The 113342-nt window shown below is 65.2% G+C and carries 106 protein-coding genes (1 of these 106 cut by a window edge); 64 read left to right on the forward strand and 42 right to left on the reverse strand.

Going from position 1 to position 113342, the window contains the following annotated elements:
* Window positions 1–52: 52 nt before the first annotated feature.
* The 6 genes from ABLE71_RS06955 to dnaK all read right to left on the reverse strand — a co-directional run bounded on the left by ABLE71_RS06955 (window position 53) and on the right by dnaK (window position 5728).
* A complete protein-coding gene (locus ABLE71_RS06955; RefSeq protein ID WP_348782617.1) occupies window positions 53–346 on the reverse strand; it encodes a DUF1330 domain-containing protein in 294 nt (97 codons plus the stop codon).
* A gap of 20 nt (window positions 347–366) precedes the next feature.
* Complete coding sequence (gene pyrF, locus ABLE71_RS06960; protein ID WP_348782618.1) at window positions 367–1050, reverse strand: orotidine-5'-phosphate decarboxylase; 684 nt, start codon at window positions 1048–1050, stop codon at window positions 367–369.
* A 22-nt stretch (window positions 1051–1072) separates the two neighbouring features.
* Window positions 1073–1669 carry an NAD(P)H-dependent oxidoreductase gene (locus tag ABLE71_RS06965; protein WP_348782619.1) on the reverse strand — a complete coding sequence of 199 codons (597 nt, stop codon included), beginning with the start codon at window positions 1667–1669 and terminating at the stop codon, window positions 1073–1075.
* A gap of 82 nt (window positions 1670–1751) precedes the next feature.
* On the reverse strand, window positions 1752–2354 hold the full coding sequence (gene pmtA, locus ABLE71_RS06970) for a phospholipid N-methyltransferase PmtA (protein ID WP_348782620.1): 603 nt from the start codon (window positions 2352–2354) through the stop codon (window positions 1752–1754).
* Between the two features lie 135 nt (window positions 2355–2489).
* Complete coding sequence (dnaJ, locus tag ABLE71_RS06975) at window positions 2490–3620, reverse strand: molecular chaperone DnaJ (RefSeq protein ID WP_348782621.1); 1131 nt, start codon at window positions 3618–3620, stop codon at window positions 2490–2492.
* A 191-nt stretch (window positions 3621–3811) separates the two neighbouring features.
* Entirely contained in the window at window positions 3812–5728 is a 1917-nt protein-coding gene (gene dnaK / locus ABLE71_RS06980) for a molecular chaperone DnaK (RefSeq protein WP_348782622.1), read from the reverse strand.
* A 328-nt stretch (window positions 5729–6056) separates the two neighbouring features.
* Here dnaK and ABLE71_RS06985 point away from each other — a divergent pair, with 328 nt between their 5' ends.
* The 3 genes from ABLE71_RS06985 to ABLE71_RS06995 are packed head-to-tail and all read left to right on the forward strand — an operon-like array spanning window position 6057 to window position 8863.
* Complete coding sequence (locus ABLE71_RS06985; protein ID WP_348782623.1) at window positions 6057–6965, forward strand: SMP-30/gluconolactonase/LRE family protein; 909 nt, start codon at window positions 6057–6059, stop codon at window positions 6963–6965.
* Entirely contained in the window at window positions 6962–8152 is a 1191-nt protein-coding gene (locus tag ABLE71_RS06990) for an alpha-hydroxy acid oxidase (RefSeq protein WP_348782624.1), read from the forward strand. Before ABLE71_RS06985 ends, ABLE71_RS06990 begins: the two co-directional genes overlap by 4 nt.
* Before the next feature lie 21 nt (window positions 8153–8173).
* On the forward strand, window positions 8174–8863 hold the full coding sequence (locus ABLE71_RS06995) for an RraA family protein (protein ID WP_348782625.1): 690 nt from the start codon (window positions 8174–8176) through the stop codon (window positions 8861–8863).
* A gap of 53 nt (window positions 8864–8916) precedes the next feature.
* Here the strand turns inward: ABLE71_RS06995 and ABLE71_RS07000 are convergent, their stop codons facing one another.
* From ABLE71_RS07000 to ABLE71_RS07015, 4 genes are all read right to left on the reverse strand, one after another.
* On the reverse strand, window positions 8917–9213 hold the full coding sequence (locus ABLE71_RS07000) for a hypothetical protein (protein ID WP_348782626.1): 297 nt from the start codon (window positions 9211–9213) through the stop codon (window positions 8917–8919).
* Window positions 9214–9394: 181 nt separating this feature from the next.
* Window positions 9395–10075, reverse strand: a complete 681-nt coding sequence (locus ABLE71_RS07005) for a GNAT family N-acetyltransferase (RefSeq protein WP_348782627.1) — start codon at window positions 10073–10075, stop codon at window positions 9395–9397.
* Complete coding sequence (locus tag ABLE71_RS07010) at window positions 10072–10557, reverse strand: MarR family transcriptional regulator (protein ID WP_348782628.1); 486 nt, start codon at window positions 10555–10557, stop codon at window positions 10072–10074. Before ABLE71_RS07010 ends, ABLE71_RS07005 begins: the two co-directional genes overlap by 4 nt.
* Before the next feature lie 214 nt (window positions 10558–10771).
* Window positions 10772–11758, reverse strand: a complete 987-nt coding sequence (locus ABLE71_RS07015; RefSeq protein ID WP_348782629.1) for a Gfo/Idh/MocA family oxidoreductase — start codon at window positions 11756–11758, stop codon at window positions 10772–10774.
* 158 nt (window positions 11759–11916) lie between these two features.
* On the opposite strand from ABLE71_RS07015, the gene ABLE71_RS07020 reads away from it, so the two are divergent.
* Window positions 11917–12912: an aldo/keto reductase gene (locus ABLE71_RS07020; protein WP_348782630.1), complete on the forward strand. Its 996-nt coding sequence runs from the start codon at window positions 11917–11919 to the stop codon at window positions 12910–12912.
* Between the two features lie 542 nt (window positions 12913–13454).
* On the opposite strand, the gene pheT is transcribed toward ABLE71_RS07020, so the two are convergent.
* The 6 genes from pheT to ABLE71_RS07050 form a co-directional block, all read right to left on the reverse strand.
* The gene (gene pheT, locus ABLE71_RS07025; RefSeq protein ID WP_348782631.1) at window positions 13455–15863 is read right to left on the reverse strand and encodes a phenylalanine--tRNA ligase subunit beta; all 2409 of its coding nucleotides are present in this window, start codon (window positions 15861–15863) and stop codon (window positions 13455–13457) included.
* Window positions 15860–16285: a GFA family protein gene (locus ABLE71_RS07030; RefSeq protein WP_348782632.1), complete on the reverse strand. Its 426-nt coding sequence runs from the start codon at window positions 16283–16285 to the stop codon at window positions 15860–15862. Before ABLE71_RS07030 ends, pheT begins: the two co-directional genes overlap by 4 nt.
* Complete coding sequence (gene pheS / locus ABLE71_RS07035; protein WP_348782633.1) at window positions 16282–17367, reverse strand: phenylalanine--tRNA ligase subunit alpha; 1086 nt, start codon at window positions 17365–17367, stop codon at window positions 16282–16284. Before pheS ends, ABLE71_RS07030 begins: the two co-directional genes overlap by 4 nt.
* Before the next feature lie 102 nt (window positions 17368–17469).
* Entirely contained in the window at window positions 17470–17871 is a 402-nt protein-coding gene (rplT, locus tag ABLE71_RS07040) for a 50S ribosomal protein L20 (protein ID WP_348782634.1), read from the reverse strand.
* A gap of 37 nt (window positions 17872–17908) precedes the next feature.
* The gene (gene rpmI, locus ABLE71_RS07045) at window positions 17909–18112 is read right to left on the reverse strand and encodes a 50S ribosomal protein L35 (protein ID WP_006201248.1); all 204 of its coding nucleotides are present in this window, start codon (window positions 18110–18112) and stop codon (window positions 17909–17911) included.
* 166 nt (window positions 18113–18278) lie between these two features.
* A complete protein-coding gene (locus ABLE71_RS07050) occupies window positions 18279–19274 on the reverse strand; it encodes a lysylphosphatidylglycerol synthase domain-containing protein (RefSeq protein ID WP_348782635.1) in 996 nt (331 codons plus the stop codon).
* A 78-nt stretch (window positions 19275–19352) separates the two neighbouring features.
* On the opposite strand from ABLE71_RS07050, the gene ABLE71_RS07055 reads away from it, so the two are divergent.
* Both ABLE71_RS07055 and ABLE71_RS07060 read left to right on the forward strand, forming a co-directional pair.
* Entirely contained in the window at window positions 19353–20354 is a 1002-nt protein-coding gene (locus tag ABLE71_RS07055; RefSeq protein WP_348782636.1) for a glycosyltransferase family 2 protein, read from the forward strand.
* A complete protein-coding gene (locus ABLE71_RS07060) occupies window positions 20351–21859 on the forward strand; it encodes a glycosyltransferase family 39 protein (RefSeq protein WP_348782637.1) in 1509 nt (502 codons plus the stop codon). The genes ABLE71_RS07055 and ABLE71_RS07060 overlap by 4 nt, the downstream gene beginning before the upstream one ends.
* Window positions 21860–21869: 10 nt before the next feature.
* Here ABLE71_RS07060 and ABLE71_RS07065 read toward each other — a convergent pair whose 3' ends face one another.
* Window positions 21870–22496: an isoprenylcysteine carboxylmethyltransferase family protein gene (locus ABLE71_RS07065; protein ID WP_348782638.1), complete on the reverse strand. Its 627-nt coding sequence runs from the start codon at window positions 22494–22496 to the stop codon at window positions 21870–21872.
* A 20-nt stretch (window positions 22497–22516) separates the two neighbouring features.
* Complete coding sequence (gene infC / locus ABLE71_RS07070; protein ID WP_348783684.1) at window positions 22517–23053, reverse strand: translation initiation factor IF-3; 537 nt, start codon at window positions 23051–23053, stop codon at window positions 22517–22519.
* Window positions 23054–23273: 220 nt separating this feature from the next.
* Here infC and ABLE71_RS07075 point away from each other — a divergent pair, with 220 nt between their 5' ends.
* The 4 genes from ABLE71_RS07075 (at window position 23274) to ABLE71_RS07090 (ending at window position 26790) form a co-directional block, all read left to right on the forward strand.
* On the forward strand, window positions 23274–24053 hold the full coding sequence (locus ABLE71_RS07075) for an alpha/beta hydrolase (RefSeq protein ID WP_348782639.1): 780 nt from the start codon (window positions 23274–23276) through the stop codon (window positions 24051–24053).
* Between the two features lie 93 nt (window positions 24054–24146).
* On the forward strand, window positions 24147–25292 hold the full coding sequence (locus ABLE71_RS07080) for a benzoate/H(+) symporter BenE family transporter (RefSeq protein ID WP_348782640.1): 1146 nt from the start codon (window positions 24147–24149) through the stop codon (window positions 25290–25292).
* A 114-nt stretch (window positions 25293–25406) separates the two neighbouring features.
* Entirely contained in the window at window positions 25407–25871 is a 465-nt protein-coding gene (locus tag ABLE71_RS07085) for a DUF2852 domain-containing protein (RefSeq protein ID WP_348782641.1), read from the forward strand.
* Window positions 25872–26013: 142 nt separating this feature from the next.
* Complete coding sequence (locus ABLE71_RS07090; protein WP_348782642.1) at window positions 26014–26790, forward strand: M48 family metallopeptidase; 777 nt, start codon at window positions 26014–26016, stop codon at window positions 26788–26790.
* A 394-nt stretch (window positions 26791–27184) separates the two neighbouring features.
* On the opposite strand, the gene ABLE71_RS07095 is transcribed toward ABLE71_RS07090, so the two are convergent.
* On the reverse strand, window positions 27185–28057 hold the full coding sequence (locus tag ABLE71_RS07095; RefSeq protein ID WP_348782643.1) for a LysR family transcriptional regulator: 873 nt from the start codon (window positions 28055–28057) through the stop codon (window positions 27185–27187).
* 953 nt (window positions 28058–29010) lie between these two features.
* Here ABLE71_RS07095 and ABLE71_RS07100 point away from each other — a divergent pair.
* The 5 genes from ABLE71_RS07100 (at window position 29011) to ABLE71_RS07120 (ending at window position 34176) form a co-directional block, all read left to right on the forward strand.
* Window positions 29011–29670, forward strand: coding sequence for a phosphoribosylanthranilate isomerase (locus tag ABLE71_RS07100; protein ID WP_348782644.1), 660 nt, complete (start codon window positions 29011–29013; stop codon window positions 29668–29670).
* Between the two features lie 100 nt (window positions 29671–29770).
* Window positions 29771–31021, forward strand: coding sequence for a tryptophan synthase subunit beta (gene trpB, locus ABLE71_RS07105; RefSeq protein WP_348782645.1), 1251 nt, complete (start codon window positions 29771–29773; stop codon window positions 31019–31021).
* 2 nt (window positions 31022–31023) lie between these two features.
* Window positions 31024–31863 carry a tryptophan synthase subunit alpha gene (trpA, locus tag ABLE71_RS07110; protein ID WP_348782646.1) on the forward strand — a complete coding sequence of 280 codons (840 nt, stop codon included), beginning with the start codon at window positions 31024–31026 and terminating at the stop codon, window positions 31861–31863.
* A gap of 35 nt (window positions 31864–31898) precedes the next feature.
* On the forward strand, window positions 31899–32822 hold the full coding sequence (gene accD, locus ABLE71_RS07115) for an acetyl-CoA carboxylase, carboxyltransferase subunit beta (RefSeq protein WP_348782647.1): 924 nt from the start codon (window positions 31899–31901) through the stop codon (window positions 32820–32822).
* A gap of 61 nt (window positions 32823–32883) precedes the next feature.
* Window positions 32884–34176 (forward strand): folylpolyglutamate synthase/dihydrofolate synthase family protein, encoded by a 1293-nt coding sequence (locus tag ABLE71_RS07120; RefSeq protein WP_348783685.1) that lies wholly within the window; start codon window positions 32884–32886, stop codon window positions 34174–34176.
* A gap of 57 nt (window positions 34177–34233) precedes the next feature.
* Here the strand turns inward: ABLE71_RS07120 and erpA are convergent, their stop codons facing one another.
* Complete coding sequence (gene erpA, locus ABLE71_RS07125) at window positions 34234–34581, reverse strand: iron-sulfur cluster insertion protein ErpA (RefSeq protein ID WP_348782648.1); 348 nt, start codon at window positions 34579–34581, stop codon at window positions 34234–34236.
* Between the two features lie 78 nt (window positions 34582–34659).
* On the opposite strand from erpA, the gene ABLE71_RS07130 reads away from it, so the two are divergent.
* The 10 genes from ABLE71_RS07130 (at window position 34660) to tatC (ending at window position 47183) form a co-directional block, all read left to right on the forward strand.
* Entirely contained in the window at window positions 34660–35874 is a 1215-nt protein-coding gene (locus ABLE71_RS07130; RefSeq protein WP_348782649.1) for a deoxyguanosinetriphosphate triphosphohydrolase, read from the forward strand.
* A 55-nt stretch (window positions 35875–35929) separates the two neighbouring features.
* A complete protein-coding gene (argS, locus tag ABLE71_RS07135) occupies window positions 35930–37687 on the forward strand; it encodes an arginine--tRNA ligase (protein ID WP_348782650.1) in 1758 nt (585 codons plus the stop codon).
* Between the two features lie 103 nt (window positions 37688–37790).
* The gene (locus ABLE71_RS07140) at window positions 37791–41387 is read left to right on the forward strand and encodes an SPOR domain-containing protein (protein ID WP_348782651.1); all 3597 of its coding nucleotides are present in this window, start codon (window positions 37791–37793) and stop codon (window positions 41385–41387) included.
* A 185-nt stretch (window positions 41388–41572) separates the two neighbouring features.
* Window positions 41573–42595, forward strand: coding sequence for a beta-N-acetylhexosaminidase (nagZ, locus tag ABLE71_RS07145; RefSeq protein WP_348782652.1), 1023 nt, complete (start codon window positions 41573–41575; stop codon window positions 42593–42595).
* A gap of 68 nt (window positions 42596–42663) precedes the next feature.
* The gene (locus ABLE71_RS07150; protein ID WP_348782653.1) at window positions 42664–43461 is read left to right on the forward strand and encodes a ScpA family protein; all 798 of its coding nucleotides are present in this window, start codon (window positions 42664–42666) and stop codon (window positions 43459–43461) included.
* Window positions 43458–44213 carry an SMC-Scp complex subunit ScpB gene (scpB, locus tag ABLE71_RS07155; RefSeq protein ID WP_348782654.1) on the forward strand — a complete coding sequence of 252 codons (756 nt, stop codon included), beginning with the start codon at window positions 43458–43460 and terminating at the stop codon, window positions 44211–44213. The genes ABLE71_RS07150 and scpB overlap by 4 nt, the downstream gene beginning before the upstream one ends.
* Window positions 44214–44268: 55 nt before the next feature.
* Window positions 44269–45390 (forward strand): ABC transporter ATP-binding protein, encoded by a 1122-nt coding sequence (locus ABLE71_RS07160; RefSeq protein WP_348782655.1) that lies wholly within the window; start codon window positions 44269–44271, stop codon window positions 45388–45390.
* A 34-nt stretch (window positions 45391–45424) separates the two neighbouring features.
* Window positions 45425–45646, forward strand: coding sequence for a twin-arginine translocase TatA/TatE family subunit (locus ABLE71_RS07165; RefSeq protein WP_348782656.1), 222 nt, complete (start codon window positions 45425–45427; stop codon window positions 45644–45646).
* Window positions 45647–45687: 41 nt separating this feature from the next.
* Complete coding sequence (gene tatB, locus ABLE71_RS07170; protein ID WP_348782657.1) at window positions 45688–46311, forward strand: Sec-independent protein translocase protein TatB; 624 nt, start codon at window positions 45688–45690, stop codon at window positions 46309–46311.
* Complete coding sequence (gene tatC, locus ABLE71_RS07175; RefSeq protein WP_348782658.1) at window positions 46308–47183, forward strand: twin-arginine translocase subunit TatC; 876 nt, start codon at window positions 46308–46310, stop codon at window positions 47181–47183. The genes tatB and tatC overlap by 4 nt, the downstream gene beginning before the upstream one ends.
* Window positions 47184–47270: 87 nt before the next feature.
* Here tatC and ABLE71_RS07180 read toward each other — a convergent pair whose 3' ends face one another.
* Together ABLE71_RS07180 and iolG are read right to left on the reverse strand one after the other, a co-directional pair.
* The gene (locus tag ABLE71_RS07180; RefSeq protein WP_348782659.1) at window positions 47271–48098 is read right to left on the reverse strand and encodes an SDR family oxidoreductase; all 828 of its coding nucleotides are present in this window, start codon (window positions 48096–48098) and stop codon (window positions 47271–47273) included.
* Between the two features lie 10 nt (window positions 48099–48108).
* The gene (gene iolG, locus ABLE71_RS07185) at window positions 48109–49098 is read right to left on the reverse strand and encodes an inositol 2-dehydrogenase (RefSeq protein WP_348782660.1); all 990 of its coding nucleotides are present in this window, start codon (window positions 49096–49098) and stop codon (window positions 48109–48111) included.
* Window positions 49099–49165: 67 nt separating this feature from the next.
* Here iolG and iolC point away from each other — a divergent pair, with 67 nt between their 5' ends.
* The 9 genes from iolC (at window position 49166) to phnN (ending at window position 58089) form a co-directional block, all read left to right on the forward strand.
* Window positions 49166–51163, forward strand: coding sequence for a 5-dehydro-2-deoxygluconokinase (gene iolC / locus ABLE71_RS07190; RefSeq protein ID WP_348782661.1), 1998 nt, complete (start codon window positions 49166–49168; stop codon window positions 51161–51163).
* Window positions 51164–51236: 73 nt separating this feature from the next.
* A complete protein-coding gene (gene iolD, locus ABLE71_RS07195; protein WP_348782662.1) occupies window positions 51237–53084 on the forward strand; it encodes a 3D-(3,5/4)-trihydroxycyclohexane-1,2-dione acylhydrolase (decyclizing) in 1848 nt (615 codons plus the stop codon).
* Between the two features lie 70 nt (window positions 53085–53154).
* Window positions 53155–53457 (forward strand): hypothetical protein, encoded by a 303-nt coding sequence (locus ABLE71_RS07200; RefSeq protein ID WP_348782663.1) that lies wholly within the window; start codon window positions 53155–53157, stop codon window positions 53455–53457.
* A gap of 57 nt (window positions 53458–53514) precedes the next feature.
* A complete protein-coding gene (gene iolE, locus ABLE71_RS07205) occupies window positions 53515–54432 on the forward strand; it encodes a myo-inosose-2 dehydratase (protein WP_348782664.1) in 918 nt (305 codons plus the stop codon).
* A 12-nt stretch (window positions 54433–54444) separates the two neighbouring features.
* Complete coding sequence (locus ABLE71_RS07210; protein ID WP_348782665.1) at window positions 54445–54657, forward strand: DUF3329 domain-containing protein; 213 nt, start codon at window positions 54445–54447, stop codon at window positions 54655–54657.
* Between the two features lie 3 nt (window positions 54658–54660).
* Window positions 54661–55473, forward strand: a complete 813-nt coding sequence (gene iolB, locus ABLE71_RS07215) for a 5-deoxy-glucuronate isomerase (protein ID WP_348782666.1) — start codon at window positions 54661–54663, stop codon at window positions 55471–55473.
* Window positions 55474–55611: 138 nt separating this feature from the next.
* The gene (locus ABLE71_RS07220; RefSeq protein ID WP_348782667.1) at window positions 55612–56319 is read left to right on the forward strand and encodes a DUF1045 domain-containing protein; all 708 of its coding nucleotides are present in this window, start codon (window positions 55612–55614) and stop codon (window positions 56317–56319) included.
* Window positions 56320–56329: 10 nt separating this feature from the next.
* Window positions 56330–57466, forward strand: a complete 1137-nt coding sequence (locus tag ABLE71_RS07225; protein ID WP_348782668.1) for an alpha-D-ribose 1-methylphosphonate 5-triphosphate diphosphatase — start codon at window positions 56330–56332, stop codon at window positions 57464–57466.
* Window positions 57463–58089 (forward strand): phosphonate metabolism protein/1,5-bisphosphokinase (PRPP-forming) PhnN, encoded by a 627-nt coding sequence (gene phnN, locus ABLE71_RS07230; RefSeq protein ID WP_348782669.1) that lies wholly within the window; start codon window positions 57463–57465, stop codon window positions 58087–58089. Before ABLE71_RS07225 ends, phnN begins: the two co-directional genes overlap by 4 nt.
* 40 nt (window positions 58090–58129) lie before the next feature.
* On the opposite strand, the gene ABLE71_RS07235 is transcribed toward phnN, so the two are convergent.
* From ABLE71_RS07235 to ABLE71_RS07260, 6 genes are read right to left on the reverse strand one after another with little or no spacing between them, the layout of a single operon-like run.
* A complete protein-coding gene (locus tag ABLE71_RS07235) occupies window positions 58130–59239 on the reverse strand; it encodes a DUF1513 domain-containing protein (RefSeq protein ID WP_348782670.1) in 1110 nt (369 codons plus the stop codon).
* Between the two features lie 2 nt (window positions 59240–59241).
* Window positions 59242–60315 carry an imelysin family protein gene (locus ABLE71_RS07240; protein WP_348782671.1) on the reverse strand — a complete coding sequence of 358 codons (1074 nt, stop codon included), beginning with the start codon at window positions 60313–60315 and terminating at the stop codon, window positions 59242–59244.
* The gene (locus ABLE71_RS07245; RefSeq protein WP_348782672.1) at window positions 60312–61898 is read right to left on the reverse strand and encodes a di-heme oxidoredictase family protein; all 1587 of its coding nucleotides are present in this window, start codon (window positions 61896–61898) and stop codon (window positions 60312–60314) included. The genes ABLE71_RS07240 and ABLE71_RS07245 overlap by 4 nt, the downstream gene beginning before the upstream one ends.
* A 12-nt stretch (window positions 61899–61910) precedes the next feature.
* Window positions 61911–62408, reverse strand: a complete 498-nt coding sequence (gene bfr / locus ABLE71_RS07250; protein WP_348782673.1) for a bacterioferritin — start codon at window positions 62406–62408, stop codon at window positions 61911–61913.
* On the reverse strand, window positions 62374–62685 hold the full coding sequence (locus ABLE71_RS07255) for a (2Fe-2S)-binding protein (RefSeq protein ID WP_348782674.1): 312 nt from the start codon (window positions 62683–62685) through the stop codon (window positions 62374–62376). The genes bfr and ABLE71_RS07255 overlap by 35 nt, the downstream gene beginning before the upstream one ends.
* Before the next feature lie 59 nt (window positions 62686–62744).
* Window positions 62745–64007 (reverse strand): imelysin family protein, encoded by a 1263-nt coding sequence (locus ABLE71_RS07260; RefSeq protein WP_348783686.1) that lies wholly within the window; start codon window positions 64005–64007, stop codon window positions 62745–62747.
* Window positions 64008–64494: 487 nt separating this feature from the next.
* Between ABLE71_RS07260 and ABLE71_RS07265 the strand changes: the two genes are divergently transcribed.
* Complete coding sequence (locus tag ABLE71_RS07265) at window positions 64495–65742, forward strand: FAD-dependent oxidoreductase (protein WP_348782675.1); 1248 nt, start codon at window positions 64495–64497, stop codon at window positions 65740–65742.
* Between the two features lie 45 nt (window positions 65743–65787).
* Window positions 65788–66465, forward strand: coding sequence for an SH3 domain-containing protein (locus ABLE71_RS07270; RefSeq protein ID WP_348782676.1), 678 nt, complete (start codon window positions 65788–65790; stop codon window positions 66463–66465).
* 5 nt (window positions 66466–66470) lie between these two features.
* Here ABLE71_RS07270 and ABLE71_RS07275 read toward each other — a convergent pair whose 3' ends face one another.
* On the reverse strand, window positions 66471–66707 hold the full coding sequence (locus ABLE71_RS07275; protein ID WP_348782677.1) for an Lrp/AsnC ligand binding domain-containing protein: 237 nt from the start codon (window positions 66705–66707) through the stop codon (window positions 66471–66473).
* 72 nt (window positions 66708–66779) lie between these two features.
* Window positions 66780–67610 carry an alpha/beta hydrolase gene (locus tag ABLE71_RS07280; RefSeq protein WP_348782678.1) on the reverse strand — a complete coding sequence of 277 codons (831 nt, stop codon included), beginning with the start codon at window positions 67608–67610 and terminating at the stop codon, window positions 66780–66782.
* Window positions 67611–67859: 249 nt separating this feature from the next.
* On the opposite strand from ABLE71_RS07280, the gene ABLE71_RS07285 reads away from it, so the two are divergent.
* From ABLE71_RS07285 to ABLE71_RS07295, 3 genes are all read left to right on the forward strand, one after another.
* On the forward strand, window positions 67860–69071 hold the full coding sequence (locus ABLE71_RS07285) for an ABC transporter substrate-binding protein (RefSeq protein ID WP_348782679.1): 1212 nt from the start codon (window positions 67860–67862) through the stop codon (window positions 69069–69071).
* 142 nt (window positions 69072–69213) lie between these two features.
* On the forward strand, window positions 69214–69495 hold the full coding sequence (locus ABLE71_RS07290) for a cupin domain-containing protein (protein WP_348782680.1): 282 nt from the start codon (window positions 69214–69216) through the stop codon (window positions 69493–69495).
* A 318-nt stretch (window positions 69496–69813) separates the two neighbouring features.
* Window positions 69814–70170 (forward strand): septal ring lytic transglycosylase RlpA family protein, encoded by a 357-nt coding sequence (locus ABLE71_RS07295; RefSeq protein WP_348782681.1) that lies wholly within the window; start codon window positions 69814–69816, stop codon window positions 70168–70170.
* Between the two features lies 1 nt (window position 70171).
* Here the strand turns inward: ABLE71_RS07295 and ABLE71_RS07300 are convergent, their stop codons facing one another.
* From ABLE71_RS07300 to ABLE71_RS07315, 4 genes are read right to left on the reverse strand one after another with little or no spacing between them, the layout of a single operon-like run.
* Window positions 70172–71227 carry a D-alanine:D-lactate ligase-like protein gene (locus ABLE71_RS07300; RefSeq protein WP_348782682.1) on the reverse strand — a complete coding sequence of 352 codons (1056 nt, stop codon included), beginning with the start codon at window positions 71225–71227 and terminating at the stop codon, window positions 70172–70174.
* A gap of 35 nt (window positions 71228–71262) precedes the next feature.
* On the reverse strand, window positions 71263–71901 hold the full coding sequence (locus ABLE71_RS07305) for a 2-dehydro-3-deoxy-6-phosphogalactonate aldolase (protein ID WP_348782683.1): 639 nt from the start codon (window positions 71899–71901) through the stop codon (window positions 71263–71265).
* Window positions 71898–72884, reverse strand: coding sequence for a 2-dehydro-3-deoxygalactonokinase (locus ABLE71_RS07310; protein WP_348782684.1), 987 nt, complete (start codon window positions 72882–72884; stop codon window positions 71898–71900). Before ABLE71_RS07310 ends, ABLE71_RS07305 begins: the two co-directional genes overlap by 4 nt.
* Window positions 72884–73648 carry an SDR family oxidoreductase gene (locus ABLE71_RS07315; protein WP_348782685.1) on the reverse strand — a complete coding sequence of 255 codons (765 nt, stop codon included), beginning with the start codon at window positions 73646–73648 and terminating at the stop codon, window positions 72884–72886. Before ABLE71_RS07315 ends, ABLE71_RS07310 begins: the two co-directional genes overlap by 1 nt.
* Before the next feature lie 268 nt (window positions 73649–73916).
* Between ABLE71_RS07315 and ABLE71_RS07320 the strand changes: the two genes are divergently transcribed.
* The 12 genes from ABLE71_RS07320 (at window position 73917) to ABLE71_RS07375 (ending at window position 86757) form a co-directional block, all read left to right on the forward strand.
* Window positions 73917–76094, forward strand: coding sequence for a malate synthase G (locus ABLE71_RS07320; RefSeq protein WP_348782686.1), 2178 nt, complete (start codon window positions 73917–73919; stop codon window positions 76092–76094).
* 22 nt (window positions 76095–76116) lie between these two features.
* Window positions 76117–76794 (forward strand): tRNA (adenosine(37)-N6)-threonylcarbamoyltransferase complex dimerization subunit type 1 TsaB, encoded by a 678-nt coding sequence (tsaB, locus tag ABLE71_RS07325; RefSeq protein ID WP_348782687.1) that lies wholly within the window; start codon window positions 76117–76119, stop codon window positions 76792–76794.
* A 42-nt stretch (window positions 76795–76836) separates the two neighbouring features.
* Window positions 76837–77328 (forward strand): ribosomal protein S18-alanine N-acetyltransferase, encoded by a 492-nt coding sequence (rimI, locus tag ABLE71_RS07330; RefSeq protein ID WP_348782688.1) that lies wholly within the window; start codon window positions 76837–76839, stop codon window positions 77326–77328.
* 54 nt (window positions 77329–77382) lie between these two features.
* Window positions 77383–78186, forward strand: coding sequence for a lysophospholipid acyltransferase family protein (locus ABLE71_RS07335; RefSeq protein WP_348782689.1), 804 nt, complete (start codon window positions 77383–77385; stop codon window positions 78184–78186).
* Between the two features lie 108 nt (window positions 78187–78294).
* Entirely contained in the window at window positions 78295–79656 is a 1362-nt protein-coding gene (gene miaB, locus ABLE71_RS07340) for a tRNA (N6-isopentenyl adenosine(37)-C2)-methylthiotransferase MiaB (RefSeq protein WP_348783687.1), read from the forward strand.
* Between the two features lie 80 nt (window positions 79657–79736).
* On the forward strand, window positions 79737–80732 hold the full coding sequence (locus ABLE71_RS07345; RefSeq protein ID WP_348783688.1) for a PhoH family protein: 996 nt from the start codon (window positions 79737–79739) through the stop codon (window positions 80730–80732).
* A gap of 46 nt (window positions 80733–80778) precedes the next feature.
* The gene (gene ybeY / locus ABLE71_RS07350) at window positions 80779–81270 is read left to right on the forward strand and encodes an rRNA maturation RNase YbeY (protein WP_348782690.1); all 492 of its coding nucleotides are present in this window, start codon (window positions 80779–80781) and stop codon (window positions 81268–81270) included.
* Between the two features lie 26 nt (window positions 81271–81296).
* Complete coding sequence (locus tag ABLE71_RS07355) at window positions 81297–82376, forward strand: hemolysin family protein (protein WP_348782691.1); 1080 nt, start codon at window positions 81297–81299, stop codon at window positions 82374–82376.
* A 109-nt stretch (window positions 82377–82485) separates the two neighbouring features.
* Window positions 82486–84069 (forward strand): apolipoprotein N-acyltransferase, encoded by a 1584-nt coding sequence (gene lnt, locus ABLE71_RS07360; RefSeq protein ID WP_348782692.1) that lies wholly within the window; start codon window positions 82486–82488, stop codon window positions 84067–84069.
* Between the two features lie 128 nt (window positions 84070–84197).
* A complete protein-coding gene (locus ABLE71_RS07365; RefSeq protein ID WP_348782693.1) occupies window positions 84198–84620 on the forward strand; it encodes a helix-turn-helix transcriptional regulator in 423 nt (140 codons plus the stop codon).
* A 162-nt stretch (window positions 84621–84782) separates the two neighbouring features.
* On the forward strand, window positions 84783–86048 hold the full coding sequence (metK, locus tag ABLE71_RS07370; RefSeq protein ID WP_348782694.1) for a methionine adenosyltransferase: 1266 nt from the start codon (window positions 84783–84785) through the stop codon (window positions 86046–86048).
* 10 nt (window positions 86049–86058) lie between these two features.
* Window positions 86059–86757 (forward strand): tRNA (guanosine(46)-N(7))-methyltransferase TrmB, encoded by a 699-nt coding sequence (locus tag ABLE71_RS07375; protein WP_348782695.1) that lies wholly within the window; start codon window positions 86059–86061, stop codon window positions 86755–86757.
* Window positions 86758–86805: 48 nt separating this feature from the next.
* Here the strand turns inward: ABLE71_RS07375 and ABLE71_RS07380 are convergent, their stop codons facing one another.
* Window positions 86806–86970, reverse strand: a complete 165-nt coding sequence (locus ABLE71_RS07380) for a hypothetical protein (protein WP_348782696.1) — start codon at window positions 86968–86970, stop codon at window positions 86806–86808.
* Between the two features lie 280 nt (window positions 86971–87250).
* Between ABLE71_RS07380 and rimP the strand changes: the two genes are divergently transcribed.
* The 8 genes from rimP to pnp all read left to right on the forward strand — a co-directional run bounded on the left by rimP (window position 87251) and on the right by pnp (window position 97060).
* The gene (gene rimP / locus ABLE71_RS07385; RefSeq protein ID WP_348782697.1) at window positions 87251–87883 is read left to right on the forward strand and encodes a ribosome maturation factor RimP; all 633 of its coding nucleotides are present in this window, start codon (window positions 87251–87253) and stop codon (window positions 87881–87883) included.
* Window positions 87884–87917: 34 nt separating this feature from the next.
* Window positions 87918–89510 (forward strand): transcription termination factor NusA, encoded by a 1593-nt coding sequence (nusA, locus tag ABLE71_RS07390; protein ID WP_348782698.1) that lies wholly within the window; start codon window positions 87918–87920, stop codon window positions 89508–89510.
* Between the two features lie 32 nt (window positions 89511–89542).
* Window positions 89543–90193 (forward strand): RNA-binding protein, encoded by a 651-nt coding sequence (locus ABLE71_RS07395; protein WP_348783689.1) that lies wholly within the window; start codon window positions 89543–89545, stop codon window positions 90191–90193.
* The gene (gene infB / locus ABLE71_RS07400) at window positions 90190–92742 is read left to right on the forward strand and encodes a translation initiation factor IF-2 (protein WP_348782699.1); all 2553 of its coding nucleotides are present in this window, start codon (window positions 90190–90192) and stop codon (window positions 92740–92742) included. Before ABLE71_RS07395 ends, infB begins: the two co-directional genes overlap by 4 nt.
* Window positions 92743–92858: 116 nt before the next feature.
* Window positions 92859–93260 carry a 30S ribosome-binding factor RbfA gene (gene rbfA, locus ABLE71_RS07405; RefSeq protein ID WP_348782700.1) on the forward strand — a complete coding sequence of 134 codons (402 nt, stop codon included), beginning with the start codon at window positions 92859–92861 and terminating at the stop codon, window positions 93258–93260.
* Window positions 93260–94216, forward strand: coding sequence for a tRNA pseudouridine(55) synthase TruB (gene truB, locus ABLE71_RS07410; RefSeq protein ID WP_348782701.1), 957 nt, complete (start codon window positions 93260–93262; stop codon window positions 94214–94216). The genes rbfA and truB overlap by 1 nt, the downstream gene beginning before the upstream one ends.
* Window positions 94217–94397: 181 nt before the next feature.
* Window positions 94398–94667, forward strand: a complete 270-nt coding sequence (gene rpsO / locus ABLE71_RS07415; RefSeq protein WP_348782702.1) for a 30S ribosomal protein S15 — start codon at window positions 94398–94400, stop codon at window positions 94665–94667.
* Window positions 94668–94915: 248 nt separating this feature from the next.
* A complete protein-coding gene (gene pnp / locus ABLE71_RS07420) occupies window positions 94916–97060 on the forward strand; it encodes a polyribonucleotide nucleotidyltransferase (RefSeq protein WP_348782703.1) in 2145 nt (714 codons plus the stop codon).
* 67 nt (window positions 97061–97127) lie between these two features.
* On the opposite strand, the gene ABLE71_RS07425 is transcribed toward pnp, so the two are convergent.
* Entirely contained in the window at window positions 97128–97523 is a 396-nt protein-coding gene (locus ABLE71_RS07425) for a nuclear transport factor 2 family protein (protein ID WP_348782704.1), read from the reverse strand.
* A gap of 104 nt (window positions 97524–97627) precedes the next feature.
* Here ABLE71_RS07425 and ABLE71_RS07430 point away from each other — a divergent pair, with 104 nt between their 5' ends.
* Window positions 97628–98641 carry a class I SAM-dependent methyltransferase gene (locus ABLE71_RS07430; RefSeq protein ID WP_348782705.1) on the forward strand — a complete coding sequence of 338 codons (1014 nt, stop codon included), beginning with the start codon at window positions 97628–97630 and terminating at the stop codon, window positions 98639–98641.
* On the opposite strand, the gene ABLE71_RS07435 is transcribed toward ABLE71_RS07430, so the two are convergent.
* Window positions 98642–101011 carry a DUF1989 domain-containing protein gene (locus ABLE71_RS07435; protein WP_348782706.1) on the reverse strand — a complete coding sequence of 790 codons (2370 nt, stop codon included), beginning with the start codon at window positions 101009–101011 and terminating at the stop codon, window positions 98642–98644.
* A 221-nt stretch (window positions 101012–101232) separates the two neighbouring features.
* Here ABLE71_RS07435 and ABLE71_RS07440 point away from each other — a divergent pair, with 221 nt between their 5' ends.
* From ABLE71_RS07440 to ABLE71_RS07455, 4 genes are read left to right on the forward strand one after another with little or no spacing between them, the layout of a single operon-like run.
* Complete coding sequence (locus ABLE71_RS07440; protein WP_348782707.1) at window positions 101233–102018, forward strand: ABC transporter ATP-binding protein; 786 nt, start codon at window positions 101233–101235, stop codon at window positions 102016–102018.
* Window positions 102018–102728 (forward strand): ABC transporter ATP-binding protein, encoded by a 711-nt coding sequence (locus tag ABLE71_RS07445; protein WP_348782708.1) that lies wholly within the window; start codon window positions 102018–102020, stop codon window positions 102726–102728. Before ABLE71_RS07440 ends, ABLE71_RS07445 begins: the two co-directional genes overlap by 1 nt.
* A gap of 2 nt (window positions 102729–102730) precedes the next feature.
* A complete protein-coding gene (locus ABLE71_RS07450; RefSeq protein ID WP_348783690.1) occupies window positions 102731–103747 on the forward strand; it encodes a branched-chain amino acid ABC transporter permease in 1017 nt (338 codons plus the stop codon).
* Window positions 103744–105009: a branched-chain amino acid ABC transporter permease gene (locus tag ABLE71_RS07455; protein ID WP_348782709.1), complete on the forward strand. Its 1266-nt coding sequence runs from the start codon at window positions 103744–103746 to the stop codon at window positions 105007–105009. Before ABLE71_RS07450 ends, ABLE71_RS07455 begins: the two co-directional genes overlap by 4 nt.
* Before the next feature lie 94 nt (window positions 105010–105103).
* On the opposite strand, the gene trxA is transcribed toward ABLE71_RS07455, so the two are convergent.
* The 5 genes from trxA to tsaE form a co-directional block, all read right to left on the reverse strand.
* Window positions 105104–105427 (reverse strand): thioredoxin, encoded by a 324-nt coding sequence (gene trxA / locus ABLE71_RS07460; protein WP_348782710.1) that lies wholly within the window; start codon window positions 105425–105427, stop codon window positions 105104–105106.
* A gap of 74 nt (window positions 105428–105501) precedes the next feature.
* Window positions 105502–109008 carry a double-strand break repair helicase AddA gene (gene addA, locus ABLE71_RS07465; RefSeq protein ID WP_348782711.1) on the reverse strand — a complete coding sequence of 1169 codons (3507 nt, stop codon included), beginning with the start codon at window positions 109006–109008 and terminating at the stop codon, window positions 105502–105504.
* On the reverse strand, window positions 109005–112121 hold the full coding sequence (addB, locus tag ABLE71_RS07470; protein ID WP_348782712.1) for a double-strand break repair protein AddB: 3117 nt from the start codon (window positions 112119–112121) through the stop codon (window positions 109005–109007). Before addB ends, addA begins: the two co-directional genes overlap by 4 nt.
* A complete protein-coding gene (locus ABLE71_RS07475) occupies window positions 112118–112846 on the reverse strand; it encodes a nucleotidyltransferase family protein (RefSeq protein ID WP_348782713.1) in 729 nt (242 codons plus the stop codon). The genes addB and ABLE71_RS07475 overlap by 4 nt, the downstream gene beginning before the upstream one ends.
* Window positions 112843–113342, reverse strand: the 3' portion of a protein-coding gene (tsaE, locus tag ABLE71_RS07480; RefSeq protein ID WP_348782714.1) for a tRNA (adenosine(37)-N6)-threonylcarbamoyltransferase complex ATPase subunit type 1 TsaE. Its footprint extends 1021 nt past the window's final position; 500 of the gene's 1521 nt are visible here — the last part of the coding sequence; the start codon falls outside the window, past its right edge; it ends in the stop codon at window positions 112843–112845. The genes ABLE71_RS07475 and tsaE overlap by 4 nt, the downstream gene beginning before the upstream one ends.

Here is a 113342-nt window from a genome sequence, read left to right on the forward strand (position 1 = left end):
TACCCGGCGATGTTGGTCCACGCTGCCGGAAATCCATTTGATTTCAAGCGCTTCAATCGGGAATACCTTCGACGAGCACCATTTCCGCATCCGCGAACTTCCGGCGGATCGCCCGCGCCGCACTGTATTCCGGCGAGTGATAGCAATCCTGCGCCGCCTTGAGCGACGGGAACTCGATCACCACGTTGCGCGCCCAGCCGCGTCCTTCAGTCGCCTCGCAGGCTCCGCCGCGCGCCAGAAACTTCGCGCCATGCTTCTCGAAGGCAATCTTCGCTGCCGCCACGTAGTCCTTGTAGGCTTCGGCGTCCTTCACATCGACATGCGCGATCCAGTATCCTTTCGGCATCTTTCCCTCCCTGACATCGTTCAGGCCGAGGCCATCTCGGCGAGGATCGCCTGCGCGGCCGCGCGCCGGTCTGGCGCCTTCACGATCGGCCGCCCCACCACGAGGTGGCTGGCGCCCGCGCGTACGGCATCGCCCGGCGTCATCACACGCTTCTGGTCGCCATGGTCGGCGCCGGCTGGCCGGATGCCCGGGGTCACCACGGCGAGTTCCGGTCCGACGATCTTGCGCACCGCGGCCGCTTCGTCCGCCGAGCAGACGATGCCGCCCATGCCGGCGGCGAGCGCCTGTTCGGCGCGGCGCAGCACCAGAGTATGCGGATCGTATTCGTAGCCGGCCTCGACCATGTCGTTTTCGTCCATCGAGGTCAGCACGGTCACGCCGAGCAGAGTCAGGTCCGAGCCCCTCGCGGCCTCGACCGCGGCGCGCATCGCCTTCGGATAGGCATGCAGCGTCAGCATCGACATGCCCATCTTGACGACATTCTCCACGCCACTTGCGACTGTATTGTCGATGTCGAGCAGCTTCATGTCGAGAAAGATGCTCGTACCGCCCGCCGCAAGCTCGCGCGCCAGGCCGAGGCCTCCCGCGAAGGCGAGTTGGTAGCCGATCTTGTAGAAGGAGACGACGCCGTCGAGGTCGCGTATGACCATCTCGGCCTCGGCAACAGTCGGCACGTCCAGCCCGACGATCAATCTTTCGCGCATGCCGCTCCGCCTTCCTTAGCCGTCAGGGCTCGATCCTCGTCGACATCATCGCGGCGCGCTCGATCAGGGTCCGGCAAACCGTCTCCATCTGGTGGCGCAACCGCTCTTCCTTGAACTGGCCGTCCTCGTCGAATGCCTCGGACGCCCTCGCGACCGAACATTGCGGCGTGATCACCTCGACCTGGCAAGCCATCAGCACGGCGCGCAGATGGTAGAGTCCGCGCACGCCGGCGAAGTTGCCGTCCGACGACGAACAGATCGCCGCAATCTTGCCGTCGAAGGGCTTGAAGGGGCGCCCGCCGTCGCGACGCACGCGGCTCACCCAATCGATCGTGTTCTTGACCAGCGGCGGTATCGATGCGTTGTACTCGGGGCTGGCGATGAGAAAGCCGTCATGGGCCGCGATCTGGCGCGCGAGCTTCTGCGCGTTTTCGGGAACGCCTTTTTCCTTCTCGAGGTCTTGGTCCATGATCGGCAGCGCATAGTCGCCGAGCGAGATGCGGGTAACCTCGGCGCCCTGCAACGCGAGTTCCTTCATCGCCGCGTCGGCGGTCCTGACACTGAAGGCGCCGGTGCGCAGCGACCCGGCGAAGATGAGAATTTTCGGTATGACAGGCACGGCCGTTCCTTTAGCCGCAGCTATAGGCAAAGACGCGATCGAATCAATATGTCGACATGCTGCCCTTGAATGAGGAGCGGCATCAGTTCAGCGGCGCGCGGCGGTAGAGCCAAAGCTGCGTCGGGGGAATGTTGCGGATGATGAAATGGAAGTGCTCGACCGTGTAGTCGCCGAGGCCGGGCGGTATCGGCGATTTCGGCCCGTAGGTGAGCTGAACCACGGGGCGCCCGCTCGGGATGCGCCTGAGCAGGCTTTCTAGATAGGCGACGCGACGCGCGACCGGGAAGTTGAGCAGCGGCACGCCGGAGACCACACAGTCGAACACCAGGTCGCGCTTTTCGCCAAGCGTCATATCGAGATTGAAACCGTCGCCCTCGATCACGTTGACGTCCGGGTAGTTCCGCCTGAGATGTTTGACGAAGTCATGCGAATATTCGACCGCATATAGGTCGGACGGCTTCACGCCGCGACGTAAGATCGCCTTCGTGATAACACCGGTTCCGGGTCCGACCTCCAGGACGGGAAGGCCTGATTTTGCGTCGATGATCGAGGCCATAAGCCTCGCCGTCACCGAACTGGTTGGAATGATGGAACCGACCGCTCTCGGCCTGTCGATCCAGCCCTTGAAGAACTTCAGCTCGTCGTCGAATTTCTCGGCGAACTTGCGCAGTCCCGAAGCGGCCATCAACGGTCTCCATCAGTCGGTTGCGGGACACATAACAGTCCGCTGCGTCAACGCAAGCTTTGTATGTCGCGTTCTCAACGGTTTTTGTCGTTTTTGCTCAGGAAGCAACCCGCCTGCTCCGGCTGCGGGCAGCGATCAGCTTTCGCCGAACGACTCGAAGAAGTCCTTCATGCGCGAGAAGAAGCCGCTCGACTGCGGCGAATTTTCCGTCGAGGAGAGCTTTTCGAATTCCTCCAGCAGTTCGCGCTGGCGCTTCGACAGGTTCTGCGGCGTCTCGACGGCCGTCTGGATGTAGAGATCGCCTATCTGCGGCTGGCGCAGCACGGGCATGCCTTTGCCCTTGAGGCGGAACTGGCGGCCGTTTTGCGTGCCTTCGGGCACCTTGACGCGCGTCTGGGTGCCGTCGAGCGTCGCCACTTCGAATTGTCCGCCAAGCGCGGCCGTCGTCATCGAGATCGGCACCTTGCAGTAGAGGTCGGCGCCGTCGCGCTGGAAGAATTCGTGCGGCTTGACCGCCAGGAAGATGTAGAGATCGCCCGAAGGTCCGCCGCGCAGCCCCGCCTCGCCCTCGTTGGCGAGCCTGATGCGCGTGCCGTCCTCGATGCCGGCCGGAATGTTGACCGACAGCGAACGCTCCTCGACGATGCGGCCCTGGCCGGAGCATTTCGGGCAGGGGTCGTTGATCGTCTGGCCCCGGCCCTGGCAGGTCGGGCAGGTTCGTTCGATCGAGAAGAAGCCTTGCGTGGCGCGCACCTTGCCATGGCCGCCGCACATCGTGCAGGTCACGGGCTGCGTGCCGGGCTTGGCGCCGCTGCCCGAGCAATCGCTGCAGGAGATGGATGCCGGGACCCTGATCTGCGCGGTCTTGCCAGTATAGGCTTCCTCCAGCGAGATCTCCATGTTGTAGCGCAGGTCCGCGCCGCGCTCGCGGCCGCCGGACGAGCGGCGGCGGCCGCCGCCCATCATGTCGCCGAAGATGTCCTCGAAGATGTCGGCGAAGCCACCCGCGCCGAAACCCTGGCCGCCGCCGTTCATGCCGCCATTCTCGAAGGCGGCGTGACCGAAACGGTCATAGGCGGCGCGCTTTTGCGGGTCCTTCAGCGTCTCGTAGGCTTCGTTGATTTCCTTGAACCTGTGCTCGCAGGAGTGATCGCCGGGGTTGCGATCCGGATGGAACTGCATGGCAAGCTTGCGGAACGCCGCCTTGAGCTGCTTCTCGTCGGCGCCCTTCTGCACGCCGAGCGTTTCGTAGAAATCAGCTTTCATCTTGCCCCGATGCCCGGACGTTCAATGCCTTGGCGCATTGTGTCATGCTATCCTGCGAATAACTGGCTTCCGATTTAGTTAGCCGATCTTCGCGACGCCAGAGTTCTGGTGCAACACAAGACATTTTTTGAGCTTCCTTGCAAAGAAGCCCGGCGCTGGCGCCGGGCCTCTCGCTTTGAGCTTGTAGGCGATCAGGCCGACTTCTTCTTGTCGTCGTCCTCGTCGATCTCCTCGAAGTCGGCGTCGACCACGTCCGAGTCCTTGGCCGCGTCCGCCTTGGCGTCGGCTTCCGCCGTTTCCTTCTGGCTTGCCTCGTACATCGCCTGGCCGAGCTTCATCGAGGCTTCGGCGAGCGTCTGCGTAGCGGCGTTGATCGCATCGGCGCCGTCGCCCTCGGCAGCGATCTTCAGCGCGGCGATGGCGTCGGCGATCGCGGCGCGGTCGGCCTCCGAGACCTTGTCGCCATATTCCTTCAGCGACTTTTCGCTCGAGTGCACGAGGCTCTCGGCCTGGTTGCGCGCCTCGACCAGCGCGCGGCGCTTCTTGTCGTTCTCGGCGTTGGCTTCGGCGTCCTTAACCATCTTTTCGATGTCGGCGTCCGAAAGGCCGCCCGACGCCTGGATGCGGATCTGGTGCTCCTTGCCGGTGCCCTTGTCCTTGGCCGAGACGTTGACGATGCCGTTGGCGTCGATGTCGAAGGTGACCTCGATCTGCGGCACGCCGCGCGGGGCCGGCGGAATGCCGACCAGGTCGAACTGGCCGAGCGCCTTGTTGTCGGCGGCCATTTCGCGCTCACCCTGGAAGACGCGGATGGTCACGGCAGACTGGCTGTCCTCGGCGGTGGAGAACACCTGGCTCTTCTTGGTCGGGATCGTGGTGTTGCGTTCGATCAGGCGCGTGAACACGCCGCCAAGCGTCTCGATGCCGAGCGACAGCGGCGTCACGTCGAGCAGCAGCACGTCCTTGACGTCACCCTGCAGCACGCCGGCCTGGATCGCCGCGCCCAGCGCAACCACCTCGTCGGGGTTGACGCCCTTGTGCGGCTCCTTGCCGAAGAACTGCTTCACGATCTCCTGGATCTTGGGCATGCGGGTCATGCCGCCGACCAGGACCACTTCGTCGATCTCGCCGGCCTTGAGGCCCGCATCCTTGAGCGCGGCCTTCACCGGCTCGACCGTGCGCTGCACGAGGTCGTCGACAAGCTGCTCGAACTTGGCGCGCGTCAGCTTCATCGTCAGGTGCTTCGGGCCGGTCTGGTCGGCGGTGATGAAGGGCAGGTTGATCTCGGTCTGGGCGCTCGACGACAGCTCGATCTTCGCCTTCTCGGCGGCTTCCTTCAGCCGCTGCAGGGCAAGCTTGTCGTTCTTCAGGTCGATGCCCTGTTCCTTCTTGAACTCGGCCGCCAGATACTCGACCAGGCGCATGTCGAAATCCTCGCCGCCGAGGAACGTGTCGCCGTTGGTCGACTTCACCTCGAACACGCCGTCGCCGATCTCCAGCACCGAGATATCGAAAGTGCCGCCGCCAAGGTCGTAGACGGCGATCGTCTTGCCGTCCTTCTTGTCGAGGCCGTAGGCGAGGGCGGCAGCGGTCGGCTCGTTGATGATGCGCAGCACTTCAAGGCCGGCGATCTTGCCGGCGTCCTTTGTGGCCTGGCGCTGGGCGTCGTTGAAATAGGCCGGAACGGTTATGACCGCCTTCTCGACCTTCTCGCCGAGATAGGCTTCCGCCGTCTCCTTCATCTTCTGCAGGATCATCGCCGAGATCTGCGAGGGCGACTGCTTCTTGCCGCCGGCCTCGACCCAGGCGTCGCCATTGTCGCCCTTGACGATCTTGTAGGGGACGAGCTTCTTGTCCTTCTCGGTGACCGGATCGTCATAGCGGCGGCCGATCAGGCGCTTGACCGCGAAGATGGTATTTTCGGGATTGGTGACCGCCTGGCGCTTTGCCGGCTGGCCTACCAGACGTTCGTCGCCGTCCGTGAACGCGACGATGGAAGGGGTCGTGCGCGCGCCCTCCGCATTCTCGATGACCTTGGGCTCCTTGCCATCCATGATGGCGATGCAGGAATTGGTGGTGCCGAGGTCGATGCCGATTACTTTAGCCATTTTTCCGATCTCTCCTTCAAGCAGGCCGTCAGGACCCAATGAGGCGTTCCGGGGACGACCCCTGTTCACTGGAAATTCCGCCAAAGCTCAAGCGTTGCGGCCGGCTCTCGCGGTTGCGGCGTATATAAGAAGAGCATTTCGGGCACGCAAGCGGCGCGTAGGAAGTTCCCACCGGTGAAGGCCTCCTCGAAATCTCTGAAACGCCATACGTTTGCTCATATTATCCAAGGACGCCTGCATTGCGCCTTGACGATCCGGTATCCTGCTGGAACATCAGCGGCTTGGAAGCGCCGCGGCCACCGGATGTCTTCCGCTCTGGGAGGAGTGCATGTCGGAAGTGTCCATGACGGCTGTCGAGACAGTCGCGACGGGACTTGGCTGGCCGGAAGGTCCGACCGTCCTGCCCGACGGCCGCATCGTGCTTGTCGAAAGCTACCGTAGCCAGCTGACGGCAATCGACGCAAAAGGCAAGGCGAACCGTTTCGCCTATGTCGCCGGGGCGCCCAATTCCTGCGTGCTCGGTTCCGATGGCGCGCTCTATGTGTGCCAGAACGGCGGCACAACCGGCCCGTGGCGCGCCTCGGAGATGACGACGCCATCGATCCAGCGCGTGGTTGAGGGCGGTAAGGCTGAGATTATCCTGACGGAGGTCGATGGGATCAAGCTGAACGGTCCCAATGACCTGGTCTTCGCCGCTGACGGCAGACTGATCTTCACCGATCCCGGCACGTATAATCCCAAGGCTCCCGATCCGAGCTACATCTTTGCGCTGCTTCCGGACGGCAGCGCGAAAGTTGTGGTGCATTTCAAGACGCCGACCTTTCCAAATGGCCTTGGGGTCGAGGCCGACGGATCGATTGTCTGGGCTGAATCCTATACAGGGCGCGTCTGCCGTCAGCGGCCGGACGGCCGCCGCGACGATCTCGGCAAGTTGCCCGGCGACAATCCAATCCCGGACGGGATGAAGGTTGGTGCCGATGGCCGCCTCTATGTCACCGACATTTTTGCCGGAGGCATCCATGTCCTGAACCCGGACGGAACGCCTGACGGTTTCATCCGCTGCGGGAAAGCCACCACCAACTGCGTCTTCGACGGCGAGACGCTGTGGATCACCAATGCCGGCGTGCTCGCCGATGGCAGCGACCCGTCCTTCGACGGTACGCTTTGCCGTACGCGAATTCCCCGAGGCGGCCGGCCGACCTATCATGGCCGCATTGCCGGCAGTCGCAACGCGTGAGCCGGCCAGTCGTCCGATCCGGGTCGGCGGGCTCGGCGGCTTTTTTCAGCCGCCTTTACAGCATTGCCAAGGTCCGCGACGAGGCGAAGCGCGTTCTGCCGCTGCCGGTGTTCGATTTCGGCGACGGCGGCGCCGAAGACGAGCGAACGCTGCGCCGCAACGAACAGGCTTTCGACGATGTCGCGCTGCTGCCGCGGCCGCTCAACGGGGCTGTAGACCGCGATCTCTCGGTGACGCTGTTCGGCAGGAAGCTCTCCATGCCGCTGGGCATCGGGCCGACCGGGTTATCGGGCCTGTTCTGGCCGGATGGAGAATGTGCATCCGCCCGCGCCGCAAGTGATGCCGGCGTGCCCTATGTCGCCAGTCACGGCTCCGTTTGCACGCTGGAAGACATTGCCGCCGTGTCGGCAGGGCCTCGCTGGATGCAGATATTCGTCTATACCGACCGAGGCTTTACGCGCGAAATGATCGAGCGTGCTGCCGCGGCGAAATACGACGCGCTGGTCCTCACCATCGACAACCAGTTGCTGGGCAATCGCGAGCGCGACATTCGCAATGGATTCTCTATTCCGCCTCGCTTCGGCGTCGCCGGCGCACTCCAGGCCGCGACCAAGGCGCGATGGTTGCTCCGCATGCGAACGACATTGCCCAGGATCACCTTCGCCAACTATCTGAAAACCGGAGAAAAAGCGGAACTGGCGGCGATTGCCGCCCGGATGGGCAGCTTGCTCGACCCGAGCATGTCCTGGGCCGAGGTAGACTGGATACGTTCCTTCTGGAAAGGGCCGATGCTCCTCAAAGGCGTCCTCCACCCAGCGGAGGCGAAGGAGGCCGTCGCGCGTGGAATTGACGGCATGATTGTTTCGAACCATGGCGGACGCCAGCTCGATGGCGCCGCGGCGTCGCTTGACGCATTGCCGGCTGTCGTCGATGCGGTAGGCAAGCGGATCCCGGTCCTTATCGATGGAGGCATCCGGCGCGGCGCCGACATGGCCAAGGCGCTGGCGCTTGGCGCATCGTTCTGCCTCATTGGCAGGCCGCAACTCTGGGGTCTGGCAGTCGGCGGCGAAGCCGGCGTTCGCCACGTGCTTGAACTTTACCGCAAGGAAATCGACCGCGTTATGGGCCTGATGGGTGCAAGGACTGTCGCGGATATCGGACCCGACTGTATCCTGCGCCTGAGATAGCGCGCGAAAGAAAGGCGAGACATGATCACGGACCCGCCCATCCTCACCATCCGGCGAAATTTCGAACGACCGCCCGCCCGTCTGGTCGAGGGATTTCGTGGCGTGCCGACCGGTTATCTCGTCGATGCCATGCGTGGACGCGGATGTCTCGACCATTCCATCAAGCCGCTGCTGCCCGAGAAGGCGACCATCCTCGGCGTCGCGCTGACCTGCCATGCCGGTCCCGCCGACAACCTCGCCGTCTTCGGAGCGTTGGAGGTCGCCATCAAAGGCGACGTTATTGTCGCCTGCACCGACGCCTTCATGAGGACCTCCGTCACCGGCGACCTGCTGCTCGGCATGGCCAAAAATCTCGGCGTCACCGGCTTCGTCACCGACGGGCTGGTGCGGGATTTGACCGGGCTCGAAGCTGTCGGCATGCCTATCTACTGTGCTGGCCTGACCGCCAATTCGCCAACGCGCAACGGCCCCGGGACTGTTGGTATGCCGATCGTCATCGGCGACGTCACGATAAATCCCGGCGACATTCTGGTCGGTGACCGCGACGGCGTCGTTGTGGTGCCGCGGATCGAAGCCGAGGCGGTGCTCGAGCGCCTGGACGGCATCAAGGCGGCGGAGCATGCGCTGGAAGCAAAGGTCCAGGCCGGTCTCGGCGTGCCGGACTTCATTCGCACCGTTCTGGATTCGAACCGTACAACTTATGTCGATTGAGAAATCGGCCCACCAGATGTACCGATGGGCCGATCGTCTTGCGGCCGACTGGCCTAGTTCGTGAGACGCAGCGGCGGCGGCGGCGGAGCCGGCTGTTCGGTCGTGAAATTGCCCGTACCCGTCGAGGCAGAGCCTTTCTTGGCGGCCCGCTTCTGCTTCAGGCAGCCATTGCCGAAGGTGCCCCACCAGGCGACCGGGTTGTTCTTGCCGCATCGCCAGGACAGGCCTGCGACTTCGTAGGAGCCGTCGGCGGCCTCGACCAAGGGACTGGCGGGATCGCTCGCATGGGCGACGGCCGAAACCAAGCCGAATGCGAGCGATGCGGAAAGGATCAGTGCATGTTTCATCATCTTCGGTACTCCCTTTCGTTGGTTGGGGAGCGCGACCGGATGTAAGCTTGTTTGCGGGCCGCGCTCGGTTGCTGACCCTTTTCGGTCGTGCAGCGAACCCGAATGGTTCACGCGGCTTCAGGGAAAATTCGTCCGAACCGCGCCTGCGCCTGCGCCTTTTATGCGGCGGGTTCGGCAGCGGCTACGCCTGCCGCTCGATCGCAGCGACATTCATGCGCGTCCGCAGCTTGAAGCCGATGGATTCGTAAAGCCTGATCGCGACGCTGTTGGTCGCATAGGTGTGCAGGAACGGCTGCTCGCCCTTGGCGTAGATTTTCCCCGCCGCAAAAAGCGTCATCAGCCGGCCGAGCCCCTTGCCCTGAAAATCCGGATGCGTCGCGACGCCGCTGAGTTCGGTCAACCCGTCCAGCTTCAACCGCTCGCCGGCCATGGCGATCAGCCTGCCGCTCTCCCTGACGCCCCAGAAATCGCCGAGCGCCTGCGCCTTCATGGTGAAGGGGCCGGGCCTGGTCAGCGTCGCGAGTTCCAGCATGTCGGCCGCGTCGGCTTCGCCGAGCGGGACTATCCGGTCGTCTTCAATGACGGGCATGTGCCGCTCGGCAATCATCTGCACGCCGAACGACGTCATCGTCTGTGTGAAGCCGGGCGGCAGGACGAATTCGTCGGCCTGCAGGAAGATCAGCGTCTCGCCGGGCGAAGCGATTGCCGCCAACGCGGCAAGGCTTTCCGGGCCTTCGTCCCGGCTGCTCGCGAAAGGATGGATCGACGGCGCGTAGCGTTTGGCCAGATGGCCGCCCAGCGCAAGCGAGGCATGCCTGGTGTTCAGCGCATTCCAGACCGGACGGTCGAGTATGTGTCTCATAGCGTCACCTTTCCAGCGCGGCGATCGAGCGGAGCGGCGGCAAGTCCGTCCTCGATCGCCGCCAGCTGGTCGAGCAGCGGGCCGTCGAGATTGCCGCAAAGGTCGGCGACGGCCGACCTTATGCGCGGCCACACGTCGCTCTTGGCGGCCGCGACCAGCCGCTTCCCTTCCCTGGAGAGGGAAACGATCCTGCGACGCTGGTCATCGGGCGCCGCCTTGGCCTCCAGCATGCCGAGCTCGACGAGTTGCGCGACGGTGCGCGTGGCGCCTGGCTGGGTGATGCCGACCGCCTCGGCCAATTCGCCGACGGTGAGCGGTCCCAGCCGGTCGACCGCGGCCAGGAACGGGTACTGGCTCGCCTGAAGCGGTGCGCCAAGTTCGTCCATGATCCTCTGCGTGTCGGCCTGCAGCCTTTCGCCGAGGCGCTTTATGCGCGTGCCGAGCGTCAGGAATCCGAAGGAACGAACCACATCCTCGACCATCGACCATCTCCAACTACATTACTAGTTATATAACATTGAATGTATTTGTCGAGAGGCCTTGGTGGGGAGGGACGTCAGGAGCTACGGATGGGACGGCGCCGGCGCCTGCAAGCCGGATCTGCCGGCGTTGGAACAGCCGCCTGGTCGCCCGTCGACGCGAAGGCGCAATCCGGGACGTTCAGGGCCGGCCGACCGCCCCGATGAGGCTGGTCCGTCAGACCTTCTCCCAGCCACCGCTGTCGCCGGCGCGGAAGATCGCGTCGATGACCCTCTGGTTCTTCACCGAATTCTCCAGCGTGAAGACGGGATCTGCGGAACCCTTGGCGGCGCGGGCGAAGGCCTCGACCTGCAGCCGGTATTGCGACGCGCCGGGGAAGCGGAACACCGTCGCCTCGGTGTGGTTCTGGTTGTGCAACTCGACCCGATGATGGTCGTAGAGCCCGGCGTTGAAGGGCGCATGCACCTCGATGAAGCCCTTGTCGCCGTGGAACACCATCAGCTGGCGGGCAGCCATCTGGGTCGACAGATAGAATGACAGCTCGAAATCGCCGAAATCGGCGCGGATCGAGGAATAGTTGTCCGTCTTGAACTTCTTGTCGCGCTCGACCGTCGCCATCACGCGCTTCGGCTCCTTGCCGGTAACGAAGCGCGTCGAGACGGTCGGATAGACGCCAATGTCAGGTAGCGCGCCGCCGCCGAGCGACAGCACATTGCGCATGTTCTTGGGATCGACGTTGTAGTAGGTGAACGCGCCCTGCACATAGCGCAGCGTGCCGATCGCGCCGGACGCGACGAGGTCGCGCACCTTGATCCACTGCGGGTGGTAGACCACCATGAAGGCTTCGCAGACCAGCACCTTCTTCTTGTCGCGCGCCTTGATGACCCTGGCGATGTCCTTGGCGTTCAGCGCCAATGGCTTCTCGACCAGGACGTGCTTGCCGGCGAGCGCCGCCTTCTCGGCCCATTCGATATGCTGCGACGTCGGCAGCGGAATGTAAACGCCATCGATCGTATCGGACGCCAGCATCGCCTCGTAGGAGCCGAAGGCCTGCCTCGCGCCGAACCGTTCGGCGAGCGCTTTCGCCTTCTTCAGGTCGCGGCTGGCGATCCCGGCAAGGACACCGTTCTCAGCGTCGACGATCGCGGGAATAAGCTGCTCGCGCCCGATCTTGGCCGTCGACAAAACACCCCAGCGAAACATGGACTTCTCCCTCGTTACCTTGTGCGGACTGTCACGGGCTTTTCGCGCAGGCGCGCAGCTTTGCCCGAAATACCTGGCGATGCCAAGTTGTGGCTCCATGCAAAAGACCTGTGCGCGGCCGATCGTCGGTCCTACATTGGTGCTTCAAGGAGATCGCAATGAAACACCGAAAACTCGGCGCCGAGCTCAGCGTCTTCCCGGTCGGCCTCGGCTGCATGGGCATGAGCGACGGCTATGGCGGCCAGGACGAGGCCGATGCGATCCGCACGCTTCACCGCGCGGTCGAACTCGGCGTCACGCTGTTCGACACGGCGGAGGTCTACGGCCCCTTCACCAACGAGGTGCTGGTCGGCAAGGCGCTCAAGCCGATGCGCGACAAGGTGAAGATCGCCACCAAATTCGGCTTCAACATCGTCGAGACCCTGGAAGGGCCCAAGCAGCAGCCGGGGCTGAACAGCCGGCACGAACATGTCCGCGCCGTCGCCGAAGCCTCGCTGCAGCGCATGGGGCTGGACGTGATCGACCTATATTACCAGCACCGGGTCGACCCGGACGTGCCGATCGAGGATACCGTGGGCGCGATGGCGGAACTGGTGCGCGAGGGCAAGGTGCGCGCGCTCGGGCTTTCGGAGGCCGGCGTAGCAACCATCCGCCGGGCGCATGCGGTGCATCCGATCGCCGCCGTGCAGAGCGAATATTCGCTGTGGACGCGCGACCCCGAAAACGGCGTGCTCGATGTCTGCCGCGAACTCGGCATCGGCTTCGTGCCGTTCAGCCCGCTCGGCCGCGGCTTCCTCGCCGGAGCGATCAAGTCTACGGATCAGCTCGGCGCGGATGATTTCCGCCGCAGCCTGCCGCGCTTCAACGAGGACAACATCAGGCGCAATCTGGCTGTCGTGGCCAAGCTGGAGAAGCTCGCGGCCGACAAGGGCAACACGTCAGCGCAGCTCGCGCTCGCCTGGGTGCTAGCCCAGGGAGATTTCATCGTGCCCATCCCCGGCTCGCGCAAGATCGCCAACCTGGAAGCGAATGTCGAAGCCGCTTCAATCGTGCTCAGCGACGCCGAACTCGCCGAGATCGGCGCGCTGGTGACGCCGGACCAGATCGCCGGCAAGCGCTATGCCGACGAGGCGATGGCGCAGACCAACAGATAGTCCGGTTTCATTGCGTGTCCGCCGGACGCTTGGTAGATCGATGCGGGCAGGACGAGCCTATTGCGGACTATTTCGAAGCGACGATCTCGCACGGACCGATCGAGCGCAACTTATACTTCGCAACGGCGCTTTTGCAGCTCTTCAAAGCACCCGCTTCGGCGGACTTCTGCGACCCGACATTGAAGGTCGCGCCGCAAAAGAAATACTCCCCGCCAATTCGCGTGGAAGCGTAGGCCGAATGGCCGGAGGCTGCGACATAGTCCTTGTAGACCTTACCACAGCCTCCCGACGAGTTCGGCGGGATCACCATCCGGCGCTTTTTGTCGCCTACCTTCCCAGCGAGAGATTCCGCGGGGGCCGCGTTTGAGGCCGCAAGCGATATGGCGGCGCAAAGCGCAGCCGCAAAAATAGCCCTCATTTTCATTGTACCCCCGATCCCCTTGGGATTGCCAGTCGCCAAAATTATCTACTGATCGTGGATAGTAGAGTCCAGTCTATCTTCGTTTGAAGACTTTCCACCAGTGTTATACTTGAGGTCACTTTTACCCCCTGAGCACGCCGCCCGTCTGCTTCTTCACGTTCTCGACGATGCGGCCGGCCAGCGCCTCGAAATCCTCGTCGGTGAGGGTCTTCTCGACCGGCTGGATCGAGACCTCGATGGCGATCGACTTCTTGCCCTCGCCTATCGAGGGTCCCTCGAAGAGGTCGAAGACCGAGACCCCTGATATCAGCTTCTTGTCGGCCGCGAGTGCTGCGCGGGTCAGCGCGCCCGCCTCTACCGCCTTGTCGACCACGAAGGCGAAGTCACGTTTGACCATCTGGAACGCCGACAGGTCGAGCCTGGGCTTGGTGCGCGTCGGCTTGGCTTTCGGCTCCGGCACGGCATCGACAAACACCTCAAAACCGCAGAGCGGACCCGACACGTCGAGCGTTTCCAGCGTCTTCGGGTGGAACTCGCCGAAATGCCCAAGCACCGTCTTGGGCCCAAGCTTGATCACGCCCGAGCGCCCCGGATGAAACCAGGCCGGGCCGCCGGCCTCGATCTGCAGCCGGTCGACGGGCGCGCCGCATGCTTCGAGTGCGGCGATCGCATCTGCCTTGGCGTCGAACACGCCGACCGCCTGCGTATTGCCGGCCCAGTGGCGGCCCGAACCGTCGAGCCTTGCAGTCCCTCGCCGGAGACCCGCCGCGACGCGGCGCTGCTTTTCCGGCGCGTCGCCCTCATAGGTTCCCGACACTTCGAACAAAGCAACGTCGCCGAAACCCTTGTCGGCGTTGCGCTGCGCGGCCGCGATCAGGCCGGGCAGCAGCGAGGGCCGCATGTCGGACATATCAGCCGCGATCGGGTTGGCGAGCTTGAGTTCCTCTTGCCCGCCGCCGAACAGCTCAGCGTGCTTTGCCGGGATGAACGACCAGGTGACCGCCTCCATCATTCCGCGCACGGCGAGCGCGCGCTTCGCCGCGCGGGTGCGGATTTGCAGCACCGTCAGGATTTTGGCGTTGACCGCGCCGAGGCTGGCGAGCGGCTGCGGCTCGATCTTGTCGACGCCATGGATGCGCATGACCTCTTCCACGAGGTCGGCCTTGCCCTCGACGTCCGGCCGCCAGGACGGCACGGTAACGTCGACCACGTCGCCACTGCCCTTCGGCATGAGACCGAGCCGTTTCAATATGTCGAGGCTCTCGGCCTTCGGCACCTCGATGCCGGTCAGCCGCTTCACTTCGGACAACGGGAAGGCGACGGTTTTGGGTGTATGGCCAGCATAGCCGACCAGCTCGGTCTCGCTCGCCTCGCCGCCGCAGAAATCGAGCACCATCCTGGTCGCCAGCTGGACGCCCGGCACCATGAACTCAGGATCGACGCCGCGCTCAAAACGGTAGCGCGCGTCGGTGATGATGCCGAGTTCGCGGCCGGTGCGGGCGATGTTGAGCGGCTCCCACAGCGCCGACTCGATCAGCACGTCGCTCGTCGCCTCGTCGCAGCCCGAATGTTCGCCGCCCATGATGCCGGCGACGGATTCCACGCCGTTATCGTCGGCAATGACGCACATCTCGGGCGTCAGCCCGTATTCGCGTCCGTCGAGCGCAAGCACCTTTTCGCCGTCTTTGGCGCGGCGCACGACGAGATTGCCGGCGACTTTCTTCGCATCGAAGACGTGCAGGGGACGGCCGCGGTCGAAGGTGATGTAGTTGGTGATGTCGACCAGCGCGTTGATGGGGCGCAGGCCGATGGCGATCAGCCGCTGCTGCAGCCATTTCGGCGAGGGGCCGTTCTTGACGCCACGCACCAGCCGCAGGGCGAAGCCTGGGCAGAGCTCCGGTGCCTCGATCTTCACCTTCACCGGGCATTCGCCCTTGCCAGGAACCGGGGCAACAGAACCGTCCTTCAGCCTGCCCAGCCCGGAAGCGGCCAGGTCACGCGCGATGCCGAAGATGCCGGTCGCGTCCGGCCGGTTCGGGGTCAGGCCGATCTCGATCACCGGATCGTCGAGCTTCGCATAGGCCGCGTAGCTCGTGCCGACCGGTGCATCGGCAGGCAGCTCGATGATGCCGTCGTGCTCGTCCGACAGTTCCAGCTCGCGCTCCGAGCACATCATGCCAAAACTCTCGACGCCGCGTATCTTGCCGACCGACAGCGTCACGTCGATGCCGGGCACATAGGCGCCTGGCGCAGCGAAGGCGCCGACCAGGCCCGCGCGCGCGTTGGGCGCTCCGCATACGACCTGGACGGGCGGCTTTCCATCGCCTGTATCCACCGTCAGCACGCGCAACCGGTCGGCATCTGGATGCTGCACGGCAGTCAGCACCTTGGCGATGACGAATGGTTTCAGGCCGGCCTTGTCGTCGACATGCTCGACCTCGAGACCGATCGAGGTCAGCCGCTCGACGATCTCGGCAAGCGTCGCTTCGGTCTCGAGGTGGTCCTTGAGCCAGGAAAGGGTAAGCTTCATGATCTTGTCCCGTCAGGTCTCGGCACGCTGGTCCCGACATGACGCGGCAGCCCGTCCGGCATGTGCAGGTAGGGCAGTTGCTCGCGCACATAGGCGTGTAGCGTCGGCTTGTAGTTCTGCGGCGCGTCCATCGCACCGAGCATGAAATAGATCGTCTCGCCGATGCGCTCGTCGGCATAGGCGATGGGCGAGCCGCAGACACCGCAGAAGCTGCGCGTCACGGGCCCGTTGTCGAAGCTCCTCAGCGTCTCGCCGGTGATCGCCACCTCATCCGCCATGAAACCGACGAACGCCGACACCGGCGCGCCGGTCGCCTTGCGGCAGTCGCCGCAATGGCAATAGCTCACGTGGTTCGGTGCGGCCGAGGCCTCGAACCGCACCGCGCCGCAGCGGCATCCGCCAGTGTGGAGCGTTGTGGTCACGCGCTCAGCCCTCCGAACAGCGTCGGCATGTCGAGCGGGCGAAAACCGTAATGCTGGAGCCAGCGCACATCCGCGTCGAAGAAGGCGCGGAGATCCGGCATGCCGTATTTCAGCATGGCGATGCGGTCGATGCCCATGCCCCAGGCAAAACCCTGGTACTCGTCCGGATCGAGCCCGCCGAAGCGCAGCACGTTGGGATGCACCATGCCGCAGCCCAGGATCTCCATCCAGTCGTTGCCCTCGCCGAAGCGCACCTCGCCCGGCCGCGAACGGTCGCACTGGATGTCGACTTCCAGGCTCGGCTCGGTGAACGGGAAGAAGCTCGGCCGGAACCGCATTTTTAGCTGTGGCACTTCGAAGAACGCCTTGCAGAACTCCTCCAGCACCCAGCGCATGTTGGCGACATTCGCGCTTCTGTCGATCACCAGCCCCTCGAGCTGGTGGAACATCGGCGTGTGCGTGGCGTCCGAATCCATCCGATAGGTTTTTCCGGGAATGACGATGCGGATCGGCGGCTTCTGCGCCTCCATGGTGCGTATCTGCACCGGCGAGGTGTGGGTGCGCAGCAGCTTCGGCTGATGGCCGTCGACGCCGTTCAGGAAAAACGTGTCGTGCATCTCGCGCGCCGGGTGTCCCTCCGGGAAATTCAGCGCGGTGAAATTATAGTGGTCCGTCTCGATGTCAGGCCCTTCGGCGATCGAAAAACCCATGTCGCCGAAGATCGCCGCGATCTCATCGGTGACTTGGCTGATCGGGTGGATGCGTCCGCGCTCCGCAGGCGACTGGCGCACCGGCAAGGTGACGTCGACCTTCTCGGCCACGAGCCGCGCCGAGATCGCCACATCCTTCAACTCGGCCTTGCGCGCCGAGAGCGCCTCGGTGATGCGGTTCTTCAGCCCGTTGATGACGGGGCCTTTGGTCTGCCGCTCCTCCGGCGTCATCGCGCCAAGCGTCTTCAAAAGCTCCGACACCGAGCCCTTCTTGCCGAGCGCGGCGACGCGAACCGCCTCGATCGCCTGCTCGTCGGGCGCGGCTGCGATCTCGGCCATCAGGGAATTTTCGAGAGTTTCCATGTCGCTCATGTTCCGGTCCCGAGGGGCTATGCGGGCATAAGAAAAACCCGCGCCAGCCGTGCCAGCGCGGGTTTCCCAAATCAGAATTTATCGTGCTTGGGAAGGCGCTGGTTAGGCAACAGCGCTTTCAAAAGCGTTCGGGGTGGTGTCCTTCAGATATTCGAGCGCGGTCTTGGCCTTGGCCACGAGCGCGGCGAAAGCCTGCGGCTCGTGGATCGCCATGTCCGACAGCACCTTGCGGTCGATTTCGATGCCGGCCTTGTTCAGCCCGTCTATGAACCGCCCATAGGTCAGGCCGTGCTCGCGCACGGCCGCGTTGATGCGCTGGACCCAGAGTGCGCGGAAGTTGCGCTTGCGGTTCTTGCGGTCGCGATAGGCGTATTGCAGCGACTTCTCGACCGCCTGCTTGGCGATGCGGATGGTGTTCTTGCGGCGGCCGTAGAAGCCCTTGGCGGCGTCCAGGACCTTCTTGTGCTTGGCGTGGGCGGTGACGCCTCTCTTTACGCGTGCCATGTCATGATCTCCTTAAAACTGTTCCAGAGCCGGGCGCTTAGAGGCCGTTCGGCAGAAAATTCTTGATGACCTTCTTGCCGTCCGGTTCAGCCAGAACCATCGTGCCGCGGGCATTTCGAATGAACTTGTTGGAACGCTTGATCATGCCGTGACGCTTGCCGGCCGCGGCCGACAGGACTTTACCCGTACCTGTGATCTTGAACCGCTTCTTGGCGGCCGATTTGGTCTTCATCTTGGGCATTTTGCTACTCCTTGCCGGGGCCGTAACGCCCCTGTTGTTGTTTTCCTGGCCGACCAAAGCCTGGAACGCATGAAAAACCGCCTCGGCATGCCCTGCCGGACGGTTATGGACGCGGGCTCATAGCAGCGAGCGAGCGAAAGCGCAACCGGGAAGCCGCAATCCCAGCTCAATCCCCGGGCGCGTGGCGATTTCCCCTGTACCGGCTCCCGGCGCGCGCCAGGAGCGGAAGAAGAAGCGAGATGCCGGTGCCGACCAGCGCGGAGACGAGGGCCAGCAGATGGGTATTGATGCTCGCCTTGGCGAGCATGGCGAGCGACGCGGCATCCTTGTCCGCTCCGAAGGCGGCGGCGCCGGCAACGATGCCGGCGGGATAAGTGCCCACGCCGGCCGGCGCATGCACCGGCAACACGGAGGAGAGTTCCCCGCCCAGCGCCCCGCCCAGGCAGGCGGCGACCGGGCCGACGCCCATCAGCCCCAGCACCCAGGCGAGCGCCGCCACCTTCACGCCCCAGTTGAGCACGGTGAGCAGCCAGGCGCGCACGAACGCGGCAAGGTCGCGCGGTATGCCGTCGTCGATCTCGTCGATGAGCTTCGAAAACCGCTGCGGCAGCCTCTCGCGCGCCGCCGCCAAGACCGGATCGCGAAATGGGACGACGGCGAGCGGCGATACCAGGAAGGCAAGCCAGGTCCCGCACGCCCAGGCGCTGAACCCCGCTCCGGCGACCAGGCCTACTCCCGCGGCGGCCAGCAGTGCGTGCAGGTCGAGCAGCCTCAGCACGAGCAGCGCCGACGTCCCGTGCGCCAGAGGCACGCCGAATTCCGAGCGCATCAGCAGCGGAAAGCTGGTCTCGCCGGTCCTCAGCGGCAGCACGATGTTGAGGATGTTGTGAACCTGGGTGACGCGGAACAACCACAGGAACCGGCCGGCGGTCTCGCGCGGAAAATAGTCCCTGATGCGATGGGCGCGCACGAAATAGGTGGCGACCAGCAGCGCGAGGGCGAGCAGGATCTTGGGCAGACCCACCTCCCGCCACGCCGCGAGAATGGAGGTCCAGCCCCACATCCACTGGACGAAGACGGCATAGACCAGGATCAGCAATGTGGCGAGCAGTGCGATCCGGTGCCGCGCCGCCCAGTTCCTCTCGGTTGCGCGCCGGGTCATTGCGCCGCTCGCGATTGTCTAAAGCGGCCCGCTGCTGTAACAGGGCCGCCCAAAGCCGGACTTTCCGGAGAGATTGGTATGCTGCAGTCCCAACCCTTCCCGCTGCTTGCCGACGAGGCGGACGGCGAAATCGAGCTTTCTGTCCTCGTTCCGGTCCGCAACGAGGAAGAAAGCATCGCGCCGCTCGTCGAACGTATCTGCGGCGCGCTCAAGGATTTCGGCAAGGCGTGGGAGCTGATCATCGTCGATGATGGCTCGACGGACGCGACACTTGTCAATGCGCGCAAGGAATTTGCCCGCGAAGGGCTCGATCTCAGGATCATCGAACTGCAGCGCAATTTCGGCCAGGCGGCCGCCCTCCAGGCCGGCATCGACGCGGCGCGGGGCCGGCTTCTGGCGACGTTGGATGGCGACCTACAGAACGATCCCTACGACATTCCCAGGATGATCGCCATGCTGGAAGAGCGACAGCTCGACCTGCTCTGCGGCTGGCGCAAGGATCGCCAGGACGGCCTGGTGCTGCGGCTCATTCCTTCGTGGCTCGCCAATGTGCTGATCCGCAAGGTCACCGGCGTCAGGGTCCACGACTATGGCTGCGGGCTCAAGATCTACCGCACCGGCATCCTGAAGCAGGTCAGGATCATGGGCGGCATGCACCGCTTCATCCCGGCGCTGATCGCCAGCGTCGTGCCGACCTCGCGCATCGACGAGATGGCGGTGAGCCACCATGCGCGGCAGTTCGGCCTGTCCAAATACGGCATATCGCGAACGTTCCGTGTCGTTCTCGACCTGCTCTCCGTCGTGTTCTTCATGAGTTTCAGGCACCGGCCGGGTCACTTCTTCGGCGTCATCGGCCTGACCTTCGGGGCGGTCAGCGCGCTGCTCTTCCTCTACCTCTTTATTGTGAAGTTCGTTCTCGGCGAGGACATCGGCACGCGTCCCATGCTGATCGTCGCCGTGATGCTCTTCGTGGCGGCCGCGCAGATGATCACCACCGGCATTCTCGCCGAGATTCTCGCCAGGCCCGATGGCGAGAACAGGCACTATTTCGTCCGCAATACCTACGCGCGCGGCAAATGATCGACTGGCTGGCCCGACGACGGTACGCGGTCTACCTGCTGCTTGCGGCCTATTTCACCGTCAACGTGATTTTGCGTCTCGCCGGGCCGGCCTCGCTCGAACTCGACGAGGGCCAGCAGCTCTTTTTCGCGCAATGGCTGGCCGTCGGCTACGATTCGCAGCCGCCGTTCTACAATTGGCTGCAATACTGGGTCGTCCAGCTTTTCGGCGATACGGTGCTGGCGGTTTCGCTGCTCAAGAACCTGATGTTGTTCCTGAGCTACCTGCTGTTCGGACTGGCGGCAAATCTCGTCATCCGTGACAAGGTGCTCGCGGTCATCGCGACGCTCGGCCTGATCACCGTTCCCCAGGTCGGCTACGAGGCGCAGCGCGATCTCACCCATACGGTCGGCGTGCTTTTCGCAGCCTGCATGTTCGCCTACTTCTTCGTCCGGACCCTGCTGCGGCCGACCGCACTGAACTATGCCCTGACTGGAGTCGCGATCGCGCTCGGCGTGCTGTCGAAATACAATTTCGTCGTGCTTCCCGTCATCGCCGCGCTTGCCCTGCTGCCGGACCGGCAATGGCGCGCCCGGCTGTACGACGTCCGCGTCCTCCTCATGATCGCCGTCAGTGCGGCCATCGTCGCGCCGCATGCGCTGTGGTTTCTGGACCATGTCGACGAGGCGACGGGCCGCACCGTGCTCAAGCTCACAGTAGGCGCGGACGGAGGCAGGCTCGATCAGATCGGCAAGGGTTTCCTGTCGCTCGCCGGTGCGATCGCGGCCTTCGCGTTGCCCACCTTGCTGGCCTTCTTGGTCGCCTTCGGATCGGCGCTCCTCCGCTCATGGAAGGCGCAAAGCCAGTGGACCCGCCTGATCGGGTGCATGTTCGCGATGTCCTTCGTCGTCCTGGCTTCGCTGGTGGTGTTTGGCGGGGCCAGCAACGTCAAGGATCGCTGGCTGGTGCCGCTGCTTGTCCTGCTGCCGATCTATCTGGGCGCCAAGCTGGAAGCGTCCGGCGAAACGTTCGCCGGCGCTTCCCGCCGGTTCGGCGCCATCGTCGTCGCCATCATGGTTCTGGTGCCGCTCGTGCTCTTGACGCGGCCTTTCGTCATGGGCGCCATGGGAGCCTACGGCAAGCAGAACGTGCCCTACGGTCCCGCGGTCGCCGAGATCTTGGCCGCCGGCAAGGACGGGCCATCGGTCATCCTGGCGGCGGACCAACAGCTTGCCGGCAATTTCCGGCTGCATGCCCCCCACATTCCGGTTGTCATCCCCGGCTACGGTCCCTTGAGCAAACCGTTCGCTTTCGATGCAACCCACCCGGTGCTGGCCGTATGGCGCAGAAACGGCAAGGCCATGCCAAAGCTGAGCGCGGGAATGCGGGCGTGGCTCGACGGGAATGCCGGTTTGGCCGGCAGGGAATTGGACGTCCGCGATGCCGCCCTGCCCTATCACTACGGCCGGGCCGGCGACGTCTACCATTTCAGCCACGCCTGGGTTTATCCGCCTCCGGGCGGATAGACCCACCCATTCAGGGAATCCTGAACAGCACCGGCAGCGCGCCGGAAAGCTGCGCTGCGTCGATGATCTCGAAGAGCGGCATAGCCACCAGGAAGACCAGCCCGTCGAGCAGCGTCACCAGGAGCAGGTTCGGCTTGAAGCCTGCGGCATCGCCCTCGCGATAAAGCGACGGCTTGGGAAAGAACCGAGGCACCCTGGCCATGTAGGCGCCGTAGTCGGCGCCGAGATTGGCCGACAGGTATTTCTCTTCGCGCAGGATGACCACGTGGAAAGCCGCGGCGCAGGCGACGCCGAAGCCGAGCGCGGCCGTGATCGAGCCCATCTGCGCGCCGACGCCGACCGCTGCGATCGACGAAAAGACGTAGAGAGGATTGCGTGTGATGGAATAGGGGCCGTCCGCAACGACCAGGGCGGATTTGCGCCCGCCGATATAGAGGGTCGACCAGAGGCGTCCCGCAATGCCGATCACGATCAGCACTATGCCCGTCATCTCGATCGCCTCGTGGGTGACGGTATCGGGCGGAAAGACCGATTGGCCAAACAGCAGTACGACGACGACCAGCGCCAGCAGCGCAGCCAGCGTCAACCGGCGCAGCCGCTGATAAGACCTTAGTTCGGCGCCTGAGTTGTCAGCCATCGTCCCGGGGTGCCGCGCGCTTAGCGCGGCGCCAGCACCATCATCATCTGCCGGCCTTCGAGCTTCGGCTCCGCCTCGACCTTGGCGATCGTCGCGGTTTCCTCACGGACCTTGTTCAGGAGTTCCATGCCTAGCTCCATATGGGCCATCTCGCGGCCGCGGAAGCGCAGCGTCAGCTTGACCTTGTCGCCCTCCTCGAAAAACCGCCGCACGGCCTTCATCTTGGTCTCGTAATCGTGCGTGTCGATGTTCGGGCGCATCTTGATCTCCTTGATCTCGATGACCTTCTGGTTCTTGCGCGCCTCGGCCGCCTTCTTCTGGTTGGCGTATTTCAGCTTGCCCAGATCGAGGATCTTGGCGACGGGCGGATTTGCGTTCGGGGAAATCTCCACCAGGTCCAGTCCGGCTTCTTCGGCAAGGAGCAGCGCTTCGTTTATGGAAACCTCACCGAGATTTCCGCCGTCTGCGCCGATCAGCTGAACGCGTGGGACCCGGATGTCGGTGTTGGAGCGGGGGCCGTCTTTGGTGGGTGCGGTGGCCTTGAATGGTCTGCGAATGGTAGTCGTCTCCTCGAGCTGTTAGCGGTAGGGGTTTCTGCGCGCCTCGCCTATGTCGTTGCGGGGCAACACAAGTCAATAGCACGGTGGGAAGAATAAATCACCAGATTCCGGACCCGCTCGGGCATCTGCCCGACGTATTGCCGCCGGGCCACTTTCCGCCCCGGTCCGCCTGTGCGAGAACCTCGTCGAAAGCCTCTCCTTCAAGCCGGGACGACACATGGCCGCGCCGGAATTCCTCGATGTCGATGGCACGCCGATTGCCTTCAGGCGCATCGCGGGCGGCTCGCCCGGCGTGGTCTGGCTCGGCGGCTACCGCTCGGACATGCTCGGCACCAAGGCCGAGACGCTGGCCGCATGGGCCGGGCGTACCGGCCGCTCGTTCCTGCGCCACGACTATTCCGGCCATGGCGAATCCGGCGGTGCCTTCGTGGACGGCACCATCTCGACATGGCTCGGCGAAAGCCTCGCCGTCTTCCGCCGCTTTACCGATGGCCCCCAGGTGCTCGTAGGCTCGTCGATGGGGGCCTGGATCGCGCTGCGTATGGCCCAGGAGCTGCGCAGGGCGGGCGAGGGCGGGCGCGTCGCCGGCATGGTGCTGCTCGCGCCGGCGCCCGACTTCACCAGCGAGCTGATGGAGCCGTCGCTCACCAAGCGCCAAAAGCGGGATCTGCAGGAGAAAGGCTATTTCGAGGAAAAGTCCGAATATTCGCCCGAGCCCAACATCTACACCCGCGCTCTGATCGAGGACGGACGGCGCAACCGCGTCATGACCGGGCCGATCGACACGCACTGCCCCGTCCATATCCTGCAGGGCTTGGCCGATCCCGACGTGCCGCATACGCATGCGCTGAAGCTCGTCAGCCTGCTGCCCGCCGACGACATGACGCTGTCGCTCATCCCCGAGGGCGACCACCGCCTGTCGCGGCCGCGGGACCTCGAACTGCTCGTCCGCGCCGTTGAGGGCGTCATCGCCCAGGCCGAAGCCGCCGGTTCCTGAACTCAACCCCCCGACCCTTGGCCCAGCGCAAGGCGACTTGCCTGACGCCCGATCCTGTCGCAAGAAGCCTCCCTCCCTCCGGACCGGCTTCCCATGCGCATTTCCATCCCCGTTTCTGCCTTCGTGGCGGCCATCGTCGGCTTCGGCGGCACGCTGGCGCTGATCATCGCGGCGTCGGACGCCGTCGGCGCGACTCAAGCCCAGACGGCCAGCGCGGTAACGGCGCTCTGCCTCGCCATGGCGGTGGAGAGCCTCTATTTGTCGTGGCGCACCAGGATGCCGGTCATCAGCGCATGGTCGACGCCGGGCGCCGCGTTGATCGCGGCATCCAGCGGCTTCACGGTGGCGGACGCCGTCGGCGCCTTCATCATCACCGCCGGCCTGCTCATCGCAACCGGCCTGTTCGGCCCGCTGACCCGGCTGATCGCGAAAATCCCGGCCTCGGTGGCCTCCGGCATGCTCGCGGGCATCGTCGTCACGTTCGCCATCAACGCTGTGAAGACCATTCCCGCCGACCCCTGGCTCATCCTCCCGCTGATCGCAACCTTTTTCGTTATCCGGCTATTCAACCCGGCGCTGTCGGTGCTCGCCGTGCTCATCGGCGGCGGGCTTGCGGCTTTCCTCACCGGTCGCGTCGGCGGCCTGCCCACGCCCGAGCTCTCGACACTGACTCTGATCGCGCCCGACTTCTCCTTGTCCGTGGCGGTCAGCCTCGCGCTGCCCTTGTATCTGGTCACCATGGCGTCGCAGAACCTCTCCGGCCTCGCCGTCTTACGTGCTGCCGGCTACCACCCGGAGCCTGGCCCGCTGATCGCAGCCACCGGCCTAGTATCGCTGATCACTGCGCCGTTCGGAGCACTCACCAGCAATCTCGCGGCCATATCCGCCGCCATCTGCACAGGCCCGGACGTCCATCCGGACCCGGCCGAGCGCTGGAAGACCGGGCCGTTCTACGCGCTTTACTACCTGATATTCGCCACTTTCGGCGCCTCGCTGGTCGCCATCTTCGCCGTCCTGCCCCAGAGCCTGATCGTGCTCGTCGCCGGCCTCGCGCTGATGGCGCCGCTCGCCAACGCTCTCGCCATCGCGCTCAAGGACGACGCGGATCGCATGGCCGCCACCACGACCTTTGCCGTGACCGCGTCGGGTGTTGCACTGCTCGGCATAGGCTCGGCCTTCTGGGGGCTTGTAGCTGGATTGGCGGTGCTCGCGCTCGAATCATTCAAAAGACGTAAATGATTTCTGAGGCTTGTCCGGTTTCGCCGGGGCATGTCTTGAATCGCCGTTTTCATCATCCCATTTCGATTCGAGCAGTCGGAATTGACTGCCTCCAACCGAAGGAACGGGAGTGAAATGAACACGACTGCACTGATCCGTCCGGCCTGGACGCCGGCAACCATCGCGCTGATGGTGATCGGCTTCATGGTGTTCTGGCCGCTCGGCCTCGCCATGCTTGCCTATATCATCTGGGGCGACCGGCTTGACGGCTTCAAGCGCGACGTCAACCGCGCCACCGACGGCGTTTTCGCCGGTTGCCGCAGGAGCGCCGACAAGGCGCATCGCTGGGGCCATGGTGGCTCGGCACGTACCGGCAACGTCGCTTTCGACGACTGGCGCGACAAGGAGTTGGAGCGACTGGCGCAAGAGCGCAAGAAGCTCGACGACGCGCTGGCCGAGTTCGACGAATACGCCCGGGAATTGCGCCGCGCCAAGGACCAGGAGGAGTTCGACCGTTTCATGGCGAACCGCAACAAGCCTACTCCGCCGGCCGCGACGCCCAAGCGCGACGACGACTCGGGCAGTTTGCTCGACGATTGAGCAGTTCCGGTGCCATAACTCCGGAACTTGATCCAGATTGATCCAATGAGGACGGCGCCGCTGGCACAAGCGGCGCCGTTTTTCTTTTGTTCGCGTCTCAGCTTCCCCTATTCAACGCAAAAGAATCGGGTATCGTCACTCAATGCCCATCGCTCTGTTCAAACGGCTGACGAAGCCCGCCAGGAAGAAAACCGGCCGCTCGCTGGTCAAGGAGTGCCTGCATGAGGTCGCGGGCCGCACTTTGCCGCTCCGGATCGTGGAAAACGGCCGTGCGCGCCAATTGACGCTCAGGATCGACGCCGGCGGCCGCTCGCTGCGCGTCACCATCCCGCCGGGACTCGCGTCTGGCGAGGTCAACCGCTTCCTGCGCCGTCAGCAGGACTGGCTGGAGGAGCGGCTTGCCAAGCTGCCCAAGCGCCCGCTGGTGCGCCCCGGTATCAGGATACCGCTGCGCGGGGTCGCGCACATGATCGTTCACGTGCCCGAGCGCCGCGGAACCGTCACTGTCGGCAAGAAAGACGACGGCCTGCCTGCGTTGTTCGTCCATGGCGAGCGCGAGCATCTGCCCCGCCGCCTTGCCGATTTCCTGAAAAAACAGGCCAAGAAGGACATCGAGGCGCTGGTCGAGAAGCACACCGCCGCCATCAACAAGCGTGCCAAATCGATACGCTTCCGCGATACGTCGAGCCGCTGGGGCTCTTGCACCTCGGACGGCAAGCTGTCCTTTTCTTGGCGCATCATGATGGCGCCGAAGCCGATCATCAACTACCTCGTCGCGCATGAGGTCGCGCATCTGAAGCAGATGAATCACGGGCCGAAATTCTGGAAGCTCTGCGAAGAACTCTGCCCCGACACCGAGCGCTGCAAGGACTGGCTCAAGCGCAACGGCAACGCGTTGCAGGCGATCCAGTTCGAGTAGATAGAATGGGCTTGGAGCGCGCCGAGACCTTAAAGCGTCTGAAGCCTAATCTAGTCGTCAACCTCCACCTTTATCCCACTAAAAGCGGTGGTCGAATCCAGCCAATCCCGCCGGGTTGGGGCTGTCCATGTTACGGCAATCCGAAGAAGGAGGGCTGGGACGGTTATCCAATGCTTGGCGACGAATGGATGTATCCCGGGGAAACGCGGCGCGTAGGCTACTCTTTTCTCTCTGGGGACGAGGCTGCCATCGCACTTTCGCGGCAGCCGAGATTCTACCTTTGGGAACGTCGGATCATCGGCGAAGCCGAAATTCTACCCTCGCAATCACCGCAAGGCCGCTGACTGGCTCAAGCGCAACGGCAATGCGCTGCAGGCGATCCAGTTCGAGTAGATCACTCGGCTTTCAGCCGCTCCGCCATGAATTCGACGAAGGCCTGCACCCGTGGAGCGCGGTGGCGGCCGGGCGGCATCAATGCCCAAAGCGGCACCGGCTCCGACATATGGACATCGGTCAGAAGCGCAACCAGGAGCCCCTCGCGGATCGACCGGCCGAGCACGAAGTTGGCAAGCCGGATGATGCCCTGGCCCTGCAGGGCCATCCGCAGAAGTATTACAACATTGTCGGATGAAAAATTGCCGGTCACGTGAAGCCGGTTGACGCCGTCTCCGGTCGAGAATGGCCAGGCGTTGAAGCGGGCCTGGCTCGACAGGGTCAGGCAGTTGTGATCGAGCAGCTCGGCCGGCGTCTTCGGCGTTCCATGCCTTTCCAGATAGGCCGGGGCAGCACAGATGATCCGATGGAGATCGGCGAGCTTTCGCGCGACGAGCGCGGAATCGGCGAGTTCGCCGGTGCGCAGCACGACATCGACATTCTCGGCCACCGGATCGATGATACGGTCTGCGACCGTGAGTTCGATCGAAATCTCGGGAAAGAGCGCCAGAAATTCCGGGATTGCCTGCTCCGATATTCTGTTCGCCATCGCAGTCCCGGTGTTGATGCGCAGATGCCCTTTGGGTGTGTTGCGCGAGGCCGCAACCTCGGCTTCGGCGCTTTCGACAAGAGCCAGAACGTCGCGTGCGCGCGCCAGATAGATTTCGCCCTCCGCTGTCAGCGCAAGACGGCGCGTCGTGCGGTTGAGCAGTCTCACGCCCAGCCGGTCCTCCAGCCGCGACAACAGTTTTGAAAGTGCCGATGGCGTGACCCGCAGATCCTCGGCCGCCCGCGCGAAACTGCCGAGATCGATGATCCGGGCGAACGCGGACATTTCATTTGTCGCCGCCATTCATGAATTCCAGTCATGACTATTGCTCGACAATAGCTAATTACGGAGTTCAAGGAAATGATGAATCTGTTCCCCATGATGAGCCAAAGGGGAAGCAGATGACGCGTCCTGAATTCGAAAGAGAGATTTTCGGTGACACCGGACCCCGCACGGAAATCGATTATGACTACTGGCGGCGTCAAGCCGCACGCGAGCGGCGTGAAGCGATCGCCTCATTGCCGGGCCGAGTCCGGAGAATGTTCGGCCGCGTGTGGGCGGCATTGTCTCTGCTTCGCCATGCTACTTCTTTTTCTCAGCCGACGAGGCTGCCACCGCGCTTTCCCTGAGCCGAAGGTCTATCTCTGGGAGAATGGGCTCTGGGAGAATGGGATCGACGGTGAAGCCGAAATCGTTCGGTCACAACCGTGATTGATCTCGATGGGCGTGGATATACATCCGCGCCAACCCTCTGATTTCCTTATATCTCGAAAAATAATCGGGCCTGTTCATTCACGCCGATCGAGCCTCCCGCATACTTGCGCCATCGCCCTCGCGGGAACACGGGTCATGAACCGGATGAGCGTGGAGGGGACGGCGCCGGATCGGTCGCGCTACGGTGGCGCGGCTGGGTGATGAGCCCTGAGGTCTGGGCCCTGACCGAGGTCGCGCGGTGAAAGAATTCGCTGCGTCCCCTCCAGGTAGGGCAAGCACGCCGGCGGGGCGCGGGAGACCGTGCCACGTACTAAATAATTGAGAGGCTCGGGCCCGTGCCCCGCTTCCCGACTACTGCTCCCGTGGCGAGCAGTGTTCTTTGTCAAAGGCCAGACGCTTCGGCGGGCGTGGCGACGGCCACGCGCGCCGCGAACCCAAGCGGGCGCCGCGCCAACAGCGTGGCAACGGTGAAGCGTGGCTTCGATTTCTCGACATTTCAGCCATTTCGTGCGACTTCCCGCGCCATGACGCCCGATATAAAGATCTGCGGCCTGAAAACCGAGGAAGCGCTTGCCGCCGCTCTCGCCGGCGGCGCGTCGCATGTCGGTTTCATTTTCTTCCCCAAGAGCCCGAGGAACATCGCGGCCAACGAAGCAGGACGGTTGCGCCAGGCGGCGCTCGGGCGAGCCAAGGCCGTCGCGGTCACCGTCGATGCCGACGATGCGACGCTCGACGCCATCGTCGCCGCCATGGCGCCGGACATGCTTCAGCTGCACGGCAGCGAAACGCCGGGGCGCGTCGCGGCGGTCAAGGCCCGTTACGGCCTGCCCGTCATGAAGGCCTTTTCGATCCGCGACGCCGCCGATCTCGCGGCGATCGGACCCTACCGCGGCGTCGCCGACCTTTTCCTCTTCGACGCCAAGCCGCCCAGGGGGGCCGAGCTGCCCGGCGGCAACGGCGTGCCGTTCGATTGGCGCGTGCTCGCCGCGCTCGATCCTGGCGTCGACTACATGCTTTCGGGCGGCCTCAACGCCGACAATATTGGCGAGGCGCTCCGCCTGGTCAGCCCGGCAGGCATCGACATATCCTCCGGCGTCGAAAGCGCGCCCGGCGTCAAGGACGTCGCGCTGATCGAGGCCTTCTTCCGCGCCGTCCGGGTGGCCGGGAAGAAAAGCGCGGCCTGACGCGATCCTGTTGCCTTTCGCCCTTCGAAAAGGCTAAGCGAAAGGCTACCGGCAGCCGAAACCAGACAGCGAAACTATGGCTGCCTTACCGGGAACCATCATGAACAAGCCGATCGAGCCGAATTCCTTCCGCACCGGACCCGACGAGCAGGGCATGTTCGGCATGTTCGGCGGCCGCTTCGTCGCCGAGACGCTGATGCCGCTGATCCTCGAGTTGGAAGAGCACTGGAACCACGCCAAGAACGATCCGGCCTTCAAGGCCGAATTGCAGAACCTGTCGACGCACTATGCCGGCCGGCCGTCGAAACTCTATTTCGCGGAAGGGCTCACCAAACACCTTCGTGACGTGTCCTCGGCCAAGGGCCTCGGGGGCGGCGCGAAAATCTACTTCAAGCGCGAGGATTTGAACCACACTGGATCGCACAAGATCAACAACTGCCTCGGCCAGATCCTGCTCGCCAAGCGCATGGGCAAGAAGCGCATCATCGCCGAAACCGGCGCCGGCCAGCACGGCGTCGCCTCGGCTACCGTTTCGGCCCGCTTCGGCTATCCTTGCGTCGTCTATATGGGTGCCACCGACGTCGAGCGCCAGAAGCCCAATGTCTTCCGCATGAAGCTGCTCGGCGCCGAGGTCCGCCCCGTCACGGCCGGCCACGGCACGCTGAAGGATGCCATGAATGAAGCTCTTCGGGATTGGGTCACCAATGTCGAGGACACCTATTACCTGATCGGCACCGCCGCCGGACCGCATCCCTATCCGGAGCTGGTGCGCGACTTCCAGTCGGTCATCGGCACCGAGGCCCGCGGCCAAATCCTCGAACAGGAAGGCCGGCTGCCTGATGTCATCATCGCCGCGGTCGGCGGCGGATCCAACGCCATTGGCATGTTCCACCCCTTCCTCGACGACCGCTCGGTGAAAATCATCGGCATCGAGGCGGGCGGTCGCGGGCTCTCGGGCGTCGAGCATTGTGCCTCGATGAGTGCCGGAAAGCCGGGTGTGCTGCACGGCAACCGCACCTACCTGCTGCAGAACGAGGACGGCCAGATTCTCGACGGCCATTCGATCTCGGCCGGCCTCGACTATCCGGGCGTCGGGCCGGAACACAGCTGGCTAAGGGATTCGGGCCGCGTCGACTATGTGCCTGTTCTCGACGACGAGGCGCTGGAGGCTTTTCAACTGACGACAAAGGTCGAGGGCATCATCCCGGCGCTGGAATCGGCGCATGCCATCGCCCATGCGATGAAGCTCGCGCCGACTTTGGGCAAGGATCAGATCGTCATCGTCAACCTCTCCGGCCGCGGCGACAAGGACGTGCATACCGTCGCGAAAATGCTCGGCATGGAGATTTGAGCATGACCACCCGCATTGACCGCCGGATGGCGAGACTGAAGACCGAAGGCCGTCCGGCGCTGGTCACCTATTTCATGGGCGGCGATCCCGACTACGCCACCTCGCTCAGGATCATGAAGGCTCTGCCGAGGGCAGGTAGCGACATCATCGAGCTCGGCATGCCGTTCTCCGACCCGATGGCCGACGGCCCGGCGATCCAGGCGGCAGGGCTGCGCGCGCTGAAGGGCGGGCAGACCCTGGTGAAGACCCTGCAGATGGCGCGGGATTTTCGCGCCGGCGACGACGAGACGCCGATCGTGCTCATGGGCTACTACAATCCAATCTATATCTACGGCGTCGAGCGCTTCCTCGTCGACGCCAAGGCATCGGGCATCGACGGGCTGATCGTCGTCGACCTGCCGCCCGAGATGGACGAGGAACTGTGCGTGCCGGCGCTGAGGGCTGGGCTCAACTTCATCCGCCTGGCGACGCCGACCACGGACGACAAGCGCCTGCCCAAGGTGCTGCAGAACACGTCGGGCTTCGTCTACTATGTCTCGATGACCGGCATCACCGGCTCCGCGCTCGCCGACACCGGCAAGGTCGCAGCGGCGGTCAGGCGCATCAAGAGCCATACGGACCTGCCTGTCTGCGTCGGCTTCGGCGTCAAGACCGCCGAGCAGGCGCGCACGATCGGCGCCTCGGCCGACGGCGTCGTCGTCGGCACGGCGATCGTCAACGCGGTGGCCAGCGTCATCGACCCGAAGGGCGGGCTCACCGCCGATCCGGCCGAAGCGGTCGCAACGCTGGTCAGCGGGCTGTCGCAAGGCGTGCGCGCCGCGCGCCTTGCTGCCGCCGAATAGATTTCCCATCTTCTCCCGAAACGGGAATTTGCGTCATGAACTGGATCACCAATTTCGTCCGCCCGAGGATCAATTCGATGCTCGGACGCCGCGACATCCCGGAAAACCTCTGGATCAAGGATCCGGAGAGCGGCGAGATGGTGTTCCACAAGGACCTCGAGAGCAACCAGTACGTCATTCCCTCGTCCGGCCACCACATGAAGATTTCGGCCCGGGAGCGGCTCAAATTCTTCTTCGACAATGGCGAGTATGAGCCTCTCGAAAACCCGAAGGTCTTCGTCGACCCGCTGAAATTCCGCGACGAGAAGCGTTATATCGACCGCCTGAAGGACGCCCGGACCAAGACCGGCCTCGAGGACGCCATCCTCAATGCCGCCGGGGCGGTCGAAGGCCTGCCCATCATCGCGACCGTGCAGGACTTCGCCTTCATGGGCGGCTCGCTCGGCATGGCCGCCGGCGAGGCGATCGTGCATGGGTTCGAGACCGCCCTCGTCATGAAGCGCCCGCTGGTTCTGTTCGCCGCGTCCGGCGGCGCGCGCATGCAGGAAGGCATCCTGTCGCTGATGCAGCTTCCGCGCACGACGGTCGGCGTCGACCGGTTGAAGGAGGCCGGGCTGCCCTACATCGTGGTGCTGACCAATCCGACCACCGGCGGCGTCACCGCCTCCTACGCCATGCTCGGCGACGTCCACATCGCCGAGCCCGGCGCACTGATCGGCTTCGCCGGTCCGCGCGTCATCGAGCAGACCATCCGCGAGAAGCTTCCTGACGGCTTCCAGCGCGCCGAATACCTGATGGAGCACGGCATGGTCGACATGGTCGTCTCGCGCCTGGAGCTGCGCGCGACCATCGCGCGGCTGCTCAAGATCCTGCTGAAGACGCCGATGCCGCAGGAGCGCGGCGAGCCGGAGATCCTGCCGCCGGCCCTGGTCGATGGCAATGCCCGGCCGCAGGCCTAGGCCTCCCGTGGTGAGCGGCCCGATAATCGCCACGCAGGCCGACCGCGAAATCGAGCGCCTGATGGCGCTGCACCCGAAAGGCTACGACCTTTCGCTCGATCGCATCGCGCGGCTGCTCGACCGTCTCGGCAATCCGCAGCTCAACCTGCCGCCGGTCATCCATATCGCCGGCACCAACGGCAAGGGTTCGGCCGCCGCCTTCGCGCGGGCGCTGCTGGAAGCGGCGGGCTACCGCGTCCACGCCCACACCTCGCCGCATCTAGTAAACTGGCACGAGCGCTACCGGCTCGCAGCCGAAGGCGGCGGCAGGCTGGTAGACGACGCCCTGCTGGCGCGTACCATAGCCCGCGTCGCCAAAGCCAATCACGGCGAGACGATCACCGTCTTCGAGATCCTGACTGCCGTCACCTTCCTGCTGTTTTCCGAGCAGCCGGCGGACGCCGCCATCATCGAGGTCGGCCTGGGCGGTCGCTTTGACGCGACCAACGTCGTTGCCGGCCCTGCCGTTTCTCTCATCATGCCGGTCTCGCTCGACCACGAGGCTTATCTCGGCGACCGCGTCGAACTCATCGCCGCCGAGAAGGCCGGCATCATCAAGCCCGGCTGCCCGGTCGTCATCGGCTCTCAGGAATCGGAGGCCGCGCAGACCGTGATGGTCGAGACGGCCGAGCGGCTCGGCTGCCCGGTCTCCGTTTATGGCCAGGACTTCCTCGCCTATGAGGAGAACGGCCGCATGATCTATCAGGACGAGCACGGGCTGATGGACCTGCCGCAGCCGCGGCTGCCGGGGCGCCATCAATATGCCAATGCCGCCGCGGCGATAGCGGCGGTGCGCGCGGCGGGCTTCGAGATCGGCCATGCCGCCGCCGAGCGTGCGATGAAGGAGGTCTACTGGCCGGGGCGCATGCAGCGCCTGCAGAAGGGCAAGCTGACCGAACTGGCGCCCGAGGGTGCGGAGATCTGGCTCGACGGGGGCCACAATCCCGGCGCCGGGCTGGTCGTCGCTGAGGCGCTGGTCGAACAGGAGGAGAAGCAGCCGAGGTCGCTGTTCCTCATCTGCGGCATGATCAACACCAAGGACCAGACCGGCTATTTCCGCGCCTTCGAGGGCATGGCCCGGCATGTCTACGCCGTGCCGGTCAGCCTGTCCGACGCGGGCGTCGACAACACCGAGCTCGCCTTGCGCGCCAATGAGGCCGGCCTGTCGGCCGAGCCGGTCGCCTCGGTTGCCAATGCGCTGATGCTTCTGCGCGACACCTGGGACGATTCCGAAACGCCGCCGCGCATCCTGATCGGCGGCTCGCTCTACCTTGCGGGCGCGGTGCTCGCAGAAAACGGCACGCCGCCCGCCTGAGCCGGTAATCGAGAACGCCGCCGAGCGATGCCGGCGGCGCGCCGTTCGGGGATCACGTCAGATGGAGAAGCTGGTCCCGCAGCCGCAGGAGGCCACGGCGTTGGGATTCCTGATCTGGAAGGACTGGCCCATCAGGTCGTCGACGAAGTCGATCACCGAGCCGCCCATATAGACAAGCGACAAATCGTCGATCAGCACGGTCGCGCCGTTTTTCTCGATGGCGATGTCGTCGTCATTCCTAGAATCGACGAGGTCGAACTTGTAGGAGAAGCCGGAGCATCCGCCGCCCTCGACCGAAACGCGCAGCGCGATCTTGCCCGGTTCGCCGGCAACGATCTTCGCCACGCGGCTGGCGGCCGCGTCGGTCACGTCGACTTTCATCGTGGTCTTTGCGTCGGCGCCCATTTGGCGTCACCTTGCTTTCGCGTTCACATCATAGGTATGAACGGGCGAGAGGCAAGTCAACGGGCGGCGCATTCGGCGATGACGAAGGAGCTTGGCGACATCGGCTTCGGCTACCGCCCGCGCGCGCCTTACGCCTGCGATCCGGCCAGATCGCGCGGCCGCTTCCAGGACGAGCCGGAAAGCCCGACGCGCACGCCGTTCCAGCGCGATCGCGACCGCATCATCCATTCCACAGCCTTCCGCCGGTTGAAACACAAGACTCAGGTCTTCGTCGCGCATGAGGGCGACCACTATCGCACCCGGCTTACCCACACGATCGAGGTCGCGCAGATTGCTCGTGCGCTGGCCAGGGCCCTGCGCTGCGATGAGGATCTGGCCGAGGCGATCGCGCTGGTCCACGATTTCGGTCACACGCCGTTCGGCCATACGGGCGAGGATGCGCTCAACGCTAGGATGGCGAAGTGGGGGGGCTTCGACCACAACGCGCAGTCGCTGAGGGTCGTCACGCGGCTCGAGCGCCGGTATGCCGAGTTCGACGGGCTCAACCTAACCTGGGAAACGCTTGAGGGGCTGGTCAAGCACAACGGCCCGCTCACCGACGCCGAGGGCAAGGGGCTGAAAGGCCCGGTCCCCCAGGCGATCCGCGATTTTTCCGAACTGTTCGATCTTTGGCTCGACAAGCATGCTGGCCTCGAGGCGCAATGCGCGGCGATTGCCGACGACATCGCCTACAACACGCACGACATCGACGACGGATTGCGCGCCGGGCTGCTCAGCCTCGACATGCTCGAAACCGTCGCGCTGCCCGGGGGGATCCTGAAAACCGTGCGCGAACGCTATCCGCGCCTCGATCCTGTGCGCACCGGCCACGAGCTGATGCGCCGCCAGATCACCATCATGGTCGAGGACGTCATCTCCACCACCACCGTCCGGCTTGCGCGTCTCAAACCCGGCTCCGCCGATGACGTGCGCGCCGCCGGCGAAACCCTGGTCACCTTCTCAGCCGCGCTTGCCGCTCAGGAAAAGGAGCTGAAAGCCTTCCTCTACAAGAACATGTACCGGGCCGACGACGTGATGCGGGTGCGCGCCGATGCCGAGCGCGTCGTCGAGGAACTGTTCGACGCCTATTTCGCCGATCCGCGAAAGATGCCTGAAGGCTGGCGCGAGGGGCTCGACCGCGCCGAGGACCGCATCAAGGCGCGCGACGTCGCCGATTTCCTGGCCGGCATGACCGACACCTACGCGCTCAAGGAGCACCGGCGCCTGTTTGACCATACGCCCGATTTGAGCTAGGGCGGCGGCGATTTCGCGGCTTTCGCCGCGGCTCTATCGATTTCCAGAGACCGACATGAACATCTTCGCCGATTTCAACGAGCGGGTCGTCAAGGCCGTCGAGGGCCTTGGCCTCAAGGCAGCGGACGGCGGCGCGCTGGATCTCTCGCGCATCGCGGTCGAGCCGCCGCGCGACGCTAGCCACGGCGATCTCGCCACCAATGCCGCCATGGTGCTGGCGAGACCCGCAGGCCAGAATCCGCGCGCGCTGGCCGAGACCATCGCCGCAGCACTGCGCTCCGACAAGGACGTCGTCAGCGTCGATGTCGCCGGCCCAGGCTTCGTCAACATCAGGCTCGCCGATGGATTCTGGCAGGCGCATTTGGCCGTCATCCTGGCTGCCGGCACGGATTACGGCCGCTCGAAGGTCGGCGCCGGCAGGAAGACCAACGTCGAATACGTTTCGGCCAATCCGACCGGCCCGATGCATGTCGGCCATTGCCGGGGCGCGGTGGTGGGCGACGCGCTCGCCAACCTGCTCGCGTTCGCCGGCTACGACGTCACCAAGGAATATCTGATCAACGACGCCGGCGCGCAGATCGACGTGCTCGCACGCTCGGTGATGCTGCGCTACCGCGAAGCGCTCGGCGACGAGATCGGCGAAATCCCGCCCGGCCTCTATCCCGGCGACTATCTCGTCCCCGTCGGCCAGGCGCTCGCCGCCGAATTCGGCCGCGACCTGCTGCAGAAGCCCGAGGACGAGGCGCTCGCCATCGTCAAGGACCGCACGATCGACGCCATGATGGTGATGATCCGGGAAGACCTCGCGCTGCTCAACGTGCATCACGAGGTGTTCTTCTCCGAGCGCACACTGCACGCCGACAATGCGAAGAAGATACGCACGGCGATCAACGACCTCACCCTCAAGGGCCATATATACAAGGGCAAGCTGCCGCCGCCGAAAGGCGAGAAGTCGGACGACTGGGAGGACCGCGAGCAGACGCTGTTCCGCTCGACCGAGGTCGGCGACGACATGGACCGGCCGCTGGTCAAGTCGGACGGCGCCTTCACCTATTTCGCGGCCGATGTCGGCTATATCTACGACAAGATTGCGCGCGGCTTCGACGAGCTGATCTTCGTGCTCGGTGCCGACCATGGCGGCTACGTCAAGCGCATGGAGGCGCTGGCCAAGGCGGTCTCCGACGGCAAAGTCGATCTCACCGTGCTGCTCTGCAACCTGGTCAAGCTCTATCGCGACGGCGAGCCGGTCAGGATGTCGAAGCGGTCGGGCGACTTCGTCACCCTGCGCGAGGTGGTCGAAGAAGTCGGCCGCGACCCGATCCGCTTCATGATGCTTTACCGCAAGAACGACGCACCGCTGGATTTCGACTTCGCCAAGGTTACTGAGCAGTCGAAGGACAACCCGGTTTTCTACGTGCAGTATGCCTCGGCGCGCTGCCACTCCGTGTTCCGCCAGGCGCGCGAGCAGTTTCCCGGCGAAGCTTTCGGGCGCAAGGAACTGGCATCGCTCGCGCATCTCCTGACCGACGAGGGGGAGCTCGCTCTGATCCGGAAACTCGCGGAATACCCACGTATGATCGAATCGGCCGCTCTGGCGCATGAGCCGCACCGCATGGCGTTTTACCTTTACGATCTGGCCGCCAGCCTGCACGGCCACTGGAACCGGGGCACGGAAAACCCCGACTTACGTTTTGTTAAGGTTAACGATCCACAATCTACCTATGCCAGACTAGGGCTGGTGCAGGCCGTATCCGACGTGTTGACGTCCGGCCTGGCGTTGATCGGGGCCGACGCGCCCACCGAAATGCGCTAGGTTTTGCCGTCCAGGACCTGTCACCTTTTGCCCACATTGCGCTGGTAGGGACCAACCCTGCGCGACGTCCAAGGCGTCCGAATGTGTGCGAGTTCGGGAAGAAATGGCAGATAAGAACCAGCTGAAAATCGCCGATCAGGTCGACCTCGCGGACGACGATCCGTTTGCGGAACTGACCAGGATCATGGGCTTCGATCCGCGCCAGCCGGCTAGGCAGGCGGCGCAGGAGAAGCAGGCAGCCCCGGTGCAACCGCAGGAGACCGCCGAAGACGATTTCAGCTTGGACCTTGAAAAGGAGTTGCTCGGTTTCGACCTCGAGGACGAGGTTTCCGATCGGGATGGCGCCGGAGCAGAAGCGGAGGCCGCCGCGGAGGCGACAACACCGGCTCCAGGACCGGAAACACCAGAAGTCGATTTCGATTTCTCCGCCGCCTTCGATGCGGCCATGGCCGCGCCGGCAGAGGCAGAAGTTCCGCTCGAAGCTGACGCTACGGCTGAACCGGAGGCCGAGTTCGACCTCGACTTCGGTCTGACCGAAGAGGATGTCCGCGCCCTCGACGCCGAGACGGTCCAGCCAGCTGCCGCAGCGCCGGAAGACGGGGATGTCGAGGCCGAGTTCGACCTCGGCTTGACCGAAGATGACGTCCGAGCGCTCGACGCCGTGGCTTTCCGACCGGCAGCGCCCGTCGAGGCCGCGCCGGCCGTCGATGCCGGCTTTGACGACGGCCAGGATTTCGGAGCCGATTTCGCCGCCGCCATGGCCGACGTCGACATGGAATTTTCAGCCGATGCGCCGGCTCCCGAACAGGTCGAGACCGCTGCGGATGAGGCCGACAGAACCATCCGGAGCGAGTCCGTTCAGCACGAGTTCGTTCAGGACAAGGCCATTCAAGACAAGGCCGATGACGGCGAGGCCGATCTGCACCTCTTCGACGAGGACGATTTCCGCCTCGTCGAGGAGGAAGCCGAGCCTCCGGTCGAACCAGAATCCGGCCAGTCGACGCTTGACGAGAGCAGTTTGGGCTTTAGCGAGGACGAGCTTCGTCTGGACGATGCGCAACCGGCCGAGGAGCCCGCGGCCGACGAGTTCGCCTTCGACGATGTCGACTTCGCTGCCGATCTGGTGGCCGACGCCGCGCCTGAAGAGGCTCTCGAGGCGACGCCGACCGAGGCCGGCTTTGCCGACAGGGGCGCGCCGGGATCCCCGCCTCCCTTCGAACTGTCGGTGCCGCGCTATGAACCGCGCAAGCTGCCGATATCGCCGATGGATTTGGCAGCCGACGAGTATCGCCAGCGCGAGACTGCCGCCGCGCCGGCTGGACCCGAATTCAATCTTGAGGACGAGCTGAACGCCCTGCTCGGCAACATCAAGGCCAGCCAGGCTGCCGCGGCGGCCGAAATGACGCCCGCGGCAGAACCCGTTGCTGCGTCGGCTGTCTATCGACCGCCGATCGCTTCCCCCGGGCCGTCAGCCGATTCGGAGGCGTTCCTCGCCGAGCGGATGGCGGAAATTTCTGGCTTCGACGCTCCGGCCAGTCCCGCGGACATCCCGGATGACCTGAGCTGGGAGCTGGACGATGCGTTCGCCGCGGAAGCCACGGCCGAGGACGATCGGGCCGAGGACGGCGAGGCCAATGAATATGCGGCCCCCGAATATTCCGAATACCGCGCCGGCGAATACGGGACCCACGAATACCGGGTCCAGGACGAGCAGCCCTATGACGCTCGCTACGACCCCTATTCAGCGGCGGCGCAGCCCGAAGCTTATGCCGAGGACTTCGAGTCCGAGGAGGAGCCGGCTTCGGCCGATTTCGACGAGGCTTATGACCAGCCCGCCGAGGATGATCGGCGAGAACGACCCTCGACATATTATGGCGATGCCCTTGCCGGCACCGCGATCGGCGCCGCTGCGTCGCGCTTCGATTCCGGCTTTGCGTCCCGCCAGCCCTTGGCGAGCGCCTGGCCGCCCGAGCCTGTCGCCGGGCGTCCGCAGGGGGCGGCGAGCGAGCCCTTCAGCCCGCACCGCGATCCTGTCGTGCGCGGCAATCCGATGAAGGAAGACCCGCTCGACATCATCACCGCCTTGGCGGCGAAATATTCGAAGAAGGAGCCGGTGACCCCCTACGGTCGCGCCATGAGCGTCGCTGCGGGAGCCGCCCCCTACACCGACGACGCTCAGCAGGACGAGAACATCGATATTTCGGCAGCCTTCGACGAACATCCCGATGTGGAAACCGTCGAAGTCGCCGACCAGGCGGTTGCGCTCGCCGACGATCTCGACATCCCGGAGCTTGCCGAGGAAGAGGAACGTCCGCCGGTGTCGGCCTATGACGACCTCGACGCCGAGTTCTCAAGCCTGCTCAGCGATATGAACGCCGAGCCGCGCGCCGCGCAGCCGCGCGGTTACGATGACCTGCATGCCGTCGGCTTCGACCCGCGCTCCCATCAGGCCAGCATGTCGGTTCAGAACGATCCCCGGCAGGCGCAATCGGCCCGCAAGGCCTATGACGACGATCCCGAGCCGGACTCGTTTGCGCTCGACGCGGACGATCTGCCTGGAAGCCGGGAGCCGGATGCCCGGTATGCCGCCGAGGAATACGACTATGATCCGGACGTCGATCAGGAGATCGCCGTGCCGCATCACCTCGCGGCCGAAAGCCGGCAGCAGCCGAAATCGCGCGGCATGCTGCTTGCAGCGCTTGTCGGCGGCGTCGCGCTGGTCGGCGCCATCGGCGCCTTCGCGCTTTCCTTCGGCGGCGGTTCCGGCGAGGATGCGCCGGCGATCGTCAAGGCCGACGACGGGCCCGTGAAGGTCAAGCCGGTGAATCCCGGCGGCGCCACCGTGCCCAACCAGGACAACAAGGTCTACGAGACGGTCGCGGGCGAAGACGCTGCTGGCGCACCGCAAGAGAAGCTCGTCACCACGGCCGAGGAGCCTATGGATGTGACGCCGCCTCCGCCGGCCGTCGAAGAGGACGACCTCGCCAGCGCCTCCGGCAAGAGCGAGGATCGCATCGAACAGATCCTGCAGGAGGCCGAGAACCAGACCGACGCCGAAATCGTCGCGGTTACGCCGCGCAAGGTCCGCACCATGGTCGTCAAGCCGGACGGCACGCTGGTGCCGCGTGAGGACGAGCCGGCGGGTGCGTCGGACGAGCAAACCGATACCATCGCCGCGGCGGTGCCGGAGACTCCTGCGCCGGAAGCCGTTCCGGAAGCAACGGGCGCCCTGCCTGCTGCGACCCCGCCTGAACTCGCGCCGGCTCCGGAGGAGACAACGGCCGCCACAGCGCCGCTGCCTGCCCAGCAGGAGCCCGCAGCCGAGCAGGAGGAGGAGTCAGCGACGATGCCTGAAACGGCGCCGATCGCCCCGCTTCGTCCGGCCGACCAGCCGATCGACGTGGTCGGCGAGGTCAAGCCCGATCAGGTCGCCGCCGCTGCCACGACGGCGGCGAACGGCAATTGGGCGATGCAGATCGCGTCGCAGCCCAGCGAAGCCGCCGCGCAGTCCTCTTACCAGGATCTCGCCCGCCGCTACGGCAATGTGTTGCAGGGCCGCGAGGTAAACATCGTCAAGGCCGAGATAGCCGGCAAGGGCACGTTCTGGCGCGTCCGCGTGCCGGCCGCGAGCCGCAACGAGGCGATCGGGCTCTGCGAGAACTACAAGGCCGCCGGCGGCAACTGCTTCGTATCGAGGTAGCATCGCTGCCGCCGGGCAGAAGACCGGCGGCGGTTCCGGGAAAAGCGGGAACGGGGTTTCCGTTCGGACTTGCGACAGGAAAACAAAACGGCGCGGCTTCACGGCAGCGCCGTTTTCCTTTGATTCCAAAGCATAAACGGGCCGACCGATGGTGCGACGGCCCGTAGTTGAGGTAAACTGACGTTATGACCGAATCAAAAGCCATGATTCTCGGCTGCCACGGGAAGTCGCTCAGCCGCGAGGAAATCCGGTTCTATCGCGGCGAATGCCCGTGGGGCTTCATCCTGTTCGCCCGCAACATTTCCGAGGCCGAGCAGATAAGCGACCTCGTTGCCGGGATGCGCGACAGCGTCGGTCGGCCCGATGCGCCGGTCTTCATCGACCAGGAAGGCGGTCGCGTGCAGCGCATCCGCCCGCCGCTCGCTCCCAACTATCCCGCCGGCGCCGCGCTCGGGGCCATGTGGCAGCAGGATCACGAAGCGGGCGAGCGCGCCGTCTGGCTGCTGGCGCGGCTCCACGCCTTCGACCTCCAGCGCTACGGCATCACCGCCGATTGCCTGCCGGTGCTTGACGTGCCGATCGAGGGCGCGAGCGACGTCATCGGCTCGCGCGCCTACGGCAAGAAGCCGGAAATCGTCACCGCGATGGGCCGCGCCGCCGCCGAGGGCCTGATGTCGGGCGGCGTGCTACCTGTCATGAAGCACATTCCCGGCCACGGTCGCGCCTTTTCCGACACCCATTTCGAGCTGCCGACCGTCGATGCCACGCTTGGCGAACTGCAGCGCCACGATTTCGTGCCGTTCCGGGAACTTGCGCACCTGCCGATGGCGATGACCGCGCATGTCGTCTTCAGCGCCATCGATCCGGACAATCCGGCCACCACCTCCGGCAAGGTCATCGACGAGATCATTCGCCGCGAGATCGGCTTCGACGGCCTCTTGATCAGCGACGACACCTCGATGAAGGCGCTTTCTGGGGATTTCCCGTCAAAGGCCGCCGCGATCCTTGCGGCCGGCTGCGATATCGTCCTTCACTGCAATGGCGAAATGGAGGAGATGGCGGGCATCGCATCCCGCACCGGGGGGCTCGAAGGAACCTCGCTGGAACGGGCTAGGCGCGCACTCACCTGCATCAAGGACCGGGACGTGGCCAACGAGGCGGAAGTCCGCGCCGAATTCGCGACCTATTTCGAAACGATGGTGGCATAGGAGAACGGATCGACTTGGCGGAGACCTCGGAAAGCAAGGCTGGAAAAGCCGCCCCGATGGATCGCCCCATGGATAGGCTGTGGGCGGAGAACGACGATTCGCGCACCAGCGACGACCCCTCGCTGGTCGTCGACGTCGCCGGTTTCGAAGGCCCGCTCGACCTGCTCCTCCACCTCGCGCGCAACCAGAAGGTCGACCTCGCCCGCATCTCGATCCAGGCGCTCGCCGACCAGTACCTCGTCTTTATCGAGACGGCGCGCGCGCTGCGCCTCGAACTCGCCGCCGACTATCTCGTCATGGCCGCTTGGCTCGCCTTCCTGAAATCGAAGCTGCTGATTCCCAAGCAGCCGGGCGAGGATGGCGAGAGCGGCGAGGAGCTCGCCGCCGTGCTGCAGTTCCGCTTGAAGCGCCTTGAAGCCATGCGCGACGCGGCAGCCCGCCTCGTCAACCGCAACCGGCTCGGCCGCGACGTCTTCGCCCGCGGCATGCCTGAACTCGTCATCGTCGAGAAGCGCAACGAGTGGTCCGCCACGCTCTATGATCTGCTCACCGCCTATGCGGTGCAGCGCCAGCGCCAGGCGGTCAACAGCGTCAGCATCGCCAAGCGCGGCGTCTGGTCGCTCAAGGACGCGCGCGATCTTTTGACCCGAATGGTCGGCGCGCTCAGCGACTGGACCGCGCTCGACCAGTTCCTGGTCGAATATCTGGTGACGCCCGAAGATCGCGCGACGGCGATCGCCAGTTCTTTCGCCGCGAGCCTCGAGCTCATCCGCGAAGGCGCACTGGAAGCCCGACAGGAGGTAGCCTTCGCGCCACTCTATCTGCGCGGCCGGCAGGCAAGAAAGCCCATTGAGGTGGTATCATGACCGAAGGCGCCAACGCTTCCGTCGTTCCGTTCCCGAGGGCCGAGGCCGCCGTCGGGGACGGCGAAGCCGAAACCCCTCTGCGCAACCCGGCGGAGCGCCTGCATCTGGCCGAAGCCGTGCGCATGGCGGAAGCCATCGTCTTCGCCAGCGCCGAGCCGGTGAGCGAGAAACAGATCGCCCAGCGCCTGCCCGAAGGCATCGACGTTCCGGCCGCCATGGCCGAGCTGCAGCAGATTTATGCCCGACGCGGCGTCAATCTCGTGCGCGTCGGGGACGGCTGGGCCTTCCGTACCGCCGGCGACCTCGCCTTCCTGATGAGCCGCGACTCGGTGCAGCAGAAGAAGCTGTCCCGCGCGGCGCTCGAAGTGCTCGCCATCGTCGCCTACCACCAGCCGGTCACCCGCGCCGAGATCGAGGATATTCGCGGCGTCGAAACCTCCAAGGGCACCATCGACACGCTGATGGAGACCGAATGGGTCCGCATGCGCGGACGCCGCCGCACGCCGGGCCGCCCGGTCACCTACGGCACGACGGACAAGTTCCTCGACCATTTCGCTCTGGAGGAGATCCGCGACCTGCCCGGAATGGAGGAGCTGAAGGGCGCCGGCCTGCTCGCCGCGCGCATGCCCGCCAACTTCTCGATGCCGGTGCCGCCGTCCGATCCCGACCTGCTGACCGAGGACGAGGATCCGCTGACCGACGTGGACCTCGAGGAACTCGGTCTGTTGACACCCCGCGTCACAGATGATTGACCCGATGCGGAGAGGGCAGGCATCCCACGCTTGACCTTGGCACCGGAGCCTTTCGTTGAACGTCCAGCGTACCAAACCCGTCGCGCCCGTCGCCGCCTCGCGGGTCACGGCGGGCGTCACCTTCGCAGCGCGGCTCGCCTTCGAGAACATCGGCCATTCCTTCAACGCGCATCGCCAGACGCTTGCCGACATTTCCTTCGCCGCCGAACCGGGCGAGGTGCTTTGCCTGCTCGGTCCCTCCGGTTCGGGCAAGACGACGCTGCTCAGGATCGCCGCCGGCATCGAGCCGCAGACCTCCGGCCGCGTGCTGCTCAACGACAGGGAGATTGCGGGGCCTTCCGTCTTCCTGCCGCCCGAGCAGCGCTCGATCGGGCTGGTCTTCCAGGATTTCGCGCTCTTTCCGCACCTCACCATCCTCGACAATGTGCGCTTCGGCCTGACCGCGCTATCGCGCGAGGAGGCACGCCGCGAGGCCCATATCGCGCTATCGCGCGTCGGCCTGGAGCACCACGCGCAGTCCTTCCCGCATGTGCTGTCCGGCGGCGAGCAGCAGCGCGTCGCGCTTGCCCGCGCGCTTGCGCCGAGGCCCGCCGTGCTTCTGATGGACGAGCCTTTTTCGGGCCTCGATTCCCGCCTGAAGGATTCCGTGCGCGCCGAGACGCTGGCGATCCTACGCGAAAGCCGGGCCACGGCGATCGTCGTCACCCATGACGCGGAAGAAGCCATGCGGCTTGGCGACCGCATAGCGCTTCTGAAATCCGGGCGGCTTGTCCAGGCCGGCCGCGCCGAGGAACTTTATCTTAAACCGGCCAACCTCTTCGTCGCCGGCTTCTTCTCCGAACTCAACCTGTTCGACGCCAGGGTGCGGGACGGCACGGCCGACACGCCGGTCGGCAAGGTAGCGGCCTCCGGTTTCACGGAGGGCGCCCAGGTCACCATCGCCGTGCGCATGTCCGGTTTCGACGTCAGCGAGGACGCCGGCGGCGCCGAGGCGCGTATCCTCTCGCGGCGTTATCTCGGTGTCGTGGAGCTCATCGAATTCGCCGTTTCGGGGGCCGAAAATCCAGTCCGCGCGCGAATCCGCTGCGGCGCATTGTCTCCCAATGCACGAGATATATGGCTTTCGCTTCGCAAGTCTGACGTACTTGTGTTTGAAACCGGCGACGAAAACGCATAGATCGTAGCCAGAGAAACATGGGAAGAGAGTAACAATGGGTTCCTTTTCAATCTGGCACTGGCTGATCGTGCTGGTCGTCGTGCTCCTGGTCTTCGGCCGCGGCAAGATCCCCGAACTGATGGGTGACATGGCCAAGGGCATCAAAAGCTTCAAGAAGGGCATGGCGGACGACGACACGGCCGACGAAGCCAAGACCGTCGAGCATCGCGCCGACGAGGCCCTGAACGCGTCCAAGGAAAAGGCTTCGAAGAGCTGACGCCCGGAAAACGCGTGATCTCCTAGAGCCGGACAGAAGCCATGTTCGATATCGGCTGGACCGAGATGCTGGTGATCGCGGTCGTCATGATCGTGGTAGTGGGTCCGAAGGATCTGCCGAAGATGCTGCGCACCTTCGGCAAGACCACGACAAAGCTGCGCTCGATGGCCGGCGATTTCCAGAAGCAGTTCAACGAGGCGCTGAAGGAGGCCGAGCTCGACGACATCAAGAAGTCGGTGGATTCGCTGAAGGGCCTCAATCCGGCGACCGAGATCAAAAAGCAGCTCAACCCGTTCGAGAAGGTTGCGTCCGACGTCCGCGCCGGTCTCGATGCCGCGATGAAGCCTAAGCCCGCCGCGGCTCCGGCCGCCGTCGCCGCCGAGCCGCTGAAGAACGGCGCCATCTCCGAAACGCCTTCTTCCACGATGCCTGCCGTGCCCGTCCCCGCCGCCCGGGCTTCCGCCGCCAGCCCCGACCCGGCGGCCCCGCCGCCGGCTCAGCCTGTTGCAGCGCCGGCCGCAGTTGCGGTAGCCGCCGTGCCGCCGGTAACAAAGGCGGGTCGCTCGAAGGCTGCTCCCAAAGCCGCCGCAAAGGCGGCGGCGAAGCCGGCCGGCGCCAAGGCCAAGGCCGCGCCCAGGAAGAAACCCGAAAGCAGCGCGCAGTGACCCCCGACCAGGACGAGATCGAAAAATCGTCGGCGCCGCTCATCGAACATCTGATCGAGCTGCGCTCGCGGCTGATGTGGTCGATCGGCGGCTTCTTCATCGCCTTCCTGGTCTGCTTCTACTTCGCCAAGCAGCTCTTCAACCTGCTCGTCATCCCGTTCAAATGGGCGGTCGCCTGGGCCGGTATCGGTGACGGGCATGTCGAACTCATCTACACCGCACCGCAGGAATTCTTCTTCACCCAGATCAAGCTCGCAATGTTTGGCGGGCTGGTGATCGCCTTCCCGCTGATCGCAACCCAGATCTACAAATTCATTGCTCCCGGCCTCTACAAGAACGAGCGCGGCGCCTTCCTGCCCTTCCTCATCGCCTCGCCGATCCTGTTCCTCACCGGTGCGGCGCTGGTCTATTTCTTCTTCACCCCTATGGTGATGTGGTTCTTCCTCGCGATGCAGCAGACGGGCGAGGGTGGCGAGGTGCAGATTTCACTGCTGCCCAAGGTGTCGGAGTATCTCAGCCTCATCATGACGCTGATCTTCTCCTTCGGCCTGGTCTTCCAACTGCCGGTGGTGACCACGCTGATGGCCCGCGTCGGGCTGCTCACGTCCAAGGGGCTCGCCGACAAGCGCAAATGGGCGATCGTCATCGCCTTCATCGTCGCCGCTGTGCTCACGCCACCCGATCCCGTCAGCCAGATCGGCCTCGCGGTGCCGACGATCCTCCTCTACGAGATTTCGATCTGGGCCGCCCGCATGATCGAACGCAACCGCGAAGCAGAGCGCCTCGCCCGCGAGAAGAAGGAAGCGGCGGAGGAAGTCGCCGAACGAGTTGCGAAAGCAGCCGCTGCCGGCGGTGAAACAGCGGCTAGCTGACGGCCGGGCGGCGGCCGCCGTGGCGACCATGAAGCTTGGCTCCCTTCCTCGCCCTTTCGATGGGCTTCGACTGGAAGGGAAAGCGGCTCAGATCGCCGGGGGCGGAGGTGGCGAATTGCCGGTCCCGCGCACTTGCTGGTCGAAGTCGATGATCGAGCCCGTCATCATGCCGCTCTCCGCACTGGAGAGATAGGCAACCGCGCGCGACACCTCGTCGACCTCGAGCAGGCGGCCGAACGGCTTCGTCTTCTCGGCCTCTCCCAGCCAGCCGTCCTCTGCGCCATGATAGGTCTTCATGATGCGGTCCTCGCCCGGCGTGTTCATGTGGCCGATGGTGAGGCCGTTGACGCGGATACGGTGGTTCATCACCGAATAGGCGACGTTGCGGGTCAGCGTGATCAGCGCGCCCTTGGACGAGCAATAGGCGGTGATGAAGCTCTGCCCGCCATGGCCCGACATGGAAATGATGTTGACGATCGAGCCCTCGATCTTCTCGCGCTTCATCACAGCCAACGCGTCCTGCATCAGGAAGAATGGCGCGCGTACGTTGACGGCGAACATAGCGTCGAAGAGTTCCGGCTTGGTGTCCCAGATGGTGCCGCGGTCAGTGATGCCGGCGGAGTTCACCAGCACGTCGACGCGGCCGAACGCCTTGTCGGCCTCGGCGACGACCTTGCGGGTGTCGTCCATCGAGGCGAGATCGGCCTTCACGAAGACCGTCTTCACGCCCCGGGCCTCAAGCGTCGCCTTCACTTTCGCGCCCCGCTCGGCGTTGCGCCCGGTGATGACGAGGCCAGCGATGCTGCGGTCGGCGAAGAGATGGGCCACACCTTCGCCCAGCCCTTGGGTTGAGCCGGTGACGATGGCGACCTTGCCCTCCAGCGAGGAGTTCTTCAGCGAATTGACGTCGAACATTTTCTCTCCCTCAGCCGATCTTGACCGGCTTGCCGGTCTCGCGGGATTTCGTGGCGGCATCCGCCATCATCTGCGCCTTAAGCCCGTCGGTGCCGTCGGGCTTCGGCTTCTTGCCCGACACCAGCGCCTCGATGAAGGCCTCGATCTCATTTCTATAGGCCGCCGCATAGCGTTCGAGGAAGAAGTTCTGCACCGGATCGGCGCTGATGCCCTTGTCGCCGGCGAACTGCACCGTCGTCTCGTGCACGTTGCCCGCCGACAGCAACCCCTTGGAGCCGTGCACTTCGATGCGCTGGTCGTAGCCATAGGTGGCGCGGCGCGAATTCGAGATCTGGCAGATCTTGCCGCTCGCCGTCTTCAGCACCACGGCCGCCGTGTCGACGTCCCCGGCCTTGCCGATCGCCGGATCGACCAGCGAGGAGCCCACGGCATAGACTTCGATCGCATCCTCGCCGAGCAGGAAGCGCGCCATGTCGAAGTCGTGGATCATCATGTCGCGGAACAGTCCGCCCGACCGCTCGATATAGGAGACCGGCGGCGGGCCGGGATCGCGCGACAGGATGGTCACAAGCTCGACCTCGCCGGCGGTGCCGTCCGCCAACCGCCGCTGGAGGGCGGCGAAGTTCGGATCGAAGCGGCGGTTGAAGCCGATCATCAATGGGATGCCGGCCTTGTCGACGCGCTCCAGCGTCTTCCTGATGCGGGCAGAACTGAGATCCACCGGCTTCTCGCAAAACACCGCCTTGCCGGCCTTCGCCGCCTTGTCGATGAAGTCGGCATGGGTATCGGTGGGCGTGCCTATCAGGATGGCGTCAATCGATTTGTCGGCCAGTATCTCCTCGGGCGTCCTGACCGGCGCGCCGGTGGCGGCCGACAAAGATTGAGCCCCGTTCGGCATCGGATCGGCGATCGCCGCCAGCCTCGCGCGCGCCGAGTGAGCGATGTTGCGACCGTGAATCTGGCCGATGCGGCCCGCACCAAGCAGCCCGATCGAAATCATGTCCGTTTCCTTCCCTGGATCTGTTCGGATTTTGCAAATAGAATAAATATTCCACATTGACTGTCAAATGGAATTTGTGTTTCAATTCGTGGAATCCAGCAACCTGAAAAAGCAGATCGAGACGAGGGAGAATGTCGTGACCAGAGGAGCGCAAACCGGCCCGCTCGACGTCATCGCCATCGGCCGCGCCTCGGTCGACCTCTACGGCCAACAGATCGGCTCGCGCCTCGAAGACATCGCGACCTTCGCCAAATCCGTCGGTGGTTGCCCGGCTAATATTTCCGTCGGCACTGCGCGGCTCGGCCTGCGCTCGGCTCTGCTCACCCGCGTCGGCGACGAGCAGATGGGCCGCTTCATCAGGGAGCAGCTGGTGCGCGAGGGTGTGTCGGTCGAGGGCATCACGACAGACAAAGAGCGGCTGACCGCGCTGGTGCTGCTCTCCGTCGAGGACGAAGGCGTCTCGCCGATGATCTTCGTGCGCACCGACTGTGCCGACATGGCGCTGTCCGAGGAGGATGTCGACGAGGCCTTCGTGGCTTCAGCGCGCGCTATCGTCGTCACCGGCACGCATTTTTCGCGGCCCAACAGCGAGGCGGCACAGCTCAAGGCTATCCGCATCGCAAAGGCCAACGGTCGGAAGGTGGTCTTCGACGTCGACTACCGCCCGAACCTCTGGGGACTTGCCGGCCATGCCGAGGGTTTCGAGCGCTATGTGAAGTCCGACCTCGTCTCCTCCAAGATGAGGCAGGTTCTGCCCGACTGCGACCTCATCGTCGGCACCGAGGAAGAGATCATGATCGCCTCGGGCGCGGACGACGTGCTCGGCGCGCTGAAGGCGATCCGCGCGGTATCCAAGGCGGCGATCGTGCTGAAGCGCGGCGCCAAGGGCTGCATCGTCTATGACGGACCGATCACCGACGATCTGGAGGACGGCATTGTCGGCGAGGGTTTCCCGATCGAGATCTACAACGTGCTCGGCGCGGGCGATGCCTTCATGTCGGGGCTGCTGCGCGGCTGGCTCGGCGGCGAGAGTTTCGAGACCGCCGCGACCTGGGCCAATGCCTGCGGCGCGTTCGCGGTTTCGCGCCTGCTCTGCGCGCCGGAATACCCGACCTTCGAGGAGTTGCAGTTCTTCCTGAAAAACGGCAGCAAGCACCACGCGCTGCGCAAGGACGAGGCTATCAACCACATCCACTGGGCGACGACGCGCCGGGGCGACATTCCCTCGCTGATGGCTTTCGCCTGCGACCATCGCGTGCAGCTCGAAGAGATCGCCGCGCGGGTTGGCGCGGACCCGAAAAGGATCGAGGCCTTCAAGGTCTTGGCGGTCAAGGCCGCCGCGAAGGTCGCCAACGGCCGCGACGGCTATGGCATGCTGCTTGACGAGAAATATGGCCGCAAGGCGATGTTCGAATTCGCCAAGCACGGGTTTGCCTGGCTCGGCCGGCCGATCGAGCTGCCGGGCTCGCGGCCGCTGCGCTTCGAATTCAGCCAGGACATCGGCTCGCAGCTTGTCGACTGGCCGGTCGACCACTGCATCAAATGCCTGTGCTTCTACCATCCGGACGATCCGCCTGCCCTGAAGCAGGAACAGCAGGATAAGCTGCGCGCGCTGTTCAAGGCATCGCGAAAAGTCGGCCGCGAGTTGCTGATCGAGATCATCGCCGGCAAGCATGGCAAGCTCGACGACGACACGGTGCCCCGTGCGCTGGACGAGCTTTATGCGCTCGGCATCAAGCCGGACTGGTGGAAACTCGAGCCGCAGGCCTCCAGCGCTGCCTGGGCGGCTATAGAGGCTGTCATCACTGAGAATGACCCTTGGTGCCGGGGCGTGGTGCTGCTTGGCCTCGACGCGCCGCAGGAAGAGTTGGAGGCGGCTTTCACCGCCACCGCCAACGCGCCGATCGTGAAAGGTTTCGCGGTCGGCCGCACCATCTTCGCGGACGCTGCTGAAAAATGGCTGGCCGGCAAAATTTCGGACGATGCGGCGATCGCCGACATGGCCAGGCGCTTCGCGAGCCTGACCGAAGCCTGGCTTGCCGCGCGCGGCCGGAAGGCGGCATAAGGAAATTGTTGGTGCTGGAGCGCCCGTTGCGCGTCCGTGAGGACGTGCGGCACTCCAGGTGGAGGACAGAGATATGACAAAGACCATCCGCCTGACGATGGCGCAGGCGCTGACCCGCTTCATGACGCGGCAGATGACCGTGATCGACGGCAGGAAGATGCCGATCTTCGGCGGCGTCTGGGCGATCTTCGGCCACGGCAACGTCGCCGGCGTCGGCGAGGCGCTCTACCAGGTGCGCGACGAACTGCCGACCTATCGCGCGCACAACGAGCAGGCGATGGCGCATGCCGCCATCGCGTTCGCCAAGGCGAGTTTCCGCCGCCGCTTCATGGCAGCGACCTCGTCCATTGGGCCCGGCGCCACCAACATGGTGACGGCGGCGGCACTCGCTCATGTGAACCGCCTGCCGGTGCTGCTGCTTCCCGGCGACGTCTTCGCCAACCGCGCGCCCGACCCCGTGCTGCAGCAGGTCGAAAGCTTCGGCGATGGCACGGTCAGCGCCAACGACGTCTTCCGTCCGGTGTCGCGCTATTTCGACCGCATCACACGCCCCGAGCAGATCATCCCGGCGCTCAACCGCGCCATGCAGGTGCTGACCGACCCGGCCGAATGCGGACCGGTGACGCTGTCGCTCTGCCAGGACGTGCAGGCCGAGGCCTTCGACTATCCGGAAAGTTTCTTCGCCGAGCGGGTCTGGCTGCCGCGCCGCCCGCAGCCCGACGCGACCGAGCTCGACGCCGCGGTCGCGGCGCTGAAATCGGCGAAGAAACCCGTCATCATCGCCGGCGGCGGCGTGCTTTATTCGGAAGCGACGGCGACGCTCAAAACCTTCGCCGAGAGGCGCGGCATCCCGGTCATGGAAACGCAGGCCGGCAAGTCGAGCCTGCCGCATGTGCATGCGCTCAACATGGGTTCCGTCGGCGTCACCGGGTCGTCGGCCTCGAATTTGCTTGCGGAACAAGCGGACGTGGTGCTCGCGGTCGGTACCCGCCTGCAGGATTTCACCACGGGATCCTGGGCACTGTTCAAGGCCGACGGCGCGAAGATCGTCGGGCTGAACGTCCAGCCCTTCGATGCCTACAAGCACAGCGGCCTGCCGCTGGTCGCCGACGCCAAGGCCGGGCTTGAGGCACTGGACGAGAAACTTGGCAGCTGGAAGTCGCCGGCGGCCTGGGTGTCGACCGCGAAGGCCGCCAAGGCCGCTTGGCTGAAGGCGGCGAAGGCCGTCACCGACCCGACCAATTCGCTGCCGTCGGACGCGCAGGCAATCGGCGCTGTGCATCGCGCGCGCGGTTCGAAGGCGACGCTGGTCTGCGCCTCGGGCGGCCTGCCGGGCGAACTGCACAAGCTCTGGCCGGCCGGCGCGCCCGGCAGCTACCATCTCGACTATGGTTATTCGACCATGGGCTACGAGATCGCCGGCGGGCTCGGCGTCAAGATCGCTCGGCCCGACCAGGACGTCATCGTCATGCTCGGCGACGGCAGCTACATGATGGCGAATTCCGAGATCGCCACCTCGGTGATGCTCGGCAACAAGCTGACGATTGTCGTGCTCGACAACGGAGGCTTCGGCTGCATCAACCGGCTGCAGATGGCGACCGGCGGGGCGAACTTCAACAACCTTTTCCGCGACGCTATGCACGAGGTCATGCCGGAGATCGACTTCGCCGCGCATGCGGCGTCGATGGGCGCGGTAGCGCGCAAGGCGGCCTCGATCGCCGAGCTGGAGCGCGCGCTGAAACAGGCGGAGAAGGACGATAGAACCAGCGTCATCGTCATCGACACCGATCCGCTGATCTCCACCGATGCCGGCGGCCACTGGTGGGATGTCGCGGTGCCGGAAGTCTCCGTGCGTCCCAGCGTCAACAAGGCGCGCAAGGACTATGAGAAAAAGCGCAAGATGCAGCATCTGGTGAATTAAGAGGAAAATGTCGGACGAGGCTCTTACGCCAGCGAAGGTCCGAGAGGTCGTCGAGGGGGAGCTCTCCGGCATGCCTGAGGACCTTGCCACGCGTGCACGACGGTATCTTGTCGAGCCTTATCCTTCTGAACGAAGCTGGAGTTATGGCCCCGAGACATTTCAGTGCTGGATCGTTCTGGTCGACGACGCGAAGAATAGCGGTACAGGCATCGGCTATTGCGGCGGGGGAGTCTGGCAGCCGGATCGCAGATGGGTGTTGCTGTGGGTCGAAATCCGTGAACCGCGCGATGCCGATCTCGGGCAGGACTCGAGCTGGTTCACTTCACTGGAAGAGGCGTTCAGCGAATCGTTCATGTCTAACAGTCCGGCTTGAGCAATTCTGGAAATCGCCGGCGAATGTGTTGCAGCAAGTTGAGAGCGGAGTGATCACTTGAAAGCCAAACTGGGCATGTCCCCCATCGCGTGGTGGAACGACGATCTGGTCGAGCTCTCCGACGACGTCTCGCTGGAGGAATGCCTGCGCCAGTCGCGTTCGGCCGGCTTCACCGGCATGGAAAAGGGCCGCCGCTTCCCCGAAGACCCTGACATCATGCTGCCGATCCTGAAAAAGGCGGACGTGACGCTCTGCGGCGGCTGGTTCTCGGGCACGCTGATCAATGAGGACATGGCGGCCAACAAGGATCGCATCCAGCCGATGATCGACCTCTTCAAGGCGGTGAACGCGCCCTGCATCGTCTATGGCGAAGTCGGACGGTCCATCCAGGGCGACCGCTCGAAGCCGCTCGCCACCAAGCCGAAGCTTTCCGAGGACGAGATGAAGGCCTATGCACGCAAGGTCACCGAATTCGGCGAATGGTGCGCCGACCAGGGCATGCCGCTTTCCTACCACCACCACATGGCGGCGGTGGTGGAGACCGAGCCGGAGCTCGACGCCTTCATGAAATATTCGGGCGCCGGCATCCCGCTGCTGCTTGACGCCGGTCATCTCGCTTTCGCCGGCGGCAACGTGCTCGCCGCCATCGACAAGCACCACAGCCGCATCAACCACGTGCACGTGAAGGATGTCAGGATGCCTGTCATCAACAAGCTCGACCGCACGAAGCAATCCTTCCTCGACGCAGTGGCGCTCGGCGCCTTCACCGTGCCAGGCGACGGCTCGCTGGACTTCGGCAAGATCGTGCAAAAGTTCGCCGACTATGGTTACGAGGGCTGGTTCGTCGTCGAGGCCGAGCAGGACCCGAAGAAGAACCCGCCGCTGAAGATGGCTGAGGTCGGCCACAAGGAATTGATGCGGGTCATGACCGCTGCAGGCTATACGGTCGAGACGCAGGGCTTTCCTGCATCCTGAGAGGTTTGGCGAGTGAAGGATTACGAACACCCGTTTTTTCGGCCGTTGTGGCGGCGCGTGACGATCGTCGTCGTCTGCGTGGCGTGGTCGATCTTCGAATTCGTCACTGGCGCACCTTTCTGGGGCATGATCGCCGGCGGTTTCGCCGTCTACGCCGTCTGGCAGTTCTTCTACCTCTACAAGCCGGTCGATCCGGCCGCGCCGCCGCCTGAGACCAAGGAGTAAGCGATGTCGAAGCTCTTGGTGAAGAAGAAGGCAGGTTACGGCCGCGTCGCCCATGTGACGCCGGAAAACGCCGGCTGGACCTATGTCGGTTTCGATCTCCACCGACTGAAGACTGGCGACACTGTTTCGGAGAGAACCTTGGGGCGCGAGGTCTGCCTCATGCTCGTCACCGGCAAGGCCAAGGTTTCGGCCGGCGGCAAGGATTTCGGCCTGATCGGCGAGCGCATGAGCCCGTTCGAGGGCAAGCCGTGGTCGGTCTACGTACCGGAAAACTCCGACTGGACCGTGACCGCCGACACCGAGGTCGAGTTCGCCGTCTGCTCCGCGCCGGGCCTGGGCGGCGGCTTGCCGGCGCGCCTGATCTCGCCGGACGATCTGAGCCAGGAGACCCGCGGCAAAGGCACCAACACGCGCTACGTGACCAACATATTGCCGGAGTACCAGCCTGCCGATTCCCTGCTGGTGGTCGAAGTCATCACGCCCGGCGGGCACACGTCCAGCTACCCCCCGCACAAGCACGACCGAGACGACCTGCCCAACGAGTCCTATCTCGAGGAGACCTATTACCATCGTTTCAACCCGCCGCAGGGGTTTGCCTTCCAGCGCGTCTTCACGGACGCGGACGCGGATGGAAAACGCGAGCTGGACGAGGCGATGGCGATAGAGGACGGCGACGTCGTGCTGGTACCGAAGGGCTATCATCCGTGCGCGGCCTGCCACGGATACGATCTCTACTATCTCAACGTCATGGCGGGACCGAAGCGCACCTGGAAATTCCACAACGCGCCCGAACACGAGTGGCTGATGAAGGCGTGAGCCTCTCGCCGAGCCAGAGCCGAAGCCGCCCTGGCTGGTGACTTTCGCTCCCCGCTCTGCTATCTGCCGGCTCATCAGCCGGCTTCGTCATTTCGTCATGCAAATCGCCTATGGGACGAGGCCGACGAGGATTCTTCGATGCGGTACGCCATCTATTTCACGCCCGGGCAGAACGACCCGCTCACGCGCACGGCCGCGAGCTGGCTCGGCCGCGACCCCTTCACCGGGGCGCAGCCGCCGTCGCCCGCGGTGACGCAGCTTACGCCGTCCGAGATCGCCTATCACACCGCAAGCGCGCGCCGCTATGGCTTCCACGCGACGCTGAAGGCGCCCTTCCACCTGGCGCAAGACCAGACCGAGGCCGGCCTCGACGACGCCGTAGCGACATTCGCCGCCGGCGCCGATCCGATCCTGCTGTCCAGGTTGACGCCGGCGCGTATCGACGGCTTTATCGCCCTGGTGCCCGGCAGCCCGGCGCCCGACCTCGACCGCCTCGCCGGCGAAATCGTCACCGTCTTCGACCGATTCCGCGCGCCGCTGAGCGACGCCGAAGTCAGGCGGCGCAACCCCGATGCGCTGAGACCCGACGAATTTCGCAACCTCGTGCGGTGGGGCTATCCCTACGTCTTCGAGAGCTTCCGTTTCCACATGACGCTGACCGGACGCGTGGCCGACGCAGACCTTGCACGCGTGCGCGCGGCCATCGATGAATTGTTCGCGGCGGTGCTGGAACGGCCGGCGACGGTCGACGGACTGGCTTTGTTCGTCGAGCCGGAACCCGGCGCACCGTTCCTTGTCAAATCATGGTACAGGCTCGGCCGCCGCCAGGAACGAAAGACAGCCTGAAGTGACCAAGATGACCGAGACCGTCCTTACCAACGCCCAGATCGTGCTCGCCGACGAAGTGATGCCCGGCACGCTCGTCCTGCGTGACGGCAAGATCGCCGAAATCGCGCGCGGCGGCGCCCGATCGGGCGAAGACATGCAAGGCGACTTCCTGATCCCCGGTCTGGTCGAGCTGCATACGGACCATCTCGAAGGCCACTACGCCCCGCGCCCCAAGGTGCGCTGGAACCCGATCGCGTCCGTGCTCGCACATGACGCGCAGGTCGCCACCGCCGGCATCACCACCGTGTTCGACGCTCTGCGCGTCGGCATGGACTACGATGCCGACCTCACCATCGAGGACATGCGCAAGCTCGCCGACGCCATCGAGGACAGCGTACGCGAGGACCGACTGCGCGCCGACCACTTCGTCCACCTGCGCTGCGAGGTTTCCGCGCCCGACTGCCTCGAGGCGTTCGCGAGTTTCGACACGGACGACCGGGTTAAGCTCGCCTCGCTGATGGACCACGCTCCGGGCCAGCGGCAGTTCGCCAAGTTCGAAGCCTACGCCATGTACTACATGGGCAAGCTGAAGATGTCGGAAGAGGCGTTCCGCGCCTATTGCGACAAGCGCATAGCGCAATCGCAGGAAAACTCGGCGCCTAACCGGGTCGCGATCGCCGAGGCTTGCCGCGCGCGCGGTATCATCCTCGCCAGCCATGACGATGCAACCGTGGCGCATGTCGAGGAAGCCATCGAGCAAGGCATCCGCGTGGCCGAGTTTCCGACCACGGCCGAGGCGGCCGCCGCCTCGAAACAGGCCGGCCTCGGCGTGCTGATGGGAGCGCCGAACATCATGCGCGGCGCCTCGCATTCGGGCAACGTCTCGGCGCGGCAACTCGCCGCGGACGGCCTGCTCGACATCCTGTCTTCCGACTACATCCCGTTCAGTCTCATCCAATCGGCTTTTTTCCTCGGCGAGGCCGTGGATACGATTTCGCTGCCGCAGGCGGTGGCAATGGTGTCGAAGAACCCGGCCGAAGCCGTCGGGCTCGACGACCGCGGCGTCATCGAGATCGGCCGCCGCGCCGACCTCGTGCGGGTGCGCGTCGACGACCACGTGCCTGTTGTCCGCACCGTTTGGCGCGAGGGACGGCGCGTCGCATGATGGTCTCGGCGCTGATCGAACGCGAACAGGCAAGCGCGTTGCCGATCCGCAGTGGCGTTTTCATCGCCGTGGTCGGCCCGAGCGGCGCCGGCAAGGACACGCTGATCGCGCATGCGAAAGCGGCGCTTGCCGACGAACCGCAGGTCGAGTTCGTCCGGCGCGTCATCACCCGGCCCTGCGATGGTGCGACCGAGGACCACGACACGCTGACGGATGGCGAATTTGTCGAAGCGCAGACGGACGGCGCTTTCGCACTCGCCTGGGAGGCGCACGGCCTGCGCTATGGCCTGCCGGCGAGCATCGACGGGGCGATCGAGAACGGCCATGTCGCAGTCGCCAATGTCTCGCGCGGGGCGCTGCCCGCGCTGCGCCAACGCTATGCGAACGTCGCCGTCGTCGAGGTGACCGCGGACCCCGAGATACTGGCGGCGCGGCTTGCCGGGCGTGGCCGCGAGTCGCGCGGCGAAATCCTCGCCCGCCTGGCGCGCACCATCACCTGCGACACGACGGGACCGAACGCCATTGCGCTCGATAACAGCGGCCCGAAGGACATCGCCGGCGACCGACTCGTCGCCATCATCCGCAAGGCGGTGGCCTTCGCCGATATTTCAGGAACGGTCTAGGCAGCGATCTGTCCGCCGTCGCGACTGTCCGTCAGCGATCCTACGTCTCAATCCTCAGCACGTGGTTGTCCCAGACGTGGTCCTCGTCCTCGGAAGACCTGCCGGACGGCTCGACGATCAGCCCCGTTCCAGTCGTCACCACGTAGCCGGCGTGGTCCGGGGCGACGCCGCAAACCTCAGTCAGTCGCCGGGCGACGACCACGTTCCCGGTTGCCGCTGCGATGACTGCATATGAATTTCCCTGCGGCGAAGTGACGGCGACGGTGCCTGCGTCGCGGTTCGCCGCGACCGAGCCGATATAGTTTCGAAAGCCGGAAAGAACGTCCTCGGGCATCTCGATCAGTTCCAGATCCTTGCCGCGCACCGCGCGGCCGACCAGCGCCGGGCGCTCCGTCGCGGACCCCTCGTGCTGGCAGCCAAACCACACCGCACCTGTATCGTCGGTGTCCATGTGGCGGATCGACAACTGGTGCAGTTCCGGCGGCAGCTCGTGCTTCTCGATCAGGGCGCCGTTTTCGCGGTCGACCAGCACATAGGATGGCTTCATCGTCGGCAGGTTGAGCTTGGCGCGGCCGAAATCCGGATGTGTTTCGATGCCACCATTGGCCACCGCGATGGTGCGCCCGTCGCCAAGCAGCAGAAGCTCGTGCGGACCGACGCCATGGGTCGGGAACTCGCCGACGCGCGCGAAACCGTCTTCCGCATCATAGATGCCGACCATGCCGGCGGCATTGTCGAAGTCGTTCTCCGTCGCATAGAGCAGCGTGCCATCAGGTGAAAAGACGCCGTGACCGAAGAAATGCCGGCCGGCAACGCTCTGCACGGTTATCGGCGACGTACGCCCGGCATGGTCGAAGACGACGAAGAACGTTCCCGGCTGGCGCGCAAACACGACCGAGCGGCCGGACGCGGGATCGAAGGTGATGTCATGGCCGCGGTCGGGAAGGTCAATCGTGTGCAAAATTTTACCGGCTTCCGACAGGATCGCCGCGCCATAGGCGCCGTCACGGCGCTGATAGGCGGTTGCGAAGACGGCGTCAGCGGCGAGCGTGTCTGCTAAGGCCGACGGCGAGAGCGACGAGAGGAAGGTGACGCCGGTGGCCTTGAGAAAATCCCTGCGGTCGATGAGACGCGTGTGCCTGCCGGTCACGATCAGTCCCCGTCGAGCGAGGAGAAGCCGGCCGTCAGCCCGAGCGTACCGGACATTTGCGTGCCGAAAATGTTCGACAGGCTAGAGGTGACAAGACCGAAATAGGCGAGTTTTCCGCGCCGTTCCGGATCGGCAAGCACGCCAGCGATCGGTCCCTGCGCCGCGGCTGCCGCATTCGCCGCGTTGGAAAATTCGAACAGCGCCTCCTTGCCCATCCACGCCTGGTCGGCGGGCAGTGCGCCGGCGAGCTTCGACGCCTCCAGCAGCGCCTTCATGCCGGCGAGGTTGCCGGCCAGCGCATCGACGGTCTTGCCCGAACGCCAGAACAGCGCCAGGCGAGGCTTGTCGTCCTTCGCCTCCTTACCGAGGAAGCCGCCGAGCCTGACGTCGCGCACCAGTTCCGTGCCGGTAACGAGGACATCCATGAGTTCGGTCAACGCCTCGGTGCCATCGCGATAGAGCGGATTTTCGGTGGAGGGATTGGCCCAAATCCGGGCAAAGCCGTCCGGCGCGGCCCAGGCGGCGTCGAGCTCCGCCGCGATGGCGTCGAGATTTCCGGCGATTGCCGCGCCGTAGGAGCAACGGTAGCCATCGCCCGCCGCCAGCACTTCCGAGCCGGTTCCGTAGAGAACAAACTCAAGCGCGCCTAGCCCCTGCATGGCGACGCTCTTTCCGGCGAGCTGCTTCGCATCGGCGGCCGTCGGGTCACTGGAGGCAAGTGCCGCCTGCACTTGCCTCAGCCCGGTCCCCTTGCGGTCGGGCCAGAACAGCACACGCTCCAGGCGATTCTGTTCCGTCACCGGTCCAAAACGGATGATCTCGATCCGCGACCAGGCGTCGACCGTCGCGCCGTATGATTTTCGCGCCGCGTCGAGCGTGGTTTGTGACGGCGCGGCGCAGAGGTCTTTTTCGGCCGCCATAAGGGATGAGGTCGCCCGGTGGAAGGCCGCGTAGCCGGGACGGACAAAACCGTCGATCGCGCCTTTGACGATATCGGTGGCGTTGCCAGCGCAGGCGGGAAGCGGCGCTCCACCGCAAAGCAATGCAATCGTCCAAACCGCAAGTTCACGGATCATAGCGACTCCAGGAAACCGATCAGCGCCTCGCGGTCCGCTTGCGGCAAGCCGGCAAAACGGTCGCGCGCAGCCTGCGCTTCCCCGCCATGCCATAGGATCGCCTCGGTCAGGTTGCGGGCGCGGCCGTCATGCAGGAAGAAGCTGTGGCCGTTGACGGTTTCCGTGAGCCCGATGCCCCAGAGCGGCGGCGTGCGCCATTCCGACCCGGTCGCGTCGCCCACCTGCTGCCCGTCCGCCAGCCCCTTGCCCATGTCGTGCAGCAGGAAATCTGAATAGGGCCAGATCAGCTGGAATTTCTGCGCCTTGTTCGGCGCGTCGCGGCGTGTCACGAATTTCGGCGTGTGACAGGAAGCGCAGCCGGACTCGTAAAATACCTGCTTGCCGCGCAGCACCTCCGGCTTGTCGAGGTCGCGGCGGGCCGGCACGGCCAGGTTCTGAGAGTAGAAGGTGACGAGGTCGAGCACCGGATCCGGTGCTTCGGTATGTCCCAGCCGCTCCTGCACGCCGACCGGCATGGCGAGGCAGGCGGCCTGGCCGTCCGTGCAATCTCCCCGGGATTTCGGCACGTCCGGGTTGGAGATGCCGATGTCCCCGACAAAAGCCTCGGCGGTCTGTTCGCGGATCGAGGCGCGGGATGCCTTCCAGCCGAAGCGTCCGAGCGTGAGTTCACCGCTCTTGCCATCGCGCACGATGGAGGCCTTGCCGGAGATGCCGTCGCCGTTCGCGTCGCCTGGATCGGCCTTGGCAAGAATGTCGGCCGGATGGACCTGCTCGACCAGGCCGAGCCCGATCATCTGCGGCGTGACGCGCGGCGACAGCGTCGTCCTCGGATCGAGCTGGCCGTAGGCCGGGTTTTCGACCGAATAGCTCGGCTTGCGCAGCGAGACTTTCGTGCCGTCGCCGAGCGTCACCGGCACCTCTTCATAAGCGATGCCCATGCGACCTTCGCCGGCCAATCCGGGCACGGCGAGGTCCTGCAACTGCCCGCCATAGACAGGATCGGGAAAGTTCAGCGCGGCGCGGTCGGCGAGCGCCTTCTCCTCCTCCGCCGTCTGGGCGGCGCGCGCGAGCCTGAGGAACATCGAGGTGGCATCGGCATTGCCCTCCGGCGGGTGGCCGCGGCCGTCCTTCAGGTGGCAACTCTGGCAGGCGCGCGCGTTGAACAGCGGCCCCAGCCCGTCCGATGCCTGCGTCGAGGAGGGCGACGACACCCACAGCTTGCGGAACAGCGCGTTGCCGAGCTTGAAGGTGCCTTCTTCCTCGAAGGTGATGTTGGCCGAGGAATGCGAAAAAGCGTCCTGGTTGATGCGCTTCTTCGACGTCCCGGCGCCGCCCTGCATCAGCTCGAATTGTTCAGGCTTGGAAAAGTCGCCTGTCGGCTTGGTGATCGCCTCGACGCGGGCAAGATCTTCCGGCGTCAGGTCGGCGCGGCTGGTGGGGAGGTTTGCGAGGTCACCGGCCAGGGCGGGCGCGGTCAGGGCGATGCCGGCGACAATGATCGCCCATCCTCCCCCTCCACGAAGCGGGGAGAGGATGGGAGCCAGACTCCGCACGCGGCGCAGGAATGTCAGGGCGCGCCGCATCGTGTCACGATCCTAGTGCTCCCCGCCCTCGGCTTCGTTGGCCGAGTCGGCGTTGAGCTGGCCATATTTGGTCTCGCCGATCGCCGCAAGCAGGCCGAGCTGGGTCTCGAGGAAGTCGATGTGACCTTCCTCGTCGCTCAGCAAATCCTCGAACAGCTTCATGGTCACGTAGTCTCCTGCCTCATGGCAGATCTCCCGCGATTTCTTGTAGGCGGTGCGGGCGTCGTATTCTCCGGCGAGGTCCGATTCTAAGACCTCCTTGACGTTCTGCCCGATGCGCAACGGCGCAACCGACTGCAAATTGGGGTGTCCTTCGAGGAAGATGATGCGCGCAACCAGCCTGTCGGCATGCTGCATCTCCTCGATCGATTCGGCGCGTTCCTTCTTCGCCAGCTTGGTGTAGCCCCAGTCTTCCAGCAGCCTGTAGTGGACCCAGTACTGGTTGACGGCCCCCAGTTCCAGGAACAGCGCCTCGTTAAGCCGCTCGATTATCTGCTTTTCGCCTTTCATGGCTTCTGCTCCCGTATTCGGCCCGCAGTCCACGGACGCGGTCCAGGTGTGAAACGATATCCATTCCGCTCGCCTCCGAGCGCGAATGATAGTGTTCGGTGACCCGAATGATCGTTTCCACCACATTTGGGAAGCAGCCGCAACAGCGGCCCCGCTTCTGTAGAGTATGGTAGACCTTCGCCGGCACGATCAGGTGCCAGGGGTCCTGCTCAAGCAGCCGGATGATCGTATCCTCGATCTCCTTCTCGGTTATCAGGTTGCAGTGACAGATAAGCATCAGGAACTCTACGATGGCTGACGGCGCGTCCTCCGCGCCGTCTGGCTGTTATTTAGGTGTTACTGAAACACCTTGTCAGGTGAGTCGAGGCTGTCGGAACCTTCGAAGGCGATGGCGTCGAGCTTCAGCGCCGCGACCGCACGCTCGATCGACTTGGTCTGGTCTACCAAGCCATCGATCGCCGCCTGCACGGTGGCGTTGCCTTCCGCATTGCCCTCGCCGATCTGCTGGTCGTAAGCCTCGCCGCCGAGGGCGCGCGCCTGGATGGCTTCCATTGCAGCGACCGTCACGTTGAGCTTGCTGGACAGTTCGGCATCGATCGCCGCGTCGGCTTCCTTGACGAGGTCGGCGACCGACGGGCCATCGACCTTGGAGCCGTCAACGCGGGTGTAGCTGCCGTGATAGACGTTGCGGATGCCTACCGCGTCGTAGAGATGCGAGATGTGCGTGTTGTCGGAGAAGCAGTCGTGCTCCTCTTCCGGGTCGTGCAGCAAGAGGCCGAGCTTCATGCGCTCGCCGGCGAGTTCGCCATAAGAGAGCGAGCCCAGGCCGGTCAGGATGCTCGAGATGCCGGCCTTTGGATCCCCGTCAACCAGACCCTTGCGGGCGGCGCCATCGGCGCCCCAGTTGCCCACCATCTCCTCGAGGTCGGCGACCAGAAGGTCGTTCGCGGCGGCGAGGTACTGGGCACGACGCTCGCAATTGCCGCCGGTGCAGTTGGCCGCGTCGAAGTCGGTGTGCGGCCGGTTGCCGGCCCCTGGACCGGTGCCGTTCAGGTCCTGGCCCCAGAGCAGGAACTCGATGGCGTGGTAGCCGGTCGCGACATTGGCCTCGATGTCGCCAGCCTCCTGCAACGTGCCCGACAGGAATTCCGGAGTGATCGTGCCGGCGTCGACCTTCTGGCCGTTGATCTCGATCGACGGGTTGGCGATCACGTTCGCGGTGTAGAGCGTATTTTCGTCGGACTCGGTACCGTATTTCGCATCGACGTAGTCGATCAGGCCCTCGTCCAGCGGCCAGGCATTCACGCGGCCTTCCCAATCATCGACGATGGCGTTGCCGAAACGAAAGACCTCGGTCTGCTGGTAACGAATGCGCGCCGCCTTCCAGGCATCGCGCGCGGCGGTCAGCGTCTCGGCTGACGGCGTGGCGATCAGTGCGTCGGCAGCGGCGTCAAGCGCCTTGGCGGTCGTCAGCGCGTCCTCGTATTCAGCAAGCGCGATGTCGGCGTACGTCGCGATCACCGCCTTGGGGTCGGTGTCGGCAGCGGCGGGCGTCGCCGTCAATGCGGCGGGCGTCGCCGTCAATGCGGCGGTCAGCATGCCCGTCGCGGCAAACGCCTTCAACCAGCCACTGGTCAAGCCCCCGGTCAAGCCATTGGCTCGATTCATCTTTCTCTCCTCAATGAAAACGGCGCGCGCGGCGCGTGAAAAATTGTCCCGGCAGGATCGGGCTGCGCATCCCGTGGCTGCCCAGAACAACTGAGCGCTCCGCGCCTCTCTGCGGATCGGAAGGAAAAGCCACCGAAAATCCTCCAATCGAACGGGTTCAAGGCCCAAACATCAAAGGGAAATGCCTCGAAGGCACAGCCTGATTAGGCTGCCGGAGATGGTGAAGTCAACGACTTTCGACAAAAAAGCTCAATTCAATCAATAGTTTAGAATTATTCTAAACTGGAATTGTCATGTTTACGACCGACCGAGCCCGTCTTGACAGCCCGCCTTGCCGGATGCGACCCGAACGCGCCCTGGCGCGCCGCTTGCGGACATCTCACTTAGGGCAAAGGGGTGCTAGGCAGGCACAGGTACCATGAACAACGGCGTCGTCATCATCGGAGCGGGACACGGAGGCGTTCAGGCCGCTGCGAGCCTGCGCGAGGAAGGTTACGAGGGCCGCGTCACGCTGATCGGCGACGAGGCGGAGCTGCCCTACCACAAGCCGCCATTGTCTAAGAGCTTCATCAAGGATTCCGGCGCCAAGCCGCAGATCCTGCGCGCTGAAGCCTTTTACGCCGCCGGGTCGATCGACCTACTGCTCGGCGAAACCGTCGAGAGCCTCGACCCCGTCGGGAAGCAGCTGAAGCTAGTCTCCGGCGGCAGCGTCTCCTTCGACAAGGTGATCCTCGCCACCGGCTCGCGCCCGCGCGTCTTGCCTGTCGAAGGCGGCCCGCTCGCCGGAATGCTGTCGCTGCGCTCCATAGCCGACGCCCGGGCAATCCGCGCGCTTGCCGGGGAGGTCGAGGACATAGTCATCCTCGGCGGCGGCTTCATCGGTTTGGAGATCGCCGCCACGCTGTCTGCCGGCGGCCGTCGCGTGACTGTCGTCGAGGCGCAGCAACGGTTGCTCGCGCGCGCCGTCGCGCCTGTGGTTTCGGCTCATGTCGCCGCACGGCTCGCGGCTTCAGGCGTGCGGCTGCTCCTCAATACAGTCGTCAACCGCATCGAAGGCGACGACGGCCATGTCAGCGCGGTCATCACCTCGGCCGGCGAAAGAATTCCGGCGAAAATGCTGATCGTTGGCATCGGCGTGGTGCCTAATGCGGAACTCGCCGCGGCAGCCGGCATCCAGACTGCGAACGGCGTCCGCGTGGATGCGCAGCTCAGGACCTCTGCGCCGGACATCCTCGCCATCGGTGATGCCGCCAGCTACCGACACTGGTTCACCGGCGCCGACGTGCGGCTGGAATCGGTACAGAACGCCACCGACCATGCCAGACTGGCCGCCCGCACCATCACCGGCCACGCCGATACCTATTCGGCGGTCCCTTGGTTCTGGTCGGATATCGGCGACATGAAGCTGCAGATGGTTGGACTGACCGGCGGCAGCGACCGGCAGATCGTCGCCGGCGAGCCGGCAGACAACAGGTTTTCGGTCTTTCACTACTCCGGACCCAGGCTTATTGGCATCGAATCGGTCAACCGACCCGCCGACCACATGCTCGGCCGCAAAATGATGGGCGCGGGTTTTTCGCCCGATACCCAGTCGGTTGCCGGTGGCAGTGACGCGCTAAAGGCTGCCTTCACCGACTGGCAGACGCGGCAGCCGGCTCCGGTCTAGCCGCGCGTCAACGCCGTCTTAAAGACTTGTCTTCATTCTGTCGGCATGGCTCTGGCGCTTCCAAAACTCAGATGGCTGGTCATCGGCGCAATCGCCGCGGGCGTCTGGGTCGTGCGCGAGGATCTGTCGGGTCCGCGACCGCCCGAGCGTGTGCCAACGCGAATCGAGCGCAGCTTGGAGGCGAAACCGCGGCCGCAGAAACCCGGGGCTGCCGTGGCAAAAGCCGACAAGCGGCCTGCCGAAAAGCCCTCGCCATCCAAAACGGCAGAAAAACCTGTTCCGCCAAAGCCGGTGACGGGCAAGCCTGTCCCGCAAAAGACAGTCGCCCAAAAGGCCGCCCCCCAGAACGTCGCACCGCAGAAGACCGCTCTTCTCCTGCCGAAGTCGATCGACCGCCCGCCGTCCAAGCCGCAGAAGATCGTCACCGGCTCGATCAGTAGGCCTGGCAAGCCGACCTTCGTACAGACCAAGGCGAAGGTGTTTATGCGGGAGCAGGCGAGAGCCGATGCCCCGATCATCGCCACTCTGGGGCCTCGAACCGTCATGCGCGAATTGGCCCGGTCGGGCGAGTGGCGGCTGGTGCTCGGCGACGGCCGCAAGGGATGGGTGCGCGCGGACTATCTGGTGAGGCCTACCTTCCTCCCGCGCCGGCCGAAGCTGCCGGTCGCGGATGTCAGGCAGGCGAAGGCGAACGCCTCAGCCAAGCCGGTCAAGGCTCAATAGGCGGGTCAGAACGCCTTGAATGTCAGCGTGGTCAGCGAGCGCACGATGCCCGGCACATTGGCGACATGCTCGTTGATGAACTTGCCGATGTCGTCCTCGGTGTCGATGTAGATCTTCATCAACAGGTCATACTCGCCGCTGGTCGAGTAGAGTTCGGAGACGATTTCGCGCTCGAACAGCGCGTCGGCAACCTCGTAGGTCTTGCCGGGCTGGCACTGCAGCTGCACAAAAACGGCTCTCATCTCGACTTTCTCGTCTTTGCGACCGGACGTTGGGCTCGTCGACCCCGTCGATAACGCGTTAGGGTCTCGCTATCAATCCGCCAGCAGCGCCCGCGTCAAGGGGTGGGCCGGGTCGGTTAGCCCGTCGATGATGGTGAAATGATGCCGGTCGGGCTCTTCGACCAGCGCGGTCGCGCCGCCGACGCCCACCCAGGCATTGGCGAGCAGCGCGCTCTGGCGGATGAATTCTGAGCGCTCGCCGCCGCCGACCCAGCAGGTCACGCGCATTCCGTCGACCGGCTCCAGGAACAGCGGGCTCTCGGCCATCGCTTCGGCATGGTCGATGTGCAGTGTGGCGCTCAGCGCCGTGCGCATCAAGGGACGCAGATCGTGCAGACCGGAGATCGAAACGACGTTGCGGAGGCGGGAAAGAACATCCTTCGACAGGGGCGTATCGGCGCAGACCAGCCGCGCCGCCAAATGGCCGCCGGCGGAATGGCCGGTAAGCTGGATCGGCCCGCCGACCATGCCGGCTATCTTATCTATTGCCGTGCCGATCTCCTTTGTGATGCCGGCAATGCGGGTTTCCGGGCAAAGCGTGTAGGTCGGCATGGCGACTGCGTAGCCGCGGTCGACCGGCCCCTTCGCCAGATGCGACCAGTAGGACTGGTCGAAGCGCATCCAGTAGCCGCCGTGGATGAAAACGACGAGGCCTTTCGGCTCCGCGTCCGGCAGGAAAAGGTCGAAGCGGTTGCGGGGCCGCGCGCCATAGGCGAGGTCCAGCTTCGCCTTTCCTGCTGCTACGCGCCCTTCGCGGTAGGCTCTCGCCGGGTCGACCCAGGCGTCCGGCCAGCGGTCGCCGCCGGCGATGTTAGCGCCATTGGTGTAGGCGTCGTCCCAGTCCGAAATGCGATGATGATACATGCCGTCCTCCAATGCCGCTTCATAGCGGCAACCGTTCAAACTGTCATCCAGGGCTGCGCTGGACCATCCGATTGGATCGGGCGTTGCGCTTTACAAAGCGCACGGGCAAACACAGTATCGCCGCCTCGAGGACAGGGTCCCGAAAGCGCCGGGCGGTTTCGGAAGACCGTGCTCAAGCATGGGCACAGGCGCGGCCATGCCGCGTATGTTTCGTGTCAGGTTCAAAAAGTATTCTAGGGAGGTTCCCAAATGAAAGACCCCATCCGCAAAACGCTCGCTGCGTCAGTTGCCGGCGCCGCGATGATTGCGGCCTCCGCCGCTTCCGCGGCCGACGTCAAGATCGGTTTCCTCGGCGGCTTCACCGGCCCGATCGAGACGCTTGTCCCGCCGATCCATGAAGGCGCCAAGCTCGCCGTCAAGCAGATCAACGAACAGGGCGGCATCCTCGACGGCCAACTCGTCATGGTGCAGGGCGATTCGACCTGCGCCGACGCGACCGCCGCCTCGAACGCCGCCGACCGCATGGTCAACGCCGAGAAGGTGACCGCGCTGGTCGGCCCGCTCTGCTCGGGCGAGACGATCGCCGCCGCCAACAGCGCCGCCATCCCCGGCAATGTCGTCATCGTGTCACCGGCCGCGACCTCGCCGGCTCTGACCTCGATCGACGACAAGGACACGCTGTTCCGCACGACGCCGTCGGACGCCTACAGCGGCGACGTGCTCGCCAAGCTGTTGAAGCAGAAGGGTCACGACAACATCGCCATCACCTATGTCAACAACGACTACGGCAAGGGATTCGCCGACGCGCTGAAGACGGCCTTCGAGAAGGAGGGCGGTACGGTTGCGGCGAGCGAAGCGCATGAGGACGGCAAGGCCGACTATCGCGCCGAGATCGGATCGCTCGCTTCGTCAGGCGCCGAGATGCTGGTCGTGCTGGCCTATGTCGACGGCTCCGGCCAGACCATCATCCGCCAGGCGCTCGAAGGCGGCGACTTCGCCAAGTTCGCCGGCGGCGACGGCATGATCGGCGACAGCCTTGTGACCGCGATCGGGGAAGGCAAGCTCGATGGCTTCATCGGCACCAAGATCGGCCGCTCGGAGACGCCGGGCACGGCGATGTATGCAGAAGCTGCGAAGGCCGCCGGTCTCAACCCGGACGCTTCCTTCGCGCCGCAGGCCTATGACGCGGCCTTCCTGATCGGCCTCGCCATCCAGAAACTCGGTAAGGACAGCCGCGACGGATTGAGCGCCGCGCTGCGCGAAGTCGCGACGGCGCCGGGCGAGACCATCTATCCGGGCGAGTGGGAAAAGGCCAAGAAGCTGCTCGCCGAAGGCAAGGACATCAACTACGAGGGTGCTTCCGGCAGCCAGGAATTCGACGCCGCCGGCGACGTGCCCGGCGTCATCATCGAGATGGTCGTCGAAGGCAAGGGGTTCAAGGAAGTCGGCACGGTCAACTGAGACCGCCAACGATCAACGGAGAAGCCCGGGAGCGATGATCCCGGGCTTTCTTCTTGGCGCAACGGATCGTCTGTCCGCGGCTCTGGTCGCGGCGCCGAACATCATGTCTTGTTGCCACACAGCGCGGCAAGGAGATGCCTCAATGACCGGATCGGCTAAGGCGACCGTCCTCATCGACAACGAGCGGGTGATCGTCACCGAATACCGCTTCCAGCCCGGCCAGAACACCGGCTGGCACCGCCACGCGCACGACTACGTCATCGTGCCGATGGCGGATGGAAAGCTGAAGATCGTGACCGGGGAAGGCGAGAACTTCGCCGAGATGACGAAGGGTGCGCCCTATTTCCGCAGGGAAGGCGTCGAGCACGACGTCATCAGCGCAAATGAGGGCGAATACGCCTTCATCGAGATCGAACTGAAATAATCCCACTCCGTCTAAGCCGCGACGCCCCCGCCGCCCTCAAAGGCGCGGATGGCTTGACGCGCCCTGGCTCAGGGCGACTATGCAACCCCGAAAAAGCCTAAGCGATTCAGCGCAATAACAGTCAGTTCAGCACCTTGCCGGATGTGAATATCTGCATGCAGATGCGGCATTTCGAAGCAATGCGCGAGCATAACAGAGTGTTTCCCAGTGTTTCGAAACGTGTGGCTGCGCCGCGGAACGGTCTGGTCTCTGCCGCATTTGGTGCCTTATTCCCTATGTACCCAGCCGTCTAACAATATTGACGGAGAAACTTGGACGATGACAAAAAGCACAATCGCAGCCGGTGCCGCCGCACTGGCCGGCGCGCTTCTCTTGGCCGCATCCACGGTTCCCGCCTCGGCACAATGCGGCAGCGCCTCCTGGTACGCGCTTTACTCCCAGACCGCGTCCGGCGAGCAGATGAATCCGGCGGAGCTGACCGCCGCGCACCGCACGCTCCCCTTCGGCACCAAGCTCAAGGTCACCAACCAGAAGAACGGCAAAACCGTCGTCGTGCGCATCAACGATCGCGGCCCTTTCATCAAGGGGCGCGTCATCGACCTCTCCAAGGGCGCGGCGAAGCAGCTCGGCTTCGTCAGCTCGGGCGTGACGAACATTTGCATGGCCAAGGCGTAGCCTATCGCCCGAAAAATCGGTTCGCCGCCGTCTCGGCCATCGCCTCGGCGAGGCCAAGCCGCCATATCGATCGGCAATAGGCGCGAAAGTCGAAGCAGGGCAGGCCGGGGGCGACCTCGAACTCGATGAGGTGGACGGTGTCGTCGGCCTCGACGCGAAAATCCATCGAGAAGACGTCGCGAAGGCCCAGCCCCTGCATCAGACGCGCCGCGACGGCACGGATCTTTTTTGCCGCCTCCGGCTGGCTCTCCTCGACGGCGATGAGCTCGGGCACGGCCTGGCGGTCCTGGGCGATCGCCTCGGCGCCCGTTTCGCCGTAAAGCGCCAGCGAATCGTCCATCGTCTGGAAGTCGCCGCCTGAGTCGACGAAGACGATGCCCAGCGCCTCCGGCCCGGCCTCCGGTCGAACGGCGAGGAAGCTGGCGCGCACGTTGCGGCCCGGCACATAGGGCTGGACGACTACGGTGTCGCGATAGGCTTCGTGCACCCGGCCGCTCAGCGCCAAGGCTTCGTCGAGCGTATCGCAGCGCGAGTCCGGCCAGATGCCGATCTTGGCGCCCAGCCGGTTGGGCTTCACGAACCAGCCACGTTCAGAACCGGGCGGTTGGCTGAGCCATTTCCCGTTCGCGGCAAGGCCGGCGAGCGGAACCGGCAGGCCGAGAGCGGAGAGCACGGCGCCGGAGCGGAACTTGTCCTGGCAGAGCGCGAAAAGCGAATCGTCGGCGCCAATGGTGGCGAGCCCGTTCAGCCGCGCAAGCGCCGGCGCCGCGCCGCCTCGAAAATAGGCGATGCCGTCGGTCAGCGTCCAGACCAGCGTGCTGTCGCCCGGCCTGCCGGCAAGGCCCGTCGCGGCGTCGTCCAGCGCGAGCGGAAGAAAACCGAGGCCGCGGTCGGCGCAGCCTTCCTCGATGGCGGAAAACTCCGGCGCGAGGTCCGTCGACTGCGCCAGGTAAGAGGAAACTTCCACAATGTGACGTTCCGAAAAGCCCTTGGCGGCAAGACGCGTGCGGCAGGCCGCTTCGGGTTCGTAGACGAGGATGAGCGTGGGTCGATGCATGAAATGTCCGGCCTTTGTTTGGCCAACGAAGAGCCTCACGAGGCTCCGGTAGCGAAGACAGCGTCCCAAGCCGCGACGGCGGCGATGGCGCGGCCGGCGACCGCCTCGACGCTCAGTCCCGGGGCGTAGAGGCTGGAGCCCAGCCCGAAGGTCGAGACGCCGATTTTCGCGTAGTCGCCAAAGTCCTTCTCGGAGACGCCGCCGACCGCGCCGGCGATCGTTTCCTTGGGCAGCACGGCCATGATCGCGGCGATGCCTTTCGCGCCAAGCGCGCTCGCCGGGAAGAATTTCAGCGCCGAGGCGCCAAGCGACAGCGCCAGGAAGGCTTCGGTCGGGGTGAAGACTCCGGGCATGGTGACCATGCCGTGATGGACGGCACGCTCCATGACTGATCGGTCGATGTTGGGACTGACCAGTAGCCTGCCGCCGGCGCGATGGAGGCTGTCCACCTGCCCGGCCGTCAGCACCGTGCCGGCGCCGACCAGCGCCGACTTCGGTAGCGAGCTTGCGAGCATCTCGATCGAACGGAACGGATCGGGCGAATTCAGCGGCACCTCGATCGCCTCGATGCCGGCTTCGAAGACGGCGGCGCCGATGGCCAGCGTCTCGTCGGGCTTGACGCCGCGCAGGATGGCGACCAGCCGGCGGCGGAGTGTCGGGAAAGGAACGGTCATGGCGCGAGGCTTTCGGATGCGGGGCCGGTCGAGTCCGCACCCATCCAGCCGAGGCGCTTCGCCGCCTCGAACAGCCCGGCGCGGACGGCTTCGTCGGCATCGGCGGCCAGGACCGTGCAGCCGGCCAGCTTCAACGCCGCGGCATAGAGCGAGCCTAGCGGGCCGGAGGCGACGAGGATGACCTTGTTGGCCGGCGGATTGAACATCCGGCGCGCCGAGGCAATCTCGGCGCCGATCAGAAGGCCGGAAAGCGTCGCCGACGCGTCTTCCGGCGCGAGATCGTTGAGCAGCGTCGCGGCGCGGATGCGGAAAAGGGAGGGGCCGATATCGCCGCCCTGGCCGAGCGCCTCCGCGCAGGCGGCGACGAAGGCCGGCGTGTCGGGGAGCGGCGGCGCGGCGTTTTCGCCGAGCGAATGGCGCAGGATCGACTGCGTGGACAGGACTGAAAACAGCTCGCCGGTGAGCCAGGTGCGGAAGCCGGAAATGACGCCGTCCTCTGCCTCGACCCACTTCGAGTGGGTACCGGGCATGCAGATGACATGCCGGCCGGAGGCAAACAGCGGAAGCAGGCCGGCAAGCTGCGTTTCCTCGCCGCGCATGACGTCCGGCGTTTCGGCGCTGCGCTGCGCCAGCCCCGGCAGGATTCTGATTTCTCGCGGCTGGCCACCCCCCTGGCCAAGCCCCTGGCCGGGCACCGGAACGGCGCCGGCGAGGATGCCGTCGAGACCGGCCGGCAGCGTCACATAAGGCGCCTCGATCCAGCCCTGGCGCGCCCCGGCCATGCCGCAGATGATGGCGGGAAGGATTTCCGATGCCCCGGCGGCGGCGAGGTGTTTTTCCAGAATCGGTCCAAAGCCTTCGGCGCTCGCGGTGAGCATGCCCTCGCCGCTCCGCCGCTCGGCAAGTACCATGCCCGCCGCGTCGAGCAGCCAGAGCCGGAAGCTCGACGTGCCCCAGTCGACGGCGGCGACGGCCGGCTTCATCACAGATAGCCCCCGTCGACGACGAGCGTCTGCGCGGTAAGCATGCGCGAGGCGTCGGAGGCAAGGAAGAGGCACGGGCCGACCATGTCGTTGGGTTGCATGACCTCGCGGATGCATTGCTTGGCGACATGGGCGGCGAGCCCTTCCTCGGTGACCCACAGCTCGCGCTGCCGCTCGGTGATCACCCATCCGGGAGCCACGGCGTTGACGCGGATGCCGTGCGGGCCGAGCCGTCCGGCGAGCCCCTTGGTGAGTCCGACGATGCCGGCCTTTGCGGCCGTGTAGGACGGCATGTCGGGATGGTTGATCAGAAAGGAGGTCGAGGTGAAGTTGATGATCGAGCCTTTGCGCACCGCGATCATGCCGTCGGCGACGGCCTGTGCGGTGAAGAAATGCGGCCGAAGGTTGATCGCCTGATTGTTGTCCCAGAACTCCTCGGTGACCTCTGCGATATCGTGGCGCTGATCATAGGCAGCGTTGTTGATGAGCACCGTGACCGGCCCGTGCGCCGCGGCGGCCTCGGCCGCCGCCCTGCGCAACGCTGCGATGTCGCGCAGATCCGCCTTCAGGAAGAGCGGACGGTGCGCAACATCGAACAGCTTGTCCACCAGCGCGCGGCTCGGCGCTTCGGCGATATCGATGAAGGCGACTTTGGCGCCCTGACGCGCGAACCCCTCCGTCAGCGCGGCTCCGATGCCGCTGCCGCCCCCGGTTATCAAGACGGAGGCGCCTTCGAGATCGGGAAAACGCGCCGATGGCATCATGTGTGGTCTCACCCTGGATTTTTGCGCGCCATGATATCGGCGATGCTTGTGCAGAGGGCAAGACCTTTGCCGACGCCAGCCCAAATCGATTTATAGGGACAGCAGCGGTGTGAGATCCGCGAGAGTCCCCACCGACGGCAGGTGCGGAATCACGCAATCTTGCGGCGGCCCCAGGCTTTCTTGGACGCAGGACGAATTGACCCTCCCGGCTTTGCGTGATCAAAGGCCGGAAATTGGGCGGAAAATCCGATCTTTGGAGATGAGTGGAATGACCGATCGCGTAGAGATCGCCGGCCTGCAGATTGCCCGCGAGCTGCATGATTTCGTCGTGGAAGAGGCCATTCCGGGGACCGGCATCGACGCCCGGGAATTCTGGGCCGGTTTCTCCAACATCGTCCACGAGCTTGGGCCGCGCAACCGCGCGCTGCTTAAGCGCCGCGACGATTTGCAGGAGAAGATCGACGCCTGGCACCGCGAACATGGCGCGCCGGTCGACATGGAGGCCTACAAGAACTTCCTCACGGAGATCGGATATCTCGTCCCGGAAGGCGTGTCCTTCCAGGTAACGACCGAAAACGTCGATCCCGAGATCGCCACCATCGCCGGGCCGCAGCTCGTCGTGCCGGTGATGAACGCGCGTTATGCGCTCAACGCCGCCAATGCACGCTGGGGCTCGCTCTACGACGCGCTCTACGGCACCGATGCGATCACCGACACCGGCGGCGCGGAGAGGGGCAAGGACTACAATCCGATACGCGGCGGCAAGGTCATCGCCTGGGTGCGCAATTTCCTCGACGAGGTCGTGCCCCTCGATGGCGCCAACTGGCGGGGCGTTCGAGGTTTCTCGGTTGCCGATGCGAAGCTGGTGGTCGCGCTCGATGGCGGTCGGGAGACGGGCCTGAAGCAGCCTGGGAAATTTGCCGGCTATCTCGGCGAGGCGTCCGCGCCAAGCCAGTTCCTGATGAAGAATAACGGCATCCATATCGAAGTGCTGATCGACGCCGGCTCGGCGATCGGCAAGACCGATTCTGCGCACATTTCCGACGTTTGGCTGGAATCGGCGCTAACGACCATCCAGGATTTCGAGGATTCGATCGCCGCGGTCGACGCCGAGGACAAGGTGGCTGCCTACCGCAACTGGCTCGGCCTGATGAAGGGCGACCTTGGGGAGGAGGTCGAGAAGGGCGGCAAGACCTTCACGCGAAAACTCAACCCGGACCTCGACTACAAGGCGCCGGACGGCTCGCTCTTCGAGCTGAAATGCCGCTCGCTGATGCTGGTCAGGAACGTCGGCCACCTGATGTCGAACCCGGCGATCGTCGACCGCGAAGGACATGAGGTGCCCGAAGGCATCATGGATGCGGCGGTCACCGCGCTGATCGCGCTGCATGACGTCGGCCCCAACGGAAGGCGCAAGAATTCCCGCGCGGGCTCGGTCTATGTGGTGAAGCCCAAGATGCATGGGCCCGACGAGGTGGAGTTCGCGGTGGAGATCTTCGCGCGCGTCGAGAAGACGCTGAAGATGCCCCACAACACCATCAAGATGGGCATCATGGACGAGGAGCGGCGCACGACGGTCAACCTCAAGGAGTGCATCCGCGCAGCCAAGGAGCGCGTGGTGTTCATCAACACCGGTTTCCTCGACCGCACCGGCGACGAGATGCACACCTCGATGGAAGCCGGGCCGATGATCCGCAAGGGCGACATGAAGCAGGCGGCGTGGATTTCCGCCTATGAGGCGTGGAACGTCGACACCGGGCTCGAATGCGGCCTGTCCGGCCACGCGCAGATCGGCAAGGGCATGTGGGCGATGCCGGACCTGATGGCGGCGATGCTGGAGCAGAAGATCGGCCATCCCAAAGCCGGCGCCAACACCGCCTGGGTGCCGTCGCCGACCGCCGCGACGCTCCATGCGACGCACTACCACAGGGTAGACGTGCATGCCGTGCAGGAGGGGCTGAAGAAAAGGCCGAAGGCCAAGCTGGACGACATCCTGTCCATTCCGGTCGCCGTACGGCCGAACTGGACGGAAGAGGAAGTCCAGAAGGAGCTCGACAACAATGCGCAGGGAATCCTGGGTTATGTCGTGCGCTGGATCGACCAGGGCGTCGGCTGCTCCAAGGTGCCGGACATCAACAATGTCGCGCTGATGGAGGACCGCGCCACGCTGCGCATCTCCTCGCAGCACATCGCCAACTGGCTCCATCACGGCGTCGCCACCAGGGAGCAGGTGACGGAGACGCTGAAGCGCATGGCGGCGGTCGTCGACAGGCAGAACGAGGGCGATCCGCTCTACCGGCCGATGGCGCGCGACTTCGACAAGTCGATCGCCTTCCAGGCCGCCTGCGATCTCGTGTTCAAGGGCCGCGAGCAGCCGAACGGCTACACCGAGCCGGTGCTGCATGCGCGCCGGCTGGAGCTGAAGGCGCGGGACCGGGCGGGATGACCCGCGCGGGCGACGGCGCTTCATGATCCTGCTCGCCATCGACACCGCCTCGGCGCTCTGCGCGGCTTGCGTCTATGACAGCGTGGCGCGGAAGGTATTCGGCCGCGCGGTGCTCGATCTTGGCAAGGGCCATGCCGAGCATCTGATCGGCGTCGTCCACGATGCCATGGCGCAGGCGGACGTCGATTTTTCTGCGCTGGAGCGGATCGCAGTCGCTGTCGGGCCAGGTTCCTTCACCGGGGTCAGGGTCGGCGTGTCGGCGGCGCGGGGTTTCGCCATGGCCCTGAAGATTCCCGCAGTCGGCGTGACCACGCTGGAAGCGGTCGCGGCGGAAGCCCGGGAAACGTTCGGCGCCAGGAACGTGATGGCGGTGCTCGACGGCGGCCGCGGCGAGATCCACGCGGCAGTCTATGATGAAGCGGGCCGGGAAATCATGGCGCCGATGGCCATGACCCTCGCCGACGCAGCCCGGATGGCACTGAAGCACTCGGCCCTGCTCGCCGGTTCGGCAGCCGCGGCGGTCGCGAAGGAAGCCGGGCCGGAGCCGCGGGTCGGGCCGGAGCGAGCGACAACGGATATCAGGATCTACGCCGAGCTCGGCGCCGCCAAGCAGCCAGGCGAGAAGCCGAAGCCGCTTTATCTGCGCGAGGCGGACGCCAAGCCTCAGGCGGGTTTCGTGCTGCCGCGAATCCGGTCATGATCGCGGCTGGATCGCTCGCATGCCGGCAAAAGATCAAACCTGATGCGCATACCCTTCCTGACCACCAAGAGCCGTGACTATACGCTGGAACCGCTGACCGCGGCCGACAGCCCGGCGATCTCGAAAATCCATCGCGAGGATTTCGCACGGCCCTGGACCGACGGCGAATTCGCCAGCCTGCTCGGGCAGGACACGGTGTTCGGCTACGCGGCCCGCGAGACCGGCCGCGGCGGCTCGCCGCCGGTCGGCTTCGTGCTGGCGCGGCTGGTGGCCGGCGAGGGCGAAATCCTGACGGTGGCGGTGGCCCGGACACATCGCAGGCACGGCCTGGGCTGGCGGCTGATGGATGCGGTGCTGCGGGAACTTCACGGCCAGCGCGCCGAGGCGCTGTTCCTCGAGGTGGACGAGACCAACGCGCCGGCGATCGCGCTCTACCGGCGGCTCGGTTTCTTCGAGGTCGGCAAGCGGCCGCGCTACTACGAGTCGGCCCAGGGAAAGAGCGGCGCGCTTGTCATGCGCCGCGATCTTCGCTAGCGGATATGTTTCGCGAAGCATGATCTGGTCATGCTTTAGAGGGCGCTGCGTAAGATGATCGGCAGGATCCGGCTCGTGGTCGCGCTCGGCGGCGTCGCCGTCTCGACGCTGGCGCTGGTCCCGCTGCAGCTGGTCGCCATGAAGACCAGGCTGTGGAGCGAGTGGCCGGTGCTGCGGCTATGGCACAGGGTGAACGTCCGTGCGCTCGGATTTCGCGTTCATCAGCACGGCCAGCTGACGGACAAAAGGCCGCTGGTCGTCGCGGCCAACCACATCTCCTGGACCGACATTTCCGTCATCGGCTCGCGCTGCGACGTCTCCTTCATCGCCAAGGCCGACATGGCCGCCTGGCCTGTAATGGGCTGGCTGGCGCGGCTGCAGCGCACCATCTTCATTGAACGCGAGCGCAGGCGGACCTCCGGCACGCAGGCAAGCGAGATCGCGCGGCGGCTGGCCGCCGGCGAGGCGGTGGTGCTGTTCGCGGAAGGCACGACGGGCGACGGCAATGTCATCCTGCCGTTCAAGAGCACGCTGTTCGGCGCGGCCACCATGGCGATCCAGGAAGGCGCGGCCGACAAGGTCTATATCCAGCCGCTGACCATCGCCTACACCCGCTTCCAGGGCATGCCGATGGGCCGCCGGCACAGGCCGCTGGCCGCCTGGATCGGCGATACCGAGCTTGCGCCGCACGCGGCGGCGCTGCTCAGCGAAGGCGCGGTGGACGTGGAACTGCATTTCGGCGAGGCGATCGAATTTTCGGCAGGCGACAACCGCAAGGAGGCGACGCGGCGCGCCGAATCCGAAGTGCGCGCCATGCTGCAGGCCGCGCTGGCGCGTCCCATTCCCAGCAAGCGTTAGCCCGCCGGCAGAATCGTCTGTTTTTCGTCATCAAAAGCCGCTAGAAGCCGCGAAATGGAATTGGAAAAGATCGAACTGGCCGGAACCGCCGACCGCGCGGAAGGCGATATGACCCTGCCGGCGGCGGGCGCGGCGAAAAAGGTCTTCGTCAAGACCTATGGCTGCCAGATGAACGTCTACGACAGCCAGCGCATGTCGGATGCGCTGGCCGCGGAGGGCTATGCCGGCACCGACCGGATCGAGGACGCCGATCTGGTGCTGCTCAACACCTGCCACATCCGCGAGAAGGCGGCCGAGAAGATATATTCGGAACTCGGCCGCATTCGCGACCTCAAGGCCGACAGGGCGAGCCGTGGGCTGGAGACGGTGGTCGGCGTCGCCGGCTGCGTGGCGCAGGCCGAGGGCCGCGAGATCATCCGCCGCCAGCCGGCGGTCGACCTGGTGATCGGCCCGCAAACCTATCACCGCCTGCCGGAAGCGCTGCGGAAGGCCCGGAACGGCGACAAGGTGGTCGAGACCGACTACGCCATCGAGGACAAGTTCGAACATCTGCCGAAGCCGCGCCGGTCCGAGATCGTCGGCCGCGGCGTGACGGCCTTCCTCACCGTGCAGGAGGGCTGCGACAAGTTCTGCACCTTCTGCGTGGTGCCCTATACGCGCGGCTCGGAAGTGTCGCGCCCGGTGGCGCAGATCGTCGCGGAAGCCGAGAAGCTCGCCGAGGCGGGCGTCCGCGAGGTGACGCTGCTCGGCCAGAACGTCAACGCCTGGCATGGCGGGGGACCGGACGGCGGGGAATGGGGCCTGGGCCGGCTGCTTGCCCGGCTGGCGGAAATCCCCGGCATCGCGCGGCTGCGCTACACGACCAGCCACCCGCGCGACATGGACGACCAGCTGATCGAGGCGCACCGCGACCTGGCCGCGCTGATGCCCTACCTGCACCTCCCGGTGCAGTCGGGCTCGGACCGCATCCTCAAGGCGATGAACCGCCGCCACACGACGGCGGACTATGTCGGGCTGATCGAGCGCATCCGCGCGGCACGGCCCGACGTGGCGATTTCGGGCGACTTCATCGTCGGCTTCCCCGGCGAAACCGACGCGGATTTCGACGCGACGCTCGAACTGGTCAGGACGATAGGCTACGCTCAGGCCTTCTCGTTCAAATATTCACCGCGCCCCGGCACGCCGGGCGCCGAGCTGAAGGACCAGGTCGCGGAAGCGGTGAAGGACGAACGCCTGCAGCGTCTGCAGGCTCTGCTTTCGCGGCAGCAGCGGGATTTCACCGCCGCCATGGCCGGCAGGGTGATCGACGCGCTGATCGAGAAGCCCGGCCGACAGCCCGGCCAGCGTGTCGGGCGTTCGCCCTGGCTGCAGCCCGTTATTATTGATGAAACCGTTGGCGAAATCGGTGACATTGTTTCAGTGCGAATCACGCGGACGGGCCAGACAAGCCTGTTTGCAGAGCCGGCCTGATGCCGGCTGAAGAGGAGAGACGATTGAGCGCTACCGAGCTGAAGAAGCCGCCCCCCAATCTGGCGTCCGGGGCTTCCGACATGGCGCACATCGTTCTCACCTTCGACAACAACCGGCTGGCGAGCGCGCTATACGGACAGTTCGACGAGAATCTGGCGCGGCTGGAGCAGAAGCTCGGCGTCGACATCCGCTCGCGCGGCAACCAGCTCACCATCAAGGGCTCGTCGTCGGCCGCCGAGCAGGCGCGTCGTGCCCTGGACAGCCTCTACGACATCCTCCAGAAGGGCGCCGACGTCGGCCAGTCGGACGTCGACGGGGCTGTGCGCATGGCGATCGCAGCCGACGACCAGCTGACGCTGCCGACCCTGGAGCGCAAGGGCAAGATGGCCGCCGCTGAGATCGCCACCCGCAAGCGCACGATCTACGCCCGCTCGCTCAACCAGGACGCCTATATGCGCGCGCTGGAACGCGCCGAGCTCGTCTTCGGCATCGGCCCGGCGGGCACCGGCAAGACCTATCTCGCGGTCGCCCATGCGGCGATGCTGCTCGAACGCGGCATGGTCGAGCGCATCGTCTTGTCGCGGCCCGCCGTCGAGGCTGGCGAGCGGCTCGGCTTCCTGCCGGGCGACATGAAGGAGAAGGTCGATCCCTACCTGCGGCCGCTCTACGACGCGCTCTACGACATGATGCCGGCCGACAAGGTCGAGCGGGCGATTGCAGCGGAAGTGATCGAGATCGCGCCGCTCGCCTTCATGCGCGGCCGCACGCTCGCACACGCCGCCGTCATCCTCGACGAGGCGCAGAACACCACGCCGATGCAGATGAAGATGTTCCTGACCCGCCTCGGCGAAGGCTCGCGCATGATCGTCACCGGCGATCCGACGCAGATCGACCTGCCGCCGAACACCAAGTCCGGACTGGTCGAGGCGTTGCGCATCCTCGACGACGTGCCGGGCGCCGTCACCGTACGCTTCAACGACACCGACGTGGTCAGGCATCCGCTGGTCGCCGAGATCGTCAAGGCCTACGATCGCGAGGCCAAGATGGCGCGCGGACTGGGCGCCGGCGAGGATTGACCAGGCCTTAGCGCCCAAGGAGCGGCCCGTCCGGCCGCAATCGTTTATGCCCTCACCGCGCAAGCCCCGGATCGACATCGACATCACCGTCGAAGCCGGCGCGTGGCCGCCGACGCGGGGGCTGAGGGGCCTCGTCCGCAAGGCCGTGGATGCGGCGCTGCAAGAAACCGGCGTCGATGCCGGGACCGGCTCCGAACTCAGCGTGGTCTTCTCCGACGACGCGCATATTCGCCGGCTCAACGCTGGCTGGCGCGGCAAGGACAAGCCGACCAATGTGCTGTCCTTCCCCGCTTTCCCGGTCGAGTTGGGCGTCCCGATCCCGCCCATGCTGGGCGATATCGTGCTGGCGGCCGAGACGGTAGCGCGCGAGGCGACGGTGGAAGGCAAGCCCCTCGACCACCATATCACGCATCTCGTGGTCCACGGCCTGCTGCATTTGCTCGGCCACGATCACGAGGACGAGGCGGAGGCGGAGGTGATGGAGGCGTTGGAGAAGGCAGCGCTGGCGAGGCTTGCCATTCCCGATCCCTACGCGTAACAGAAATGGAAACCAGCCGGACGACGATGAACGATATCCCTGAGCCTGCCGCGCGGCCCGAAGCAGGCGGCGCGAAAGCCGAGACGACGGAAGAGGGTCCGAGTCCCAGTCAATCCAGGTCGCCGGCCGTGGCGGTCGAAGCCACGGCCGACCGGCCGTCCTTCTTTGAACGGGTAGCCGGCCTGTTCAGGCACAAGAACGGCTCCAGCCTTCGCGAGGAAATAGTCGGCGCGCTGGCCGAGGCGACGACGGATGTGGAATCCTTCTCGCCTGGCGAGCGGGCGATGCTCAACAACATCCTGAGGTTGCGCGAGGTGCGCGTCGAGGACGTGATGATCCCGCGCGCCGACATCGAGGCGGTCGAGATCGGCACGACGCTCGGCGAACTGCTGACGGTGTTCGAACAGTCCGGCCATTCGCGCATGCCGGTCTTCGCCGAGACGCTCGACGATCCCAGAGGCATGGTGCACATCCGCGACGTGCTGGCCCACATCACCAAGCTCGCCCGGGTCAAGAAAGGCCGCGGTGCTCGCAAGACGCCGGCGCCGGCGCTCGACTTCGCCAATGTCGACCTGACGAAGACGATCGGCGACCTCAACCTGATGCGCACCGTCCTGTTCGTGCCGCCTTCCATGCTTGCCTCGGACCTCATGGGGCGCATGCAGGCTAGCCGCACCCAGATGGCGCTGGTCATCGACGAATATGGCGGCACCGACGGGCTGGTGTCGCTCGAAGACATCGTCGAGATGGTCGTCGGCGACATCGAGGATGAGCATGACGACGAGGAGGCGATGATCACCCAGGCGGGCGACGGCGTCTACATCGTCGATGGCAAGGCCGAGATCGACGAGGTCGCCAGGCTGATCGGCGAGGATTTCAAGGCTGGCGAGCATGGCGAGTATGTCGATACGATCGGCGGCATGGTGTTCAATACGCTCGGCCGGGTGCCTGCGCGGGGAGAAGTCGTCCAAGCCATTCCGGGCTTCGAGTTCCATGTACTCGACGCCGATCCGCGCCGCGTCAAGCGCGTGCGCATCGTCGACATCATGAAGGCCGAGCGCCGCCGTCGGGCGGCGCGCACCGAACAGCCGCTGCCGAATTCCTAGTCGCGTCACCACCGGTTCATTCCGCGCGTGAAAAGAACTAACGTTCCCCGCGTGATTCTCTGACGCGTGACCCCGGCGGTCATGCCACGGCTCGAGAGGGGCGGAGCGCATGGAGCGCCTGGCGGGGCGGATAATTCTGCTTTGGGGCTGGCGTCGGCTGGCGGCAGCCTTTGCCGCCGGCGCGTTGTTGGTGCTGACGCAGGCGCCGTACGATTTCTTCGCGGCCGGCTTTATCTCCCTGCCTGTGCTGGTCTGGCTGCTTGACGGCGCGACGGCGCAGCCTTCACTCAATCCGCTGAGCCGCCTGAAGCCCGCCTTCGCCACCGGCTGGTGGTTCGGCTTCGGGTATTTTCTAGCGGGGCTCTGGTGGATCGGCGGCGCCCTGCTCGTCGAGGCGGAGAGTTTCGCCTGGGCTTTGCCCTTAGCGGTCCTTGGCATCCCGCTGATGCTGGCCTTCTTCTACGGCTTCGCCACCGCGGTCGCCCGCATCTTCTGGACCAACGGCATCGGCCGCATCGCGGCGATCGCCTTCGGTTTCGGGCTGGCGGAATGGCTTCGCACCTTCCTCTTCACCGGCTTTCCATGGAATCCCGTCGGACTGGCGGCGATGCCGACGCCGCTGCTGATGCAAAGCGTAACCGTGACGGGCGTGACCGGGATGAACGCGCTTGCCGTCTTCGTCTTCGCCACGCCAGCGCTGCTTGCCGCTAGGCGCAGCCTGCGTCTTGGCCTCATCCTTGCCGCGGTGATGATCGCCGCGCATGCCGGCTACGGTTATATAAGACTGAACTCGCCGGCGGATGCGTCCGCCGACAAACTTGCCGTCCGGATCGTGCAGCCGTCGATCGACCTGTCGGAGAAATGGGACGATAGCGTCCGCGACCGAGTCTTCGCCACGACCATGGAACTCTCCGCGCGGCCTCCCCAAGCCGGCCGGCCGGCGCCGCAGCTCGTGCTGTGGCCGGAAACCTCGGTGCCCTTCTTTTTCACGGAGCGGCCCGATGCGCTCGCCGCGATCGGCGAGATGCTGAAGCCCGGCCAGACACTGGTCGCGGGCGTCGTGCGCGAGGAGGCGAGGGGTGGCGAGCCGCTCTACTACAATTCCGTCATAGCCATCGACGACGGCGGCGAGATCGTCGGCGCGGTCGACAAGGTGCATCTCGTTCCGTTCGGCGAGTACATCCCGTTCGCGGACGTTGCGGCGCGCTTCGGCATCGGGCAATTGGTCGCAGGGCCGATGAATTTCGTCGCCGGCAGCCAGCGTCATCCGCTCGAACTGCCGGGGGGCATCAAGGCCTCGCCCTTCATCTGCTACGAAATCATCTTCCCCGAATTGGTGGCGGTTGACGTTGCGTCAACCCGGATTATTGTGAACGTCACAAATGACGCCTGGTTCGGGGAGACGCCCGGCCCCTACCAGCATTTCCGCCAGGCGCAGGTGCGGGCTGTGGAAAACGGATTGCCGCTGCTGCGTGCCGCAAATAACGGGATATCGGGCGTCATCGACGCGCGCGGACGCGTCATCGACGCCTTGGCGCTGAACGTCAGGGACGTTGTGGATGTCGAGCTGGAGGTGCCCGACGCGCCGTCTGCCGCCGTACTTCGGCCGCGGCTCAACGGCTTGGCGATCCTGGGTATCCTTGCGGCGTTCGCATTGGCGGGAAGGGTCAGGCAGCGGCTGCAGGCGAATTGACAGCAGATATATTAGAAATTCATACTGGAACGGTCCGGCATAAAGAGCTTGCAGCCGATCGTTGGGGATAGGGGTGCGCCGGGATGACAAGTAAAAACGAGAAGCCGGCTAAGGTCGGCGAGGAAAAAATGGCAGACAAAGACAACAAGAAGAAGCCTAACCCTACTGATATGCACGTTGGGAGCAGGATCAGGCTTCGCCGCAATATGCTCGGCATGAGTCAGGAAAAGCTGGGCGAAAATCTCGGCATAACCTTTCAGCAGATCCAGAAATACGAGAAGGGAACGAACCGCGTCGGCGCAAGCCGTCTGCAGGCCATCGCCAATATACTCGGCGTTCCCCCCGCATTCTTCTTCGAAGACCTGCCCGGTTCCGAGACGGCCGGCAATCGCGGCTTCGCCGAAGATCCATCCGCCGCCTTCGCGCTCGACTTCTGCACCAGCGCGGAAGGGCTTCAGCTCAACCGCGCCTTCGTCAGGATCGCCGATCTCAAGGTGCGCCGCAGGATCATAGAGCTGGTGAAGAGCCTCGCCTCGGACGAAGTCGGCTAGTTTCTGACCGTTAGCAGGCGCTTGGGCCGGCGTTGTTGGAAAACTGTTTCCGAACCGCCTGCCCGCGAGGCCAAACGCCGCTTGACGAATCCGGTGCGGCGTCGGTAACACGGGTCCCGCCCGAAGCCGGCTGTCGCCGGCCAGCCTTCGAGAGGGACACCCGTGCAGCGGCAGAATTATCTCTTCACCTCGGAATCCGTTTCCGAGGGACACCCGGACAAGGTCTGCGACCGCATATCGGACGAGATCGTCGATCTGGTCTACCGCGAGGCAAAGAAGGCCGGGATGAACCCCTGGGACGTGCGCGTCGCCTGCGAGACGCTGGCCACGACCAACCGCGTCATCATCGCCGGCGAGGTGCGCGTGCCCGACACGCTGCTGAAGAAGGCCAGGGATGGCTCGATCCTGCATAACGCCGCCGACTTCCCCGTCATCAACCCGGCGAAGTTCAAATCTATCGCGCGCAAGGCAATTCGCGCCATCGGCTACGAACAGGAGGGCTTCCACTGGAAGACCGCCAAGATCGAAGTCTTGCTGCACGGCCAATCGGCCGACATCGCGCAGGGCGTCGATAGCGCCGCCGACCGCCAGGGCGAGGAGGGCGCGGGCGATCAGGGCATCATGTTCGGCTATGCCTGCACCGAGACCCCGGACCTCATGCCGGCGCCGATCTACTACGCCCACAAGATTCTCGAACTTCTCGCTGCCGCCCGGCATTCCGGCAAGGGCGACGCCGGCAAACTCGGCCCCGACGCCAAGAGCCAGGTGACGGTCCGCTATATCGATGGCAAGGCAGCCGAGGTCACGCAGATCGTGCTCTCGACCCAGCACCTCGACGGGAGCTGGGATTCCAAAAAAGTCCGCAAAGTCGTCGAACCTTATATCCGCGAGGCGCTAGGCGATCTTCGGATCGCCGACGACTGCAACTGGTACATCAATCCGACCGGCAAGTTCGTTATTGGCGGGCCTGACGGCGACGCCGGCCTGACCGGCCGCAAGATCATCGTCGACACCTATGGCGGTGCGGCGCCGCATGGCGGCGGCGCGTTTTCCGGCAAGGACACGACCAAGGTCGACCGCTCGGCCGCTTATGCGGCGCGGTACCTCGCCAAGAACGTGGTCGCGGCCAAACTCGCCGACCGCTGCACGATCCAGCTGTCCTACGCCATCGGCGTCGCCCAGCCGCTGTCGGTCTATGTCGATCTGCACGGCACCGGCAAGGTCGAGGAGGCGAAGCTGGAAGAGGCACTGCGCCATGTGATGGACCTCTCGCCTTCCGGCATCCGCAAGCATCTCGACCTCAACAAGCCGATCTACGCAAAAACCTCGTCCTACGGCCATTTCGGCCGCAAGCCCGGCCGCGACGGTTCCTTCTCCTGGGAGAGGACCGACCTCGCCAAGGCGCTCAAGGAAGCCCTGGCCGGCTGAAACGATCGATATGACCGAGGGCCGTAAGAGCCGTTCGACCGAAGCCTTCTTCGGACGGCGGCGCGGCAAGACGATTAGTCCGCTGCAGGCGACGGCGCTTGACGAAGGGCTGAAGCGCTATCGGCTCGATCTCGACCAGCCGGCGCCGACGGATATCGCAACGCTGTTTCCGGCAAAACTCTCGGATGTCCGCCTCGAGATCGGCTTCGGCGGCGGCGAACATCTCCTCCACGAGGCATCTAATCACCCCGAAACCGGCTTCATCGGCGTCGAGCCCTTCGTCAATTCGATGGCTAAGACGATGACCGCGCTAACGCAAAAACCGCTCGCCAATCTGCGGGTCCACGACGACGACGCGACGCGGCTGCTCGACTGGCTGCCGGATCGCTGCCTGGCGGGCATCGATCTTCTCTATCCCGATCCATGGCCGAAGAAGAAACATTGGAAGCGGCGCTTCGTGAGCCAGGTCAATCTCGGTCGTTTTGCGCGCGTGTTGAAGGTGGGAGGAAGTTTCCGGTTCGCTTCCGACATCGACAGCTACGTCAACTGGACGCTGCTTGCCTGCGCCGCGCATGGCGGCTTCGCCTGGCAGGCGGCGGATTCGGCGGAGTGGAAGACACCCTACGCGGGCTGGCCGGGTACGCGCTACGAGGCCAAGGCCTTTCGGGAAGGGCGCCGTCCCGCCTACCTGACGTTCCGGAGAGTTTGATCGACATCGATGCGAAGGCTCCCGCCTTCGCACCGAACTCGTATCCGCTTAGCGGCGGATGATCTTGTTGAACGCCTTCGGGTCGATGCCGAGCATGCGCAGGTCGCTGGCGCGCGGCCGCCTGTTGGCCTCGACCGCCCTGGAGGCGGCGACGGCGCTGCCGAAGACATCGAAGAAACCGCCAAGGGCGGAAAGAGCACTGCGGGGGCTCATGGGATCTATCCTTCGTTCAAAGATGCGCAACACTTATGCTGCGCTGCAACATAGATAGGGAGTCGCTGACCCCGCCGACATAGCCATCCCTGCAACGGTGCCATGCGGCAGGCGCATCGGTGACGATTGGGCAGCACCCGCCGCGGGGCGGCGCGAATGGGCCGCGGGGCTTGAAAGCGCCCGGCCATTGGTCTATATCAGCTTCAAATTCTTGGTCGGTACGACGAAGAGTGGGTCCACCCGGTCCCGCTCTTTTTTATTACCTCCCGACGGAGACAAGATGACGGCAATTGCAGGCGATACAACCGGAGACGACCGCATCATCCGCGAAAGCGGCATCGATGCGCGCATCGCTTCGGTCGTGGCGCCGGTGCTGCGCGGAATGGGTTTCCGCCTCGTGCGCGTGCGGCTGTCGGGCCAGAACGGGCTGACGCTGCAGGTCATGGCCGAACGTGACGACGGCACCATGACAGTCGAGGACTGCGAGGAGGTCAGCCGGGCGATTTCGCCGGCGCTGGACGTCGCCGATCCCGTCGAGAAGGCCTATCACCTCGAAGTCTCTTCGCCTGGCATCGACCGCCCCCTGGTCAGGAAATCGGATTTTTCCGCCTGGACCGGACATCAGGTGAAGATGGAGACGTCGATCCTGGTCGCCGAGCGCAAGCGCTTCAAGGGCAGGATCGCCGAGGCCGGCGACAACGACGTGCTGATCGAGCGCGACGTGCCGGCCTACGGTGACGAGCCGACGGTCAGGGTGCCTTACGAGGTGATCGCCGAAGCCAGGCTGGTGCTGACCGACGATCTCATCCGCGACGCGCTGTCCAAGGACAACAAGGCGCGCAAGGAAGCAAAGAAGCGCCGCGGCGAGCCGGATGAGGCCGACGCGGAAGTCGAAACCGAAACGCAGGATTAAGTGCGTCCCGCCACGGCGGGTCAGGGAGACGGAAATGGTAGTCAGCGCCAACAGGCTCGAATTGCTGCAGATCGCGGATGCGGTCGCGCGCGAGAAGTCGATCGACAAGTCGATCGTGATCGCCGCGATGGCCGACGCGATCCAGAAGGCCGCGCGCTCGCGTTACGGCCAGGAGACCAACATCCGCGCCGACATCAACCCGAACACCGGCGAGATGAAGCTGCAGCGGCTGATGGAAGTGGTCGAGACGGTCGAGGATTACGGCCGCCAGATCGCGCTTTCCTCGGCGCGCGAGCGCAACCCGGACGCCGAAGTCGGCGACTTCATCGCCGAGCAGCTGCCGCCGATGGATTTCGGCCGCATCGCCGCGCAGTCGGCCAAGCAGGTCATCGTTCAAAAGGTTCGCGAAGCCGAGCGCGACCGCCAGTTCGACGAATACAAGGACCGCATCGGCGAGATCGTCAACGGCACGGTGAAGCGCGTCGAATACGGCAACGTCATCGTCGACCTTGGCCGCGGCGAGGCGATCATCCGGCGCGACGAGCTGATCCCGCGCGAAAACTTCAAATATGGCGACCGCGTCCGCGCCTATGTCTACGACGTCAGGCGCGAGCAGCGCGGGCCGCAGATCTTCCTGTCGCGCACGCATCCCCAATTCATGGCGAAGCTTTTCACCATGGAAGTGCCGGAAATCTACGACGGCATCATCGAGATCAAGTCTGTCGCCCGCGACCCGGGCAGCCGCGCCAAGATCGCGGTGGTCTCGCGAGACTCGTCGATCGACCCGGTCGGCGCCTGCGTCGGCATGCGCGGGTCGCGCGTTCAGGCCGTCGTCGGCGAGCTGCAGGGCGAGAAGATCGACATCATTCCGTGGTCGCCTTCGGCCGCATCCTTCATCGTCAATGCGCTGCAGCCGGCGGAAGTCGCCAAGGTCGTGCTCGACGAGGATGCCGAGCGCATCGAGGTTGTGGTACCCGACGACCAGCTGTCGCTGGCGATCGGCCGCCGCGGCCAGAACGTGCGGCTTGCGTCGCAGCTGACCGGCTGGGACATCGATATCCTGACCGAGCAGGAAGAGAGCGAGCGCCGCCAGAAGGAGTTCGTCGAGCGTTCGAACCTGTTCATGAATTCGCTCGACGTCGATGAGATGGTCGGCCAGGTGCTGGCGTCGGAAGGTTTCACCTCGGTCGAGGAAGTCGCCTATGTCAATGCCGACGAGATTTCGTCGATCGACGGCTTCGACGAGGATACGGCGAGCGAGATTCAGCAGCGCGCCCGCGAGTATCTCGAAAGGATCGAGGCGGAGCATGACGGCAAGCGCAAGGAGCTGGGCGTCGAGGACGAACTGCGCGAGATACCCGGTGTGACCACGGCCATGATGGTGACGCTCGGCGAGGACGGCGTGAAGACGGTCGAGGACTTCGCCGGCTACGCGGTCGACGACCTTGTCGGCTGGAAAGAGCGCAAGGACGGCGAAACCAAGTTTTTCCCCGGCGTGCTCGCCAGCCACTCGGTCTCGCGCGCAGATGCCGAGCAGATGGTTCTCGCGGCGCGGCTCAAGGCCGGGTGGATCACGGCCGACGAAATCGCCGTGGAAGCCGACGCGCCCGCCGAAGCGGAAGCGTGAAGTGAGCCGGCCCGGAGCAAGCCTTGGACGAGATGAACGATCGCACCTGCATCGTCACGCGTCGGCAAGCCGGGCCGGATGAGCTCATCCGTTTCGTCCTCGGCCCCGACAAGGCCGTCGTACCGGATCTAAAGAGAAATCTCCCCGGCCGCGGCTGCTGGGTAACCGCCGACCGCGAGCATGTCGACAAGGCGGCGAAAAAGGGGCTGTTCGCCAAGGCGTTCAAGGCGCAAGTGACTGTGCCGGCCGATCTCGGCGGCATGGTCGATCGCCTGCTTGCCAAGGCGGCGCTCGGCGCGCTGGGACTGGCCCGCAAGGCGGGCGCGGTGGGGCTCGGCGCCACGAAGGTCGAGGCTGCGGTGCGCAGCGGAGCTGCGCTTCTGGTGCTGCACGCGGCCGAAGCGTCCGCCGACGGCTTGCGCAAGATCGCCCAGGCGAGACGCGCGACTGCCCATGCCGGAGGCCCCGAAATCAGGGCCTACAAACTTTTTTCCGAACAGGAATTGGGTTTGGCATTGGGCGGCACAAATGTGATACATGCAGCCGTTCTTGCGGGCGACGCTGGAAGATCGGCTGAAAAGCGCATGGTTGCGCTTGACCGATACCGGGGCGGATCTCCGGACGAGTTGGCAATGTTTGCGGCGATTGCCGGCGGGAATGAAGCCGCAGAGGATATGGAATGAGCGATACGAAAACCGGTGACGACAAGACGTTGAGCGTCAATACCAAGAAGACCTTGACGCTGAAGCGGCCGGGCGTTGAACAGTCGACCGTGCGTCAGAACTTCTCGCATGGCCGCACCAAGTCCGTCGTCGTCGAAACCAAGCGCAAATTCGTCAAGCCCGGCGAGAAGTCGGAGGCCGCCTCGGTGTTCACGCCGAAGCCGGCCCCTGTGCCCGTTGCGCCCAAGCCCGTGACTCAAGAGGCGCCGAAGGCGCCGCCGCCGGTAACCGATCGGCCCAATCTTGTGCTCAGCGACCTCTCGGCCGGCGAGATCGAGGCGCGCCGCCGCGCGCTCGAAGGCTCGAAGGTACGCGAGGTCGAGGACCGCCACCGGGCAATCGACGAAGCGAGACGCCGCCAGGAAGACGAAGAACGCCGCAAGCGTGAGCGCGAGGAATCGGCGCGCCGCCAGGCCGACGAAGAAGCCCGCTTGCTGGCCGAGGCAGAATCCCGCCGCCGCGCCGAGGAGGAAGCGCGTCGTCGCACTCCGCTGGCCGATATGGCGAGCGACGACGAACCGGTCGTCAAGAGCAAGAGCGTTCTGCGCACCACAGGTCCGGTGAAGCGTATCGCGACACCGGAAGCGGCACGTCCGGCAAAGACGAAAGGCGAGGAAGACCGCCGCCGCGGCAAGCTGACGCTGTCAACCGCCACCTCCGAGGAGGAGGCGCGCGCCCGTTCGCTGTCGTCGATGCGCCGCCGCCAGGAGAAATTCAAACGCGCGATGCACAACGAGCCGCGCGAGAAGGTCATGCGCGAGGTGGTGCTTCCCGAGACGATCACCATCGCCGACCTTGCCAACCGCATGTCGGAACGCTCCGTCGACATCGTGAAGTTCTTCATGAAGCAGGGCGAGATCATGAAGCCCGGCGACGTGATCGACGCCGACACGGCCGAGCTGGTTGCCTCCGAATTCGGTCACACGGTCCGCCGCGTCGCCGAAGCCGATATCGAGGAAGGCGTATTCAAGGCCGCGGACAAGCCCGAGGACCTGAAGTCGCGCCCGCCCGTCGTGACCATCATGGGCCATGTCGACCACGGCAAGACCTCGCTGCTCGACGCCATCCGCAACGCCAACGTCGTCTCGGGCGAGGCGGGCGGCATCACCCAGCACATCGGCGCCTACCAGGTCGACAAGAACGATCACAAGATCACCTTCATCGACACGCCCGGCCACGCGGCGTTCACGGCGATGCGCGCCCGCGGCGCGCAGGCGACCGACATCGCGGTGCTGGTCGTGGCGGCGGACGACGCGGTGATGCCGCAGACGATCGAGTCCATCAATCACGCCAAGGCGGCCGGCGTGCCGATCATCGTGGCGATCAACAAAATCGACAAGCGGGAGGCAGACCCCCAGAAGGTCCGCGCGGAATTGCTGCGCCACGAGGTGTTCGTCGAATCGATGGGCGGCGAGGTGCTCGACGTCGAGGTCTCCGCCACCAAGGGCACCAACCTTGACAAGCTGCTCGAGGCGATCCTGCTGCAGGCCGAACTGCTCGATCTCAAAGCCAATCCGGACCGCACCTCCGAGGGCGTCGTCATTGAGGCGAAGTTGGAGAAAGGCCGCGGCGCGGTTGCCACCGTTCTGGTGCAGACCGGCACGCTGATGATCGGCGACATCGTGGTCGCCGGCGGCGAATGGGGCCGCGTGCGCGCGATCATCAACGATCGCGGCGAGCAGCTCAAGGAAGCTGGCCCATCGACGCCGGTGGAGGTGCTCGGCCTGCAGAGCACGCCGCGCGCCGGCGACCGTTTTGCGACGGTCGAGAGCGAGGCTCGCGCCCGCGAGATCACGGAATATCGTCAGAGACTCGCGCGCGACAAAGCCGTGGCCAAGCATGCCGGCGCGCGCGGTTCGCTCGAGCAGATGATGACGCAGTTGCAGACGAGCGGACTGAAAGAGTTCCCGCTTGTGATCAAGGGCGACGTGCAGGGCTCGGTGGAAGCCATCATCGCCGCCCTCGACAAGCTCGGCACCGACGAGGTCAGGGCGCGCATCGTCCATTCGGGCGCCGGCGCCATCACCGAGAGCGACGTGTCGCTTGCTGAGACGTCGGGCGCTGCGATGATCGGCTTCAACGTGCGCGCCAATCCGCAGGCGCGCGCCGCCGCCGAAGCCGCCGGCATCGAGATCCGCTACTACAACATCATCTACAACCTTGTGGATGACGTGAAGGCGGCGATGTCGGGTCTGCTCTCGCCGGAACGCCGCGAGACCTTCATCGGCAACGCCGAGATCCTCGAGATCTTCGACATCACCAAGGTCGGCAAGATCGCCGGCTGCCGTGTCACCGAAGGCAAGGTCGAACGCGGCGCGGGCGTCCGCCTGATCCGCGACAACGTGGTCATCCACGAAGGCACGCTGAAGACCCTGAAGCGCTTCAAGGACGAAGTGTCGGAAGTGCCGGGCGGCCAGGAATGCGGCATGGCCTTCCAGAACTACGAGGACATGCGCGTCGGCGACGTCATCGAGTGCTTCCGCGTCGAGATGGTGACGCGGTCGCTCTAAGGCGCTGCAAAGCAGACTGTCATGGAGATGGCGGCCGAAAGCCGCCGTCTCGTCGATTTTTGTGAAACATGCGCCGCGGTTCCATCCCGCGCCCGCACGATTTCAAGATAGGAACCATGCCTAGAACATCCGGTCCCAAAGGCCCATCTCAGCGCATGCTGCGCGTCGGCGAACAGGTGCGTCATGCGCTTTCCGAGATGCTGCAGCGCGGCGAGATCATCGATCCGGTGATCGAAACCACCGTCATCTCGATCTCCGAGGTCCGCATGTCGCCCGACCTGAAGGTCGCGACCGCCTTCGTGTCGCCGCTTGGAGCGAAAGACGACGCAGCCGTGGTCGATGCGCTGAACCATCATGCGAAATTCATCCGCGGGCGCGTGTCGCATGCGCTCAGGCAGATGAAGTTCATGCCCGAGTTCCGCTTCCGGCTGGATACGAGCTTCGACAATTTTTCGAAGATCAACGAGCTGCTGAAGTCGCCCGAGGTCGCGCGCGATCTCGACAAGGAAGGCAAATAATGGCCCGCCGCGGCAAGAAGAAGGGCCGGCCGGTATCCGGCTGGGTGATCCTCGACAAGCCGGTCGGCATGGGCTCGACCGAGGCTGTATCCAAGGTTAAGTGGCTGTTCCAGGCAGAGAAGGCTGGGCACGCCGGCACGCTCGACCCGCTGGCGTCCGGCATGCTGCCGATAGCGCTCGGCGAGGCGACCAAGACCGTGCCCTACGTGCAGGACGGCGCCAAGGTCTATCGTTTCACCGTCGCCTGGGGCGAGGAGCGTTCGACCGACGACCTCGAAGGTCCCGTGACGAAGAGCTCGGACCTGCGGCCGGACGAGGCCGGCATCCGCTCGATTCTGCCGAAATATACCGGCGTCATCATGCAGACGCCGCCGCAATTCTCGGCCATCAAGATCGGCGGCGAGCGCGCCTATGATCTCGCCCGCGCCGGTGAGAATGTCGAAATCCCCGAGCGCGAGGTCGAGATCGGCCGCTTCGACCTGATCGGGATGCAGCCCGACGGCAGCACGGTGTTCGAGATCGAATGCGGCAAGGGCACCTATGTGCGCTCGCTGGCGCGCGACATGGGGCGCGACCTCGGCTGCTTCGGCCACATAGCCGAGTTGCGCCGCACCGAGGTTGACCCGTTCACACCGGAGGACTTCGTCACCGTCGCGGAACTGGAAGCGGCGCGTTTCGGCGAGGCCGGGCAACAGGAGGGCGAGCCGCTGCCGGCGGATTTCACGGCGATCGACTCGCTTCTGGTCGATACGGGTGCTGCACTCGAATGCCTGCCGCAGGTCGCCATTTCCGACGAGGCGGCGAACCGGATCAGGCTCGGCAATCCGATCGTCATCCGAGGCCGCGATGCGCCCGTCGAGGCCGACGAGGCCTGCGCGACCGCACGCGGCCGGCTGGTGGCGATCGGCGCGATTGAGGCCGGCATGTTCAAGCCGAAACGGGTGTTCGCAGGCTGAGGCGGCGAAAAGGCCCGTGGAACTGAGCCGACAAATGCTTCTGGCTTTTTGTCCGGAATTCAACTATATGCGCCGCAGCATCGCGCCAGAACCATAAATTCAGCGCTTTGTTCATCGGCCTCTGCTGGACGACATCCCGGCTGCGGCGTCTCATTTCCCCCATTTTGAAAGGAAAAATCCGATGTCGATTACCGCAGAGCGTAAACAGGCCCTGATTGCCGAGTTTGCGACCGCCAAGGGCGACACAGGTTCGCCGGAAGTCCAGGTTGCCATCTATTCAGAGCGCATCAAGAACCTGACCGAGCACTTCAAGGACCACAAGAAGGATAACCATTCCCGCCGTGGTCTGCTCGCTCTGGTCTCGCAGCGCCGCAGCTTGCTTGACTACCTCAAGCGCAAGGACGAGGCCCGCTATTCGACCCTGATCGAAAAGCTCGGCCTGCGCCGCTAGCAAGTTTGACCGGCGCGCCTTGGCGCGCCGGTTGCGCATTCGGGCCGCCCCTACGAGCGGCCCAACGGTTCGAAGCCGGAAGGGGTCTGGTGCGAACCGCCCATGGACGGTCATGGGGCAGGATTGCAGGACGCTCGCCAAAACCCGGAGCTTCCCGTTGTCTTGCCCGTGGCTCGCCCGAACGAAGCCAGGAAGGGATTGCTCGCGCGGAGAAACGCGCGGCCCTTCCCCAATATCAAGGACAAGAAATGTTCAACCACCACAAAGTCGAAATCGAATGGGGCGGCCGTCCGCTCATCCTGGAAACCGGCAAGATCGCCCGCCAGGCCGACGGCGCCGTGCTCGCCACCTACGGCGAGACCATGGTGCTCGCCACCGTCGTGTCGCAGAAGGAGCCGAAGCCGGGCTTCGATTTCTTCCCGCTCACCGTCAACTACCAGGAAAAGACCTTTGCCGCCGGCAAGATCCCCGGCGGTTATTTCAAGCGCGAGGGCCGTCCGAGCGAGAAGGAAACGCTGGTTTCCCGCCTGATCGACCGCCCCATCCGCCCGCTCTTCGCCGAGGGCTACAAGAACGACACCCAGGTCGTCGTCACCGTGCTGCAGCACGACCTTGAAAATGACCCGGACATCCTCGCGATCGTCGCCACCTCGGCGGCGCTGACGCTTTCGGGCGTTCCTTTCATGGGTCCGATAGGCGGCGCGCGCGTCGGCTACATCAACGGCGCATATGTGCTCAACCCGCATGTCGATGAGATGCCAGAATCCAAGCTCGACCTCGTCGTCGCCGGCACCGACTCTGCCGTGCTGATGGTCGAGTCCGAGGCTAAGGAACTTGCCGAGGACGTCATGCTCGGCGCGGTCATGTTCGGTCACAAGGGTTTCCAGGCGGTGATCGACGCGATCATCAAGCTCGCCGAAGTCGCCGCCAAGGAGCCGCGTGACTTCGCACCTCCGAACTATGCCGAACTTGAAGCCGACATGCTGAAGCTGGTCGAGGGAGACCTGCGCGACGCCTACAAGAACGTCGACAAGCAGAAGCGCTATGCCGCCGTCGACGCCGTCAAGGCCAAGGTCAAGGAAACCTTTTCGCCGAAGGGCGACGAGACGCCGCTCTGGACGTCAGAGCAGGTCGGAACCGTGTTCAAGGAACTCCAGGCCAAGATCGTGCGCTGGAACATCCTGGACACCAAGTCCCGCATCGACGGGCGCGACCTGTCGACCGTCCGCAAGATCGTCTCGGAAGTCGGCGTCCTGCCGCGCACCCACGGGTCGTCGCTGTTCACCCGCGGCGAGACGCAGGCGCTGGTGGTGGCGACGCTCGGCACCGGCGAGGACGAACAGTATGTCGACAGCCTGACCGGCATGTACAAGGAGAAGTTCCTTCTCCACTACAACTTCCCCCCCTACTCGGTCGGCGAGACCGGCCGCATGGGTTCGCCGGGCCGCCGCGAGATCGGCCACGGCAAGCTCGCCTGGCGCGCCATCCGCCCGATGCTGCCGGCCGCTGAGACCTTCCCTTACACGCTGCGCGTCGTCTCCGAGATCACCGAGTCGAACGGCTCCTCCTCGATGGCGACCGTCTGCGGCACCTCGCTGGCGTTGATGGATGCGGGCGTTCCGCTCGCCAAGCCGGTTGCCGGCATCGCCATGGGCCTGATCAAGGAAGGCGACCGCTTCGCGGTTCTCTCCGACATCCTCGGCGACGAGGATCACCTCGGCGACATGGACTTCAAGGTCGCCGGTACGATGGGCGGCATCACCGCGCTGCAGATGGACATCAAGATCCAGGGCATCACCGAGGAGATCATGAAGGTGGCGCTGGGCCAGGCCAAGGACGGCCGCCTGCACATCCTCGGCGAGATGGGCAAGGCGCTTTCAGGCGCCCGCGCCGAACTCGGCGAGTTCGCGCCGCGCATCGAGGTCATGCACATCCCGACCGACAAGATCCGCGACGTCATCGGCTCCGGCGGCAAGGTGATCCGCGAGATCGTCGAGAAGACGGGTGCCAAGATCAACATCGACGACGACGGCACCGTCAAGATCGCTTCCGCCAACGCCAAGGAAATCGAGGCGGCGAAGAAGTGGATCCACACGATCGTGGCCGAGCCGGAAGTCGGCGAGATCTACGAGGGCACGGTGGTCAAGACGGCCGATTTCGGAGCCTTCGTCAACTTCTTCGGACCCAAGGACGGCCTCGTCCACATCTCGCAGCTGGCCGACGCCCGTGTGCAGAAGACGACCGACGTGGTCAAGGAAGGTGACAAGGTCTACGTCAAGCTGATGGGTTTTGACGAGCGCGGCAAGGTCCGCCTGTCGATGAAGGTCGTCGACCAGAAGACCGGCAAGGAAGTCGCCCGCGAGAGGCAGACGGAAGGCGAAGACGCCGCTTGATATCTCTGCGGCATTGCGAAATCCCACGGGCGCGGCGAAAGTCGCGCCCGTTTTGTTTGGGCAATCCCTAGGCCGATTTCCGCGAGGGGCTGTCGAGAGTTGTCTCGGAGTGCATGACACACAGCCATTCGTCGCCGGACCTGGTCCAGGTCGACGCGTCGGCCGCCTGCATGTCATAGGGCTTGCCGTCCATCGTCCCTTTCTGATTGACCTTGTAGCCGATCACGGCGGTCGACTCGTTGGGGAAGATCACCTGGACGTCGCTGAACCTGTAGGAGTCCAGCGTCCATTTGCCCTCATCCATCATCTTGCTGAAATCGACACGCGAAACCTGCGCAACCCCTTGCGGCCCGGTCACGATGCTGGTTTTCGCCATCATCTCGGTCGCGGCATCGGCGTCCTTGGAAACCATCGTCTCCCAGAACTTCTTTTCAAGATCGATAATCGTCTGTTTCTCGGGCATATCTGCCTCCATTTTTAGGCCTCCTATACGGAAACGAACTCCGAACCGGTATCGTTCCGCCTGCAAATCGCGCCGACCTCAGGGACAAGGAGTACGCTGAAGCAATGAAGCCGGAATCGCAGGCCACTCTTTTCCACCCCTTCGACACCGGGGATATCGAAGCACCAAGTGCAGGCCGTTTTCTGTTCCTCGGCGCGGAGCCGGGCTTCCGCCTGCCGGAGGGTTTTGGCGCGGAGCTGCATCTGGTTCAGGGTTTTCGGCCGCATTTCCGGGCGCTTGAGGCGTCGGGCCACAAGGTCACGCCGACGCCCGAGGGGCGGGACTTCGCCGGGGCCCTGGTGCTGGCCGGCCGGCACCGCGGCCAGAACGAAGCCTGGATCGCCGATGCGGTGGAGCGCGTCGTTCCGGGCGGCTTGATTGTGGTGGCAGGCAGCACCGACGACGGCATCGCCAGCCTGCGCAAGCGGGTGGGAAAGCTGATCGGGCTCGACGGCCATCTGCCGAAATATCACGGTGTCGCATTCTGGTTCCGGTGCCCCGACGAACCTGAACCGACTGTCGAGGCCCTGCGGCCTGCGACCTCGCGTGTCGATGGCCGTTTCGCCGCCGCGCCCGGCATGTTTTCCCGCGACCGCGTCGATACCGGATCGCGGCTGCTCGCCGAATGCCTGCCCGAAAGCGCCAAGGGCATTGCGGCGGATTTCGGCGCCGGCTGGGGCTATCTATCGGCGCAGTTGGCGGAACGGACCAAAGGCCTGAAAGCAATTGACCTTTACGAAGCAGGCTACGAATCGCTGGAGGCCGCGAAGACGAACCTATCCAGCCCGCCGGATGCACCCGAGTTGGGCTTCTTCTGGCATGATCTGTCCAGCGAGAAGATCGAGAAAAAATACGACCTGATCGTCATGAACCCGCCCTTCCATCAGGGCCGCGCCGCCGAACCGGGCATCGGCCAGGCGATGATCAAGGCGGCCGCCTCGGCGCTGAAGCCCGGCGGGCGGCTCCTGATGGTCGCCAACCGCGGCCTGCCCTACGAGCAGGCGCTCAGGATCGGTTTCAAGGATGTCCAGGAGCTTCGCAACGAAAGCGGCTTCCGGGTGCTCACAGCGCGCAGGTAGCTACGACCGTGGCTTCGTCTTCTGCGGGTCGTAGTGCGGGAAGGCGACGATCTTCGCCGGCAAACGTTTCTGGTGGCCATCGAGCTTGCCGATCTCGACCGCCGTGCCGATCTCGGCATGCGCGACATCCAATCTGGCCAGCGCGATGTTCTTGCCGAGCACCGGCGAGCGCATCGACGACGTCACGACGCCGATCTGCGGGCGGTCGACATGCACGCAGTCGCCATGGCCGACATCGACGTTGCCGTCGATCTCCAGCCCGACGAGTTTGCGCGACGGGTTCTCCTTGCGGCGGATCAGCGCCGTGCGGCCGATGAAGTCGTCCTGCTTGGTCTTCAGCGGCACGGTGAAGGCGATGCCGGCTTCGAAAGGGTCGGTCTGGTCGGAAAATTCCGTGCCGGCAAAGATAAGCCCCGCCTCGATGCGCACCATGTCGAGCGCCGCCATGCCCATCGGCGTCAGCCCATAAGGCTGGCCCGCTCCCCACACCGCGTCGAAGACTTTTTCCGCATCGCGGGGATGGCAGAAGATTTCGTAGCCGAGTTCACCCGTATAGCCGGTACGCGAGACGACGACAGGCACGCCTTGCGCGTCGCCGATGCGGGCGACCGCGAAGCGGAACCATTCGAGCTCAGATATCGAAGGCTGCAGCGGCGAGGTCCAGACGATCTCCTTCAGGATGTCGCGACTCCTTGGCCCCTGCACGGCGATGTTGTGCATCTGGTCGGTGGAGGAGCGCACCATCACCTTGAGGCCGAGCTTTTCCGCCTGCTGGCGCAGCCATGCGCCGCCGAAATCGTCGCCGCCGATCCAGCGGAAATTGTCGCGGCCGAGACGCAGCAGCGTGCCGTCGTCGATCATGCCGCCATGCTCGTAGCACATGGCCGAATAGACGACCTGGCCGACGCCCAGCTTCTTCACGTCGCGCGTCAGCACATATTGCAGCAGCGCTTCGGAGTCCGGCCCGGTCACCTCGACTTTCCTGAGCGGCGAGAGGTCCATCACCACCGCCTTCTCGCGGCAGGCCCAGTATTCCTCGATCGGCCCGGCCTTGGCGAAGGAATTGGCGAGCCAGTAGCCCTTGTATTCGACGAAATTGCGCGTGTGTTTTGCAAAACTCGAATGGAAGGCGGTCTCGCGGGTCATGACGGGTTCGGCGTCGGGGCTCATTCTTCTTGCTACCGCTCGGGTGAATTTTTCGGCGCCGCTATAGGTGCGAACATGGATGTCGGTGAGATTCCAGCCATTGGCCGGCGTGGTGTCGTCGGGGCATGCCGAGGAGACGCAGACGATGTCGGTCAGCGCGCGCAGAAGCACATAATCGCCCGGCCGCGACCACGGTTCGTCGGAGACGACAAGGCCGGTGGCGTCGATCGAGGTGTTGAAGAAGAAGTTCACCGCCATCCAGCCAGCGCGGGCGTTCACGCCCTTGTCGGCAAGCGCGGTGTTGAAATTCGTCGAGCAGTTCGGGTGACCGGGATAGCCGATGTCGTCGTAATATTTGGCCGCGCAGGCGAGCGCGAAGGCGTCGTGCCGCCCGCAGGTGTCCTGCACAACCTCGACCAGCGGCTCCATATCCTGGTCGTAATATTTTGAATGCAGGCCCGGCATCGGATAGCTCGCGCCCATCAGCGTGCGCGTCGTCGTCACGTCCAGCGGATGGTCCTTGCCGCGGTCGAGCTTGCGCGCCGAGAAGCACTGGAAGTCGGTGCATTGCCGCCCGTCGACGTCGATGATCTGGATATAGTCGCCGGCCTTGACGAAATAGGCTTCCGCCGTTGCCGACTTGATGCGCTGGTCGAGCACCGGATCGGCGAGCGGATCGGGCAGTTCGAACTTAGCCGCCGACCGGATGCGCGCGCGGTCGATCCTCAGCGTCAGCGGGGTCACCGTGTCCTGCTCCTCGGGCGACATCGGCGCGCCGGGTGCGGCGACTATCAGCGAGCCGCCGCGCTGGACAATGAAGGTCTCGGACGTGCCCGCCGGCGTGGCGGAATCGAAGAAGCGAACGGCTTGAGCGCCAGCGAGGCTGATGCCGCGCCGCTCGATCTTCAAGCGGAATTGCCTGAGGCTCGCATCGCCCGACAGCAGCAGCGCCTTCAGCCCGGCCGCATTGCTGTTGCCCGGCACGCCGAGCATCGCGGGTTCCGAGCGTCCCTCGCTGTCCAGCGCAACCAGTTCGCAGGCCTGCCCGCCCTCGGCATTGGCGATCGTCACCCTGTCGCCTGGCTCGATGTCGACCAGCACGGCTCCGCCACCCTGAACCGTGTAGCGTTCCGTTCCCGCCGGCAGCGAGAAGCCGCCGGGCACGATGATCGCGCTCGGCCGCGGCGGGCCGGGGATCACGTCGGGATAGCGAAGGTTGAGCATCGGCATTTTCCTGCCGCCGACTTGCTTCAGCGGAAGATTATTTTAACGGGAAGAATATCGGAGGGTCCACGCAGGGGCAAGGCGTCGCGGCTCCGTGATCCGGCCGCGCGCTTGTCAAACGTGACGCCCCATGATTAAGACCCCACCAAGGGAGAAAAGAAGAACAAGCGGCGTGGTGCAAGCCTAGCCGCGAGCCGCCGCCGGCGGCGCATCGGGACGCCATGACGACGACGATCGACGTGAGAAATGTCACCAAGCGTTTCGGCAACGTGCTGGCGGTCGACCGCTGTTCGCTCAAGGTGGAGCAGGGCACGATCACCGGCCTGATCGGGCCCAACGGCGCCGGCAAGACGACGATGTTCAACATGGTGGCGGGCGCCTTCGCCCCGACATCGGGCAGCATCCTGCTCGACGGGCGGGACGTGACCGGCCTGCCCGCGCACGAGCTTTTCGCTCGCGGGCTTCTGCGTACCTTCCAGATCGCGCAGGAATTCTCCCACATGACCGCGCTGGAGAATCTGATGACGGTCCCGGCGGGCCAGTCCGGAGAATCCGTCTTCAACGCCTTCTTCCGCCGCGGCCGTCTGGAGGCCGAGGAACTGGCCATCCGCCGCAGGGCTGAGGATGTGCTGCAGGTGTTGCGCCTCACCCACGTCAAGAACGAGAAGGCCGGCAATCTTTCCGGCGGCCAGAAGAAGCTGCTCGAACTCGGCCGCGTGATGATGGCCGAGGCGCGGGTCGTGCTGCTCGACGAGATCGCCGCCGGCGTCAACCGCACGCTGCTCAACGATCTCGCGGCGGTGATAGAGCGGCTGAACCGCGAGAACGGCCTCACCTTCTTCGTCATCGAGCACGACATGGATCTCATCGCGCGGCTCTGCGACCCGGTCATCGTCATGGCCGCCGGCAGCGTGATGATGCAGGGACCGATGGCGGACATCCGCAACAATCCGGAGGTCGTCGAGGCTTATTTCGGCGGCGGTGCGCCGGTGGCGGAGCCCGCATAGTGCCGCTGCTGGAAATGACCGACATTCACGCCGGCTATGGCGGCGCCAACATCCTGAACGGCGTTTCGATCTCCATCGAGGCGCATGAGATCGGCGTCATCGTCGGTCCCAACGGCGCCGGCAAGTCGACGACACTGAAGGCGCTTTTCGGTCTGCTTACCATCGGCGAGGGCGAAGTCCGCTTCGACAACCGCGAGATCACCAACCTGCCGCCGGAACAGCTCGTCCGCGCCGGCCTCTCCTTCGTGCCGCAAGAGTTCAACGTCTTCCCGACCATGTCGGTGCAGGAGAACTTCGAGATGGGCGCCTATATCAGGCGCGACGATTTTCGCCGCCAGATCGACCAGATCTACGGCTTCTTTCCGCCGCTCAAGGACAAGCGCAGGCAGCCGGCCGGCGAACTGTCGGGAGGCCAGCGCCAGATGGTGGCGATCGGCCGCGCACTGATGACCGAGCCGAAGCTGCTTCTGCTCGACGAGCCGACCGCCGGACTTTCGCCACGCTACATGGGCGAGATCTTCGAGCGCATCATCGAGGTCAACCGGTCGGGCGTGGGCATATTGATGGTCGAGCAGAACGCGCGTCAGGCGCTCGCCGTAGCGCATCGCGGCTTCGTGCTTGCCGGCGGGCAGAACCGCTTCACCGGCACCGGCGCCGAGCTGCTCGCCGACCCGGACGTCGCCAGAAGCTTCCTCGGCGGAGGGGCGTGACCATGGGCATGCTCGAGGCTCTGCCGATCAACGAATTCGTCTTCTTCATCAACAAGGGCGTGCTCGCCGGCCTGATCATCGGCTCGATCTATGCGCTGGGCGCCGTCGGCGTGACGCTGATCTTCGGCATCCTGCGTTTCGCGCATTTCCCGCATGGCGACATGATGACGCTCGGCGCCTTCGTGGCGCTGATGCTGACCGCGCTGGCGCCCGGCGTCGGCGACCTCGTCGGCCTGCCGACTGCCTTCGTGCTGATGCCGCTCGCGATGATCGTGACCGCCTTCGTCGCCGTCTGGCTCGACAAGGCTTTCTACGCGCCGCTCAGGCGCGCTAACGTCAAGCCGGTCGTCATCGTCATGGCCTCGATCGGCGTCATGCTGATGATGCAGGGCCTGATCCGGCTGTTTGCCGGCACCGGCACGCGCCAGCTCGACACCGGTTCCAAGGACATCTACCGCCTCGCCGTCGGCGGCCGCGACATCGTGCTCACCGAGCCGCAGGTATTGCTCTTCGCCTTCACCGCCGTCGCGGTGGTGGCGCTGCACCTGTTCCTTACCCGCTCGCGCATGGGCAAGGCGATGCGCGCCATGTCGGACAATCCCGACCTCGCGCGCGTCTCGGGCATCTCGACGGATTCGGTCGTGCGCACCACCTGGATCATCGCCGGGGCACTCGCCGCCGCCGGCGGCACGCTGCTTGCGCTCGACGTCACGCTGAAGCCGGACCTGTCCTTCAACATCATCCTGCCGATCTTCGCCGCCGCCATCGTCGGCGGCATCGGCCAGCCTTACGGCGCGATCGCCGGTGGCTTGCTGGTCGGGTTCACCGAGACGCTCGCCGTTTTCAACTGGTCGGTGCTGCTGCGCCCGCTGAAGCCATTGCTGCCGGATTGGTTCGAGATACCGGCCAAGATCGCCTTCGTGCCGACCGAGTACAAGATCGTCGTGCCCTTCTTCATCCTGATCGCCGTGCTGATCTGGCGGCCGACCGGCATCTTCAAGGGGAAACTCCTGAAATGACCGAGCGAACCCGCGCCTTCGCACTCTTTTCAGGGCTCGCCATCCTCGTCGCGCTGGTCTTCGCCTGGCTGGGCGTCGCCTATGGCGTGCGCATGATGGTCGAGGCGGCCTGTTTCGCGCTGATCGCGCTCGGCCTCACCATCCAGTGGGGTTATGCCGGCCTCTTCAACACCGGCATCATGGGCTTCATCGCCATCGCCGCCTTCGTCTCGATGATCGTCTCCTATCCCGTGAACGGCCTGTTCTGGGAGGGACACGGACCGGGCATGCTGGCGCGGGCGGGCCTGTTCCTGATCATAGGCGCCTGCGCCACCTACCTGGTCAGCCAATGCACCCGCATCGGCGTGCCGAAGAAGCTGTGCAACCTGCTGACGGTGATGGCCGCCGCGGCAACATACCTTGTCGTGCAGTCCGCGCTCGATCCGGCGGCGGCGCTGATCGAGAGCGAGGCGCGTTTCGTCGGCGGCCTCGGCCTGCCGGTATGGCTCGCCTGGGCGGCGGGCGGCGCGGCGGCCGGCGCGCTCGGCTGGTCGATGGGACGCATCACGCTCGGGCTGCGCGCCGACTACATGGCGATCGCCACGCTGGGCATCGCCGAGATCGTCAAGGCCTTTCTCAAGAATGCCGATTGGCTGACCAAGGGCACGCTCACCGTATCGCCGCTGCCCTGGCCGGTGCCGACCCCAAACGAACTCGGTTTCGTGCTGTCGCGCTCGGCCTATCTCAGCGTCGTCGCCGTCCTCATCGTGGTCACCTACGTGCTTCTCGAACGCGCCTGGCATTCGCCCTGGGGCCGCATGATGCGCGCCATCCGCGACAACGAAGTCGCCGCCGCTGCCATGGGCAAGGACGTCAACCGCCGCAGGCTGGAGATGTTCGTGCTGGGCAACATCATCATCGGCGTTGGCGGCGCGGCGCTGATCACCTTCACCTCGATCTTCGATCCAGGCGGCTTCACGCCGCTCAACCACACCTTCCTGATCTGGGTGATGGTCATCCTCGGCGGTTCCGGCAACAATCTCGGCACCATCTTCGGTGCGCTGCTGGTCTACATCATCTGGACGATGTCGGAACCGGCAGCGCTCTTCCTGTTCGAGCAGGGCGCCTATTGGAGCGAGCGGCTGTTCGGGCTGGAGGCGCCGGGGGATCTCGCCACCCGCGCGCTGCAGATGCGCGTCTTCGTCATCGGGCTCGCCATCACGCTGGTGCTGCGCTTCGCCCCGAGGGGGCTGCTTCCCGAGAAGGACGTGCGCTACGAGTGAAGGGGCGGGCCGCCGTCTCGTAGGTTCTCAGGACAAAAAGCCGGGAGCGATCCCGGCCTTCGTGTTACTTTGAACGCAGCTGGTCTGATTGGCGTCAGCCGACGTTACCGCCGATCCAGTGCGACAGAGCCGTTTTGGGCAGTGCGCCGACCTTGATGTCGGCCACTTCACCGCCCTTGAAGATCATCAGCGTGGGGATCGAGCGGACGCCGAACCGCGCGGCGAGTTCGGGATTCTCGTCGATGTTGAGCTTGGTGATCTTCACCTTGCCGGCCATCTCGTTGGCGATCTCCTCCAGCGACGGACCGATCATCTTGCAGGGACCGCACCATTCGGCCCAGAAATCGACGACCACCGGGCCGTCGGCCTCCAGCACGTCGCTCTTGAAGTTGTTGTTGTCGACCTTCACGGTTGCCATGAAAAGAACCTTTCGGAGTTTCGCGTCGCACAATATGTGGTGGCCGGCCGGCCTGCCTTCAAGCAGCGTTTGTGTCACGCTCCCGTGAGTCGGGCAAGCGCGCCGTCGAGTGCGGCAGCCGGCAGCGCGATCAGGCGCGGCGCCTCGGTGAACAGCAGCACGGCGCCAATCTCCCTGCCCGGATAAAGCGGCCGGAGCAGCGCGCGGTAGAGCGCGAGCTGCAGCACATAGGCAGGAGGAACCTCCGTTAGAGTGGCCGGAGCGGGACGGTTGGTCTTGTAGTCGACGATCAGCACGTCTTCGGCCGTCACCGCCAGCCGGTCGATCTTGCCCGACACCAGGCGCGGCCGGCCGCGCAGTTCGATCTCGCCCATGATCGCCACTTCGGCCCGCGATCCCGGCGAAAACAGCGGCGCGAACCCGGCTTCGCCGAGGATCGCCTCGACCTGGGCCCAGGCCGCCTCGCGCTCGGACTCCGGCCAATCCGGGACGGCGCGGGCGAGATAGCGCCGGGCCGCGGCCGCGCGCGCTGTCTGGGGCATGCCGGGCAGAACCTGCAGCAGCCTGTGGATCGCCGTGCCGCGCGCCACGGCGAAACCCGGCTCCGCCTCACCGTCGAGAACAGGCGAACGGCCCGATACCACCGGCTCCCATTCATCCTCGATCAGCACCGAGGCTCCGGACGGCGACAGCGGACGCGGCAGGTCGTCCTCGACCGGCAGCGGGCGGAACAGGGACGCCGGCAGCGGCGGCGCCGCCACAGACGCCGCGGCGTCCTGCTCCTTGGCCGGGACCGGAGGCAGCACCTTGCTGCGGTAGCGATGAACCGTCTCGCCGGTCGCCGGGTGCACCCGCTCCTCGGTCCCGGGAATGCCGACCAGCGCCTGGCTGACGATCGCGTGCCATGTCGCCGGGTTGCGCGCGCGCTTGCCGTGATAGCCGCAGACGATCAGCCGGTCCTCGGCGCGCGTCATCCCGACATAAAGCAGCCGGCGGTATTCATCGTCGGCTCGTTCCCTGACGCGCGCCTCGGCGGTCCGGGAAAAGCCGTTGGCGACTTCCTTGGTTGAGCGCCAGAGATAGCCGCTGCTGCCGCTCTTCATGGTGAAGGGCATCAGCCGCGGCAGATACTGCTCGCTGAACGGCGCCGTCCCGCCATCGACCAGGAACACCACCGGCGCCTCCAGGCCCTTGGCCGCGTGCACTGTCATGATGCGCACCTCGTCGCGGCCCTGGTCCATCTCGCGCTTGATCTCCGGGCCGGTGCTTTCGAGCGTCGCCAGGAACGCCTCGAGCCCCGGCAGGCCGGCGCGCTCCTCGGACAGGCAGAAATTCAGGAACTCGTCCAGTATGTCGCCGGCCTCGTGGCCAAGCCGCGCGATCATCTTCTGGCGCACCCGGTCGCGTCCCAGCACACCGGAGTAGAATTCGAGCACCGGCCGGTAAGCGGCCTCGCTCGCCCATGCGTCGAGCTTCGCCACGATCTCCGCGAGAAACAGGTCGCCGGGCGCCCTGCTGCGCAACCGCTCGGCCAGCGACTGCCGTTCCGGCCGGCCTGCCGCAAGCTCGAACAGCATGTCCTCCGTCAGTCCGAAGATCGGGCTGCGCAGCAGGGCGGCCAGCGACAAATCGTCCTCGGGCTGCAGCAGGAAGCGGCCGAGCGCGATCATGTCCTTGACCGCGATATGCGCCGGCAGGCTCAACCGGTCGGCGCCGGCGACGTCGATCCGCTTCTCCTTGAGGCTGCGCGAGAGCGCATGGACAAAGCGGTCCCGTTTCCTGACCAGCACCATCACGTCGCCCGGCGAAAGCCGCTTGCCGGTACCCTCGATCACCTCGCCGCTTGCCAGCCAATGCTCGATGGTCGCGGCGACCGCCTCGGCGACCTGCACGGACGGCGCCTGAGCATGGTCCACGGCCAGCGTCCAGTCGTCCGGCTCCTCGACCGTGTCGGCGCCGATCGAGGGCCATATCTCGACATAACCCGGCGCGTCGAAGCGGATCGCGTCATGCCTGACCGGGTCGGGATCATGGGTCATGCCGCGCCGCGCCTGGTCGCTGGCGAAGACCTTGTCGACGGCGTGCAGGACGTCGTTGGTCGAGCGGAACGACAGGGTCAGCCGCACCTGCTCGAAGCCGGCATTTGCCTCGCGCACCCGGCGCGAGAATTCGGCCCCGGTCTCAGCGAAGGATTCGGGCGACGCGCCCTGGAAGGAATAGATCGACTGCTTCTCGTCCCCGACGGCAAAGACCGTGCGGCGGACATTGTCGCGCGCGCCCATGCCGGCGAAGAATTCCTCGGCCAGCCGCCGCACCACGGCCCATTGTTGCGGGCTGGTGTCCTGCGCCTCGTCGAGGAGGATGTGGTCGATGCCCTGGTCGAGCTTGTACTGCACCCAGGCGCCGGCGTCCCGGCGGGCCAGCAGCCGCACGGTGCGCGTGATCAGGTCGTTGAAGTCGAGGAAGCCGCGGCCTGCCTTCAGCCGCTCGTAGCGGGCGATCATCCAGTCGGCGATAGTGAGCGCCGCGCGGGTTCCTTCCAGCATGCGGAACAGCGCCAGGCGGTCAGACACGGTCAGGATCGTCTCCACCGCCTCGCGGTAGCGCTCGGCCAGGTCGGGAATGGCGCCGTGAAGAGCGCGCGTGAACGCCTTCGCCGTATAGGGCTCACCGTCGGCTTTGAGAAAACCCTCCGCCAGCTTCCTGAGACTCCTGACCGGGTCGCGTTCGGCGAAGGCCGCCTCAAGCGACGGCAGCATGTTCTTGATCACGCTCTTCGCATTTGTGACCAGCGCCGCTTCGCGGAAAACGTCGAAAACGGCGGCCGGAAATCCGGGCAGCGGCCAGGCGGCATCCGCTATCGTCTCCGCTGTCTCGTGCGGCGCGAAACCGAACTCCTCGAACAGCTCTTCATAGGTTGCCGTGTCGCCGCCGAGCGCGTCGATGAAGCCGCGCAAGCCGTCGCGCTTGCCGACGATCTCCTGCAGCAAAAGGTCGAGCCCGAACTCGCCGCCGCGCTCCAGGACCGCCGCGAATGCTTCGGCCAGACCAGGCTTTTCGGCGACCGCGCCGGTCAGCATCTCGCGGCGCGCCTCGGCGAACAGCAGCTCCTCCATCTGCGGGTCGAGCATCTCGAAATGCGCGGCGATGTTTGCTTCCAGCGGGAACTGGTGCAGCACGGACTCGCAGAAGGCGTGAATGGTCTGGATCTTCAGCCCGCCGGGCGTCTCCAGCGCCTCGGCGAAGAGCTTGCGCGCGCCGCGCAGCTTGTCCGCGCCGGGTTGCCGGCCTTCGAGCTCGGCGATGCGCGCGGACAGGTCTTCGTCGCCGAGCATCGCCCATTCCGACAGGCTGGAGAAGACGCGGTTCGACATGTTCGCGGCCGCGGCGCGCGTGTAGGTAAGGCAAAGGATCTTCGACGGATCGGTGCCCTGGAGCAGCAGCCGGATGACGCGCTGCGACAGCACATGGGTCTTGCCGGAGCCAGCATTGGCCGACACCCAGACCGAATTGTCCGGATCGGAGGCGCGCGCCTGCCGATCCGCCGTGTCGCCCGGAACGGTGTAGTGCCGCTTGGTCATTCGTCGCTCTCGCCGGGACCGCCCGCCGACCATTCGAGAACGCGCGCCAGGTGATCGTATTCGCCGTCGACCTCCGCCTCGCGGAACGGCAAGGCCCGCGACAGATAGCCGGTCTGCGGATCGCGATAATGCAGCAGCAGCTTCTCCAGCCGCGCCCAGGCCTCCTCGGACAGGTCGGCGGCGCTCTTGATCTTGCGGTCGTGCTCCAGAATTGATTCGTGCAGGACCTCTCCGTTCGCCTTGAGTCTGACGAAGGCGAGGTCGGCGGGCTGGAGCGGCCCGACGTCGGCGAAGGCGCCGCGCCGCAAGAGCGCGCCCTCCAGCGCAAGCTGCGGCGCAAGAAGCGTGTGCGCCTGGCCCTTCGACGGCGACGAGCCTGTCTTGTAGTCGAGTATGTCGGCCATGCCCGCCGGCAGCACGTCGATGCGGTCGGCATAGCCCGACAGCGTCACCTCGGAGGCGCCGACGACCGTCTTCGACGCCCGCGCCTCCGGCGCGCGGAAGGCGACGCCCTCCACGCGGGCGCGCTCCCATGCGATGATTTCGCCGGCCAGAAGCCGGAAGCGCGGCCACCAGACGGCCTCCACGTCGGCGGGAAGGGCGGCCTCGGCAAAACATTCCCGCCCCGTGGCGATCAGCATGCCGATCGCGGCCGCGTCGCGCGGATCGATGCCGGACGTGGAGAAGCGGTGCAGTATGGCATGGAACAGCGTGCCGCGTTCGGCCGCACCCGGATCGCGCAGCAGCGGATCGAGTTCCCTGAGCTTGAGGATACGCCGCGCATAGACCGCATAGGGGTCGCGCCGGAGCGTCTCGATCTCGGTCACCGAGAAATGCTCGGGACGGACCGAAACCGGCGGTTTCGGCCGCGGCCGCGCCGCGAATTTCGCCGGCGGCCCGGCATCCAGCTCGCCGGCCCAGGCCAGCAGCCGGCGGCCGCGCTCCTGCATCGCGCCGGTCGCTTCCTTGCCGGCGAATGTCGTCAGCCGCTGCAGCCAGCGCGACGGCACGGCCGGCGCTTCGCCCGCGCGGGCCGAGCGGGTGAGCACGACGCGCCTGGCGCCCAGCGCCATGACGAAATCATGCGCGGCCTGGCCGATCCGGCGCTCCGGCGGCTCGAGGTCGAGCCCCGACTTCATCAGCCGCGACATGAAGCGGTCGGCGTCGGCGCGGCGCGGCCAGCTACCCTCGTTCAGGCCGCCGACGACCAGCGTATCGACGCTCATCAGCCGCGCCTCCAGCGCGCCCCAGATGGCGATGCGGCGCTCCGAACCCCGCGAGGGCTTGACCATTTCCGGCCCGATCAGCGCGGCCATCACTTCCGGCCACTCGCCGGGCTGGAAGTCGAAGGCGGCGGTCGCCCCGGCCAGGCCGCGCAGGAACTCGGCGAGCTTTTCGCCGGCGTCCCCCGCATAGAGCTCGGCGAGGCTGCCCTTGGCGTCACGGCCAAGCGCCTCGAAGGCGAGTACGGTCGCCTCCACCATCTCGGCAAGGGAGATGCTCGGGCCTCCCCTTGAGCCGGCTAACGGCTCCAATGCGGTTGCCAGCAGCTTGAGGACCGCTCGCGCCGCGCCGATCCGGCTCTCGCCGATGCGGGCGAACCAGAACGGCTTGCGGCTGTCGCCGGCAAGGCCGGTCAGCCGCTCCTCGAACAGTGCGCCCAGGGCGGTGATGTCCGGCCTGCCGGTGCCGCCTCGCAGCGCGACCAGCTCTATCGTCTCGACCGCATGGCGCACGCCAGCGCGTTCCATGCCGAGCGTCAGCAGCGGATGTTTGAGCAACGCCAGCACCGGCACCGGGTCGCCGGGCCGGAACACCGCCTCGACGAGCAGCCTGAGCAGCCCGGCCGGCGGCGTGTTCGCCAAGGGCGTGCCGCCGGAATCGTCGGCGCGCACGCCGAAGCGCTGAAGTTCGGCCGCGACGCGGCGCGCCAGCTCGCGGTCGCCGGTGACCAGCGCCGCCTTGCCGCCGGTCTCGTCCACCGCCTGCTTCAGAGCAATGGCGATGGCCGCCGCCTCGTCGCGCTCGCGCGGCGCCTCGACCACCGTCACGCCGGCGAGCGCCGCTTCGATGTCGGCCGCGCCGAATCCGGTCCGGCGGCCGGCCCATGCGTCCGTGGTTTCGGCGGGGCGCAGGGCTTCCGACACCAGCCTGGCGCGCTGCCCGGCCGCTTCGCCCGGCACGCCGATCTCCTCGACGTCGGCCCTGGCGACGCCGATCTTGCCGAGCAGCTTGGCCAGCCCGTATTGCGGATGGCCGAGCACCGCCGGTTTCGGCACCGGTCCGGTCAGCACCTTCCAGGACGGCTCGTCCATTTCCTTGTCCAGCCCCGGCAGCACGACCGCGCCGCCTGGCAGGCGCGCGATCACGGCCAGCAGTTCCGCCGTCGCGGGAATAGAACCGGTCGAACCCGCCGCGATCACCGGCCCGGCTGGCGGATTGTCCCGCAGCCGTTCGGCCTCCAGCCTTATCAGCGCGCTGCGATGCACCGCCGGATTGGACTGGCCGCGTCCGGCAAGGAAATCCGGCCAGTGCAGCGTGACGATCGACAGGAAATCGAGGGTCACCTGCCACCAGCCCGACAGGTTCTCCGGCGCGAGCGCCGCCAGCCGCGTCCAGTCCGAGCCTTCGGTCTCGATCTCGTCCATCAGCGCGGAAAGATCGCGCGCCAGCCAGATGGCGTCGGCCGCCGAAGCCGGCACCACCATCTCCTCCTCGAACAGAGCCGCAACATGCGCCGGCAGCCGCTTCTTCCAGGCGCGGACCAGCGGCGCAAGATGGAGCAGGCGGTCGACTGCGCCGATCTGCGGCGCGAGGTCGAGCGCGCCGGCTCCCTCCTCGCCGAAAGCCGCCTCGTCCTCGTCGAACTCGCCGAGCGGCCTCACCGTAGGCAGGATCGCCGAGCCGCCGGCCGACTTCGCCACGAAGACCGCGCGCAGCTCTCTCGCGGCGCGCCTGGTCGGCACGTAGATCGTGGCGCCCGCCAGCTTCAGCGGATCGCGGTCGTACCGGAAACCCGGCACCAGCCTGCCTGACAGGAACGCGTCGGCGAGCGTCGGGAGGAACGCCGCGCCCGGCGGGATGGAGAAGGCGCGCGGGGGCACCCCGCTCATGACACTCCGGCGAGCGCCCGACCGACCGCTGCTTCGGCGAGCGGGATCGCCTCCGGCGTGCCGACGGTGATCCAGCTTCCCTGCATCTTCAGGCCGAACAGGCGGCCCTTGGCGATCCCCTCGTCGAAATAGCGGTTGAGCGAAAGCGGCCCTTCGGGCGCACCGGCAAAGATCGCGGGGTTGACGATCGCCGCGCCCGCATAGATGAGGCCGGCCGGATCGTTGTGCGCACGCCTGAGCACGCCGCCGGCGCCGACCAGAAAGTCGGTGCCGCCGGTATGCCCGGTCGCGGAATCGAAATCTGCCAGCATGAGAAGAATATCCATTTTCGCGGCATCCCAGGCAAGGGCTAGGCGAATGAGGTTCGGCTCATCCCGGTCGATCCAGAACGTGTCGGCGTTGAGGATGTAGAACGGCTCACGGCCGAGCTTCGGCAGCGCCTTGACGATGCCGCCCGCCGAATCCAGCAGGCCGGCCCGCTCGTCGGAGATCACGACCTTCGGTGCCTGGCGTGAGGCGACATGGGCGACGATCTGCTCGGGAAAATGATGCACATTGACGACGGCCTTCTCGACACCGGCGGCGGCGAGCGCGTCGAGGCCGCGATCGAGCAATGCGCGGCCGGCCACCTTCACCAGCGGCTTCGGTATCGTGTCGGTAATCGGCCGCATACGCAGGCCGCGGCCCCCAGCCAGCACCATCGCGACCTTCGGCATCGCACTCATGCAGTTCCCCCGATCAGTCCGTTGCGCCTGTAGAAGTCGCGCAGCTCAGCCAGCGCCGGATGCGCCAGCGCCCGCTCCAGATAGTTCCTGATGCGCGGCAGGTGTTTTAGATAGGCCGGCTTGCCGTCGCGCTCGTTCAGCCGCACGAAAATGCCGAGGATTTTCGAGTTCCGCTGCGCAGCCATGATGGCATAAGCCTCGGCGAAGCTGCTCTCGTCAAATCCGCCGTGTTCGCGCCGCGCCGCGACATAGGCGTCGACCGCCGTCTTTTCGATCTCCGGCGGCACGCTCACGCGAGCATCCATGGCGAGCGAAGCGACGTCGTAGGCCGAAGGGCCGATCAGCGCGTCCTGGAAATCGACGACGCCGAGCCGGTCGTGTCCTTTCCTGTCGGCGCGCCAGATGATGTTGGGCGAATGGAAGTCCCGGAGCACCAGGCTTTTTTCGGCGCGGTCCAGCCGGTCGATGGCGGCGTTCCATGCCGCGCGGAACCCGG

The sequence above is a fragment of the Mesorhizobium sp. KR9-304 genome (assembly GCF_040049215.1).
In the GTDB taxonomy this organism is placed as follows: Bacteria; Pseudomonadota; Alphaproteobacteria; order Rhizobiales; family Rhizobiaceae; genus Mesorhizobium_K.

Coding starts and splice junctions, on each gene's coding strand:
- ABLE71_RS07320 (WP_348782686.1), top strand. CDS start 73,917: ATGACCGATCGCGTAGAGATCGCCGGCCTGCAGATTGCCCGCGAGCTG.
- ABLE71_RS07000 (WP_348782626.1), bottom strand. CDS start 9,213: ATGATGAAACATGCACTGATCCTTTCCGCATCGCTCGCATTCGGCTTG.
- ABLE71_RS07455 (WP_348782709.1), top strand. CDS start 103,744: ATGACCGAGCGAACCCGCGCCTTCGCACTCTTTTCAGGGCTCGCCATC.
- rplT (WP_348782634.1), bottom strand. CDS start 17,871: ATGGCACGCGTAAAGAGAGGCGTCACCGCCCACGCCAAGCACAAGAAG.
- ABLE71_RS07295 (WP_348782681.1), top strand. CDS start 69,814: ATGACAAAAAGCACAATCGCAGCCGGTGCCGCCGCACTGGCCGGCGCG.
- ABLE71_RS07280 (WP_348782678.1), bottom strand. CDS start 67,610: ATGTATCATCATCGCATTTCGGACTGGGACGACGCCTACACCAATGGC.
- pmtA (WP_348782620.1), bottom strand. CDS start 2,354: ATGGCCGCTTCGGGACTGCGCAAGTTCGCCGAGAAATTCGACGACGAG.
- ABLE71_RS07270 (WP_348782676.1), top strand. CDS start 65,788: ATGGCTCTGGCGCTTCCAAAACTCAGATGGCTGGTCATCGGCGCAATC.
- ABLE71_RS07060 (WP_348782637.1), top strand. CDS start 20,351: ATGATCGACTGGCTGGCCCGACGACGGTACGCGGTCTACCTGCTGCTT.
- infB (WP_348782699.1), top strand. CDS start 90,190: ATGAGCGATACGAAAACCGGTGACGACAAGACGTTGAGCGTCAATACC.
- ABLE71_RS07120 (WP_348783685.1), top strand. CDS start 32,884: ATGGCGCTGCACCCGAAAGGCTACGACCTTTCGCTCGATCGCATCGCG.
- pyrF (WP_348782618.1), bottom strand. CDS start 1,050: ATGCGCGAAAGATTGATCGTCGGGCTGGACGTGCCGACTGTTGCCGAG.
- tsaB (WP_348782687.1), top strand. CDS start 76,117: ATGATCCTGCTCGCCATCGACACCGCCTCGGCGCTCTGCGCGGCTTGC.
- trxA (WP_348782710.1), bottom strand. CDS start 105,427: ATGGCAACCGTGAAGGTCGACAACAACAACTTCAAGAGCGACGTGCTG.
- ABLE71_RS07080 (WP_348782640.1), top strand. CDS start 24,147: ATGCGCATTTCCATCCCCGTTTCTGCCTTCGTGGCGGCCATCGTCGGC.
- ABLE71_RS07245 (WP_348782672.1), bottom strand. CDS start 61,898: ATGCGGCGCGCCCTGACATTCCTGCGCCGCGTGCGGAGTCTGGCTCCC.
- ABLE71_RS07285 (WP_348782679.1), top strand. CDS start 67,860: ATGAAAGACCCCATCCGCAAAACGCTCGCTGCGTCAGTTGCCGGCGCC.
- addA (WP_348782711.1), bottom strand. CDS start 109,008: ATGACCAAGCGGCACTACACCGTTCCGGGCGACACGGCGGATCGGCAG.
- iolB (WP_348782666.1), top strand. CDS start 54,661: ATGTCGAAGCTCTTGGTGAAGAAGAAGGCAGGTTACGGCCGCGTCGCC.
- ABLE71_RS07255 (WP_348782674.1), bottom strand. CDS start 62,685: ATGCTTATCTGTCACTGCAACCTGATAACCGAGAAGGAGATCGAGGAT.
- ABLE71_RS07335 (WP_348782689.1), top strand. CDS start 77,383: ATGATCGGCAGGATCCGGCTCGTGGTCGCGCTCGGCGGCGTCGCCGTC.
- truB (WP_348782701.1), top strand. CDS start 93,260: ATGGCCCGCCGCGGCAAGAAGAAGGGCCGGCCGGTATCCGGCTGGGTG.
- tatB (WP_348782657.1), top strand. CDS start 45,688: ATGTTCGATATCGGCTGGACCGAGATGCTGGTGATCGCGGTCGTCATG.
- dnaK (WP_348782622.1), bottom strand. CDS start 5,728: ATGGCTAAAGTAATCGGCATCGACCTCGGCACCACCAATTCCTGCATC.
- ABLE71_RS07260 (WP_348783686.1), bottom strand. CDS start 64,007: ATGCTGACCGCCGCATTGACGGCGACGCCCGCCGCATTGACGGCGACG.
- ABLE71_RS06985 (WP_348782623.1), top strand. CDS start 6,057: ATGTCGGAAGTGTCCATGACGGCTGTCGAGACAGTCGCGACGGGACTT.
- bfr (WP_348782673.1), bottom strand. CDS start 62,408: ATGAAAGGCGAAAAGCAGATAATCGAGCGGCTTAACGAGGCGCTGTTC.
- ABLE71_RS07430 (WP_348782705.1), top strand. CDS start 97,628: ATGAAGCCGGAATCGCAGGCCACTCTTTTCCACCCCTTCGACACCGGG.
- ABLE71_RS07315 (WP_348782685.1), bottom strand. CDS start 73,648: ATGATGCCATCGGCGCGTTTTCCCGATCTCGAAGGCGCCTCCGTCTTG.
- ABLE71_RS07085 (WP_348782641.1), top strand. CDS start 25,407: ATGAACACGACTGCACTGATCCGTCCGGCCTGGACGCCGGCAACCATC.
- ABLE71_RS07095 (WP_348782643.1), bottom strand. CDS start 28,057: ATGTCCGCGTTCGCCCGGATCATCGATCTCGGCAGTTTCGCGCGGGCG.
- pnp (WP_348782703.1), top strand. CDS start 94,916: ATGTTCAACCACCACAAAGTCGAAATCGAATGGGGCGGCCGTCCGCTC.
- argS (WP_348782650.1), top strand. CDS start 35,930: ATGAACATCTTCGCCGATTTCAACGAGCGGGTCGTCAAGGCCGTCGAG.
- ABLE71_RS07305 (WP_348782683.1), bottom strand. CDS start 71,901: ATGACCGTTCCTTTCCCGACACTCCGCCGCCGGCTGGTCGCCATCCTG.
- iolG (WP_348782660.1), bottom strand. CDS start 49,098: ATGATTTCGATCGGGCTGCTTGGTGCGGGCCGCATCGGCCAGATTCAC.
- pheS (WP_348782633.1), bottom strand. CDS start 17,367: ATGAGCGACATGGAAACTCTCGAAAATTCCCTGATGGCCGAGATCGCA.
- ABLE71_RS07435 (WP_348782706.1), bottom strand. CDS start 101,011: ATGCTCAACCTTCGCTATCCCGACGTGATCCCCGGCCCGCCGCGGCCG.
- trpB (WP_348782645.1), top strand. CDS start 29,771: ATGAACAAGCCGATCGAGCCGAATTCCTTCCGCACCGGACCCGACGAG.
- ABLE71_RS07050 (WP_348782635.1), bottom strand. CDS start 19,274: ATGACCCGGCGCGCAACCGAGAGGAACTGGGCGGCGCGGCACCGGATC.
- rimP (WP_348782697.1), top strand. CDS start 87,251: ATGACGGCAATTGCAGGCGATACAACCGGAGACGACCGCATCATCCGC.
- ABLE71_RS07345 (WP_348783688.1), top strand. CDS start 79,737: ATGGCGCACATCGTTCTCACCTTCGACAACAACCGGCTGGCGAGCGCG.
- ABLE71_RS07010 (WP_348782628.1), bottom strand. CDS start 10,557: ATGGTCGAGGATGTGGTTCGTTCCTTCGGATTCCTGACGCTCGGCACG.
- scpB (WP_348782654.1), top strand. CDS start 43,458: ATGACCGAAGGCGCCAACGCTTCCGTCGTTCCGTTCCCGAGGGCCGAG.
- ABLE71_RS07100 (WP_348782644.1), top strand. CDS start 29,011: ATGACGCCCGATATAAAGATCTGCGGCCTGAAAACCGAGGAAGCGCTT.
- ABLE71_RS07475 (WP_348782713.1), bottom strand. CDS start 112,846: ATGAGTGCGATGCCGAAGGTCGCGATGGTGCTGGCTGGGGGCCGCGGC.
- ABLE71_RS06995 (WP_348782625.1), top strand. CDS start 8,174: ATGATCACGGACCCGCCCATCCTCACCATCCGGCGAAATTTCGAACGA.
- ABLE71_RS07425 (WP_348782704.1), bottom strand. CDS start 97,523: ATGCCCGAGAAACAGACGATTATCGATCTTGAAAAGAAGTTCTGGGAG.
- ABLE71_RS07090 (WP_348782642.1), top strand. CDS start 26,014: ATGCCCATCGCTCTGTTCAAACGGCTGACGAAGCCCGCCAGGAAGAAA.
- nusA (WP_348782698.1), top strand. CDS start 87,918: ATGGTAGTCAGCGCCAACAGGCTCGAATTGCTGCAGATCGCGGATGCG.
- iolC (WP_348782661.1), top strand. CDS start 49,166: ATGGAATTTGTGTTTCAATTCGTGGAATCCAGCAACCTGAAAAAGCAG.
- ABLE71_RS07355 (WP_348782691.1), top strand. CDS start 81,297: ATGAACGATATCCCTGAGCCTGCCGCGCGGCCCGAAGCAGGCGGCGCG.
- erpA (WP_348782648.1), bottom strand. CDS start 34,581: ATGGGCGCCGACGCAAAGACCACGATGAAAGTCGACGTGACCGACGCG.
- nagZ (WP_348782652.1), top strand. CDS start 41,573: ATGACCGAATCAAAAGCCATGATTCTCGGCTGCCACGGGAAGTCGCTC.
- ABLE71_RS07440 (WP_348782707.1), top strand. CDS start 101,233: ATGACGACGACGATCGACGTGAGAAATGTCACCAAGCGTTTCGGCAAC.
- ybeY (WP_348782690.1), top strand. CDS start 80,779: ATGCCCTCACCGCGCAAGCCCCGGATCGACATCGACATCACCGTCGAA.
- ABLE71_RS07375 (WP_348782695.1), top strand. CDS start 86,059: ATGACCGAGGGCCGTAAGAGCCGTTCGACCGAAGCCTTCTTCGGACGG.
- ABLE71_RS07275 (WP_348782677.1), bottom strand. CDS start 66,707: ATGAGAGCCGTTTTTGTGCAGCTGCAGTGCCAGCCCGGCAAGACCTAC.
- accD (WP_348782647.1), top strand. CDS start 31,899: ATGAACTGGATCACCAATTTCGTCCGCCCGAGGATCAATTCGATGCTC.
- ABLE71_RS07240 (WP_348782671.1), bottom strand. CDS start 60,315: ATGATCCGTGAACTTGCGGTTTGGACGATTGCATTGCTTTGCGGTGGA.
- ABLE71_RS07065 (WP_348782638.1), bottom strand. CDS start 22,496: ATGGCTGACAACTCAGGCGCCGAACTAAGGTCTTATCAGCGGCTGCGC.
- ABLE71_RS07015 (WP_348782629.1), bottom strand. CDS start 11,758: ATGTTTCGCTGGGGTGTTTTGTCGACGGCCAAGATCGGGCGCGAGCAG.
- ABLE71_RS07380 (WP_348782696.1), bottom strand. CDS start 86,970: ATGAGCCCCCGCAGTGCTCTTTCCGCCCTTGGCGGTTTCTTCGATGTC.
- ABLE71_RS07075 (WP_348782639.1), top strand. CDS start 23,274: ATGGCCGCGCCGGAATTCCTCGATGTCGATGGCACGCCGATTGCCTTC.
- rbfA (WP_348782700.1), top strand. CDS start 92,859: ATGCCTAGAACATCCGGTCCCAAAGGCCCATCTCAGCGCATGCTGCGC.
- ABLE71_RS07395 (WP_348783689.1), top strand. CDS start 89,543: ATGAACGATCGCACCTGCATCGTCACGCGTCGGCAAGCCGGGCCGGAT.
- ABLE71_RS07225 (WP_348782668.1), top strand. CDS start 56,330: ATGACCGAGACCGTCCTTACCAACGCCCAGATCGTGCTCGCCGACGAA.
- ABLE71_RS07200 (WP_348782663.1), top strand. CDS start 53,155: ATGCCTGAGGACCTTGCCACGCGTGCACGACGGTATCTTGTCGAGCCT.
- rpsO (WP_348782702.1), top strand. CDS start 94,398: ATGTCGATTACCGCAGAGCGTAAACAGGCCCTGATTGCCGAGTTTGCG.
- ABLE71_RS07165 (WP_348782656.1), top strand. CDS start 45,425: ATGGGTTCCTTTTCAATCTGGCACTGGCTGATCGTGCTGGTCGTCGTG.
- ABLE71_RS07140 (WP_348782651.1), top strand. CDS start 37,791: ATGGCAGATAAGAACCAGCTGAAAATCGCCGATCAGGTCGACCTCGCG.
- ABLE71_RS07300 (WP_348782682.1), bottom strand. CDS start 71,227: ATGCATCGACCCACGCTCATCCTCGTCTACGAACCCGAAGCGGCCTGC.
- ABLE71_RS07150 (WP_348782653.1), top strand. CDS start 42,664: ATGGATAGGCTGTGGGCGGAGAACGACGATTCGCGCACCAGCGACGAC.
- ABLE71_RS07130 (WP_348782649.1), top strand. CDS start 34,660: ATGACGAAGGAGCTTGGCGACATCGGCTTCGGCTACCGCCCGCGCGCG.
- ABLE71_RS06955 (WP_348782617.1), bottom strand. CDS start 346: ATGCCGAAAGGATACTGGATCGCGCATGTCGATGTGAAGGACGCCGAA.
- trpA (WP_348782646.1), top strand. CDS start 31,024: ATGACCACCCGCATTGACCGCCGGATGGCGAGACTGAAGACCGAAGGC.
- miaB (WP_348783687.1), top strand. CDS start 78,295: ATGACCCTGCCGGCGGCGGGCGCGGCGAAAAAGGTCTTCGTCAAGACC.
- addB (WP_348782712.1), bottom strand. CDS start 112,121: ATGAGCGGGGTGCCCCCGCGCGCCTTCTCCATCCCGCCGGGCGCGGCG.
- ABLE71_RS07020 (WP_348782630.1), top strand. CDS start 11,917: ATGAAACACCGAAAACTCGGCGCCGAGCTCAGCGTCTTCCCGGTCGGC.
- ABLE71_RS07290 (WP_348782680.1), top strand. CDS start 69,214: ATGACCGGATCGGCTAAGGCGACCGTCCTCATCGACAACGAGCGGGTG.
- ABLE71_RS07365 (WP_348782693.1), top strand. CDS start 84,198: ATGGCAGACAAAGACAACAAGAAGAAGCCTAACCCTACTGATATGCAC.
- ABLE71_RS07450 (WP_348783690.1), top strand. CDS start 102,731: ATGGGCATGCTCGAGGCTCTGCCGATCAACGAATTCGTCTTCTTCATC.
- iolD (WP_348782662.1), top strand. CDS start 51,237: ATGACAAAGACCATCCGCCTGACGATGGCGCAGGCGCTGACCCGCTTC.
- lnt (WP_348782692.1), top strand. CDS start 82,486: ATGGAGCGCCTGGCGGGGCGGATAATTCTGCTTTGGGGCTGGCGTCGG.
- rimI (WP_348782688.1), top strand. CDS start 76,837: ATGCGCATACCCTTCCTGACCACCAAGAGCCGTGACTATACGCTGGAA.
- phnN (WP_348782669.1), top strand. CDS start 57,463: ATGATGGTCTCGGCGCTGATCGAACGCGAACAGGCAAGCGCGTTGCCG.
- ABLE71_RS07005 (WP_348782627.1), bottom strand. CDS start 10,075: ATGAGACACATACTCGACCGTCCGGTCTGGAATGCGCTGAACACCAGG.
- pheT (WP_348782631.1), bottom strand. CDS start 15,863: ATGAAGCTTACCCTTTCCTGGCTCAAGGACCACCTCGAGACCGAAGCG.
- ABLE71_RS07180 (WP_348782659.1), bottom strand. CDS start 48,098: ATGTTCGACGTCAATTCGCTGAAGAACTCCTCGCTGGAGGGCAAGGTC.
- ABLE71_RS07220 (WP_348782667.1), top strand. CDS start 55,612: ATGCGGTACGCCATCTATTTCACGCCCGGGCAGAACGACCCGCTCACG.
- rpmI (WP_006201248.1), bottom strand. CDS start 18,112: ATGCCCAAGATGAAGACCAAATCGGCCGCCAAGAAGCGGTTCAAGATC.
- dnaJ (WP_348782621.1), bottom strand. CDS start 3,620: ATGAAAGCTGATTTCTACGAAACGCTCGGCGTGCAGAAGGGCGCCGAC.
- ABLE71_RS07265 (WP_348782675.1), top strand. CDS start 64,495: ATGAACAACGGCGTCGTCATCATCGGAGCGGGACACGGAGGCGTTCAG.
- ABLE71_RS07310 (WP_348782684.1), bottom strand. CDS start 72,884: ATGAAGCCGGCCGTCGCCGCCGTCGACTGGGGCACGTCGAGCTTCCGG.
- ABLE71_RS07055 (WP_348782636.1), top strand. CDS start 19,353: ATGCTGCAGTCCCAACCCTTCCCGCTGCTTGCCGACGAGGCGGACGGC.